Origin of the sequence: Nocardia sp. CA-120079 (assembly GCF_050955745.1) — a bacterium.
In the GTDB taxonomy this organism is placed as follows: Bacteria; Actinomycetota; Actinomycetes; order Mycobacteriales; family Mycobacteriaceae; genus Nocardia.
The window spans coordinates 8181334-8296676 of the sequence record NZ_CP192088.1; the positions used below are offsets into that span (position 1 = coordinate 8181334).

General features: G+C 65.9%; 83 protein-coding genes, 1 tRNA gene, 3 rRNA genes and 1 pseudogene (2 of these 88 only partly in view). 28 read left to right on the forward strand and 60 right to left on the reverse strand.

Features of this window, described 5'->3' with window-relative positions; genetic code table 11:
• The 4 genes from ACQPYR_RS37315 to ACQPYR_RS37330 form a co-directional block, all read right to left on the reverse strand.
• On the reverse strand, positions 1-5052 hold the 5' portion of the coding sequence (locus ACQPYR_RS37315) for a type I polyketide synthase (protein WP_433623993.1). The gene continues 468 nt to the left of window position 1, outside the view; only the first 5052 of its 5520 coding nucleotides appear in the window; the start codon lies at positions 5050-5052; its stop codon lies off the left edge, out of view.
• Positions 5049-15932, reverse strand: a complete 10884-nt coding sequence (locus ACQPYR_RS37320) for a type I polyketide synthase (protein ID WP_433635345.1) — start codon at positions 15930-15932, stop codon at positions 5049-5051. The genes ACQPYR_RS37315 and ACQPYR_RS37320 overlap by 4 nt, the downstream gene beginning before the upstream one ends.
• Positions 15933-16014: 82 nt before the next feature.
• Positions 16015-30741, reverse strand: coding sequence for an SDR family NAD(P)-dependent oxidoreductase (locus ACQPYR_RS37325; RefSeq protein WP_433623995.1), 14727 nt, complete (start codon positions 30739-30741; stop codon positions 16015-16017).
• An 891-nt stretch (positions 30742-31632) separates the two neighbouring features.
• A tRNA-Met gene (locus ACQPYR_RS37330) sits at positions 31633-31706 on the reverse strand.
• A 100-nt stretch (positions 31707-31806) separates the two neighbouring features.
• Between ACQPYR_RS37330 and ACQPYR_RS37335 the strand changes: the two genes are divergently transcribed.
• Positions 31807-32220 (forward strand): VOC family protein, encoded by a 414-nt coding sequence (locus ACQPYR_RS37335; RefSeq protein WP_433623997.1) that lies wholly within the window; start codon positions 31807-31809, stop codon positions 32218-32220.
• Position 32221: 1 nt separating this feature from the next.
• Here ACQPYR_RS37335 and ACQPYR_RS37340 read toward each other — a convergent pair whose 3' ends face one another.
• Together ACQPYR_RS37340 and ACQPYR_RS37345 are read right to left on the reverse strand one after the other, a co-directional pair.
• Entirely contained in the window at positions 32222-32932 is a 711-nt protein-coding gene (locus tag ACQPYR_RS37340) for a hypothetical protein (protein ID WP_433623999.1), read from the reverse strand.
• Between the two features lie 50 nt (positions 32933-32982).
• Positions 32983-33450 carry a MarR family winged helix-turn-helix transcriptional regulator gene (locus tag ACQPYR_RS37345; RefSeq protein WP_433624001.1) on the reverse strand — a complete coding sequence of 156 codons (468 nt, stop codon included), beginning with the start codon at positions 33448-33450 and terminating at the stop codon, positions 32983-32985.
• Positions 33451-33531: 81 nt separating this feature from the next.
• Between ACQPYR_RS37345 and ACQPYR_RS37350 the strand changes: the two genes are divergently transcribed.
• Positions 33532-34767 carry an FAD-dependent oxidoreductase gene (locus ACQPYR_RS37350; protein ID WP_433624003.1) on the forward strand — a complete coding sequence of 412 codons (1236 nt, stop codon included), beginning with the start codon at positions 33532-33534 and terminating at the stop codon, positions 34765-34767.
• Here the strand turns inward: ACQPYR_RS37350 and ACQPYR_RS37355 are convergent.
• Positions 34740-36278 (reverse strand): flavin-containing monooxygenase, encoded by a 1539-nt coding sequence (locus ACQPYR_RS37355; protein WP_433635346.1) that lies wholly within the window; start codon positions 36276-36278, stop codon positions 34740-34742. The two genes, ACQPYR_RS37350 and ACQPYR_RS37355, sit on opposite strands and share 28 nt — an antisense overlap.
• 96 nt (positions 36279-36374) lie before the next feature.
• Here ACQPYR_RS37355 and ACQPYR_RS37360 point away from each other — a divergent pair, with 96 nt between their 5' ends.
• On the forward strand, positions 36375-37394 hold the full coding sequence (locus ACQPYR_RS37360; RefSeq protein WP_433624005.1) for an AraC family transcriptional regulator: 1020 nt from the start codon (positions 36375-36377) through the stop codon (positions 37392-37394).
• Here the strand turns inward: ACQPYR_RS37360 and bla are convergent.
• Together bla and ACQPYR_RS37370 are read right to left on the reverse strand one after the other, a co-directional pair.
• Positions 37386-38285 (reverse strand): class A beta-lactamase, encoded by a 900-nt coding sequence (gene bla / locus ACQPYR_RS37365; protein ID WP_433624007.1) that lies wholly within the window; start codon positions 38283-38285, stop codon positions 37386-37388. The two genes, ACQPYR_RS37360 and bla, sit on opposite strands and share 9 nt — an antisense overlap.
• Positions 38269-38652 carry a hypothetical protein gene (locus ACQPYR_RS37370; RefSeq protein WP_433624009.1) on the reverse strand — a complete coding sequence of 128 codons (384 nt, stop codon included), beginning with the start codon at positions 38650-38652 and terminating at the stop codon, positions 38269-38271. The genes bla and ACQPYR_RS37370 overlap by 17 nt, the downstream gene beginning before the upstream one ends.
• Positions 38653-38785: 133 nt before the next feature.
• On the opposite strand from ACQPYR_RS37370, the gene ACQPYR_RS37375 reads away from it, so the two are divergent.
• From ACQPYR_RS37375 to ACQPYR_RS37395, 5 genes are all read left to right on the forward strand, one after another.
• Complete coding sequence (locus ACQPYR_RS37375) at positions 38786-41671, forward strand: BTAD domain-containing putative transcriptional regulator (RefSeq protein ID WP_433624011.1); 2886 nt, start codon at positions 38786-38788, stop codon at positions 41669-41671.
• A 360-nt stretch (positions 41672-42031) separates the two neighbouring features.
• Entirely contained in the window at positions 42032-42736 is a 705-nt protein-coding gene (locus ACQPYR_RS37380) for a flavodoxin family protein (RefSeq protein ID WP_433599414.1), read from the forward strand.
• A gap of 70 nt (positions 42737-42806) precedes the next feature.
• Positions 42807-43379, forward strand: a complete 573-nt coding sequence (locus ACQPYR_RS37385) for a YdcF family protein (RefSeq protein ID WP_433624013.1) — start codon at positions 42807-42809, stop codon at positions 43377-43379.
• 62 nt (positions 43380-43441) lie between these two features.
• Entirely contained in the window at positions 43442-45034 is a 1593-nt protein-coding gene (locus ACQPYR_RS37390; RefSeq protein WP_433624014.1) for a GMC oxidoreductase, read from the forward strand.
• Between the two features lie 10 nt (positions 45035-45044).
• Positions 45045-45767: a VIT1/CCC1 transporter family protein gene (locus ACQPYR_RS37395; protein ID WP_433624016.1), complete on the forward strand. Its 723-nt coding sequence runs from the start codon at positions 45045-45047 to the stop codon at positions 45765-45767.
• A 50-nt stretch (positions 45768-45817) separates the two neighbouring features.
• Here the strand turns inward: ACQPYR_RS37395 and ACQPYR_RS37400 are convergent, their stop codons facing one another.
• Entirely contained in the window at positions 45818-45976 is a 159-nt protein-coding gene (locus ACQPYR_RS37400) for a hypothetical protein (protein ID WP_387292277.1), read from the reverse strand.
• Between the two features lie 11 nt (positions 45977-45987).
• Complete coding sequence (locus ACQPYR_RS37405; protein WP_433624018.1) at positions 45988-46473, reverse strand: hypothetical protein; 486 nt, start codon at positions 46471-46473, stop codon at positions 45988-45990.
• Between the two features lie 143 nt (positions 46474-46616).
• On the opposite strand from ACQPYR_RS37405, the gene ACQPYR_RS37410 reads away from it, so the two are divergent.
• Entirely contained in the window at positions 46617-46808 is a 192-nt protein-coding gene (locus ACQPYR_RS37410; protein ID WP_062990687.1) for a heavy-metal-associated domain-containing protein, read from the forward strand.
• Between the two features lie 12 nt (positions 46809-46820).
• On the opposite strand, the gene ACQPYR_RS37415 is transcribed toward ACQPYR_RS37410, so the two are convergent.
• Both ACQPYR_RS37415 and ACQPYR_RS37420 read right to left on the reverse strand, forming a co-directional pair.
• Entirely contained in the window at positions 46821-48398 is a 1578-nt protein-coding gene (locus ACQPYR_RS37415; RefSeq protein ID WP_433624020.1) for a Na+/H+ antiporter, read from the reverse strand.
• Between the two features lie 35 nt (positions 48399-48433).
• Positions 48434-49459 carry a DUF418 domain-containing protein gene (locus tag ACQPYR_RS37420; protein ID WP_433624022.1) on the reverse strand — a complete coding sequence of 342 codons (1026 nt, stop codon included), beginning with the start codon at positions 49457-49459 and terminating at the stop codon, positions 48434-48436.
• A gap of 188 nt (positions 49460-49647) precedes the next feature.
• Between ACQPYR_RS37420 and ACQPYR_RS37425 the strand changes: the two genes are divergently transcribed.
• Both ACQPYR_RS37425 and ACQPYR_RS37430 read left to right on the forward strand, forming a co-directional pair.
• Positions 49648-50118 (forward strand): MarR family winged helix-turn-helix transcriptional regulator, encoded by a 471-nt coding sequence (locus tag ACQPYR_RS37425; protein WP_433624024.1) that lies wholly within the window; start codon positions 49648-49650, stop codon positions 50116-50118.
• Complete coding sequence (locus ACQPYR_RS37430) at positions 50115-50507, forward strand: DUF5313 family protein (RefSeq protein ID WP_433624026.1); 393 nt, start codon at positions 50115-50117, stop codon at positions 50505-50507. The genes ACQPYR_RS37425 and ACQPYR_RS37430 overlap by 4 nt, the downstream gene beginning before the upstream one ends.
• 227 nt (positions 50508-50734) lie before the next feature.
• Here the strand turns inward: ACQPYR_RS37430 and ACQPYR_RS37435 are convergent, their stop codons facing one another.
• From ACQPYR_RS37435 to ACQPYR_RS37455, 5 genes are all read right to left on the reverse strand, one after another.
• The gene (locus tag ACQPYR_RS37435; RefSeq protein WP_433624028.1) at positions 50735-51616 is read right to left on the reverse strand and encodes an aminoglycoside phosphotransferase family protein; all 882 of its coding nucleotides are present in this window, start codon (positions 51614-51616) and stop codon (positions 50735-50737) included.
• Positions 51617-51662: 46 nt separating this feature from the next.
• On the reverse strand, positions 51663-52370 hold the full coding sequence (locus tag ACQPYR_RS37440; RefSeq protein ID WP_433624030.1) for a hypothetical protein: 708 nt from the start codon (positions 52368-52370) through the stop codon (positions 51663-51665).
• 116 nt (positions 52371-52486) lie between these two features.
• Complete coding sequence (locus tag ACQPYR_RS37445; RefSeq protein ID WP_433624032.1) at positions 52487-52861, reverse strand: hypothetical protein; 375 nt, start codon at positions 52859-52861, stop codon at positions 52487-52489.
• Between the two features lie 39 nt (positions 52862-52900).
• Positions 52901-53983: a calcium:proton antiporter gene (locus ACQPYR_RS37450; RefSeq protein ID WP_433624034.1), complete on the reverse strand. Its 1083-nt coding sequence runs from the start codon at positions 53981-53983 to the stop codon at positions 52901-52903.
• 63 nt (positions 53984-54046) lie between these two features.
• Positions 54047-54442, reverse strand: a complete 396-nt coding sequence (locus ACQPYR_RS37455) for a nitroreductase/quinone reductase family protein (protein WP_433624036.1) — start codon at positions 54440-54442, stop codon at positions 54047-54049.
• A gap of 150 nt (positions 54443-54592) precedes the next feature.
• Between ACQPYR_RS37455 and ACQPYR_RS37460 the strand changes: the two genes are divergently transcribed.
• Positions 54593-55243: a phosphate signaling complex PhoU family protein gene (locus ACQPYR_RS37460; RefSeq protein WP_433624038.1), complete on the forward strand. Its 651-nt coding sequence runs from the start codon at positions 54593-54595 to the stop codon at positions 55241-55243.
• On the opposite strand, the gene ACQPYR_RS37465 is transcribed toward ACQPYR_RS37460, so the two are convergent.
• Positions 55240-56148, reverse strand: coding sequence for a LysR family transcriptional regulator (locus ACQPYR_RS37465; RefSeq protein WP_433624040.1), 909 nt, complete (start codon positions 56146-56148; stop codon positions 55240-55242). The two genes, ACQPYR_RS37460 and ACQPYR_RS37465, sit on opposite strands and share 4 nt — an antisense overlap.
• A gap of 70 nt (positions 56149-56218) precedes the next feature.
• Between ACQPYR_RS37465 and ACQPYR_RS37470 the strand changes: the two genes are divergently transcribed.
• Positions 56219-57373 (forward strand): TDT family transporter, encoded by a 1155-nt coding sequence (locus tag ACQPYR_RS37470; protein ID WP_433624042.1) that lies wholly within the window; start codon positions 56219-56221, stop codon positions 57371-57373.
• A 477-nt stretch (positions 57374-57850) separates the two neighbouring features.
• Here ACQPYR_RS37470 and ACQPYR_RS37475 read toward each other — a convergent pair whose 3' ends face one another.
• Both ACQPYR_RS37475 and ACQPYR_RS37480 read right to left on the reverse strand, forming a co-directional pair.
• Positions 57851-58735, reverse strand: coding sequence for an RNA polymerase sigma factor (locus ACQPYR_RS37475; protein ID WP_433624044.1), 885 nt, complete (start codon positions 58733-58735; stop codon positions 57851-57853).
• Positions 58736-58819: 84 nt separating this feature from the next.
• A complete protein-coding gene (locus ACQPYR_RS37480; protein WP_433624046.1) occupies positions 58820-59692 on the reverse strand; it encodes a haloalkane dehalogenase in 873 nt (290 codons plus the stop codon).
• 623 nt (positions 59693-60315) lie between these two features.
• Between ACQPYR_RS37480 and ACQPYR_RS37485 the strand changes: the two genes are divergently transcribed.
• Positions 60316-61092, forward strand: a complete 777-nt coding sequence (locus ACQPYR_RS37485) for an HNH endonuclease family protein (protein WP_433624048.1) — start codon at positions 60316-60318, stop codon at positions 61090-61092.
• A 35-nt stretch (positions 61093-61127) separates the two neighbouring features.
• Positions 61128-61352: a hypothetical protein gene (locus ACQPYR_RS37490; protein ID WP_433599435.1), complete on the forward strand. Its 225-nt coding sequence runs from the start codon at positions 61128-61130 to the stop codon at positions 61350-61352.
• A gap of 6 nt (positions 61353-61358) precedes the next feature.
• Here the strand turns inward: ACQPYR_RS37490 and ACQPYR_RS37495 are convergent, their stop codons facing one another.
• The 3 genes and pseudogenes from ACQPYR_RS37495 to ACQPYR_RS37505 form a co-directional block, all read right to left on the reverse strand.
• Positions 61359-62378, reverse strand: a complete 1020-nt coding sequence (locus tag ACQPYR_RS37495; RefSeq protein WP_433624050.1) for a zinc-dependent alcohol dehydrogenase family protein — start codon at positions 62376-62378, stop codon at positions 61359-61361.
• Positions 62375-62575, reverse strand: a pseudogene (locus ACQPYR_RS37500) (cupin domain-containing protein); the annotation flags it as partial. The gene ACQPYR_RS37495 and the pseudogene ACQPYR_RS37500, both read right to left, overlap by 4 nt.
• Before the next feature lie 25 nt (positions 62576-62600).
• Positions 62601-63041: a hypothetical protein gene (locus ACQPYR_RS37505; RefSeq protein WP_433624052.1), complete on the reverse strand. Its 441-nt coding sequence runs from the start codon at positions 63039-63041 to the stop codon at positions 62601-62603.
• 123 nt (positions 63042-63164) lie between these two features.
• On the opposite strand from ACQPYR_RS37505, the gene ACQPYR_RS37510 reads away from it, so the two are divergent.
• A complete protein-coding gene (locus ACQPYR_RS37510; RefSeq protein ID WP_433624054.1) occupies positions 63165-63971 on the forward strand; it encodes a helix-turn-helix domain-containing protein in 807 nt (268 codons plus the stop codon).
• Between the two features lie 252 nt (positions 63972-64223).
• Here ACQPYR_RS37510 and ACQPYR_RS37515 read toward each other — a convergent pair whose 3' ends face one another.
• The 5 genes from ACQPYR_RS37515 to ACQPYR_RS37535 form a co-directional block, all read right to left on the reverse strand.
• Complete coding sequence (locus ACQPYR_RS37515; RefSeq protein WP_433624056.1) at positions 64224-65147, reverse strand: LysR family transcriptional regulator; 924 nt, start codon at positions 65145-65147, stop codon at positions 64224-64226.
• A gap of 190 nt (positions 65148-65337) precedes the next feature.
• Complete coding sequence (locus ACQPYR_RS37520) at positions 65338-66906, reverse strand: hypothetical protein (RefSeq protein WP_433624058.1); 1569 nt, start codon at positions 66904-66906, stop codon at positions 65338-65340.
• The gene (locus tag ACQPYR_RS37525) at positions 66891-67655 is read right to left on the reverse strand and encodes an ABC transporter ATP-binding protein (RefSeq protein WP_433624060.1); all 765 of its coding nucleotides are present in this window, start codon (positions 67653-67655) and stop codon (positions 66891-66893) included. The genes ACQPYR_RS37520 and ACQPYR_RS37525 overlap by 16 nt, the downstream gene beginning before the upstream one ends.
• Before the next feature lie 105 nt (positions 67656-67760).
• On the reverse strand, positions 67761-68969 hold the full coding sequence (locus ACQPYR_RS37530; RefSeq protein WP_433624062.1) for an FAD-dependent oxidoreductase: 1209 nt from the start codon (positions 68967-68969) through the stop codon (positions 67761-67763).
• A 178-nt stretch (positions 68970-69147) separates the two neighbouring features.
• Positions 69148-69795, reverse strand: a complete 648-nt coding sequence (locus ACQPYR_RS37535) for a PadR family transcriptional regulator (protein WP_433624064.1) — start codon at positions 69793-69795, stop codon at positions 69148-69150.
• Positions 69796-69937: 142 nt separating this feature from the next.
• On the opposite strand from ACQPYR_RS37535, the gene ACQPYR_RS37540 reads away from it, so the two are divergent.
• The 3 genes from ACQPYR_RS37540 (at position 69938) to ACQPYR_RS37550 (ending at position 71690) form a co-directional block, all read left to right on the forward strand.
• Positions 69938-70813: an oxidoreductase gene (locus ACQPYR_RS37540; RefSeq protein WP_433624066.1), complete on the forward strand. Its 876-nt coding sequence runs from the start codon at positions 69938-69940 to the stop codon at positions 70811-70813.
• A 50-nt stretch (positions 70814-70863) separates the two neighbouring features.
• Positions 70864-71319, forward strand: a complete 456-nt coding sequence (locus ACQPYR_RS37545; protein ID WP_433624068.1) for a transcriptional regulator — start codon at positions 70864-70866, stop codon at positions 71317-71319.
• Positions 71320-71390: 71 nt separating this feature from the next.
• Positions 71391-71690 carry a DUF3817 domain-containing protein gene (locus tag ACQPYR_RS37550; RefSeq protein WP_245567036.1) on the forward strand — a complete coding sequence of 100 codons (300 nt, stop codon included), beginning with the start codon at positions 71391-71393 and terminating at the stop codon, positions 71688-71690.
• Between the two features lie 101 nt (positions 71691-71791).
• Here ACQPYR_RS37550 and rdgB read toward each other — a convergent pair whose 3' ends face one another.
• From rdgB to clpS, 10 genes are all read right to left on the reverse strand, one after another.
• The gene (gene rdgB, locus ACQPYR_RS37555) at positions 71792-72403 is read right to left on the reverse strand and encodes an RdgB/HAM1 family non-canonical purine NTP pyrophosphatase (RefSeq protein WP_433624070.1); all 612 of its coding nucleotides are present in this window, start codon (positions 72401-72403) and stop codon (positions 71792-71794) included.
• Positions 72403-73173, reverse strand: coding sequence for a ribonuclease PH (gene rph, locus ACQPYR_RS37560; protein WP_040687192.1), 771 nt, complete (start codon positions 73171-73173; stop codon positions 72403-72405). The genes rdgB and rph overlap by 1 nt, the downstream gene beginning before the upstream one ends.
• Before the next feature lie 42 nt (positions 73174-73215).
• Positions 73216-73980, reverse strand: coding sequence for a cyclic nucleotide-degrading phosphodiesterase (locus tag ACQPYR_RS37565; protein WP_433635347.1), 765 nt, complete (start codon positions 73978-73980; stop codon positions 73216-73218).
• Between the two features lie 158 nt (positions 73981-74138).
• Positions 74139-74843, reverse strand: coding sequence for a rhomboid family intramembrane serine protease (locus tag ACQPYR_RS37570; RefSeq protein WP_433624072.1), 705 nt, complete (start codon positions 74841-74843; stop codon positions 74139-74141).
• Positions 74844-74998: 155 nt separating this feature from the next.
• Complete coding sequence (locus ACQPYR_RS37575) at positions 74999-75961, reverse strand: PLP-dependent cysteine synthase family protein (RefSeq protein WP_433624074.1); 963 nt, start codon at positions 75959-75961, stop codon at positions 74999-75001.
• An 8-nt stretch (positions 75962-75969) separates the two neighbouring features.
• Entirely contained in the window at positions 75970-76242 is a 273-nt protein-coding gene (locus ACQPYR_RS37580) for a MoaD/ThiS family protein (RefSeq protein ID WP_433624076.1), read from the reverse strand.
• Positions 76243-76272: 30 nt separating this feature from the next.
• The gene (locus ACQPYR_RS37585; protein ID WP_433635348.1) at positions 76273-76698 is read right to left on the reverse strand and encodes a Mov34/MPN/PAD-1 family protein; all 426 of its coding nucleotides are present in this window, start codon (positions 76696-76698) and stop codon (positions 76273-76275) included.
• 174 nt (positions 76699-76872) lie between these two features.
• Positions 76873-77949 (reverse strand): P1 family peptidase, encoded by a 1077-nt coding sequence (locus tag ACQPYR_RS37590; RefSeq protein ID WP_433624078.1) that lies wholly within the window; start codon positions 77947-77949, stop codon positions 76873-76875.
• Between the two features lie 15 nt (positions 77950-77964).
• Positions 77965-78534: a DUF2017 domain-containing protein gene (locus ACQPYR_RS37595; protein ID WP_357479227.1), complete on the reverse strand. Its 570-nt coding sequence runs from the start codon at positions 78532-78534 to the stop codon at positions 77965-77967.
• Between the two features lie 23 nt (positions 78535-78557).
• Positions 78558-78878, reverse strand: a complete 321-nt coding sequence (gene clpS, locus ACQPYR_RS37600) for an ATP-dependent Clp protease adapter ClpS (RefSeq protein WP_040687186.1) — start codon at positions 78876-78878, stop codon at positions 78558-78560.
• A 120-nt stretch (positions 78879-78998) separates the two neighbouring features.
• Between clpS and ACQPYR_RS37605 the strand changes: the two genes are divergently transcribed.
• The gene (locus ACQPYR_RS37605; protein WP_433635349.1) at positions 78999-80336 is read left to right on the forward strand and encodes a nicotinate phosphoribosyltransferase; all 1338 of its coding nucleotides are present in this window, start codon (positions 78999-79001) and stop codon (positions 80334-80336) included.
• On the opposite strand, the gene ACQPYR_RS37610 is transcribed toward ACQPYR_RS37605, so the two are convergent.
• Positions 80266-80529: a hypothetical protein gene (locus ACQPYR_RS37610; protein WP_433624080.1), complete on the reverse strand. Its 264-nt coding sequence runs from the start codon at positions 80527-80529 to the stop codon at positions 80266-80268. The two genes, ACQPYR_RS37605 and ACQPYR_RS37610, sit on opposite strands and share 71 nt — an antisense overlap.
• Before the next feature lie 116 nt (positions 80530-80645).
• Between ACQPYR_RS37610 and ACQPYR_RS37615 the strand changes: the two genes are divergently transcribed.
• The 3 genes from ACQPYR_RS37615 to ACQPYR_RS37625 all read left to right on the forward strand — a co-directional run bounded on the left by ACQPYR_RS37615 (position 80646) and on the right by ACQPYR_RS37625 (position 84284).
• On the forward strand, positions 80646-81212 hold the full coding sequence (locus ACQPYR_RS37615) for a nicotinamidase (protein ID WP_433624082.1): 567 nt from the start codon (positions 80646-80648) through the stop codon (positions 81210-81212).
• Between the two features lie 124 nt (positions 81213-81336).
• Positions 81337-83379 carry an ATP-dependent DNA helicase gene (locus tag ACQPYR_RS37620; protein WP_433624084.1) on the forward strand — a complete coding sequence of 681 codons (2043 nt, stop codon included), beginning with the start codon at positions 81337-81339 and terminating at the stop codon, positions 83377-83379.
• A 194-nt stretch (positions 83380-83573) separates the two neighbouring features.
• Positions 83574-84284, forward strand: coding sequence for a methyltransferase domain-containing protein (locus ACQPYR_RS37625; RefSeq protein ID WP_433624086.1), 711 nt, complete (start codon positions 83574-83576; stop codon positions 84282-84284).
• Positions 84285-84294: 10 nt separating this feature from the next.
• On the opposite strand, the gene ACQPYR_RS37630 is transcribed toward ACQPYR_RS37625, so the two are convergent.
• From ACQPYR_RS37630 to glgP, 3 genes are all read right to left on the reverse strand, one after another.
• The gene (locus ACQPYR_RS37630) at positions 84295-84840 is read right to left on the reverse strand and encodes a DoxX family protein (protein ID WP_433624088.1); all 546 of its coding nucleotides are present in this window, start codon (positions 84838-84840) and stop codon (positions 84295-84297) included.
• A gap of 111 nt (positions 84841-84951) precedes the next feature.
• Entirely contained in the window at positions 84952-86313 is a 1362-nt protein-coding gene (locus ACQPYR_RS37635) for an NCS2 family permease (RefSeq protein ID WP_433624090.1), read from the reverse strand.
• A 204-nt stretch (positions 86314-86517) separates the two neighbouring features.
• Complete coding sequence (glgP, locus tag ACQPYR_RS37640) at positions 86518-89088, reverse strand: alpha-glucan family phosphorylase (RefSeq protein WP_433624092.1); 2571 nt, start codon at positions 89086-89088, stop codon at positions 86518-86520.
• 195 nt (positions 89089-89283) lie between these two features.
• On the opposite strand from glgP, the gene ACQPYR_RS37645 reads away from it, so the two are divergent.
• From ACQPYR_RS37645 to glgB, 3 genes are read left to right on the forward strand one after another with little or no spacing between them, the layout of a single operon-like run.
• Positions 89284-89925: a LysE family translocator gene (locus ACQPYR_RS37645; protein WP_433624094.1), complete on the forward strand. Its 642-nt coding sequence runs from the start codon at positions 89284-89286 to the stop codon at positions 89923-89925.
• Positions 89926-89963: 38 nt separating this feature from the next.
• The gene (locus ACQPYR_RS37650; protein ID WP_433624096.1) at positions 89964-91967 is read left to right on the forward strand and encodes a maltotransferase domain-containing protein; all 2004 of its coding nucleotides are present in this window, start codon (positions 89964-89966) and stop codon (positions 91965-91967) included.
• On the forward strand, positions 91964-94120 hold the full coding sequence (glgB, locus tag ACQPYR_RS37655; protein WP_433624098.1) for a 1,4-alpha-glucan branching protein GlgB: 2157 nt from the start codon (positions 91964-91966) through the stop codon (positions 94118-94120). The genes ACQPYR_RS37650 and glgB overlap by 4 nt, the downstream gene beginning before the upstream one ends.
• 299 nt (positions 94121-94419) lie before the next feature.
• On the opposite strand, the gene ACQPYR_RS37660 is transcribed toward glgB, so the two are convergent.
• The 3 genes from ACQPYR_RS37660 to ACQPYR_RS37670 form a co-directional block, all read right to left on the reverse strand.
• Positions 94420-95268, reverse strand: a complete 849-nt coding sequence (locus ACQPYR_RS37660) for a tetratricopeptide repeat protein (protein ID WP_433635350.1) — start codon at positions 95266-95268, stop codon at positions 94420-94422.
• Between the two features lie 61 nt (positions 95269-95329).
• The gene (locus ACQPYR_RS37665) at positions 95330-95707 is read right to left on the reverse strand and encodes a DUF3817 domain-containing protein (protein WP_433624100.1); all 378 of its coding nucleotides are present in this window, start codon (positions 95705-95707) and stop codon (positions 95330-95332) included.
• A gap of 88 nt (positions 95708-95795) precedes the next feature.
• Positions 95796-96974, reverse strand: coding sequence for an acetyl-CoA C-acetyltransferase (locus ACQPYR_RS37670; RefSeq protein WP_433624102.1), 1179 nt, complete (start codon positions 96972-96974; stop codon positions 95796-95798).
• A 125-nt stretch (positions 96975-97099) separates the two neighbouring features.
• Between ACQPYR_RS37670 and mce the strand changes: the two genes are divergently transcribed.
• Complete coding sequence (gene mce, locus ACQPYR_RS37675) at positions 97100-97573, forward strand: methylmalonyl-CoA epimerase (protein WP_433624104.1); 474 nt, start codon at positions 97100-97102, stop codon at positions 97571-97573.
• A gap of 86 nt (positions 97574-97659) precedes the next feature.
• Positions 97660-98664, forward strand: coding sequence for a hypothetical protein (locus tag ACQPYR_RS37680; RefSeq protein ID WP_063044699.1), 1005 nt, complete (start codon positions 97660-97662; stop codon positions 98662-98664).
• A gap of 1056 nt (positions 98665-99720) precedes the next feature.
• Here ACQPYR_RS37680 and ACQPYR_RS37685 read toward each other — a convergent pair.
• The 14 genes from ACQPYR_RS37685 to ACQPYR_RS37750 all read right to left on the reverse strand — a co-directional run.
• Positions 99721-101010 carry an IS256 family transposase gene (locus tag ACQPYR_RS37685; RefSeq protein ID WP_433624106.1) on the reverse strand — a complete coding sequence of 430 codons (1290 nt, stop codon included), beginning with the start codon at positions 101008-101010 and terminating at the stop codon, positions 99721-99723.
• Positions 101011-101141: 131 nt separating this feature from the next.
• Positions 101142-101645, reverse strand: a complete 504-nt coding sequence (locus ACQPYR_RS37690; protein WP_433624108.1) for a TetR/AcrR family transcriptional regulator — start codon at positions 101643-101645, stop codon at positions 101142-101144.
• Positions 101646-101934: 289 nt separating this feature from the next.
• Positions 101935-102243, reverse strand: coding sequence for an ATP/GTP-binding protein (locus tag ACQPYR_RS37695; RefSeq protein ID WP_433624110.1), 309 nt, complete (start codon positions 102241-102243; stop codon positions 101935-101937).
• A 943-nt stretch (positions 102244-103186) separates the two neighbouring features.
• A complete protein-coding gene (gene nucS / locus ACQPYR_RS37700; RefSeq protein WP_433624112.1) occupies positions 103187-103873 on the reverse strand; it encodes an endonuclease NucS in 687 nt (228 codons plus the stop codon).
• A gap of 58 nt (positions 103874-103931) precedes the next feature.
• The gene (locus ACQPYR_RS37705; RefSeq protein WP_433624114.1) at positions 103932-104663 is read right to left on the reverse strand and encodes a rhomboid-like protein; all 732 of its coding nucleotides are present in this window, start codon (positions 104661-104663) and stop codon (positions 103932-103934) included.
• 206 nt (positions 104664-104869) lie between these two features.
• Positions 104870-104986 (reverse strand): 5S ribosomal RNA (gene rrf, locus ACQPYR_RS37710).
• Between the two features lie 120 nt (positions 104987-105106).
• Positions 105107-108241, reverse strand: a 23S ribosomal RNA gene (locus tag ACQPYR_RS37715).
• A gap of 322 nt (positions 108242-108563) precedes the next feature.
• Positions 108564-110080, reverse strand: a 16S ribosomal RNA gene (locus ACQPYR_RS37720).
• The 16S, 23S and 5S rRNA genes sit together here, the layout of an rRNA operon.
• Positions 110081-110578: 498 nt before the next feature.
• Positions 110579-111838, reverse strand: a complete 1260-nt coding sequence (gene murA / locus ACQPYR_RS37725) for a UDP-N-acetylglucosamine 1-carboxyvinyltransferase (protein WP_387294049.1) — start codon at positions 111836-111838, stop codon at positions 110579-110581.
• 151 nt (positions 111839-111989) lie between these two features.
• The gene (locus ACQPYR_RS37730) at positions 111990-112571 is read right to left on the reverse strand and encodes a cob(I)yrinic acid a,c-diamide adenosyltransferase (protein ID WP_433624117.1); all 582 of its coding nucleotides are present in this window, start codon (positions 112569-112571) and stop codon (positions 111990-111992) included.
• Between the two features lie 129 nt (positions 112572-112700).
• Positions 112701-113123 (reverse strand): DUF2550 domain-containing protein, encoded by a 423-nt coding sequence (locus ACQPYR_RS37735; protein ID WP_062982618.1) that lies wholly within the window; start codon positions 113121-113123, stop codon positions 112701-112703.
• Positions 113124-113323: 200 nt separating this feature from the next.
• Positions 113324-113698, reverse strand: a complete 375-nt coding sequence (locus ACQPYR_RS37740; protein WP_387294047.1) for a F0F1 ATP synthase subunit epsilon — start codon at positions 113696-113698, stop codon at positions 113324-113326.
• A gap of 6 nt (positions 113699-113704) precedes the next feature.
• On the reverse strand, positions 113705-115147 hold the full coding sequence (atpD, locus tag ACQPYR_RS37745; RefSeq protein WP_063047772.1) for a F0F1 ATP synthase subunit beta: 1443 nt from the start codon (positions 115145-115147) through the stop codon (positions 113705-113707).
• Between the two features lie 18 nt (positions 115148-115165).
• Positions 115166-115343, reverse strand: the 3' end of a protein-coding gene (locus ACQPYR_RS37750) for a F0F1 ATP synthase subunit gamma (RefSeq protein WP_327095760.1). Its footprint extends 794 nt past the window's final position; only the last 178 of its 972 coding nucleotides appear in the window; the start codon falls outside the window, past its right edge; the stop codon is at positions 115166-115168.

Genomic DNA, 115343 nt, shown 5'->3' on the forward strand with positions numbered 1-115343 from the left:
CCGCGTACCCGGCACCACAGCGGAGGTCGTCGCCGGACGCCGGGTCGCCCTCGGGCGACGGTCCGCGGCCGGTACCAGTTCCCGCAGTACCGGTGGCAGTAGTCCGCTATCGGCCTTGGCACGGATCTCGGCGGTATCCACCGCGGCGATCACCGCATGTGCCGCATCTCGTTCGAGTGCCGCACGCCAGCCGGCGAACGCCTGCTCATCCGGCATCGCGGTGAAGCCGCCGCGACTCATGCGCGCCACATCGGCCGCAGCCAACCCTCCGGTCATCCCACTCGAGCGCGCCCACAGGCCCCACGCCAGCGACTGACCGGCCAGCCCTTGGGCCCTGCGGTGCGCCACCAGGGCGTCGAGGAAGGTGTTCGCGGCCGCGTAGTTGGCCTGTCCGGGTCCGCCGACCGTGCCCGACACCGACGAAAACACCACGAAGGCAGCCAGATTCAGATCCGCGGTCGCCTCGTGCAGATGCCAGGCGCCGTCGACCTTCGGCGCAAGGACCGCGTCCACCCGCTGCGCGGTGAGCGACCCGATGGTCCCGTCGTCGAGCACACCGGCGGCGTGGATCACGGCGGTCAACGGCCGCTGCGCCGGAATGTCGGCCAGTAGACCGGCCACCGCGCCGACATCGGTGACATCACACGCCACCACCCGCACCTGCGCGCCGAGTTGCTCGAGTTCGGCGATCAGCGCCGCCGCACCAACGGCGCGCGGGCCGCTGCGGCTGACCAGCAGCAGCGACGTCACGCCGTGCTCGACGACCACGTGCCGGGCCACCGCCGCGCCCAAACCGCCTGTGCCGCCGGTGATCAGCACCGTACCGGCGCCGAAAGCGGGAGTGGCATCGTCTTGTGGGGGCGGCGCTACGGGCCGGATGAGCCGAGCGGTATGCGGTATCCCGGCGCGCACGACCAGCTGGGGTTCATTCACGGCCACCACGCTGGCCACGAGGTGCTCGTCGACGCGAGTGTCCGCGTCCACCAAGATGATCCGGCCCGGATCTTCCGCCTGCGCAGCCCGCACCAAGCCCCACACCGCGGCGCCGGCCAGGTCGGTGCAGTACGCGCCGGGCAGCGTGACCGCGCCACGGGTTGCGACCACCAGGCTGCTCGCGGCGAACCGGTCCTCGGCCAGCCACGCCCGCACCACCTCGAGAATCCGCGCGACCTCGGCGTGGGTGGCAGCCACCACGTCGGTACCGGTGTGGTCGCTCCACCCGGCCCCGGCCTCGACCACCACCACCGGAGGTATCGGTGCTTCCGGAGCCAGCCGGTCCCACCACCCCACCCTCGAATCCGCTGTGGACCCCGCAGCCGCAGCCGCGGATTCGGCCGGTGACCACACCAGTTCCAGTACCGGATCGGCGGTGTCGCCCGCCGCGGCGAGTTGCCCGAGTGGCATCGGCCGGCTCGTCACCGTCCCCGACAGCACCGGTTGTCCCTTCTCATCGGTCACCCACAGCGACGCCGACGCTCCGTTGACAGTCAGATGCGCACGCAATGCCGACGCTTCGGTCGCGTACAGCGACACCGACTCCCACGAGAACGGCAACACCACGTGATCCGCCGGGATCTCGAACGCACCGGCCAGCAGTCCCGCCTGGATGACCGCGTCCAGCAATGCCGGATGAATCCCGAATCCATCGCCGGGCACCCCGGTGTCGGCATCGAGGGCGATGTCCGCGAAGACCTCCTCGCCGCGGCGCCACAGCGCCCGTACGCACTGAAAGGCCGGTCCCATGTCGTAATCAGGCGTCAGGAACGCGCGGGCGAGGTCGATTTCGGTCGCCGCGGCAGGCGGCCATAGCTCCGATTCGGGTGCGGTCGTGTCGGCCCGGTCGGTCAGCAGCCCGCGGACGTGGAGTACCCACGGTCCGTCGTGGTCGTGTTCACCACGGGAGTAGATCGCTACCGGCCGCTGCGGGGATTCGGGCCCGACCACGACCTGGATCCGCACACCGCCTGCCGCCGGAAAAACCAGCGGCGCCTGCAATGTCAGTTCCTCGATCACCGGGCACCCGGTTTCGCGACCAGCGCACAATGCCAACTCCACGAACCCGGTCCCCGGCAACACCGTGACCCCGCCGATGGCATGGTCGGCCAACCAGGGCTGCGACAGCGCCGACAGCTGCCCGGTCAGGACGAAATTGCCGTCCGCCATCGGCAATGCCGCATCCAGCATGGGGTGTTCGATCACACCCAAACCCGCGGCTTCGACACCGGCAGTGCTGCGCGAGGGGGCGAGCCAGTAGCGACGACGCTGGAAAGCGTAGGTGGGCAATGCCACTCGGGAAACCGGGCGGGCGGCGAAGAGCACCCGCCAGTCGACCTCGACACCGGCGGTATGTGCGCGCGCCAGGCAGTTCAGGAACTGCTCGACCTCGCCGCGCCCTCGACGTGCCGCGGCGACCACCAGCGACTGCGCCGCGATATCCGCAGGCAGGTTCTGCTGGGCCATCGCCGTCAGCACGGCATCCGGGCCGATTTCCAGGAATCTCCGCGCGCCCCAGTCCGCCAGAGTGTCTATGCCACGGGCGAATTGAACGGTCGCTCGGATGTGCTGAACCCAGTAGCCGGGCTCGAGCACCTCATCACCGGCGATCCGGCCGGATACATTCGACACCAGCGGAATTCGCGGGCGATGGTAGGTCACTTCCCCCGCGACAGCGGCGAACTCGGCGAGTATCGGGTCCATCCGGTGGGAATGGGAGGCGATCGATATCCGCAACCGCGAGGTCTCGCGCCCGCGGTCGATAAACCACTGCTCGACCGCCGCGACCGCGTCCTCGTCGCCGGAAACCACCACGGCGTCGGGCGCATTCAGCGCGGCGATCGACACGCGCTCGCCATGAGCGGCGAGCGCCTCGGACACCTCGCGCTCGTCCGCCGCGACGGCCAGCATCGCGCCGCCGTCGGGCGACTGCCCCATGAGGCGACCGCGCGCCGCGACCAGTTTGCACGCGTCCGGTAGCGACCACACACCGGCGAGGTACGCGGCGGCCGGCTCACCGGTCGAATGTCCCACCAGGACATCGGGTGTCACGCCGAACGAGTCCAAGAGCCGGAACAGTGCGACTTCGTAGGCGAACAGCGCAGGCTGGGTGTAGTCGATCCGATGCAGCACACTGGCATCAGCATCAGCATCAGCAGAGTTGCCGTCGAGCTGACCGGTGAACATCAATTGCTTCAGCGACCCGCCCAGCAGTGGATCGAACTGCTCGCAGACCTCGTCCAACGCGGCGGCGAACACTCCGAACGCCTCGTACAGCTCACGTCCCATACCAACCCGCTGCGCGCCGCCTCCGGTGCACAGGAACGCTGTCTTACGCGAAACCGCCCGCCCCGCGGCCACATCGGCGGAGCCCTTGGATTCGGCCAGCGCCGCGAGTCCGTTGTGCAGCGTCTCCCGGTCCGCGCCCAGCACCGCGCCCCGCCAGTCCAACTGGGCGCGGGTCGTGAGCAGTGAGTAGCCGATATCGTCGATTGTCAGGCCGGGGTTTTCGCTCGCCCAGTCCCGTAGTTTGGCCGCCTGCGTCCGCAGGCCGTCCTCGGTTTTCGCCGAAATCAGCCATGGGATGGGGCCGGATGCCGCCTGCGCACCGCCATCGGCGGCGGTATCGTCGGCCGATTCGGCCGGGGTCGCGGCCGCCGGCGCTTCCTCCAGGATCACATGAGCATTGGTGCCGCTGGCGCCGAACGAGGACACACCGGCGCGGCGCACCCGCTCTCCGACGGGCCACGGTTCCGCCGCCGTAAGCAGCCGCACCGTTCCCGCCGACCAGTCCACCTCCGGGGTCGGCGCATCGACATGCAGTGTCGGGGGCAGTATTTCGTGCCGCAGCGCCTGCACCATCTTGATCACGCCCCCGACACCGGCCGCAGCGGAGGTGTGCCCGATATTCGACTTGAGGGAACCGATGCGCAGTGGATCTCCGGCGCGATCGCGACCGTAGGCGGCGATCAACGCCTGCGCCTCGATCGGGTCGCCGAGGGTGGTGCCGGTGCCGTGCGCTTCGACCGCATCGATGTCGGCCGGGGCCAGACCGGCATTGGCGAGCGCCGCCGCAATCACCTTTTCCTGCGAGGGGCCGTTCGGTGCGGTCAGCCGATTGCTGGCCCCGTCCTGGTTGATCGCGCTGCCGCGGATGACCGCGAGGACCCGGCGGCCGTGGCGGCGGGCGTCCGACAACCGCTCGACCGCGAGCATGCCGAGGCCCTCGGAGAACCCGGTCCCGTTCGCCGCCGCCGCGAAGGCCTTGCACCGGGCGTCGGGGGCCAGCCCACGCTGCCGGGCGAAGGCGATCAGCAGGGTGGGATCGGACATGACGGTAACCCCGCCGACCAGCGCGAGGGAGGTCTCGCCCAGCCGCAAGGCTTGGCAGGCGAGGTGCAGGGCGACCAGCGACGACGAGCACGCGGTGTCCACCGAGAGCGCCGGACCCTTCAGACCGAAGGTGAACGCCACGCGCCCCGCGAGGATGCTGGCCGAAACACCCGGGTAGGCCTGACCTTCCGCCTCGGGAGTCAGTCCCGGGGCACCGATACGGGGACCATAGTCCTGATGGATGACGCCGGCGTACACACCGGCGTCACCGCCGCGCAGCGACGCCGGATCGATGCCGGCGTCCTCCAATGCCTCCCACGCGGCTTCCAGGAACAGCCGCTGCTGCGGATCCATCGTCTCGGCCACGCTGGGCGGGATTCCGAAGAATCCCGCGTCGAAATCGCCTGCGGCATACAGGAATCCGCCCTCCCGAGTGTAAACGGTTCCCGGGATATCGGGGTCGCTGTCGAACAGGCGCTCGAGGTCCCAGCCGCGGTCGGCCGGGAAGGGACCGACGGCGTCGGTGCCGGAAGAGAGCAATTCCCACAGCTGCGCAGGAGTGTCGGCACCGCCCGGGTACCGGCAGCTCATGCCGACGATCGCGAGCGGTTCTCCGGCACGTTCTTCCAGGTGCTCGATGCGCTTGTTGGCGGTGCGGAGGTCTCCGGTGACCTTCCGCAGATACCGGCTGAGACGTTCCTCATTGCTGGTACTCGGGTTGCTCATGCTGGGCCAAACTCCTCGTCGATCAGATCCAAAAGTTCATTGTCGGAATGGAATTCGAGGTCGTCGTACACACTGTCCGACCACTTGTCCCCCAGATGGGCGCGCAGACGCAGGGTGATGCCCCGCAACGCCGCGACGGTCTCGTCGGCGTTGCCGCCGTCGGCGATGATCCGCTCGACCATGGCCTCGAGCCGCGCGATATCGGCCGGCACCGCCGAGGCCGGTTGCGCGGGTGCCGCTACCACGGCCCGCTCCAGCAGGTAACCGGCGATATCTCCCGCGGTGGGGTAGTCGAACACCAGGGTCGAGGGCAGCGACAGCCCCGTTACCTTCGACAGCCGGTTCCGGAACTCCACACCACCCAGGGAATCGAAGCCGAGGTCGTCGAAACCTTGATCGGGCCGGATATCGTCGGCCGACGCGTAACCCAGCACCGCCGCCACGTGTTCGCGCACCAGGTTCAGGACGACCCCGCGGCGCTTCGGCTCCGCCACACCGTGCAGACGCTCCCCGAGCGAGGGTTCGACGGTCGATGTCGTGGCCGACCGGCCGGGTGCGCGAACGAACCCGCGCAGCACCGCCGGGACCGGACCGGTATGCGCTTCCAGGCGCAGCTTGCCGGTATCCAGATGCACCAGCGCCGATACCGGTTCCGCCGTGGTCAGCGATTCGTCGAACAATCGCAGGCCGTCGGTGCGGTCCAGCGGGGTCAGACCCATTCGGTCCAATCGGCCCATGGCGTTGCGATCCAATGCGCCGGTCATGCCGATGTCGGGCTGCCACGGACCCCAGGCGAGCGCGAGCGCCGGCAGCCCTTCGGCGCGGCGTCGCATCGCGAGGGCGTCCAGGAAGCTGTTCGCGGCGGCGTAGTTCGCCTGCCCCGGTGAACCGATCATTCCGGCAATCGAGGAGAACATCACGAATGCGGAGAGATTCATGTCGCGGGTGAGTTCGTGCAGATGCCATGCCGCATCGGCCTTGGGAGCGAGCACCCGATCGATCTGGTCACCGGTGAGCGTGTGGAACGTCCCGTCGTCGAGTACGCCCGCGGTGTGCACGACACCGGTGAGCGGGTGTTCCAGGGGAAGGCCGGTCAGCAGATTCCGAAGTGCGTCGCGGTCGGTGACGTCGCAGGCTGTGACGTGCACCTCTGCGCCGAGTCCGGACAGCTCCGCCGCGAGTTCCGTTGCACCGTCGGCACGCTCGCCACGGCGAGATACCAGCAGTAGTCGTCGCACTCCGTGCGCGGTGACCAGGTGCCTGGCGAGCAGCGCGCCCAACCCCCCGGTTCCGCCGGTTATCAGAACGGTCCCGGATCCGAACGAAACCTGCTCGGCCGCAGCGGATGTCACCGCCTCCAGTCGCGGCGCCAGGACGCGGTCACCCCGCACCGCCAGCTGCGGCTCCCCGGTCGCGATCGCGACTCGGATCGATTCGGCCGAAATATGCTGCGCACCAAGGGAATCATCCGCGTCGAGCAGCGCAATCCGCTCCGGATATTCGGTCTGAGCACTACGTATCAGACCCCACACCGCGGCCGATCCGGTATCCGGCGCCTCATCGGGCAGGGCGGCCGCACGGTCGGTCAGCACGACCAGTCGCGACCGCGCGAAGCGCTCCTCGGCCAGCCAGCCGTTCACCATGCGCAGGGCGACCTTCACCCGTTCACTCGCCGAGGGCTGCGAATCATGGTGTGATGCAGCGGATTCGGACCACACAACGATATCCGGAAGGGTTGGAGCGGCAGCGAGTGCAGCCAGATCCGGATACCTCTCGTCGATTCCGGGCACCCGTGCGGCGCCGAGCACGGCCGCGCTCAGTGTTCTGTTGGGGGTACCGCCAAACCCCCATTGCTGCGGCGCTGCGCGCCTTGGACCTCCGGTCAGGCTCGGGGCGAGTCCCTCGGACGCTTCGACTACCGTCCAGCGCAACCCGTACCGGGCCGCGCGTCCGCCCGACAGCGTGGCGCGGAACTGCTGGACGTCGTAGGAGCGCATGACTACTTCGTCGACGGAAACCACCGGATTTCCGTCCTGGTCGACGGCCATGACGCTGATCGCCTCGGCGCTGTGCAGGACGGCCATCACCCGCAAGGTCGTGACCTTGGACGTTGTGTGGAATCGCGTCGCACCCCAACGGAACAGGAGCTTGCCCTCGGCGGGATTGCCCTCGTCTTCCGACCAGATCAAACCGACAAGTCCGGCATGCAACGCCATATCGAACAGCGCCGGATGCAGCTGAAACCCGTCGGCCGGGATGTCCGGATTCAGGGTGACCTCGGAGAACATCGTGTCACCACTGCGCCAAGCGGCGTCGATGCCGAGGAACGAAGCGCCGTATTCCAGTCCGGCGACACGCGCCACCTGGGCCGGAACCCAGTCGGCGGCCACCGGTTCGGCATCGACCGGTGGCCACGGCCCCGCGCGCAGCATGTCCGCGAGTTCGATATCGATCGGCTGCTGACTGCTCAGCACGCCACTGGCGTTGCGCGTCCACTCGCCGGCGGGGCCGTCGTCGGTGCGGCGGTAGTGGAACGTGAACGGTCTACGTCCCGCGGAATCCGGTTCCCGCACCAGTACTTGCAATTCGACATCGCCATCCGCCGGGGGGAGGATCGGAGTCTCGAGGGTGAACTCACCCACGGCGTCGCATCCGATCCGCCGGCCCGCGACCAGCAGCATCTCCATGAGCGCGGCACTCGGGACGAGTACCACCCCATAGGTCGTGTGGTCGGCGATCCAGGGATGGGTGCGCAGCGAAAGCCGCCCCGTGAACAGCCACTCGTCGCGGTCGGCCACGCGGACCACATCGGTGAGCAGCGGGTGGTCCGAGGCATTCCGGCGCTCGGAGAGGCTGGGTTCGAGCCAATACCGCCGGTGTTCGAAGGCATAGGTGGGCAAGGCGACTCGTGCCATCCGGCCACCGGTGAACAGTGGCGTCCAATCGACATCCACGCCGGCGGTGTGCGCCTGGCCGAGCAGTGTCAGGAACTGCTCGACCTCGTCATGGTCCCGGCGGGCCGCCGCGGCGACCACCGATCGAGCCTCGACATCCTCGGGAAGTGCCTGCCGCGTCATCGCCGCGAGCGCCGCGTCGGGTCCGACTTCGAGGAACCGGCGCACGCCCGACGCGACCAGCGTCTCGACACCGGGCGCGAAACGCACCGCGGCGCGCACCTGCGCCACCCAGTACCCCGGATCCAGGATCTCGTCGCTGGCGATCCGGCCAGAAATGTTGGACACCAGCGGAATCCGTGGGGCGTTGCAGGCTACTCCCGCAACCACGGTCTCGAACTCGGCCAGCATCGGTTCCATCCGATGGGAATGGAACGCATGCGACACCCGCAACCGGCTCGTCTTGGGTCCCCGCTCGGCGAACTGCCGATCGATCTCGTCGACGGCGTCCTCGTCACCCGAGATCACCACGGCCGCAGGCGCATTCACCGCTGCCACCGACACCCGATCACCGAATCCGGCGATCGTCGCGCCGACTTCGGCCTCCGACGCGGCGACCGCGAGCATCGCGCCGCCCTCCGGCAGCGCCTCCATCAGCCGCCCTCGCGCCGCGACCAGCGCGCAGGCGTCTTCCAGTGACCACACACCGGCCACATACGCCGCGGCCAGTTCACCGATGGAGTGCCCGATCAACACATCCGGGACAACTCCGAACGACTCCAACAGCCGATACAGCGCCACTTCGAACGCGAACAGCGCGGGCTGGGTCAGTCGTGTCCGATCCAGCATCCCGGCATCCGCTGACCCTTTCGAGCGACCTGACGAGCAGTCGCTAGCGGTGACGCCCTGATCGTCGATCAGGTGTCCGGTGAACATCGCTTGCTTCAGGGAACATCCGAGCAGCGGATCGAACTGGGCACACACCTCGTCCAGCGCTGCGGCGAATACCGGGAAGGCCTCGGACAGACCCGCGCCCATACCGACCCGCTGCGCGCCCTGACCGGTGAACAGGAAGGCGGTCTTCCCGGCGCCCACCGTGCCGGAAACCACTCCGGCCGAGGCGGATCCGGCGGCCAGCTGCGCCAGCCGCGCCAGCAGTTCGTCGCGATCACCGCCCAGGATCGCCGCCCGCGACTCGTGCTGCGCACGTGTGGTCACGAGCGAATACGCCACCTGCACCGGATCGGCGTCGGGGTGATCGATCAGCCACTTCCGCAGTTTCGCCGCCTGTCCCCGTAGCGCGGTCCCATTCTTGGCCGACACCAGCCAGGGCACCACCGTGCGTGGACGGTCGGTGGCCGGCGCCGAGACGACCCGCGGTGCGGTGGGCGCTTCCTCGAGGATCGCGTGTGCGTTGGTGCCGCTGACACCGAACGACGACACACCGGCCCGACGGACCCGCCCGCCGGTCCGCCACGGCTGGGCCTCGGTCAACAGCTCGACATCGCCCGCAGACCAGTCCACGTGTGGGCTCGGCTCGTCCGCATGCAGTGTCTTCGGCAGGGTTTCGTGGCGCAGCGCCTGCACCATCTTGATCACGCCGCCGACGCCTGCGGCGGCCACGGTGTGGCCGATATTCGACTTGATCGATCCGATCCGCAGCGGTTGTCCCGCACGGTCCTGCCCATACGCCGCGATCAGCGCCTGGGCTTCGATCGGATCACCCAGCGCCGTGCCGGTGCCGTGCGCCTCCACGGCGTCGATATCCGACGGCTCGAGCCCGGCATTCGCCAATGCCGCCGCGATCACCCGCTCCTGCGACGGACCATTCGGCGCGGTCAAGCCATTGCTCGCGCCGTCCTGGTTCACCGCCGTTCCGCGCACGAGCGCGAGGACGTTGTGCCCGAGGCGCTTTGCGTCGGAGAGCCGCTCCAGCACCAGCACACCGACACCCTCGGAGAACGCGACGCCGTCGGCACCGGCGGAGAAGGCCTTGCAACGGCCATCGGGCGAGAGACCACGCTGCCGCGCGAAATCGACGTAGAGGTAAGGACTCGCCGCGACCGTCACGCCGCTCGCCAGCGCCAGCGAGCTCTCTCCCTGGCGCAGCGCTTGGCAGGCCAGATGCAGCGAGACCAGCGACGACGAGCAGGCGGTGTCCACGGTGACCGCCGGGCCCTCGAGACCGAGGACGTAGGCCACCCGTCCGGACATCACGCTGCTCGTGGTACCGGTGAGCCGGTAGCCCTCCAGATCCCCGGCCACCCGATCGATGTAGCCCGAGTAGCCCGCGCCGACATACACGCCGGTGTCACTGCCCCGCAACGACGTCGGATCGATGCCCGCGTCCTCCAGCGCTTCCCAGGACACCTCCAGCAGCAGACGTTGCTGCGGATCCATCGCGGACGCCTCCCGTGGACCGATCCCGAAGAATCTCGGGTCGAAATCGCCTGCGTCGTAGAGGAATCCGCCGCGCCGGGTGTATACGGTACCGGGCTTGTCCGGATCGGAATCGAAGAGCCGCTCCAAATCCCAGCCCCGATCCGACGGGAAGTCGCCGGTCGCGTCGATTCCGGCGGCCACGAGATCCCATAGCTGGTCCGGTGATTCGACGCCGCCGGGGAACTGGCAGGCCATGCCCACGATCGCGATCGGCTCGTCCGCTCGGACGCGGCGGGCGATCTTCTTGACGGGTGCGCCCACCGTCGGCTCGACGCGGGATCGCACCAGCTTCGCCACCGCCGCCGGGGTCGGATGATCGAACACCAGCGTCGACGGCAACTGCAGGCCGGTGGCCTTGCCGAGCCTGTTCCGGAATTCCACGCCGCCGAGCGAGTCGAAACCGATCTCGTCGAAACGCTGGTCGGGGCGGATATCGGCGGCCGAGTCATGCCCCAGCACCGCCGCCGCTTCGGTGAGCACGACCTCCAGCACCACCTCGCCGCGCCGCGTTTGCGGCACATCCGCCAACCGGGCGGCCAGCGAGCCCGCCGCCGCCTGTTGCGTCGGGCGCGGCGACCGCCGCACGAATCCGCGCAGCACCGCGGGAACGGCGTCGATGTCGGACTCGCGACGCAAGACGCTCGCATCGAAGCGGATCGGGATCAGACGCGCATCCGAGTGCGCGAGCGCATCGTCGAAAAGCCGCTTCCCTTCGACGTTTTCGAGCGGGCCCAGACCCAGGCGCTCCCATCGCGCGAGGGCGGCGCGGTTCAGGCCACCGGTCATACCGCTGGTCTGGTTCCACGGCCCCCACGCCAGCGACGTGGCAGCCGAGCCCGCGGCCCGCCGCCGCTGCGCCAACGCGTCCAGGAAACCGTTCGCCGCGGCGTAGTTGCCCTGCCCCGACGACCCCAGCACCGTGGCGATCGACGAGAACACCACGAACGCGGACAGATTCAGACCACGAGTCAGCTCGTCCAGATGCCATGCGCCGTCGACCTTCGGCGCCAGCACGCGGTCCACCTGGTCAGCAGTCAGCGACTCGACGGTCCCGTCGTCCAGAATTCCCGCGGTGTGCACGACAGCGGTCAGTCCGGTGATCGAATCCAGCAGGTTCCGCACCGCGTCGCGGTCGGCGACATCGCAAGCGACTACCCGAACCTCGGCCCCGGCCTGCGCCGATTCGGCGACCAATTCGGCGGCACCGGGTGCATCGGGTCCCCGGCGCGAGGTCAATACCAGACTGCGCACACCGTGCTCGGCAATGAGATGACGGGTGAACAACGCACCCAGCCCACCCGTACCTCCGGTGACCAGCACGGTCCCATCCCCGAACGATGACCGCGGCCCCGGGTCCCCGGAAGCGGACGCGCGCACCAGCCGAGGAACCAGAGTCTGTTCGCCGCGGATCGCGGTCTGCGGCTCGCCCGACCGCAATACCGCCCCGACGCGGTCCGCATCGAGCGGCCGGGCCGGATCCTCGTCGATGAGGACGAACCGTTGCGGATGCTCCGACTGCGCGCTGCGCAGCAATCCCCACACCGCCGCCGCGGCCGGATCCGGAGCCTGCTCGGGCAACCCGACGGCGCCTGTCGTCACCACGACCAGCCGGACATCGGACAGACGTTCCTCGGCGAGCAAGGACCGCACCGTCGCCAACGCGCCGTGCACACTTGCCCGCACCGATCCCGGGCCTTCCCTGAAAGGCGCCGTCGCCCGCCACACCGCAACACCGGGAATACCTTCGGCCGCAACGACATCGGCGACCGACGCAAATTCCGTGCCTATCCCCGCCACCGTCGTGTCCCCGAGTACCGCCAGGGATGGTGCGGATCGGCCGGCTCCCGCAACCGATTCCGCAGTGGGCTCCCAGCGCACCTGATACAGGCCCGCCGTGTCACCGACGAGACTGCTCCGGAATTCCTTCACGTCATAGGGACGCATCACCACCGCGTCGACCGACACGATCGGATTGCCGTCCGGATCGACAGCCGCGACCGACACGGTCTCGGGCCCGGTCGCGACCGCGATGACCCGAAGCGAGGTCACCTCATCCGTTGCCGACTCGTGGAAACGTGCACCACCCCATCGGAACAACAACCTGCCGGTGTCGGGATCGGAATCCGCATCGCGCCACAGCAACCCGGAGAATCCCGCGTGCATGACCATATCCAGCAGGGCAGGGTGCAGGTCGTGCCGTCCCGGCTCCGGCGCCGCATCGGTGTCCAGCACGATCTCGGAGAAGACCGTGTCGTCGCGTTGCCATGCGGCACGCACACCGACGAACGCCGGACCGTACTCGAGCCCGGCGAGCTTCGCGATCCGCTCCGGCAGCCCCGCACTGTCCACGGCCTCGGTATCGACCGGCGGCCATTGCTCCTCCCGCAGCCGCGACACCAACGCCGAATCACCATCCGACTGCGCCCCGAGCACACCGGTGGCGTTGTGGATCCATTCAGCATCGGAAGACTTGCGGAAATAGAACTCGAACGGACGCCGCCCGGACTCGTCCGCCGCCTGCACCAGCACCTGCAACTCGACCTCGTCGTCCGCGGTCGGCAGAATCGGCGCCTGCAAGGTGAGTTCCTCCACCACCGCGCAACCGATCCGACGGCCCGCGACGAGGAGGAACTCGATGAAGGTCGCGCTCGGCACGACCACCACGCCGTAGGTCATGTGATCGGCGACCCACGGGTGAGTACGCAACGAGAACCGGCCGGTCAGCAACCATTCGTCGGTACCCGCCACCCCGAGCACACCCGTCAGGATCGGATGATCCGTCGACGACGGCGATGCCTCGACGGCGCCCGACAACCAGAAACGGCGGTGCTGGAAGGCATAGGTGGGCAACGGAATCCGACGCGCCGCACGCCCCGCGTACAACGAACGCCAGTCCACCCGCGCACCCGTGACATGAACCTGCGCCAGGGCGGTAACGAACTGCTCCACCTCATCGACCGACCGCCGGGAAGCCGCCGCCACCGACGACACCGACTCGACCTCCGGGTGCTCGGCCAAACAACCACGCGTCATCGCCGCCAGCACCGCATCCGGTCCGATCTCCACAAACCGCCGCACACCCGCCTCGACCAGAACATCGACCCCCGGCGCGAACCGGACACACCCCCGCACCTGCCCGACCCAGTACTCAGGATCGGTCAACTCCGCGGCAACCACGACCGCAGAAACATTCGACACGATCGACAGCGACGGCTCCCGATACGTCAATCCTTCAGCAACAGAACGGAACTCGGCCAGCATCGGCTCCATCAGCGCCGAATGGAACGCATGACTGACCCGCAACCGATTCGTCTTCACCCCCTCGGCGGACAGCAGCCGCTCGATCTCACCGATGGCATCGACGTCCCCGGACAACACCGTCGACGACGGACCGTTCACCGCAGCCAACGACACACGGTCCGCGAAATCGGCGACGATATCGACAGCTCGTCCTGCACCGATCGCCACCGCGAGCATCACGCCGCCCACCGGCAAAGCACCCATCAACCGGCCCCGGGCCGCCACCAGCGTGCAGGCATCCGAAAGCGACCACACCCCCGCCGCATACGCCGCCGCGAGCTCGCCGATCGAATGCCCGATCAGCACATCCGGTGTGACACCGAACGATTCGACCAACCGGAACAACGCCACCTCGAACGCGAACAACGCCGGCTGAGTGAATTCCGTCCGATCCAACGCACCCTCGGCGTCAGCGAACATCAGCTCTTTCAGCGACCGACCCAGCAGCGGATCGAACTGCGCACAGACCTCGTCCAGCGCGGCCGCGAACACGGGGAACGCCTGATACAGGCCCGCACCCATGCCAACCCGCTGCGCACCCTGCCCCGTGAACAGGAATGCCGTCCTATCGGAACCGGCATTCCCTTCGATCGTGCCGTGCGAACCCGCGGCCAGATCGGCCAGACCCGCCAGCAGTTCGTCCCGATCCCGGCCGACGACGACGCCCCGACGGTCCAACTGTGCCCGCGCGGCCGCCAGGGAGTACGCCATATCCCGCACATCGATGTCGGGATGGTCGATCAACCACTGCCGCAGTCGATCCGCCTGGGCACGCAGGGCTTCGTCGGACTTGGCCGATATCAACAGCGGAACGACGTCGGCCACAATGGGTTTCGTGACCGGTTCCGGCTCGGATCGGTCCGCCGACGCCACCACGACCGGATGGGCGGATGCTTCCTCGAGGATGAGGTGGGCGTTGGTGCCGCTGGCTCCGAACGACGACACCCCCGCGCGCCGGATCCGGTCCCCTGCCGGCCACGGCTCATTGTCCCGCAGGAGCCGCACCGTGCCCGCGGACCAATCCACGTGCGGGGTAGGCGCATCCACATGCAACGTCTTCGGCAGCACGCCGTGCCGCATAGCCTGAACCATTTTGATCACGCCGCCCACCCCCGCCGCAGCCGAGGTGTGACCGATATTCGACTTCAACGACCCCAAACGCAACGGCGCGCTCTCGCGTCGCGTCCCATACGCGCTGATCAGTGCCCGCGCCTCGATCGGATCCCCGAGCATCGTGCCGGTGCCGTGCGCCTCTACCGCGTCGATATCCGACGGGGCCAGGCCGGAATTCGCCAACGCGGCCGCGATCACTCGTTCCTGCGACGGACCGTTCGGCGCGGTCAAGCCGTTGCTCGCACCATCCTGATTGACAGCGCTGCCACGCACCACCGCCAGCACGGTGTGACCGAGCCGCTGTGCGTCCGAAAGACGCTCCAGCACGAGCACTCCGAGCCCCTCGGAGAATCCTGTTCCATCAGCAGCCGCCGCGAATGCCTTACAACGCGCATCGGGCGACAACGCACGCTGTCGCGCGAACGCGATCAACAAAGCCGGATCCGACATGACGGTCACCCCACCCGCCAACGCCAGCGACGTATCGCCCTGCCGCAGCGCTTGGCATGCCAGATGCAACGCCACCAGCGACGACGAGCAGGCGGTATCGACCGATATGGCCGGGCCTTTGAAGCCGAACGTGTACGCGATCCGACCGGACAGCACAGCGTTCGAAACACCCAGGTAGGCATGGCCTTCGGTCTCGGCGGTGATATTCGGCGAGCCGATGCGGGGACCGTAGTTCTGATGGATGACTCCGGCGAATACGCCGGTATCACCGCCGCGCAACGACACCGGGTCGATTCCCGCATCCTCCAACGCTTCCCAGGACGCCTCCAACATCAGGCGCTGCTGCGGATCCATTGCCGCGGCCTCACGCGGGCCGATCCCGAAGAAGGCCGCGTCGAACTCGCCTATGGCGTCGAGGAACCCACCGTCACGGGTGTAAATGCCATTCGGCACATCGGGATCCGGGTTGAACAGCCGTTCCAGGTCCCACCCTCGATCTGTCGGGTAGTCCCCGATGGCATCCACACCGTCCGCCGTCATGCGCCAAAGGTCTTCGGCGGAACGCACGCCACCGGGATACCGGCAAGCCATACCGACGATCGCGATCGGTTCCCGCGACCGGTCGGTGAGCGCGCGCAGTTGCTGTTTGGTCTCGTAGAGCTCCTTCGCGGTCTTCTTCAGATACCGGCGTAGCTCGTCGTTGTCGGCCATCGGTGGAACTCCAGATCGTGTTTGCTCAGCTCAGGTGATCGCGGAACTTGCTTCAACTGATTTGGTCGATGAATTCGAATAGCTCGCGGTCGTCGGCGGATTCGAGACTGTCGGGGCCGCCGCCCAGGTCGAATTCGCCGGTGTCCTTGTCTTCGAGCTCACGCAACAGTGCGGTCAACCTGCTCGCGATATCCGATCGGTCCACAGCTGACAGCTCGGCCGTGGCACAACTGCGCGCCAGCGACTCGAGCTCGGCCGCAATACGTTCCGCGGGGTCGTCGACCGGAACGATCTCCTGCCGGAGGTAATCGGCCAGCGACTCGGGGGTGGGATAGTCGAACATCGCGGTCGCGGACAACTGCACGCCGACAGCCGATTTCAGCCGGTTGCGGAATTCCATCACGCCCAGTGAGTCGAATCCGATATCGCTGAACGGCTTGTCCGGCGGGGTCGAGTCCGCACTGGTGTGTCCCAGCACAGCCGCGGCTTGGGCCCGGATGACGTCCAGGATGACGCGTTCCTGTTCGGCGGTCGAGCGGCCGAGCAGTTGCGTCGACAAAGATGCGGAGCCATTCGATGCTGCCGACGGCACGCTCGCCGTATCGACCACCCGGCGGTGCGATGGCCGCGACAAGCCACGCATGACCGCGCGCACATCATCGCGATGTGCTTCGCCGAGAGCGGCCCGGTCGATCCGGACCGCCACGAACGCCGACCGGCCGCCCGCCCATGCGGCGTCGAACAGCTCCATGCCGTCCTCGTCGCCCAACGGAAGGAGACCTTCGCGCCGCAAACGCGCTAGGTCGGCCGCGCCGAGCGTGCTGGTCATACCGCCGCTCTGCTCCCATGGCCCCCATACCACCGACGTCGCGGGCAGACCGATCACGTGCCGGTGTTGCGCCAGCGCATCGAGGAAGACATTGGCGGCCGCATAGTTCGCCTGGCCCGGATTGCCGATCACGCCTGCGATCGAGGAGTACAGCACGAACGCCGACAGATCCAGGTCCTTGGTCGCCTCGTGCAGATTCCAGGCCGCATTCACCTTGGGCCGCAACACTTTCGCGATCTGCTCCGGCGTCATGGTGGCGAGCAGACCGTCGGCCAGCACACCCGCCGCATGCACGACAGCGGTCAACGGATGCTGCGACGGTATGGCCGCCAACACCGCGTCCAGTGCGGCTCGATCGGCCGCGTCACACGCGACCACATCCACATGCGCACCGAGCGCGGTCAGCTCGGCGGCGAGTTCGGCCGCGCCGGAGGCTTGCGGACCACGCCTACCCGCCAACACCAGCCTGCGCACACCATGGACGGTGATCAGGTGTCGGGCGGCCACCGCGCCCAATCCTCCGGTGCCGCCGGTGATGAGAACAGTGCCCTCGGGCCGCAATGGCACCGGCACGGTGAGCACGTTCTTCCCGATATGCCGGGCCTGGCTCAGGACCCGGTAGGCCTGCGGCGCCTGCCGCATATCCCACGCGATGGTCGGATACGGCGCCAGAGTCCCGGCCTCGAAAAGCTCGACCAGCGTAGTCAGAATCTCGTGCAGCCGATCGGGACCCACCTCCATCAGCATGAAGCTGTGGTAGTCCACCCCCGGATGCTCGGCGGCCACCGCGACCGGATCACGCCGGTCGAGCATGCCCATCTCGACGAACCGGCCACCGCGCGGCAGCAGCCGCAACGACGCATCCACGAATTCGCCTGCCAGCGAATCCAATACGATGTCCACACCGCGACCGTGGGTGGCGTCGAGGAACTTCTGCTCGAAATCCAACGTGCGCGAGTTGCCGATTTCAGCGTCGTCGAACCCCGAATCGCGCAACACATTCCACTTCGGCTCACTGGCGGTGACCAACAAGCGCAGGCCCAGGTGTCGCGCGAGTTGCACGGCCGCCAAGCCGACGCCACCGGTCGCCGCATGCAGCAACAGCGTCTCGCCAGATCGCGCATCGGCCAGGTCGACAAGGCCGTAGTAGGCGGTCGCGTAGACGATCGGAATCGCCGCGGCCTGGGTGAACGACCAACCACGTGGCATCGGCGCGAGAAGTCGGCGATCGACCACCGCCACCGATCCGACACCCGGGATCAACCCGAAAACCCGGTCGCCAGGCGCGAATTCGGTCACATCCGGTGCGACCTCCAAGACGACACCGGCTCCCTCGCCGCCGGGCCGACCAGCCTTGTCGGGGTAGGTGCCGAGCGCCATCAGCACATCCCGGAAGTTGAGGCCGACCGACCGCATACTCACCCGGACCTGTCCTGGTGCAAGCGGTTCCAACGCGGTTGGATGGTCGCTCAAGGTGAAGTTGTCCGCGGTCAACGTGCCCTTGTCGCGCAGAGTCAGCGCCCATGCCGGGACATTTCGCGACGCGACGTCGAGAGCGTTCGAATCACCGCGGTTCAGGCGCGGCACGTATGCCTTCCCGTGCCGCAGGGCCAGCTGGGGTTCGTCGCCCGTAGCCGAGGACAGGACCACAGCGAGCCGATAGTCCGGCCAGTCTTCGACATCGACGAGGAGAATCCGGTCCGGGTTCTCACTCTGTGCGGTACGCAGCAGGCCCCACACGGCTGCCGTGGACAGGTCCACCGGCTCGTGGGGATGTACCGCGACCGCCTGCCGGGTCACCACGACGATGAGCCGGTCCTGTGTCAGCAGCCGCTGCATCTGCGCCGCGAGGTCGGTGACCAGATCCCGTACTGCCACGGGCAGATTGCCGTCGACGGCCGAAGAGTCGGTGCGCGACGGCTCATTCCATCGCCGAGTGTCGAGCCGCAACACGGTCGCGTCCCGTCCCGCGATCGTCACGGTTTCACCGTCATCGGCGGGACTCCAGGCGGCCGCGGTGAGCGCACCCGCGGGCTCGGGTAGCGCGACCCAGTTCAGCTCGTAGCCGACGCCGTCGGTGCGACGGTGCGCCGAGCCGAGCGCATCCGCGGATAAAGTCCGCAGCGTCAGTGCCTTGACGTCGGCCACAGCCATGCCCGCCGGGTCGGCGAGGGTTACGGTGATCCGCTCACCACCAGGCCCGGAGCCGGTCGCCGCAGCACGGACCCGCACCGTGGTCGCGCCGGTCGCATACAGGGCGATGTTCTCCCACGAGAACGGGACCGCGATCGCACCGGCCCGGGTGTCGGTAACCAGCCCACCGAGTAGGACCGCATGCAGCGCGGCATCCAACAATGCCGGATGCACACCGAATACGGAGCCGTCCGATCGTGCGGATTCCGGCAATACGACCTCAGCGAACACCTCACCGTCGCGCCCCCACAGGGCGGTCAGTCCGCGGAACGCCGGTCCGTACTCATAGCCCCGCTCGGCCAGATCCGCGTAGGCGTGATCGATCGCTATCGCCGTCGCCCCCGCGGGCGGCCAGCTCACCAGACCGGAGTCGAGCGGGGGCGTGTCCGACCCGGCGACAACCGTCGCGACCGCGTGGCGAATCCATTGTCCGGCATTGTTGTCGGGCGAGTCCGAATCATCGCCGTTCGACGACGAGTACATCGACAGCGTCCGTGCGCCGGTGTCATCCGGTCCGCCCGCTACGACCCGCAGGTCGACGGCCCCGACTGCCGGTATCGGGAGAGGTGCCTCGATCACCAGCTCCGCCAGTCGCGGGCAGTCCACCACTGTTCCCACGTGCAGGGCCAGCTCCACGAGGGCGGCGCCGGGCAGCAACACCACCCCGGCGACGGCATGATCGGCCAGCCAAGGATGACCGGCTCGCGACAGCCTCCCGGTGAACACCACATCCTGGGAGTCCGGCAACCGCAGCATCGCGCCCAACAGCGGATGCCCCGCATCATCCAGGCCCGACTGCCACAGGTCCGGCGCGTCGACCGGCCGCGCCCAGTAGCGTCGATGCTGGAACGCATAGGTAGGCAACGTCATCCGATGCTTGGAGCGGCCCGCATACAGCGGCGCCCAGTCCACTCCTACGCCGACGACGGCGGCCTGTGCCAGCGCGGACACGAACTGCGTCGGCTCGTCGATCGAGCGCCGGGCGGCCGCGACGACCGTCGACTTGGCCTCGACGGCCGGAGTCTCGACCAGACATTGCCGAGTCATCGCGGACAGCACCGCATCCGGTCCGATCTCCACGAACCGCCGCGCACCTGCCTCGACCAGGGTGTCGATCCCCGGCGCGAACCGGACGCACCCCCGAACCTGCTCGACCCAGTACTCGGGATCGGTCAGCTCGGCAGCGACCACGACCGCCGAAAGGTTCGACACGATCGGCAACGATGGCTCCCGATACGTCAATCCTGCGGCGACGGAGCGGAACTCGTCGAGCATCGGCTCCATCAATACCGAGTGGAACGCGTGACTGACCCGTAGCCGGGAGGTCTGCACTGCCTCCCCGGCAAGCCGATCACCGATCTCGTCCATCGCGGACGCTTCGCCGGACAGCACCACCGACGACGGCCCGTTCACCGCAGCCAACGACACCCGTCCGCCGTACTCGGCGAGCACCGCCGACGCCTCGGCCTCCGGCACCGCGACCGCGAGCATTGCCCCGCCCTCCGGCAAAGCGCCCATCAACCGGCCGCGCGCCACGACCAGCGCACACGCATCCCCGAGCGACCACACCCCCGCCACATACGCCGCGGTCAACTCGCCGATCGAATGGCCGATCAGCAGATCCGGTGTGACACCGAATGATTCGATCAACCGGAACAAGGCCACCTCGAACGCGAACAATGCCGGTTGGGTGAATTCGGTCCGATCCAACACGCCCTCGCTGTCGGCGAACATCAGGTCCTTCAAGGACAGCGCGGAGCTCCTCGACGGGTGGCGGTCGGGCGACGGGTGGGCCCGACCCAACAGCGGATCGAACTCCGCGCACACCTCGTCCAACGCCGCCGCGAACACCGGAAACGCCTCGTACAGCCCCGAGCCCATCCCCGCCCGCTGCGTACCCTGACCCGTGAACAGGAACGCGGTCTTCCCCGAACCCGCCGTACCCTCGATCGTGCCCGGCGAACCCGCGGCCAGATCGGCCAGACCCGCCAGGAGCTCGTCTCGATCACGTCCGACGACGACGCCCCGGCGGTCCAGCAATGCTCGCGAGTCCGCCGATGACCGTGCCGCCGACCAGATATCGGCCTCCGGTCGATCGGCCAACCACGCCCGCAACCGCTTCGCCTGCGCCCGCAAGCCCTCCTCTGACTTGGCCGACACCATCAACGGCACCACGGCCACGTCGATGTCCGGCCCGGCCGCACCACGCTCGAGTACCGAAACCGCCTGGGCCGGTGCCTCTTCGATGATCACGTGGGCATTGGTGCCACTGATCCCGAACGACGACACCCCGGCCCGACGCACCCTGTTGCCGACCGGCCACGCCTGCGCCTCGGTCAGCAGTTGGACATCGCCCGCGGACCAGTCCACGTGTGGGCTCGGCTCGTCCGCATGCAGTGTCATCGGCAGAGTTCGGTGCCGCAACGCCTGCACCATCTTGATCACACCGCCGACACCGGCCGCCGCCTGCGCATGACCGATATTCGACTTGAGCGAACCAAGACGCAGCGGTTCTCCTGCACGGTCCTGCCCGTAGGTGGCGAGCAGCGCCTGCGCTTCGATCGGGTCGCCCAGCGCCGTTCCCGTCCCGTGCGCCTCGACCGCATCCACGTCCCGCGGATTCAACCCGGCATTCGCCAGCGCCGCCGCGATCACCCGCTGCTGCGACGGGCCATTCGGCGCCGTCAAACCATTGCTCGCACCGTCCTGATTGATCGCACTGCCACGCACTACGGCCAATATGTCGTGGCCCAGCCGACGCGCATCCGACAGGCGCTCCACGATCAGCACCGCTGCGCCCTCGGACCAGGCGACACCGTCGGCCGCGGCCGAGAACGACTTGCACCGGCCGTCTCGAGCCAGACCACGCTGCCGCGAAAACTCCTGGAACACCATCGGTGTCGCCATCACCGTCGCGCCACCGACCAACGCCAGCGAACACTCCCCCTGGCGCAGCGCCTGACCGGCCAGATGCAGCGCCACCAGCGACGACGAGCAGGCGGTATCCACCGTCATCGCCGGTCCTTCCAGACCCAGCGCATAGGCCACCCGTCCGGAAGCCACACTCCCCAGGCCGCCGGTGAGGACATACCCCTCGACCTCGGGCCCGGCCTTACCCGTTACCGCCTCGTAGTCCTGGTACATCACGCCCGTGTAGACACCGGTATCGCTGCCGCGCAACGACGTCGGGTCGATCCCCGCGTGCTCCAGCGCCTCCCAGGACACCTCCAGCAGCAACCGCTGCTGCGGATCCATCGCCGTCGCCTCGCGCGGGCCGATCCCGAAAAAGCCTGGATCGAAATCACCTGCGTCATAAAGGAATCCACCGCGACGGGCATAGACCGTCCCCGGCTTGTCCGGATCCGGGTCGAACAGCCGCTCCAGATCCCAGCCACGATCCGCCGGGAACTCACCCGTCGCATCCCTGCCGGAAACAACCAGATCCCACAGTGCATCCGGCGAATCGACGCCGCCGGGGAACCGGCAGGCCATACCCACGATCGCGATGGGTTCGTCCACGCGTACCCGGCGTGACACCCGTGCCGTCCTGGACCCGGAATCCGTTCCCTCGATCGTGGAGTGCAAGAGGGCGGCGACGGCCGCGGCGGTGGGGTGGTCGAAGACCAGGGTGGACGGCAGCTGGACACCGGCGGCCTTCGCCAGCCGGTTGCGGAATTCGACTCCGCCGAGCGAGTCGAATCCCAGTGCGTCGAATCGCTCGCCGGGGCCGATGTCTTCGGCGGAACCGTGCCCCAGCACTGCCGCCGCGTGCTCCCGGACCAGGTCGAGCACCACCTCGGCACGTTGGGCCTCCGGTACCCGGCTCAGTCGTGTGGCCAGTGAACTCGACGCTGCCGCGGTCCGGTCCGTGGTGCGGGGCAGGAAACCGCGCAGCACCGTCGGCACCGCACCGTTGCCCGCTTCGCGCCGCAGCTCGGCCGGGTCGAACCGAATCGCCGCCAAGTGCGCTGCGGCGCGACCGGTGGCCGCATCGAACAGGCGCAGACCTTCGTCGTTTCCGAGTGAGTGGAGACCGAGCCTTTCCCAGCGCGCAACGGCGCTGCGGTCCAAGCCACCGGTCATGCCGCCGACGGAGTTCCAGGGCCCCCAGCCCAGTGCTGTCGCGGGCAACCCGGCGGCACGGCGACGGTGCGCCAGCGCGTCGAGGAAGGCGTTGGCTGCGGCGTAGTTGCCCTGTCCCGCCGATCCGATCGTTGCCGCGATAGACGAGAACAGCACGAAGGCCGACAGGGCGCGGTCGCGAGTGAGTTCGTGCAGGTGCCATGCGGCCGCGGCCTTCGAGCTGAACACACGCCGCAGTTGCGCGGTGGTCAGGCCCGCGAGGGTGCCGTCGTCGAGGACACCGGCCGCATGGACCACGCCGGTCAGCGGATGATCGGCCGCTATCGAATCGAGCAGGGAACGGAGGGCTTCTCGATCACCCACATCGCAGGCCGCCACTGCGACAGCGACGCCGGATTCCGACAGCTCTGACACCAGTTCTCTTGCGCCGTGGGCTGTTTCGCCACGCCTGGACACCAGCAGCAGGTGGCGGACCCCGTGCACGGTGACCAGATGTCGAGCCAGCAGTGCGCCGAGACCACCGGTGCCGCCGGTGATCAGGACGGTGCCGGCGCCGAACGGCAGCGCCGCGTCGCGACTCGATAAGGGGTGATGGTCGGGCGACGGGTGGGCCTCTTCCGTTCGCGCTCGCACCAGTCTGGGCACGAGCAGTCCGCCGGCACGCACCGCCGCCTGTGGCTCGCCCGCCGCGAGCACCGCACCGACGAGTGTCGAGTCATCCATGGACGCAACGTCCGATGGGTCGGAGTCGAGGAGAATGAACCGGCCCGGATATTCGGATTGGGCGCTGCGCATCAGGCCCCAGACGGCTGCCGCGGCGAGATCCGGTGCCTCGCCCGGCAGCGCGGCACCGTTCGCGGTCACCACGACCAGCCGGGTGTCGGCCAGACGATCTTCGGCCAGCCAAGCCTGCACTGTCGCCAACACCATTTCCAGGTGGCCGCAAACGACCGCCGGATCGTCGGTCGCGGCGCCGTCCTCCGGATGCCAGATCGCGACATCTGGAATCTCTTGTACCGCAGCGAGTTCCGAGGGACTCGGATAGCAGGTGCCGATTCCAGCAACCCGCTCGGAACCGAGTACGGCCATCCGGTCCGCGGACACAATCGGTGTCGCTGTCGAGGCGGGCGTCCACTGGACCTCGTAGAGGTCGGCGGCATCCCCGGCCAGTGTGCTGCGCATCTGGTTCACGTCATAGGGCCGCATGACGACCGCGTCGACGGAAACCACGGGCCGTCCCGAATCATCAATGGCCGCAATGGAAATCGTCTCCGGGCCGCGCGCCGTGGCGATGACCCGCAGCGTCGTTGTCTTGGCCGGCGGCTGGTGCAGTCGCGCTCCGCCCCAGCGGAACAGCAACCGGCCGATGTCCGGATCGCCGTCCTGATCGCGCCAGAGGAGCCCGGCCAGCCCGGCGTGCATCACCAGGTCGAGCAACGCCGGATGCAGATCGAATCGCTCCGGGTCGGGCGCGGCCGCCGTATCCAGGATGACCTCGGAGAAGACGGTCTCACCCCGCTGCCATGCGGAGCTGACACCGCGCAACGCCGGGCCGTATTCGAGTCCGGATACTGCGGCGATCCGCTCGGGAATCCATGCCGGGTCGAGGGTTTCGGCGTCGATCGGCGGCCACGACTCGTCCCGCAACTGGTCCAGCAGCGCGTCATCGCCGTCTCGCGAGGGGGCCAGTACACCGCTGGCGTTGCGCACCCATTCGCCCGCTCGGCGGCCCCCTCGACGGAAGTAGAAGCTGAACTGCCGTCGTCCGGCCTGGTCCGGCTCCTGCACCGACACCTGGAGTTCGACCTCGTCATCTTCCGACGGCGGTATCGGAGCCTCCAGGGTCAGCTCCTCGACGACGCCGCAATCTATGCGGCTGCCCGCGGCGAGCAGGAACTCGACGAGGGCCGCGCTCGGCAGCACCACAGTGCCGTAGGTCATATGGTCGGCGACCCACGGGTGGGTCGCCAGCGAAAACCGGCCGGTGAAAACGAACTCGTCCTTACCGGCTACCGGCACCACACCGGTGAGCAACGGGTGGGCAAGGGCGTCGCCGGTGGCCTCGGGGCGCGGCGGCAACCAGAAGCGCTGGTGTTGGAAAGCGTACGTGGGCAGGGGAATTCGTCGTCTCGTCCGGCGACGCAGCAGTGGCGTCCAATCCACCCGCACCCCGGATGTGTGCGCGTGTGCCAGCATCGTCGAGAACTGTTGGGGCTCATCGTGATCCCGGCGCGCGGCCGCGGCCACCACCGAGGTCGACTCCGCGTCCTCCGGAAGCGTCTGCCGGGTCATCGCCGCAAGCACCGCGTCGGGCCCCACTTCCAGGAATCGACGCACACCCGAGGCGATCAACGTCTCGATGCCCGGCGCGAATCGCACCGCGGCCCGCACCTGACGAACCCAGTAGGCGGGTTCGGTCACTTCGTCACCAGCAAGCCGACCCGACACATTCGAAACCAACGGCAAGCGAAGCCGGTTGTACGTCAAATCCTTGACCGCAGACTCGAATTCGGCCAGCATCGGCTCCATCCGATGCGAGTGGAAGGCATGGCTGACCCGCAGCCGCGACGTCTTCACGCCACGCTCGACGAATCCTGCCTCGATTTCGCCGACCGCGTCCTCATCACCCGAGATCACCAGAGCCGCCGGCGCGTTCACCGCGGCGACCGACACTCGGTCGGGGTATCGGGCGACAACATCGTTGACTTCGGGTTCGGACGCCGCGATGGCCAGCATGGCTCCGCCCTCGGGCAACCCGCCCATGAGACGTCCGCGCGCCGCCACCAACCGGCACGCGTCCTCGAGCGACCACAGGCCCGCGAGGTACGCGGCAGCGACTTCTCCGATCGAATGGCCGATCAACACATTCGGGGTGATGCCGAACGACTCCAGCAAGCGATACAGCGCCACCTCGAAGGCGAACAGCGCGGGCTGGGTGAACTCCGTCCGATCCAGCACCGCGACATCGGTATCGCCACCAGTGACGCCGGTGAACATGACCGCTTTGAGCGAGCACTCCAATACCGGATCGAACTGGGCGCACACCGAATCCAACGCGTCCGCGAATACCGGGAACGCCTCGTACAACCCTGCACCCATGCCGATCCGCTGTGCACCCTGACCGGTGAACAGGAATGCCGTCTGCCCCGAACCGACGACGCCGCCGATCACACCGGTACCGGTACCCGATTCGGCGAGATCCGCCAACCGCTCGAGCAACTCGCCCCGATCGCGACCGAAGACCACACTGCGCGCATCCAGCTGCGCCCGCGACGTCGCCAGCGCATAGGCCGCATCCGCGATGTCGATCTCCGACCGCTCCGACAACCATGCCCGCAGCCGGGCGGCCTGGTTACGCAGACCCGCCTCGCCCTTACCCGACACCAGCAACGGGGTGACCGCCACGGTGATTTCGGTGTCCTCCTCGGCGGCCGCTACCGGTGCCGCAGGCGCTTCTTCGAGGATCACATGCGCGTTGGTGCCGCTGATCCCGAACGACGACACACCCGCCCGGCGCGTCCGAGCTCCGGCGATCCACGGTTCGGCTTCGGTCAGCAGACGCACCGCGCCCGCGGCCCAATCCACTTGCGGCGACGGCGTTTCGACGTGCAGCGTCCGCGGCAACCGCTCGTGCCGCATGGCCTGCACCATCTTGATCACACCGGCCACACCAGCGGCGGCCACGGTATGGCCGATATTCGATTTCAAGGAACCGATTCGCAACGGTTCCCGATCGCCCCGATCTTGGCCGTAGGCGGCGATCAAGGCCTGTGCTTCGATCGGATCACCCAGGGTCGTGCCGGTCCCGTGCGCCTCAACGGCGTCCACATCGACCGCCGAGATCCCCGCATTGGCGAGGGCCTGCGCGATCAACCGTTCCTGCGACGGACCGTTCGGCGCGGTCAGACCGTTGCTCGCGCCGTCCTGGTTCACCGCGCTACCGCGAACAACGGCCAGGATATTGTGTCCGAGCCGCTGCGCATCCGAAAGCCGCTCCAGCACAAGGACGCCCGAACCCTCCGACCACGCCACTCCGTCGGCGGCAGCCGAGAACGGCTTGCAGCGACCATCCGGCGACAGGCCGCGCTGGCGGGAGAAGTCCACGAACAGATACGGACTGGCCGCGACGGTCACGCCACCGGCGAGAGCCAGCGAGCTGTCGCCCTGGCGCAGCGCCTGGCACGCCAGGTGCAATGCCACCAGCGACGACGAGCACGCCGTATCCACCGTCACCGCCGGGCCCTCCAGGCCGAACACGTACGCGACGCGGCCCGAGATGACGCTGTGCGACGTGCCGGTCAGCCGGAAACCCTCCAGGTCGCCGGTCACCCGGCGCGAGTAACCCGATGAGCAGGCACCGGCGAATACACCGGTATCGCTGCCCCGCAACGACATCGGGTCGATACCCGCGTCCTCCAGGGCTTCCCACGATGTCTCGAGCAGCAGCCGCTGCTGCGGATCCATCGCCACCGCTTCGCGTGGGCTGATACCGAAGAAGCCGGGGTCGAAATCGCCTGCGCTGCTGAGGAATCCACCGTGGCGGGTGTAGACTGTGCCCGGTTTGTCGGGGTCCGGGTCGAACAGCCGATCCAGATCCCAACCCCGGTCGGTGGGGAATTCGCCGATCACGTCCCGGCCCGCGGTCATCAGGTCCCACAGGTCCTCGGCGGACCGCACACCACCGGGGAATCGGGCGCCCATGCCGACGATCGCGATCGGTTCGTCCGTGCTCGTGCGCCGCGATACCCGATGCTTACCCCGGTCGTTTCCGGTGACCCGGGCTCGCAACAGTGTCGCGACCGCACTCGCGGTCGGATGGTCGAAGATGAGCGACGCGGGCAGCGGCACACCGGTGGCCCGGATCAGCCGGTCCCGCAGCCGCACCCCACCGACCGAATCAATGCCAAACTCGGTGAACGGCAGGTCGGGGTCAATTGATCGGGCCGAATCGTGGCCTAGTACGGCGGCGGCATGCTCACGAACGATATCGAGAACTACTGTGTCACGGTGATATTCGGGGGCGGCCAGTAGTTTGCGGGCCAGCGGGCCGTCGCCCCACGCATCGATCCGCTCCCTGTCTTCGGAGATCCGGCCCTCGGAAACTTCGGGGACGCCACCGGAAGTGACCAGTGCACCGGACCAGAAGTTACGGCGCTGGAACGCGTATGGCGGCAGGTCGACCCGCGCCCCACCGGAGACCAGCGCGCGCGGATCCACCGGCACACCGGCGCAGTAGGCCTGTGCCAGCGACGCGATGAACTGTTCCGGACCGCCGGCACCGCGCCGCAACGATCCGACAACGGATACGCCCTCGGCCGCACCTGCCGCCTCGGCGGTCAGGGCGATACCCATCGTAAGCACCGGATGCGGGCCGACCTCGATGAATCCGGTGATACCGTCCCCGATCAGCGCCGTAACGGCATCGGCGAATCGAATCGGTTCCCGCTCCGACCTATACCAATATTCGGCGTCCAGTTCAGCCGTATCCAACCGGTCTGCGTATACCGCGGAGAAGAACGGCACCGATCCGGATTGCGGGCGGATCGGTGCCAGTTCCGCGAGCAGCCGATCGCGGATCCGCTCGATCGCCTTTGAATGCGACGCGTAGTCGATCGGAACCCGGCGGGCCCACACACCGTCGCGGGCGCAGTCGGCGAGGAATTCCTCCACCGCCGAAACGTCACCGGAAATCACACTTTGCGCCGGTCCGTTCACTGCCCCCAACGCCAGCCGATCTCCATACGCCGAAAGACGTTCCCGGACCGCATCCGCGTCGAGTCCGATCGAGGCCATACCGCCCTGTCCGGCCAGCTCATCAGCGAGCGCCCGGGACCGGAGAGCCACCACACGCGCCGCATCGGACAGCGACAGTCCACCCGCAACGTGCGCGGCGGCAACCTCACCGTGGGAATGGCCGATCACCACGTCCGGCTCCACACCGGCCGCTCGCCACATCCGAGCCAGTGACACCATCACCGCGAACAGCACCGGCTGCACCACATCCACGCGATCCAGCGAGGGGGCATCGACTTCGCCGCGCAGCACCGCCGTCAGCGACCAGTCCACGTACGGCGCAAGCGCCGCTGCACATTCCGCGATCGACTCCGCGAATGCCCCACCTGAATCCAGCAGTCCGAGCGCCATACCCTCCCACTGGCTGCCATTCCCCGGGAAGACGAATGCGACCCGCCTCCGCTCGGCCCGCCCGGTTGTCGGCTCGATCGCCATAGCGGGCGCGGTCGGGTCGGCCAGGGCCGCCAAACCGGCCAGCAACTCCGCCCGATCCCGCCCGACAACGCTTCCGCGCCACTCCATTTGGGCTCGCGTGGCCAGCAGCGAATGCGCCACATCGACCACATCCAGCCCCGGATGCCGCAATAGCCACTCTCGCAGCCGGGCCGCCTGTGCGCGCACGCCGCCCTCGCTGCGCGCCGACACCACCCACGGCACCGCAGCGGCCTCGCTGTCCACGGTGGACGCGGCGGACCCGACAGCGGGCGCCTCCTCCACGATCACGTGGGCGTTCGATCCCCCCATACCGAACGACGACACACCCGCCCTGCGTACATCGGCCACGGGCCAGTCCTCGGTGCCCGTAACCGCCCGTAAACCTAAGTCCGCGAGCAGAATTCGCGGATTCGGCGGCTCGAAGCCCAGGCCGGCCACCAGTTCTCGGCGGCGCAGACAGAGCACAGTCTTGATGAGGCCCGCGATACCGGAAGCACCTTCCAGATGCCCGATGTTCGTCTTGACCGATCCGACGGCCAGCGGCGCTTCCTGCGCCCGGCGCACACTGTAGGTTTCGCCGAGCGCGGCGGCCTCCATCGGATCACCGGCGAGTGTTCCGATGCCGTGCAATTCGACGTACTGCACCGACGGCGCCTCGACACCTGCCTCGGCCAGAGCGGAGCGGATCGCCGCGGCTTGCGCATCGCGACTCAGGGCGCTCAGCTCTCGGCGTTCGTTGCCGGTGTCGACCGCACTGCCGCGGATCACGGCATGAATCCGGTCGCCGTCGGCGACCGCCTGCGCCAAGGGTTTCAGCACCACGATGCCGCCGCCCTCGCCGCGTACGAACCCGTCGGCCCGCGCGTCGAAGGTGTAGCCGGCGCCTGGCGCCGACGGCGCGCCGAACTGCTCGATGCGCTCTCCGCTCGTCGGCGACAGGATCAGGTTCAGTCCACCGACCAGTGCCATGTCGCTCTCACCGCTGCGCAAGCTCTCACATGCCAGATGAACCGCGACCAGCGAGGATCCCTGGGTGCTGTCGACCAGGATGCTCGGGCCGCTGAAACCGAAGAAGTTCGAGATGCGGTTCGCTTCCGCGAAATCGGTTCCGGTACTGCCGAGGAACACACCGCACCGCCGGGCCTCGCGCGCCGTTGCGGCCAGGCCTGCGTCCTCGAGCGCCTCCCAGCTCAATTCGAGTGCCAGCAACTGCTGCGGGTCGATCGCACGCGCCTCATTGGGCGAGACCCCGAAGAAGTCCGCGTCGAACTCACCCACGGTGTCGACGAATCCGGCCCGCTCGGTGATGCTCTCGCGCCCCGCAGGAGCGGTGCCGATCGCGGCGCGCCCCTCGCTGAGCAGCTGCCAGTAGCCGTCGAGATCGGCCGCGCCCGGCAGTCTGCAGGACATGCCGACGATAGCGACCTCGAACGCCGATCCGGTCACCTCTGAACATCCTTCCCAAGGCAGGCTGGGACCCGCCGTAAAGCCTCTGACGAGTGTGTTTGTCGTCTGCGGCAAAGGAATCAGTCGATTCCCGCTTCGGACATAACGGATTTCGACGCGGTCGAGGCTCAGCGAGGAGCCCTGAATGATGCGGAGCGTCTTCCGCAAGCGACCTGGGGCCCCGAGGAGATGGAGCAGGCTAGGCCCAGGCTGGACGTGGCGTACCGCCGGACCTCAACAGAGCAAATAATCAGCGAATAATGCTGGCGGCTGGGGCGCTACGTGGGCACGCCAGCATGTCCAGGCGCACACAAGAGGGGATGGTGCCCGAAACATCTGTCGCGAGATGCATATATAGCACCTGTGCGACAGCGATATGGATCAGCACAATGATCCTTCAGATTTCCGAACAGTAGAACGCGATTCATCGTACTGAACAGTAATTTGACGATCTTGACCTTGTCAACCAGCCAGTAGCTTCCCAGTAGTTACCACGACCAGGGACGAGCAACGGGCCCGAGGTGGTGATCACCAGACTGCTCCGGTGTGGTTGTGCGATGTAAAGCATTGGTCTCCTCAGGGCGTCGCTACACCAGAAATAGCAGACCTCGTCCGCGTGACCTTTCCAAATATGGGAAGGCGGAACCGGGCCGCGTTCTGATTGTTTGCTGCGACCGGGACCGCCACCGAACACGCCATTCGCTTGGTCGAAAAACAAATCCAATGTTGAACAAGCCCAGGGTTTGCGGACGCCATCGGCCACATCGACATGTGCTGCCAGGGACACAGCGGTCAACGGCGTGGGCTATCCATCGCGACGCCGAATCGAACCCACTCCGGGCACGAACGGAAAAATGGCCCGGAACAATGTGTTCCGGGCCAATTCCCTTGTAGCGGGGACAGGATTTGAACCTGCGACCTCTGGGTTATGAGCCCAGCGAGCTACCGAGCTGCTCCACCCCGCGTCGGTAGGGACAACGCTACAGCATGGGTCGGCGCTTACCTAAACGGCAGGTGGGAGGGGTTGACCAGCGGGTAATCGGCGGTGGGTGCGAGCATGTGGGTATGCCGATTACCACTAGTGCCATTGCCCATGTGCGACTGACCGTTTGCGATATCGATCGGTCGCGAGCGTTCTACGAGAAGGTGTTCGGATGGCCGGTTGCGCTGGAGGTGCCCGCCGATGCGGATGAGGCGACACGGGAGCAACTCGGGTTCCTGTTCGGCGGGGTGATCTATCGGATGGCGCACGGGATGATCGGGTTGCGGCCGGTCGGCACCGACAGCTTCGACGAGAACCGGGTCGGGCTCGATCATCTCGCGTTCCCGCTGAACTCACTGGCCGAATTGGAGGCTGCCGCAGCGCATCTCGATGACTGCGGGGTCGCGCGCGAAGACATCAAGGACATCGGGTTCAGCTATATCCTCGAATTCCGGGATCCGGACAATATCGCGTTGGAACTGATCGTCCGCAAGTAGGCTAGGCCGCCTTCACCACCTTCTGCACCGCTGCGACGAAGAACTGATCGAAGGCCGCTTGATCGAGCGAATCATCCAGCGCGGCAAGGCGAACCGCGACCGTGATGCCCCGGACCTCGGCGTAGCCCAGGTACGCGTTCTGCGTCAGCGGAGTACCGCTGGCATCCGTCGTCGCGGTGCTGGTCGCGTGGTAGGCGATTGCGTTCGCGCCATTCAGTCCCTGGGGTACCGGCTGACTCGTGACGCGCTCCGATGCGGTGACCTGGTGGCCGTCATAGGTCGCGACCACCTCGACCGAACCGCAGCGCTTATTGCCGTCCGCGATCCGTTGCAGATCTCCGGTCCGCCCGGAGACGAATTCGACAAAAATCTGGCCCGACTTACCGGTCGCCGCGGAGATGGACGACTGCGCGAGCAACTCCTTGGTCGCTGCTCCGAGATCCTGCTGCGTGGAACCGCATTCTGCCGGTGTGAAGGTGGCGTTCTGCTGTGTTGCGGTGAGATCGCCGACCGTCGACTGCAGCTGCTCCGGTGGCAGATCGAGTTTCTTTGTGCCCGCGGGGAACTCCTCGGGGGTCAGCACCAACTGTTCGCGAGGCGTGGTCGGCGCCGAAGAGTGATCCGCCGAGTCGTCCTTGCTGCTGCAGCCCGCGACGAGTACCGCGACCGCCGCCATTGCCACTGTCCACCGCGCATTACGCAATTCGATCATGGGGTGATCATGTCAGCTGTCGTCATGAGCACCCACTTGCGGAAGGTATTTCAGAGCTCCGCGATCCGGGTGCGGTGGCGCTCCTGCAGCTCACGCGAGCGACGCAGATAATCGAGGACGAGGCGCAGTTCCGCTGCGCTGTAGCGCGAGATCTCGCCCGCACCCTCCTCGGCGATCGGCCCGTAGATCCGCATGACCTTGGCCATCGCGGCGTCGGTGATCCGGATGACGACCTTGCGGCGATCCCCCGGTTCCGGATGGCGGACGACGTAGTCGAGTTTGGCGAGACGGTCCAGCATGGTGGTCACGCTGCCACTGGTCAGGCCGAGTTCGGCGGCGAGCGCACCCGGGGTGGATTCGCCGTGCCACAGGACTTCCAGACAGCGCAGATCGGTGCGGTTGACGCCGAGATTGGTTGCGGCAGCTTGATCGACGGCGTCGACCGCGGCCTGCAGCGCCTGCGCTTCGCGGCCGAGCTCGGCCCGCAGTTCGGCCAGCTCCGATTTTTCTCTTGACATTCAAGCCTCTTGATCGTCAAACTACCAATGTCTTGATAATCAAGATACAGGAGAACCGAGAGAGATTTCAGGAGGCACACCATGAAGAAGGCGCTGATCATCGGGGGCGGGATCGCCGGACCGGTCACCGCGATGGCATTGCAGCGGGCCGGACTGCAGCCGATTGTGTGCGAGGCATACGCGGAGGCGGCGGCCGAGCAGATCGGCGCGTATCTGACGGTGGCGGTGAACGGGCTGTCGGCGCTGGCGCTGTTGGACGCGCATCATGTGGTGACCGAGATCGGGCACCCGACCGCCACATTGTCGTTCGCGACCAGCGGCGGCAAGCACATCACCGATATGCCGATCGGCGGCACACTGCCCGACGGCACCGTCACGCACAGCATCAAGCGGCGCGATATGTATCGAGCGCTGAATGCCGAAGCGGCGCGGCGCGGCGTGCGGTTCGAGTACAACAAGCGGCTGATCGATGCGACGTCGACCGAGAACGGCGTACATGCGACCTTCGCCGACGGCACCACGATGAACGCCGATGTACTGATCGGTGCCGATGGAATCCGGTCTCGCACAAGAGAAATCATCGATCCGACCGCGCCGAAGGCGCACTTCCTCGGCATCTACGGACTCGGCGGATTCGTCACCGATCGGACGCTGCACAGCGAGCTCGGACTGCGACCGGGCGTCTACAGCATGATCTTCGGGAAGAAGGCGTTCTTCGGCTACTTCGTCGCACCGGACGGCGAGATCTGGTGGTTCGCCAATATCCCCCGGACACAGGAACTTGCACCGGCCGAATCGGTGGACTGGCGAGCGCAACTCATCGAAATGCTGTCGGCGGATCGCGGCCCGGCCGCCCGGATCGTCGCCGCCACAACGGATGACACCTTCGTCCCCGCCTTCAACCAGTACGACATGCCGACGGTCACCAAGTGGCACAACGACAATATGGTCATCCTCGGCGACGCCGCGCACGCCGTGGCATCCTCCTCCGGCCAGGGCGTGTCCATGGCGGTGGAAGATGCCCTGACACTGGCGATCTGCCTGCGCGATATTCCGGATACCGCAACGGCCTTGGCCGCCTTCGAGGACCGTCGCCGCGAGCGGGTCGAGAAGGTGGTCGCCTATGGCGCGGAGACCAGTGGCGACAAGGCGTCGAACGGACTCGCCCGCCTACTGGTCCGCCTGCTCACGCCCTACTTCCTGAAGAAGGCGGCCAAAGCCGGTGTCACCGCGCTGAACTGGATGTTCGACTACCGGATCGACTGGACACCCCAGCGGGTGCCCCAGGCTCAGCGGGCAATTGAGAGGTCGGCGTGACGAACGGCCGAGCGTGGGGTCGCGGCCAGCGTCTTGTGCAAACTGGTGCGCATGGTCGTGGCCGAGTCGAGCAGATAGTTCTGCCGCACCTTCCACGGATGCCGATCACCCTGACGCGGAAAGTCGCCGATCGAGCGCTGAATATAGCCCGACGCCAGATCGAGCAGCGGGCGCTCGTCGAGCTCGCCTTCCGGCTTCGGCACCACGGCCGCATAGTCATTGCGGTCCAGGTGGTTGATGACCTTGCAGACCAACCGCGAGGTCAGGTCGGCGCGCAACGTCCATGAGGCATTCGTGTACCCGATGCAGACCGCGAAATTCGGTACACCGGTGAGCATCGCACCCTGCCAGACGAACTGTTCCGACAGGTTCACCGGCTCTCCGTCGACCTGCGGCGCAATGCCGCCGAAGGCCAGCAATTGCAGCCCGGTCGCGGTGACCACGATGTCCGCCCGCAGGATTCGACCGGACTTCAGCCGAATTCCCTCGGGCACAAACGATTCGATGTGGTCGGTGACGACCTGCGCCTTCCCCTTCTTCATCGCCTTGAAGAAATCGGCGTCGGGTACGGCACACAGCCGCTGATCCCACGGGTCGTACTTCGGCGTGAAGTGTTCGGCAACGGCCTTCTCATCCTTCAGGATTCGCGCCGTCAGACCGGTGAGCAGTTTGCGCGCGGCCGCCGGACGGCGACGGCAGTACTGATAGAAACCGATGCTGAACAGGATTTTCTTGGTGCGGATCACGCGGTGCGCCAACTGCGGCGGCAGCAGCTCGCGGATCTTGTCGGCCTGCTTGTCCCGGCCGGGAACGGCGCTGATCCAGGTCGGCGAGCGCTGCAGCATCGTCACCGATTCGGCCTGATCGGCCATCGCGGGCACCAGCGTGACCGCCGTCGCACCACTGCCGATGACCACCACGCGCTTGCCCGCGTAGTCGAGATCCTCGGGCCAGAACTGTGGATGCACGACCTGTCCGGCGAAGGAGTCGATGTCAGGGAAATCCGGGCAGTGGCCCTGGTCGTAGTTGTAGTACCCGGCGCAGGCGTAGAGGAAATTGCAGGTCAGCGTGCGCTGCGTGGTGCCGCCCGCAGCATCGCGCTGCTCGAGGGTGAGCGTCCAGCGCGCCGATGCGGTGGACCAGTCGGCCCCGACCACCTTGGTGCCGTAGCGGATGTGCCGGTCGATGCCGAATTCCGCGGCCGTGTCCTCGACGTAGCGCAGAATGGACGGACCGTCGGCGATCGACTTCGCATCCCGCCACGGCTTGAACGGATAGCCGAGGGTGAACATATCCGAATCCGAGCGAATTCCGGGATAGCGGAACAGATCCCACGTCCCACCGAGCGATTCGCGCGCCTCCAGCACGGCATAGGTTTTGCCCGGGCATTCGGTCTGCAGCCGATACGCTGCGCCGATGCCGGACAACCCGGCGCCGACGATGACGACATCGAGGTGGTCCGGAACTACGGCGGTCTCGGGCCCACCCGTCACCCGACCACCGCTCCTCATCGAATCGCTGCGCGATGCTGACATCATCGTTCCAGTCTGCGAGCCCACCGAGCCGATTTCTTGACTTTGCGCGACAAGTATTTGATTCTGAGCGACATGTCGGTGATTCGGTCCGCGGGGTTGCGCGGATTTCGCGCGACGGTGGCCGAGCTGGGCGGGAACGCCGAGGAGTTCGCCACCACCGTCGGGCTGCCGATCGCCGCTCTGGATGCCGACGATCTGCTGGTACCGGATCAGGCGGTCGCCGCGGCGCTGGAGCTGGCCGCGCAGCGGCTCGACTGCCCCGACCTCGGACTGCGCATTTCGCATCGACAGGATCTGGATATGCTCGGCCCGCTGGCCCTGGCCATCCGCAATTCGCCGACGCTCGCCGATGCGCTCGAATGCTGTTCGCGCTACCTGTTCCTGCACGCGCGGTCGCTCAGCCTGACGATCGAACCCGACCCTTATGGCGACCGCAGCGTGACCGCCTTGCGCTATGGCGTCCAGCCCGGCGGGCCGACACCGGTCCAAGGCACCGATCTCGGACTCGCCTTCGTGCACCGCACATTTCAACGACTGGTGGACGTGCGCTACGGGCTGCGCTCGGTCGAACTGCCGTACCGGCCGGCCGCGCCGATCCATATCTATGAGGAGTTCTTCGGCGCACCCGTGCGAGTCGAGCGCCCCGCGGCGGCCTTGCGAGTGCCGATCAGCCTGGCGACCCGGCCGCTGAGCGGCGGCGACGAGAATCTGCATCGCTTGGCCATGGCCTTCCTGGCCGGACAGTCCGGCGGCGCGGACGCCGCCATCGCACCGAAGGTCCGCGCCGCAGTACAACAACTACTGGGTACTGCCCCGCCGGAAATCACCGCCGTGGCAAGGCTTTTGACGATCCACCCGCGCACACTGCAACGCCGCCTCACCGCCGAGGACACCTCCTTCGCCACTATCCTCGATACGGTCCGCCGCGACGAAGCCCGTCGCTACCTGAGCACCACCGCTATGCCGATGAGTCAGGTGGCCTCGCTGATCGGACTGTCCGAACAGGCCACCTTCACCAGATGCTGCCGAAGATGGTGGGGCACAACGCCTACCGCGGTTCGACGCGAGGGCGCGCAGCACCGGCTACCGTAGTAGACCGACCGCCTCTTTGGTCGCCTCCGCGACCAATGCATTGTCCGCCTGGGCGTCTGGGCTGGAATGGGTGGTCAGCACCGCGATCACGATCGGTGCGGCGCTTCCGGCGGGCCAGGTGACGGCGACATCATTGGCCGAGCCGTAGTCGCCGGTGCCGGTCTTGTCGCCGGTCTTCCAATCGTTGGGCAGGCCGGCGCGAATGCGAGTGCCGCCGGTAGTGGTGGCGATCAGCCAGGACGTCAACTGCTCGCGCTCGGGTGCGGCGAGTACGTCGCCGACCGTCAGTGCGCGATAGTCGGCCGCGATTGCCGCGGGCGTGGTGGTGTCGCGCTCGTCGCCGGGGATGGCGGTATTCAGTGTGGGCTCCGTGCGGTCCAGTCGGGAGACCTGGTCGCCGATGGACCGCAGGAACTGCGTCAGCGCCTGCGGGCCGCCGAGCAGTTTCAGCAGCTCATTGGCCGCGGCATTATCGCTGCGGGTAATCGCCGCATCGCACAGTTCCGACACCGACATACCGCTGTCGATCCGGGTGCCCGTGACCGCCGAACCGCCCGCAGCCGCCGCATCGGCCTCGGTGAAATGAATGATCTGATCGAAATACCCTGTGGCAAGCGGATGTTCGTGCAAGAGCGCGGCACATGCGAGCGTCTTGAATGTCGACATCATCGCGAACCGCTCGTCCTGACGGAAGCCGGCGGTCCGCCCCGACCCGGTATCGACGGCGAAGATCCCGAGCCTGGCCTGATGCTGCAGTTCGATACCGGCCAACTGGCCCACCGGAGTCGGCGCTGGGTCCGGATCTTTCGACTCGTTCCCACACGCACCGAGCAGGACCGTCGTCACCAGGACGAGCCCCATTCGAGCCCGACGTCTACCGATCTTTGTCATGGCGACACGACAGCACAGCGCCGATCCACCTGTCCAAGACCGACGTGGCCGAAAGCCGATATCGGAATCGATATCGCCGCAGATCAGCGGCCCGGCAGGGGGTCTCGGAGGTACCGGAAATCAGGAACCGGTCACCGGTGGGCCCGGACCTTTGCCATTCGCAGCCGCCCGCACCACCACACCAGCGACGTCCTGACCAGGTCGCCAACCATCGCCAGCGGCGGGCGATCAGATTGGCCTCATCGTGATTGACGGCATAGGCGCGCACTGCAACGACGACTTCATCGGCCGCCGGATCCGGCTCCGGCAGATCGCCGGTCAACCGCAATCCGCCACATGCCACCGGATCTGTGATGAAACCTCGCATTTTCGGCCACCTATCGACCGGCGGTCGAGGTGCAACCGCGGTAGCAAGGATCGATGAACATCGGATAGTCAAGGAATGAACGAGCCGTTCGACGGATGCGCGCGTAAGCTCCCCGGTCCGGGAGGTCGGGTCAGTGAAGTTTTCGCTATTGAGTGAGGTCTGCGGGTGGCGTGGGGAGACGCCGCTCGAATTGGGCCCTCCGCAACGTCGCGCGGTACTGGCCGCGCTATTGCTGCGTGCCGGAAAGTCGGTCACCGCAGCGGAGTTGGTGGAGGGCATCTGGGGCGAGGATCCGGTGCCGCGCGCCATTGCCGCGCTGCGCACCCATGTCGCGCAATTGCGTCGGGTGCTGGAACCGGAGCGGGTTTCGCGCGCACCCTCGACCGTGCTGGTCTCGGTCGGTGACGGTTACGCATTGCGGATCCCGCCGGGCTCGACCGATATCGAAGAGGTCGAGGCCCTGGTGGCCACGGCCGGACGGGTGCGCGGCGAAATGCCGGACGCGGCACGCGAAGCATTGATCGCCGCACTCGACCGCTGGCGTGGTCCCGCGCTGAGCGGACTGGCCGGACCTTTCGCCGAACGCCACCGCACCCGGCTCGAGCAGTGGCACTTGACGATTCTCGAAGACCGGCTCGCCCTGGATATCGAGGTCGGCCGCGCCGCCGACGCGGTCGCCGAATTGGGTCCGCTGATCGATGAGCATCCGTTGCGCGAACGGTTCCGCGCACTGCTCATGGCCGCGCTGTATCACTGCGGCCGCCAAGCCGAGGCGCTCGAGGTGTTCGCACGGGCGCGCCGCGATCTGGTGGACGCGATCGGCGTCGAACCAGGTCCGGAACTGACCGCGATGCACGAACGCATCCTGCGTGCCGAAATGCCGACACCGCGATCGAACGGCTACGGTCCAGAGCCGCTCGTGCCCGCGCAATTACCGCCGGATATCGCCGATTTCACCGGCCGCGAGCAATTGGTCGAGCACATTGCCGAGCAGTTGACCGGCGGCGGCAGCGCTGTCGCCATTTCCGCGGTCGGTGGTATGGGCGGCGTCGGCAAGACCACATTGGCCCTGCATGTGGCCCATCACGTGCGCGATCACTTCCCGGACGGACAGCTGTATGTGAACCTGCGCGGCGTCGATCCGGTGCCGACCTCACCCGGTGACGCACTCGGCGGATTCCTGCGTGCGCTCGGCATCGCGGAGGGCGAGATTCCGGGCGCCGTCGACGATCGCGCGGCCGAACTGCGCACCCGCCTCTCCGGTAAGCGCATGCTGATCGTCCTCGACAATGCCCGTGGCAGTGCGCAATTGACGCCGCTGCTCGCCGGAACACCCGGCACCGCCGTGCTGATCACCAGTCGTTCGGCGCTCACCGAGATGCCCGCCGTGCGCCGGACTCGCCTCGATGTATTGGAGCGCGACGAAGCCATGGCATTGCTGATCCGCATCCTCGGACCGGAACGCGTTGCGGCCGAGGAAGGCGCGGCACGCCAGGTCGTGGCGCTGTGCGGCTGCCTGCCGCTGGCAGTGCGCATTGTCGGCGCGCGACTGGCCGTGCGGCCGCAATGGACGATCGGATCGTTCGCGGCGCGACTGGCCGACGAGAAGGGCCGGCTCGCGGTGCTGGAGACCGGTGAACTCGGCGTCGAAGCCGCGTTCCGGCTCGGCTACGGGCAACTGAACGAGGAGCAGGCCAGGGCTTTTCGCACACTCGCGCTCGTCGACTTCCCGGATCTGCCGGTCGACGGCGTGGCCGCGGTGCTCGGCATCGCGGAGTCCGAGGCCGAGCGAATATGCGAATCGCTGGTCGACCTGAGCCTGCTAGAGACGACGGTGCCCGGCCGCTACCGATTCCACGATCTGCTGCGCCTTTTCGCCCAGAGCGTCGCCGACGAGGACGAGTCGGCGGTGCTGGTCCGGCTGCTGGACTACTACCTCGCGGGTGCGAAGAACCTGTTGAGCGCCATCGACTACAGCAACACCACGCGCCTGTTGATCCCGACCACGGTGCCCGGGCGACAGTTCGCAGGCGGCGCCGAGGGACAGGTCTGGAACGACGTCGAGCGACCGGTGGTGATCGCGCTGCACCGGCAGGCCGCCAGAATCGGTGGGCGCGCACTGCAGGTGGCGGCGGATCTGGCCTGGGTAATGGCCGAATTGATGGACGCGGGCACCCGCGCAAGGGAACTGTCCGAAGCACTGACGGCCTTGCTGGACACCGCAATTCGCGAGTCGCACGCGAGCGAACGCCGCATCCGGGTCGCGCTCGGCGCGCTGTTGCAGGTCGGGCTCGGCGAGGTCGGGGCGAGTCTGAAGTATCTCGACGCGGCGGTCGGGCCACCCACCGACGACGCCGATCGCCGGATCGCGGTGCTTTCGGAGGTACTGCTCGGCATTGCCGATCGGCGACTCGGCGATGTGGAAACGTCGCGTCGACACTTCGAGAATGCGATGCGTTTCGCCCGTGAACTCGGTGACCGGTCGATGCAGGCCTGGTGTCTGGCCTTGGTCACTCGAACCTATTGCGAGGCAGGGCGATACGACGAGGCGATCGATATCGCGGATCGGGCCATCGCGCTGGCGCGGGCGTCCTCGAATCCGGTCGCGCTCGGTTGGGCCACCCACGAATTGGCCGCCACCCTATCGATGCGCGACGAGCACGAGCGCGCCCTCGCACTCGGCCTCGATGCCGTGCGGATCGCGCAGCGCAATGGTGTTCGACTCTGGGAGGGTTGGGCGCGAACCAGGTTGGCGCAGATCCAACTGCGCGCCGGCAAGGTGGCGGATGCGGAAAGCCAAGCCGCAGAGGCGGTTCGGCTGCTCACCAAGGCCGCCGATCCGATCGATCGGGCGCGTGCCCTGGCTCTGCACGCGAGCGCGTTGGCGGCACAGGGACGCACCGGCCCGGCCGCGGCGGAGTTCGGCGAGGCCACCGAGATCTTCCGGCGCGCGGGGCTGGCACCGCCCACCATCGACCGGCTCTTCAGTGCCGCGCCGACCGCTGACGTCGCGGATTAGGCGGCGTTTATTCAACATTTATCGGATGCTGATGGTTGCCTGAAATTCTCTGGGTCGATGCGATCGCCGTCGTGCTAGTTCGACTTGTGTGCGAGGGGTACGCAAGGCGTATCGGCATGTCCACCCGTGGTTTCCGATCGATAGGTTCACTCGATCGCGGGCGTCGCATCGACAGCGGCTGCGGGCCCGCCGGGTCCGGTCCACGCAGTCCGCTCACGCCGTGGCCGCCCCGGCAGTACCGGTTGCCGGTGCGCCCGGTCCGGCACCTTTCTGAAAGAACCTCGAGTCGCAATCTGACGAGTCCGTGACATGCCGGGCGAACTCCTTGTCGCGCCCCCCGGACCAGCACACACTTCGCAGATGACAACCTTCGACGACCTCCGGGCGCTGTTCATCAACTGCACGCTCAAGCGCTCCCCCGAGCCGAGCAATACACAGGGTCTGATCGATGTCAGCGCCCACATCATGGCGAAGAACGGCGTCCAGGTTTCGCATATCCGCGCCGTCGATCACGACATCGCGACCGGCGTGTGGCCGGATATGACCGAGCACGGCTGGGCCACCGACGAATGGCCTGCGCTACAGCGGCAGGTGATGGACGCCGACATCCTGGTGCTGGCCGGGCCGATCTGGCTCGGCGACAACAGCTCGGTCACCAAACGGGTAATCGAACGACTGTACGGGAATTCGTCGATCCTCAACGAGCGTGGTCAGTACGCCTATTACGGCCGGGTCGGCGGCTGTCTGATCACCGGTAACGAGGACGGCGTCAAACACTGCGCCATGAATATCCTCTACAGCCTCCAGCACCTCGGCTACACGATTCCGCCGCAGGCCGACGCCGGTTGGATCGGCGAGGCCGGGCCCGGACCGTCGTATCTGGATCCGGGCTCCGGCGGACCGGAAAACGACTTCACCAACCGCAATACGACCTTCATGACGTGGAACCTGCTGCACCTGGCCCGGATGCTGAAGGACAACAGCGGCATCCCCGCCCACGGAAATCAGCGCTCCGAATGGGATGCGGGCTGCCGATTCGATTTCGAGAACCCCGACTATCGTTAGGGCGCAGCAGATTCGGGCAGCGTCACCGGACATTCTGTGCCACACCGGGATTCGGGTGTGAACTGCGCCGATGTCAGACACGGGTATCGTCGGAACGGTGTCCGGGCCCCGACGAGCTGGTTTGTTTTTCGGTGCGCTGCTCGCCCTGGTCGCAGTCCTCGGTGTGGCGGGTCTGCCGGTGTATGTGCATCCGCAGACCGATCAGTTGCGCCGTGCCGATGCGATCGTGGTGTTGGGCGGCACCGCCTATGAACGTTTCGATGTCGGCCTCGATCTCGCCGAACGCGGATACGCACCGCAACTGCTGATTTCCCGATCGACCGGCGAGAACGATTCGGTGATGGATCGGTATTGCGCGCCCCGATTCGAGTTCACCGTCAGCTGTTTCGTACCCGATCCGTGGACCACTGACGGTGAGGCGCGCGAAATCGCTCGGCGCGCAAGCCTTTACGGCTGGCAGCACATCATCGTGGTGACCTATACCCCACATGTGTCGCGGGCCAGGTACATCGTCGGCAAATGCTTCCACGGCGAGTTGACCATGGTGGCCAGTCCAAGCGACAGTGGGCTGAAGTTCTGGACCTGGATGTACATCCGGCAGTCCGCGGGCTATGTGCGGGCATTCTTCAACCGAGGTTGTTGAACCGCGAACGCAGCGATGTCGGGTCTCATAGGCTGGATACGGTTGTTGGGAGAGGACCGCCGTTGCGAATCGATGAGCTGCGCACGGTCGGTGACGACGAGCTGAGCGCCGATATCGTCATTATCGGATCCGGGCCCGCCGGACTGACCATCGCGACCGAACTTGCCGGAACCCCGCTACGCGTCCTGGTACTGGAAAGCGGCGGGCTGACCGCGACCGAAGAGGTCGATGCATTGGCCGATATCGAGAATGTGGGCGCGCACCGGGCACAGTCGGATCGGGTCGCGGGCGACCGGATCCTGGGCGGTGCATCCCATACCTGGAGCGGCCGCTGCGGCCTGCTGGACGATCTCGATTTCAGTTGCCGTCCTTGGGTTTCCGGTTCCGGATGGCCGATCGGCGCGGCCGACCTCGAACCGTATCTGGCGCGCGCGGCCGAACATATCGGCATCGGCTGCGGCAGTGGCTTCACCGATGACGCGTTCTGGCAGCTGGCCGGTCGGCCCCAACCCGCGGATGCCCTGCATCCGGCGCGCCTGCGTCCGTACTTCTGGCAGATCAGCCGGGATCCGGTGGATCCATTCGACTGCAAGCGCTTCGGTGCGCACGTGAAAGATCTTGTCGCGCCGAATGTCCGGGTGCTCATCGATGCGACGGTCACCCATATCGACACCGATCCCGAAGGCACCCTGGTGGTTTCAGTCCAGGTCGCCGGTGCGGATCCGCGGCCGCGGTCGGTGCGCGCACCCATCTTCGTCCTGGCCACCGGCGGTATCGGAAATCCGCGGCTGCTGTTGGCATCTCGGCGAAGCGTGCCCGGTGGCATCGGCAACCGGCACGACATGGTCGGGCGCTATCTGATGGATCACCGCTGCGGTGCGGTCGGCGCATTGGATCCGGCCGTGGCGAACAGCGCGCTGGAACGCTTCGGCAAGTACGTGGTGAAGACGCCGCACGGTAAGCACACCTTCCTGCACGGCGTCGCACTCTCGCCGAAGATCCAGGCGGCCGAAGGCCTGCTCAATTGCGCACTGTGGCTGCAGGAGGTGCCCGCCGAGGACGATCCATGGGAGTCGGTGAAGCAATTGCTGCGCGGACGCGGCGATCGGCACGACGCGCGAGTCGCGGTGAGCCACGCGGGGTTACTGCTCGCGGGCGCGCGGGCCAGGCTCATCAAACACGCCGGACTGCCGCACAAACTCGATCGAATCGAATTGCGCTGCATGGTCGAACAGCTGCCGAACCCGGACAGCCGCGTCACCCTGACCGACCGAACCGATCGGCTCGGCGTACCGCTGTCCCGGATCGATTGGCGGGTGAATCCGCAGGAAGACACAACTGTGCGCCGGGCGGCAGCCGTGGCGGTCGAGGAGTTCACCCGACTGGGATTCCCGGCCCCAACGCTGTACGACTGGGCGCGGGCGGATAGCGAACTGCCGCTGATGCTCACCGATTGGGCACATCCGACCGGGACCACCCGGATGTCAACGGATCCGCGTGACGGCGTGGTCGACACCGACTGCCGGGTGCACGGAATGGCCAATCTATTCGTCGCGGGCAGTTCGGTTTTCCCGACCACCGGCCATGCGAATCCGACCCTGACGATCGTTGCGCTGGCGGTTCGGCTAGCTGATACTTTGCGGACTTTCGCATAGTCTGCGGCTTATGGACAAGACGCCCGGTTCGCCGCACCCACATGAACCACATCGTGAGGGTCTGGCCTCGCGGCTGAACTGGTTGCGGGCGGGCGTACTCGGGGCGAATGACGGCATTGTTTCGACCGCGGGTCTGGTTGTCGGTGTCGCCGCGGCGACGACCAGCGCCTCGGCCATTTTCACCGCGGGTATTGCCGGACTCACCGCCGGTGCGATCTCCATGGCCGTCGGCGAATACGTTTCGGTTAGCGCACAGCGGGATTCCGAGCGGGCGCTACTGGCCAAGGAACGCACGGAACTCAAGGAAGAACCGGACTTCGAGCTGGCCGAACTGGCCGATATCTATCAGTCGAAGGGGCTGACGCCGGAGACGGCGCGCAAGGTGGCCGAAGAGCTGACCGCGCACGACGCCTTCCTGGCCCACGCCGAGGCCGAACTCGGCCTGGATCCGCACGAGTTGACCAATCCGTGGGCCGCGGCCGTCTCCTCGGCGGTCGCGTTCACCGTGGGCGCGCTGCTGCCGCTGTTGGCGATCATCCTGCCGCCGACCACCGCACGCATTCCGGTCACATTCGCGGCCGTGCTGATCGCGCTGGCGATCACCGGGTCGGTCAGCGCGCGGCTCGGCGGTAGTAACCGCGGGCGCGCGGTGGTACGAGTGGTGGTCGGTGGTGCGCTGGCGATGGCGGTCACCTATGGCATCGGTCAATTGGCGGGTGTCGCCGGGATATGAGAACGGGCCGAAGGAACCCCTCGGCCCGTCCTGTGTTCAACGCGTCGGCGTCAGTAGTAGTGCCGCCGACCGCCGACCGGGTGCCGCCCCACCGACCCGACGAGGGCCAGTACTGCACCGATGATCAGCAATATGATTCCGGCCGTGGTGAGCAGACCGATTCCGAGTAGATACCCGACAATGAGGAGTATCAAGCCGAGGACGATCATTGTTCTTTCCTTTACTTGGTCGTCTTGACCGTTGTCCGGCCGGATGTTTCGACCGGTGCCGACCCGCTGGGCTGGCGCATGAACCGATTCCAGCTCCACACCGGCTTACCGCCCTGCGACGGGGTGACCGGCGCGGCGGGTTTGGTCGCGGCAGGCGGTGGCGCCGCCGCCGGTGGCGTGCTTCGACGCTGCTCGGCGGCCGTGGCCTTCTCCTGGGCCGCCAACTCCCGACGCGACTGGCGCAGATCGCGCCTGGTGGCGCTGTTGCGGCGGGAACTACGCCAGACGCCCGCGAGCAGCAGGCTCAGGCCGAGCATCCCGATCGCTCCGATCGCGATCCCGTAGAGGAAAAGTTCCCCCGCGGAAGCGGTGAAGTGATAGTCGAATACCCCGAAATCGCTGGATGACGTACGAACTTCGCCCGTATTGGCCGCCACTCCGGCAACGCCGATAATTACCGCGCCGATGAGAACGACGAGCCCGATGATAATGATCATGACAATCCCGTTGCGCTGGTTGATATTACCTTCTGGCTATGCCCGGTGATTTCGAAATCAAACACCGTACCGGCGCGGCGTTTGGAAATTGCTGATTCGGTTATCCGCCGAACCGAAGGACAGCCACCTACCAGGAGGTCGTGATGACCTATACCTTCGATATGACCGATTACTCCGACGAACGCGCCGTAGTCGCCGAACGCGCGCTCTACAACCTCGGCGGCGTGCAGTCGGTCGACGTCGACCGCACCTCGGAAACCATCACCGTAAACTCCACCCTTTCCTACGGTGAAGTGCTCGACGCGATCCGCTCCGCGGGCGTCGGCGCGAAGTAGGCGGGACCTGGTCTAGCGCCGACCGAGGTCGAGGCGTCGAGTCACCCGGTCGACCAGGTCCGGGGGCATGCCGGGTTCACGGCGGGCGGCCAGAGCTTCGCGGCGGCCCGCTTCCAGGACATCGCCCTGGATATCGCGAATCTCCATCATCAGCTTCAGATCTCGGGCCGCATTGGCCTTGGCGTCCTCGTCGGCGGCCTCCGGATCGGCGCGAGCCAGGCGTTGGCGGAGTTGGTCGCGCAGGCGTTCGTAGACCTCGTCGGGGAGGCCTTCGGTTTCGGCTATCTGCTTGAGGCAGTCGAGTTCCGCGCGGACGACACGTTCCCAAAGGCTCCGTTCGAGCAGCCGTTCCTTCTGGGAGTCGGCCCGAACGCCGGTGAGCCGCACGACAAGTGGCAGTGTCGGGCCCTGTAGCAGCAGGGTGAACAGGACGACGGCGAAGGCCGTGAAAAGGATCTGGGTGCGGCCCGGAAACGGTTCGCGGGCATCGGTGAGCAGCGGAATGGCCAGTGCCAGTGCGATGGTCGCGACGCCGCGCATGCCCGCCCACCAGGTGACGACCGTCTCTTTCCAGGTGTAGGGCTCGTCGGCGTCCTCGTCGCGCCACCACCACCTGCGCAGGGATAGGGTGGTCAACAGCCACGCCAGCCGCAGTCCGACCACCACGGCGACGACGACGCCGGCGACGCCGAGCAGTCGCGGCCAGCCATCGCCCGTATCGTCGAGTACGACACCGAGTTCCAGCCCGATCAATCCGAAAGCGAAACCGCTGATCAGCATTTCGGTGATCTCCCAGAAGGCATCGCCGACCAGGCGGTAATCGCGATCGCCGAAATCGGTGCCCGCATCGGTCAGATACAGTGCGCACACCAGTACCGCCAGCACGGCCGATCCCGAAAATGCCTCGGCCACACCGTAAGCGGCGAACGGCAGCAGCAGGCTCAGCGCCACCTGCCAGGACGCCTCCGCCAGCTTGCTGGTCAACTTGCTGCCCGCATAGCCGAGCGCCATCCCGACAATGATCGCGACCACCGCCGAGATCACGAACTCACCGACCGCATGCCATGCCGAAAACTTGCCCGTGAGCACGGCCTGCACCGCGACGCTGTAGATGACGATCGCGGTCACATCGTTGAACAGCCCCTCCCCGCCGAGCGTCACCACCAGGCGGCGCGGCAGGCCCAGCCTGCCCGCCATGGCCGTCGCGGCCACCGGATCGGGCGGGGCCACAACAGCACCGAGCGCCAGGCAAGCCGCCAATGGCAGCGCCGGATACCAGGCGTGGAAGACCGCCGTCACCGCAGCGGCCGTCGCGAAAACCAACCCGACCGCGCGCAATGCGATCGGACCCCAGTTCTCCGCGAACTGCCGCCATGACGTCCGCCGTGCTGCCGCGTACAACAGCGGCGGCAGCACCAGCGGCAGGATCAGGTCGGGCGGCACATCGACCCGAGGAACCGCGGGTATCAGCGCGAGCACACATCCGAACACCGTCATCAGGACCGCCGATGCGACACCGAGCCGCCGAGCGAGCGGTTCGGCCAGGATCGTGGCGAATAGCAAGACGAACATCAGCACCAACTGGTCCATGACGCCCCAGTCTGCGGTGAGTTGCTGAGATTTCCCTAGCGACCGCGCCCATACGGCACTGTGAGTTTCCGGCGTTCCTGCCGCGTCAGACGGTTGGGCACCAGCTGCCACCAGGTCACACACCGCCACACCCATTCCAGCGGGCCGTAGCGGAACCAGCGCAACCAGTAATAGCTCCACAGCGCCTGCACCGCGATGATCGCGGCGGCCGAGCCGAGTAGTGCGCCGTAGCGATTGGAATCGGATAGGCCGAGCCACGGATCAGCGGCCAGGACAAGTCCGGTTGCCGAGACATAATTGGTCAGCGCCATCCGCCCCATCGGCTCGAGCATCTCCGCAAAAACCTCACCGGTCTCGGTGCGCAGGAATAGCAGGAATCCGGTGAGATAGGCGAGCGCGCCGAGGAGTCCGGCGACCGGAGCCACACTGCCCGTCCACAGAGCGCTATACGGCGTGCGGTACTCCCACACCCCTGCGGCCGCCGCCGCAGGCACTGCCAGCGCGCAGACCACGGCGATCCGCCAACTGCGATCGCGCAGGTCATCCGCGAGGCCGAAGCGGTCGGCGGCCAGACCCAGCAGGAACAGACCCGGCACCAGGCCGAGCCCACCGCCGATCGTGACCGGAACCGCGACAGTGGCAACCAGCCCGACGAGCAATATCACCCAGCGCCCCAGCCCGGCCGCGGGCAGCAGCACCACCAACCCGACGATCGCATACGGCAGTAATGCCTCACCGGGCTGGAACACATGGTGGATCAGACCGAACACACCGAGCACGACGAGCCGCCGCGCAAGTACCAGCCGCGGTCGGTCGCCGCACTGGGCCGCGCGATCCAGGAACAGCGAAAAGCTGAGCCCGAACAGGAACGAGAAGATCGGAAAGAACCTTCCCTCGAAAAGCACAGACAGCACGTGCCGTATCGGATCCACAGTTGCGGGCTCGACCATCGCGCGCATATCGGTGATCTGCCAGATATTCACCACCAGAATCCCGCACAGCGCGAAACCACGCGCGGCGTCGAGCTCGTGGATGCGCGGGCGCGCACCGGTGGGATCCATGCATCCACGCTATCGAGGGCTCGCTCCAGATCCGGTGAAGACAACGCCGCTCAGCCCAGGTTGGCGTCGACCAGCGCGCACAGCGAAAGCATCCTTCGCCTGCCGCATCCATGCGGTGAGCTCGAGCACTAATACTTAGTGCATTAACTATTCATGCGCTAAGTTTGATGGCGACCCTAGGAGGTGCCATGGAGATCGATGATCCGTTGCGGCTGGATCGGCAGGTGTGTTTCGCGCTGGCCGTGGCCAATCGGTCGGTACTCGGCGTGTACCGGCCGCTGTTGGAACCGCTCGGGCTCACGCATCCGCAGTATCTGGTGATGTTGGCGCTGTGGGGTGAGGCGCCGATGTCGGTGAAGGCAATCGCCGAGGCGATTCAGTTGGATTCGCCGACGCTGTCGCCGCTGCTCAAGCGGCTGGAGTCGGCCGGGTTGATTACGCGAGGTCGCGATAGTCGTGACGAGCGCAACCTCGTGGTGGATCTGACCCCGGCCGGGCGGGCGATGCGCAAGCAGGCCGAGCAGATCCCGCCCGCCGTGGTGGAGCGGCTCGGCGTGACATTGGCGGATCTGGAGGAACTGCGCGAAGTACTGACCCGGGTCAACGAGGCCGCGCGTCGCGCGGGTAACCCTGCCACCGCACGAGGAGTGCACGCATGACCCGACCCAATCCCATCCAGTGGATCGGCTACGCCTTCGGGCGGCGCCTGCCGGATTCGTTGCGCGAGTGGGTGCGCAACGACCTCACCGGCAAGTACGCGACGCCACGTCACATCGTGCGCGGGCTGGTGCCGTTCACACCACTGTTCGCCGTATTCCTTTTGTTCCCAGGCGAATTGTGGTTGCGCGGGTCGATGGTGTTGTTGGCATTACTGCTCGCGCTGTTCTACACAACGGCCTTCATGCCGATGAATCGGGCGCATCGCCTGGCGAAACACGGACTGCCTGCGGATTTGCTGAATCCGGAGCGCGCGCGGCGGCGGGCGCTGGAGCGGGCGACCTACGCGGCACAGCATCCGCATCGAGCAGACAATCCTGTCAGTGGATGATGCGGTCCAGACGACGGTGTCGGCGCACGAAAATACTCGGAACCCATTGGGCTGCATCTAGATTCGAAGATAGTCCTTCGCGATTCACCGGTAGCGACGACGCGCGGAGCGGCGAGCGGTGAAGTTCGGCGGCCTGGTCTCGGTCGGCCTGGCACGCCGACGGTTTCGCCAAGGGGCGTCTGCGGGGCGGGTGGCGTGGAGTCGTTTCTTTCGCATAGCCGGCAGCGTCAGCGCAGGGCCCACGGGGCGATGGCCTGGACGGCGGGCCAGCCGAAATCTTCGGTGTCCTCGTCTTCGAGGAACCACAGCCAGTTCTGCACCGCACGGACCAGCGTCCAGGCGCGGGCGCGATCCGGATCGAGTCCGGCGATATCGACGACGGCGGCAAAGCGATCGTCGAGGGCGGATTCATTGCGCCGGTTCCACAGCAGCGACAGCGTGGTGAATTCGAGATCGCCCGCCAAGGGCTGCGGATCGATGACCAGCCATGGCTCGCGGGTGCCGCCGAGGACGTTCTCGTAGTGCAGATCCTCATTGACCAGCAGCCGGTCCGCGCTCGGACCGAGCTGAACGCAGACATCGATGGCCGCGTCGAGCATCTTGCGCGGGCAGGGCCCGCCGAGGCGCTGCCAGTTCTTCGGCAGTTCCTCGACCAGGCGCTCGGCCTCGGTACGCAGGTCGCGAGAGATTCCCGGCGGAGCGGGGATGGCGAGCCGACGCAGCAGGACGGAGATGATCCGGACCGCATCGTCGATGGGCTCGAAGTCCAATGACCGGGTGGGATCGAGTCGTTCCAGCAGGAGCGCGCCGTGCTCGGCGTCGCTGTCGAGCAACCGCACCGCGCCATTGCCCGCCCAGGCGGTCAGTGCGACCGGTTCGTCGCGAGTCTCGGGAGTGAGATGGCCGAGTTTGAGCACAACCCGACTGTCATCCGCGCGCACGGCGGGCAGCACCAAGCCGCCGTAGCCATACATGGGTGCGCCCTCGAACCGAAGCTCCCAACGCTCGGCGAACCGAGCCGCGAGTTCGGGCAGATCATCCAGCCAAGCCCGAGCCGCGGGCTCCATCCGGGCGAGACGATCGGCGAAGAATTCGGGGACAACGATCACCAATCGAGCATCTCAGCTGTGTCGAACGAATTTCGTCGTCGTTCGGCTACGGGAATCCGGGCAGCGGGGGCAGTGGCGGCAGGAATGGGAACGGATTCTCAGGCATGGGGTTGGGAACCGGGTTGGGATTCGGATTCTGCGGGACCGGATTCTCCGGCACCGGGTTCTGCGGGACCTGGTTCTGGGGAACCGGGTTCTGCGGGACCTGGTTCTGGGGAACCGGGTTCTGCGGGACCGGATTCTGCGGGACCTGGTTCTGCGGCACCGGATTCTGCGGCACCTGGTTCTGCGGGACCGGCGGCGGTTCCGCGACGCCCTGACCTTGCGGTATGCAGGTCCAGTGGCCATCCGGCGACTGTCCCCATTGCGCGACGATCCCGTCGTGGGAGCAGTCGTCGCCGATCCGGTGCGCCTCGCGCGCCTGTTCCTGCGGTGCGCAGACCCACAGGCCGTTGCGCTGATCCCATTGCGCGACGACGCCCTCGTGCGAGCAATCGTCGCCACGCTTGCGCGCCGGTTGCCCCGCGGATGTCGTCGCGCGGTTCGACTGCGGCACGAGCGGGGGCGCGGGACGGGCGGTGCTGGCTTTGGCGCTCGACGTGCCCGATGTCGGTGCGTCGTCGTTCGAATCCTGATTCGACCGCAGCAGCGCGATCGCGACCACCAGCGCGAGCGCGGCGGCGATGACGGCCGCGATGGTCAGGACGCGCCCGCTATCGTTTCCCGATGTCGTACCGCCGCCGCGTTCCACCATCACACCGCCTTCGTGCCGAGTAGGGACTACCTTCACGAAAAGCTCTGCTGGCAGGCTACCGAAGATCGCAGTGCGAAATATCAACTTTTGCGACCTGTGTTTGCGCAGGTAGTGCCTTATTTGATGCCGACGCGCACCTTGACGGCGTCATCGCCGGTTTCGTGCAGCGCCTGACTGATCAGACTGCTGAGATCGATACGCGGCGCACTCGCGGTGACCGCGTCGGCCAGCGGCAGCAACCCTGGAATGAGCGATTTCAGCTCCGGCCCGACCTTGTCCATCCATTCGGTCACCCGCTGCAGGAACGGCACCAGGCCGTCGCCCTCCAGATACATCTGCGGACTGTTCCCGGCCGTGACCAGCCGACCGACCGCCTCGACGAGATCGTTCAGCGACTGACCGAACCGCACCAGATCGGGCGCACCGATCGAGGTGGCCGGTCCGGCCCATGCGATATCGCTCGCGGCCAGCTGAAAGCTATTGATGTTCACCCCGCTCAGCGCGGCTATTCACGGATCCGGTCATACCGGCTACGGACTGGCGGCGAGGAACACAAAAGCCAAGAACAGAGCCACATGGACACCGCCCTGCAGCAACGTCGCGCGCCCTGGCACCACCGTGAACACGCCGACGACGACCGTCAAAGCGAGCAGCACCATCTGCGTCGCACCGAGCCCAAGGACCAGCGGACCGTCTAGCCAGATAGTTGCTACGGCGATCGCCGGAATAGTCAGGCCGATGCTCGCCATGGCGGAGCCGAGCGCGAGATTGAGGCTGATCTGCACCTGATCGCGGCGAGCGGCACGCACGGCCGCGAGCGTTTCCGGCAGTAGCACGAGCAGTGCGATGACCACGCCGACCGCGGACTGCGGCAGACCAGCCGAAGCAACAGCCGATTCGATCGACGGCGACACGACCTTGGCCAGACCGACGACCGCGACCAAGGCAACCGTCAACATGGCCAGGCTGAGCAGCGTCGCGCGCACCGTTGGCCGGTCGCCGCGCTCATCAGCGCCCTCGGATTCCTCGACGGGCAGGAAGTCATCACGATGACGGACGGTCTGCACCATTACGAACAGGGCATACAGCAGTAGGGAGGCCGCCGCGGCGAAGGCCAACTGCGGTGGGGAGAATTCCGGCCCGGGCTTACTGGTGGTGAAGGTCGGCAGGACCAGACTGAGGGTGGACACGGTCGCAACCGTGCCGAGCGCCGCGCCGGTGCCCTCGGCATTGAATACCGCCACCCGCCTGCGAACCGCACCGACCAGCAAGCCCAGACCGAAAATGCCGTTGCAGGTGATCATGACCGCCGCGAAAACGGTGTCGCGGGCCAGCGCCGCGGACTTCTCCCCACTGCTCACCATCATGGTGACGATCAGCCCGACCTCGATCACCGTCACCGCAACCGCGAGCACAAGGGACCCGAACGGCTCACCGACCCGATGCGCGATGACCTCGGCGTGCTGCACCGCCGCCAGCACCGCACCGGCCAGCGCGGCGACCACCACGACCACGCCGATTCCGGGCAGTGATCGCCCCCAGGTGGCGGCCAGGGTGATCGCGGCTAGTAGCGGGATGAATACGGTCCAGCGGGAAGTCGACGCACGGAGCATGACTTCCATCGTGTCAGCAAATTATTCGCACCCGATCGCGCGTGATCGGGCGCACGCGGTGGGTCAGTCGTCGAGATCGATCCGGACGGTCAGCAGGTCCGTGCCGACCAACCGAACGGCGGCGCTATTGGCCTTGGGCAACGATTGCAGCCGGGCGCGCGGATCATCATCGGGAAGCAGATGCGCGGCACCGGTGTGCCAGTGCCCGTGCACCCGCACTCGAACCCGGTTGTCGGCCTTGATATTTCGAATGTACTGCGACTTGTCACCGAATTCGGAGACGAGCCAGAACTCCTTGCCGACGCGTCGCCCCCCGATCGGCGTAATACGCGGCTGCCCACTCTTGCGCCCGACGGTCTCCAGCAACTGCTGCGTCGGCAATCGACGCAGAATCGGATTCCCCAACCGCCGCTGAAATGTTGTCACGACTCGGTGTTGAATATCACGCAAGTTCGCCATGCGCCGACGCTAGCACCGGCCGATCGCATCTGGCACCGTGCCGGTCACGATGGCGTGGGGTCAGCAGTGCCACCACGTATTCCGCCCCATGCGACGATCGACGCCAGATTTGTGTACTGCATAGCGCGGCGATAAGCGACAATGTGCGGAGTGCGGACCCAGTTCACTCGCGAGCTCATCGCGTTGACCAATGATTTGACGCTCATGTGTCGGCTCGCCCACGATGCCGCCGAGCGTGCCACGGCCGCGCTCGGCGATGCCGATCTCGCCGCCACCTATGAGGCCTTCGCGATCGACGAGCAGCTACAGAAGATGCACTCCGCCTGCGAGGCCAGAACCGTGGTGCTGCTCGCACTGCAGGCGCCGGTCGCACGCGACCTGCGGCATGTGGTCACCGCCATCCAGATCGCCGGTGAACTGTCCCGGATCGGCTCGCTGATCAACCGCGTCGCCGATCAGGTCTACAAGTACCATCCGGAACCCGTTGCGCCCCAACCCCTGATGGATATCCTCACCGCCATGGGTCGGCTGGCCGCACACCACACCGCCCTCGCGGGCGAATCGGTCGCCACCGGCCGCCAACCCGTTACTCCCGAATCCGGGACCCCCGCGATGGATCAACTCCAACGACAACTCCACTCGGCCCTTACCGAACGAACCGCCACCGAAGCCGCCATCGATATCGCCCTGGTAGGCAATAACCTCGAACGCTGTATCGACCACACCATCCGCATCGATCGCCTGATCCGCTTCCTGGACACCGGAATTCCGCCGACGGCCCAAACTTCCGAAGCAGGTTAGGAGTTGCGGCGGGCGATGGTGTAGAGCTCGCGGGCGGGGCCGGTGAGGCGGTGTCCCGCGGGCCAGACCGCACGCAGGGTTCGGGTCAGATCCAGGCCGGTGACGGTCGGGGAAACAAGAGTGCCCGCGGCGATTTCGGCGGCCACGGCCAGCGAGCTGAGGACGGCGGGACCGCCGCCGGAGGCGACCGCGGTTTTGATCGCGGTGGTGGAGGACAATTCCAGCGCGACCGTGGGTTCCCAGCCCGGAATGGCCCGCGCGACAGCATTTTCGAACCAGGTCCTGGTCCCCGATCCGGGTTCGCGTTGGATCAGCGCGGTTCGAGCGAGTTCGGCCAGGTCGACCGCGCCCTGCCCGGCCCAGCGGTGCTGTGGGGCAACCACGACGACCAGCTGATCGCGAGCGACGATATGACTCTCCAGCCCACGGAAATTCCGCGGGCTCTCGATGAAGCCGATCGCGTCCTTGCCGTCGAGCACCGCCTGCGCGACCTCGACGGAATTGCCGGACTGCAGCGCGATCGCGGTATCGGGTGCCGTGGCGCGCAGGGTCATGAGCCAGCCGGGGAACAGGTATTCGGCAATGGTTTGACTTGCCGCCACCCGCAGGTGCGAATCACGCTCGGAGCGCAAGCTGTCGATGCCCGCGTCCAATTGCTCCGCCGCATCGACGACCCCGCGCGCCCATTCGGCGATCAATGCCCCGGCGGGCGTGGGCCGGGAACCGAGGGTGGTGCGCTCGAGCACCGGCACGCCGACCAACTTCTCCAGATAGCGGATGCGGGAGGACGCCGAGGGCTGGCTGATGCCGTGCGCCTGTGCCGCGCGTCCGAGACTGCCCAGTTCGATGACCGAAAGCAGCAGGTCGAGCGCGGCCAGGTCGGGGACACGCGGCGACAGGGGCATAGAACGAGTCTATGCATCCATAGGAATGCGGTGACTACTCGACACCGCCGTAGCCGACGAACCTGGACTCATGACCGCCATAGCGACCTTGCGCCCCGCACCCCCGCGGCAACTGCTCGGCGAGAGCGCGACCCAACGCATCGAATCCCCCTCGCTGCGATATTTCGCACCCAATTGGTTCGCCGCCGTCATGGGCACCAGCATTGTCGCCAATGCCGCCGCCGCGCTGCCGCTGCAGTTCCCCGGACTGCGCGGCGCGGCGACTGTCGTATGGGCACTGGCCGCACTGCTGCTGGTGGTATTGAGCGCCGCCTGGGTCGTGCACTGGGTGCGCTACCCGGGGCAGGCCGGCAGCCACAAGGATCACCCGGTCATGGCACATTTCTACGGCGCACCACCCATGGCACTGGTGACCGTCGGCGGCGGCACCCTGGTGCTCGGCCGCGAGGTGATCGGCCTCGACGCCGCGCTCACGGTCGATTGGGTGCTGTGGTCGCTCGGCACCGCGCTGGGCCTGCTGACCGCCGTCGCCGTTCCCTACCGAATGTTCACCCACTTCCACATCGAGCCCGATGCCGCCTTCGGTGGCTGGCTGATGCCCGTGGTGCCGCCGATGGTGTCAGCGGCAATGGGGGCACTGCTGGTCCCCTATCTGCCCGAAGGCCAGTTGCGGCTCACCATGATCCTGCTGTGCCTGGCCATGTTCGGCCTGAGCCTGATCGCCGCACTGGTCACCACCACCATGATCTGGTCGCGCCTGGTGCACCACGGCGTCCCGCAGTCGGGCATGGTGCCCACCCTCTGGCTCGTGCTCGGCCCGCTCGGCCAATCGGTCACCGCCGCGGGCCTGCTCGCCGATGCCGGTCCCTCGGCCCTGCCCGACCTCTATGCCAAGGGGCTGACCGTCTTCTCGGTCATCTTCGGCGTCGTCACCTGGGGATTCGCGATGCTGTGGCTGGCGCTGGCCACCGCCGTCACCGTAAAGACCACTCGCGCAGGCGAATTGCGGTTCAACCTGACCTGGTGGGGCTTCACCTTCCCGCTGGGCACCTGCATTACCGGCAGCACCGTGCTCTACGGCCACACCGGGGCGGATCTCTTCGCCGTCGCCGCGGTCGTGCTGTATATCGGACTGGTCAGCGGCTGGGCGGTCGTCGCCACCAAGACCATTCGCGGTGTACTCACCGGTCCGCTGCTCCGACCGGCCTGGGACATTGCGAGGTAGGCACGGGTCAATCGCGGGGGCGCAGACCGTAGGTCAGCTGGGTAATCGTCTCGGTCAGTGCCGCTTCCACAACTCCGCCTCTGCCTACGGGCAATCCAAACTCGCCAACCTGCTGTTCACCCTCGAACTACAGCGGCGCTTCACCGAATCCGGATCCCGGCTCGCGCTGAGCGCCCATCCCGGTTGGGCCGCAACGAATCTGCAGGGCCACTCCGGCAACCGGATCCTGCACGAGCTCATGCAGATGGGCAATAGACTGCTCGCCAGGATGCGAGTTTCGGCGCGCTGCCCACGCTGTTCGCCACCAGCCAGGAGTTACCGCCGGGAAGCTACGTCGGCCCGGACAGCTGGTTCGAATTCCGCGGTCACCCGAAGATCGTCGGCCGCAGCACAGCCGCCGCGAATGCCGACCTCGCCACCGCATTGTGGACAAAATCCGAAGAACTGACCGATGTGCGCTTTCCAGCCAACGCGTAATCAGTCGAGCATCGGGAACCTGCCCGAATTCAGTAGCCCCGCGATCGCGTCCATTTTCGCCTGCGGCGCAGCGTAATCCGGATGCAGCCGGATGACCGCCGCGGCGTCGTGCAGTCGGATCATCTGCTGTTCGGCCTCGGTGACGCTACGGCCGCCCGCACGGACGGCATGTCGGGCGAATACCGGCCGCTTCGGATCGACGCGCCCCAGCGCCAATGCCTTGTCCACCCGACGGGAGCAGCGACAGAAGGCCTCGGGATTTGCCACCCCGCAGGTCGCATTCAAGAATGTGCCGATGCGTTTCTTGGCTCGTTCCAACCGCTTTCGGAAGGCGGGCGCGGTGATACCCAGAATCCAAGCCGCATCGGCGGAACCGAGTTCGAAAACGTCACCGAGTACGAAGGCGACCCGCTCGTCGCGGGCCAGACACTGCAGCATGGCCTGACTGCAGTTCAACCGCACCTCATGGGAGAGCAGCTCGGCCTCGGGGCCGCGATAGTCGTCGGTGGCGAGCCCGTCCGCCAAACCGTCGCGGTAGGCATCGAGGCTGAGCTGCGTCGCCTCTTGGGGCGTCTGGCGCGCGAGGTTCAGCAGATAATTGACGCCGATCCGATACGCCCAGGTGAGCAGCTTGGCCTCAGCCCGCCAGGTCGCGAGATTGCCGACCACGCGCAGCAGGATTTCCTGCGTCGCGTCCTCGGCCTCGGCGGGCCGCCACACCATGCGCAGCGCCAGCCGGTACAGCGGATCCTGTAGCCGCCGCACCACATCCGAGATGGCGGCTGCGTCACCGGCAATCGCGCGATCGACCAGTTCTCGCTCCCGAGCGATGTCCTCGGCGTTTTCTGCCGTGGTCGGGTCGGGGTGCGATAGCTCGGGTTCCACCGCACAATCCTTCGGCGGTATCCGCCGTTACGCAAGTCCTATATGCGCCGCGCGGGTGACTCGAACCCGCGCGGCGCACCCGGCTCATGCACTCGCGGTCGCCGCCGTCAACGAGTGGGCGCGCAACCACGTCGCGACGGCGGTCCCGATGGCATCGGGCTGATCCTCCGGAGCGTGATGTCCCGCTTCCCCGACCGATACGACCTCGGCACTGGCGAACGTCTCGGCAGCCCAGCCGATCACCTCCGGCGAACCGAGTCCGACGCCATTGTCGAGCGCCATGATGAGCTTCGGCACCTCCGGCGAGTCCGCCGCCCACCGGTCGTAGTTCTGCACCAGCGCGACCACATCGGCGGGTTCGCCCTCCAGCGGAAACTCCCGCGTCCAGGCCAGCATCGGCTTGCGCGATTCCGGCGTCGGGAAGGGTGCGCGGTACACATCGTGATCTTCCTGCTTCAGATCGACAACGCCCTTCGGCAGGTTGAACTCGATGAACGTATTCTCCACCAGCACCATTCGCTCCCCTTCGGCCGTCCGGAACTTCCGGAACAGTTCGGCGCCGAGCGGCGGGAGCTCCTCCCAGCGCATCGGCCGCAGGAACGTCTCGATCAGTGCGATGCCGCGGATGCGGTCGGGATGCCGTGCCGCCCAGTGCATACCGAGCGCGCCACCCCAGTCGTGGCCGACGATGACGACCTGATCCAAGCCCAGCGCATCGAACCAGGCATCCAGATAGCGGGCGTGATCGGCGAGGCGGTAGGCACTCTCCGGCTTCCCGGACGCACCCATTCCGATCAGATCCGGTGCGAGCACTCGGGTTTGATCGGCGACGTGCGGGATCACATTGCGCCACAGGTGCGATGAGGTCGGGTTGCCGTGCAGGAAGACCACCGGTACCGAACCGGTACCGAGGTCGGTGTAGTTGATGAAGGAGTCGAGTACGTTGACGGTGGCCATGATGTGGGTCCTTCCTGGATCCGGCTTTTATGCCTGCACCCGGTTTCGACACACGTTTCGGCCCCGCTGTGACCGTCACTGAATGTGACGCTCGTCACCAGCCAGGAAGGCATCCGCGCGGCCGATCTCAGCGCAACCGCAGGTAAACCTAACTTCCGTATGTGAGCCGTACATGTTTCAACCGGCCGATGCGCCATTCAGGAGATTCTCAGACTTAAGTAAAGCGATTGCAAAGGAATCTGAATTGATCTACTGTCTGTCTACGTAAGAACAACGAAGTTCACACAGACCGTCACGAGGAGTTATCCGCAGTACGACACGGCACGACGAGACTTCCCTCATCAGCCTCGTGGCGCCGCGAGAACGGATCACCCGGCCTGGACAACCGGCCCGTTCATTCGGCCGCGCACGAGCTCATTCGTGACACGACCACCCCTGGAACGGCGCCGGCACGCCGAGTCAGGGGTGGTTCCACGTGTACCGTCGAGTCCCCTTGCCACACCGCGCGTTCCTCGACTAGCTGTGCCGAACGTCATACGCGACAATCACATACGGGACGGGCGGCCGCAGGTAGCTTGACGCCCGACAAATTCATCGGTGCGAGGCTAGGAAGTTCGATCTTTGTGAAGTGGTTGTCCCGCACCGCGCGTCGCGTACTCGCTGTTTGTGCACCCATCGTATTGGCCGCCGTTGTCACCGTCGGCTGTTCCTCTATCGACGACCGGACCGGTAATACCGGCAAGGGCTCCGGACCGGCGAATGCCGCAACGGTATCCGGCACGGACATCAACGACCTGCTCGGCCAGCTCGTCGATGCGCCCGAAGAGTCGATGGAAGGCTACAGCCGGGAGAAGTTCCCGCACTGGGACACCAACAAGACCGAGCACGGCTTCGGCCCCGATTTCGCGCAGTACAGCAAATGCACCAGCCGTGACGTGATGATGCTCAGGGACGCGACGGGCTCGGTCAAACTCGATCCGAAGACCTGTGAGCTCACGGTGGGCAAAGGCGGCGGCTGGCAAGACCAGTACGGCGTCATGGATTCGAAGACCGGAAAACTCAAGCCGTACAAGTTCATAACCGACCCGGCCGGCGTCGACGCCGAACACATCGTGCCGCTGGCCGAGGCCTGGCGTTCGGGTGCGAATAAGCGCGATGAAGATACCCGCCGCCGGATCGCCAACGACGCCGTCAATCTGATCGCCTCCGATCCTTCGGCCAACAGGTCCAAGGGTGATCAGGACGCCGCGAACTATCTGCCGCCGGGAAAATTCCGGTGTGGCTATCTCGAGCACTACGTCAAGATCAAAGTAAAATATGCGCTGAACGTTGATCCCGCCGAACACACCGCACTGCGCAACGCAGTCGCCGACTGCGTCAGTCGAGGAGAATTCAAATAAGCGACATCATCGAGATTTCCGCCAAGGCGGCCGTCATGACCGAAGAGGAAGGGACGGTCTCCGGCGAGCTCGATGTGACCGTCGATGCGACGGGTAAAGGTCTGGTCCGCTATCGCAAGACCGAGACCTGGTACACCATAGGCAATCTCGAGGCCGAGCCGCCGCGCACCTGGAGCACCGTCGCCGAGCTGGCGGCCGCCATCGAAGCCACCGCCGGAACCCGCGATGCGGCAGGCAATACCGTGCCCTTCGAGGCCTGATCCGAGCTACGGCATAGTGATGACGACCTTGCCGAACGGATTGTCCGCACGGAAGTAGCGGTACGCCTGCACCGCCTGGTCGAGCGGAAATGTTCGATCGATGACCGGACGCATGCGGTGTGCGGTGATGGAGCGGTTCATCGCCTCGAAATCGTCCCGGCTGCCGACCGCGATCCGGCGGATCGCCAGATACGGTCCGACGAACGGATTCTCGAATGCCTCGCCTTCCGCCAGCTGCGTGGCGCCGATCATGGTGATCATCGCGTTGTAGCCCGCGGAGCGCACCGATTTGGACAGGGTGGGCAGTCCGACGGCCTCCACCACATGTTCGACGCCGTGGCCGTCGGTGAGTGCGAGCACCTTCTCGTCCCAGTCGGGCGTCGCGTTGCGGTCGATGGTCTCGTCCGCGCCGAGCTTGTGCAGCCGCTCGGCCTTATCCGGGCCGGAGGTGATCGAAATGACCCGTGCGCCGAGCATTTTCGCGTGCTGCACGGCGAACAACGCGACGGTACCGCTGCCGACAGTCAGTACCGTCTGGTCCGCGGACACCGGTACCGGTGTGGTCAGCGCGGCCCAGGCGACGACTCCCGCGCAGGTCAGCGTGGCCGCCTCGACATCGGTGAGATGGTCGGGGACATGCACCACGGAATCCTCTTCGATCACCGCGTAGGTGGCGAGCATCCCGTCGAAGTTGGCGCCGTACTGTTCGGCGACCTGCGCCAGCCGCTGCGGGCCGTTGATGAAGCGCACGAAGTACGACGCGGTCACGCGGTCGCCGAGGGCGGCGCGAGTCACGTTGTCGCCCACCGCGATGACCTCACCGACGCCATCGGACAGCGGGATGATGCCCGGGGTGGCGGGCAGCGGGTAGATGCCGTCCATCAGCATGAGGTCCCGCCGGTTCAGCGAGGCCGCGCGCACCCTGATAACCACCTGATTCGATCCCGGCTGCGGCAGTTCCTGGTCTCGGACGGTCAAACCGGCGAGCCCCTGTAGTGGATCGAGGTGGTAGGCAATGGCTTTCATGATCTGCTTCCTGTGGTGGGCACGAACAGCGCCTCGAAGGGCGCTTCTCCGATACCGGTGGTGATATGGCCGTGGCCGTCGGTGTCCTCGACATGGACCAGGTCGCCGGGCCCGAATCTGCGCTGAGCGCCGTCACTCGTCGTCACTTCGATCACGCCGCGCAGCATCACGACCCACTGCTGCGCCGGAGCGGGGTGCGGTTCGCTGTCGTCGCGCCGTCGGTCACCGCACGCCTTCGATGAATTGGTGGTCGAAGGTGATACGACCGTCGGAGTCGAGACCGATCACCTCGTAACCGCCGCCCGCGACGGAGCCGTCGGCGCGCGAAATCATCGACCAGGGCAGGCCGATCAGACCGGCGGGCAGCCGAGTGGCCACGCCCACCTCGAAGGTGTACTCGCCGGATGCCACGAACATCTCGTAAGCGCGGGACACCCGGGCTTGCATCGCGTGGTGGCCGCGCACCTCCAGGGCGGGGACCGCGAAATTCAGGTTCGCCGCCGCCTCGCGGATCTCCACCGGCGGGTCGACCAGGGTCTGCGCACCGGTGGGCGCCCAGATCTCCTCGATCATCTTGCGGCGGATGGCCGGATCGGATTCGTTCCACTGGGCCATGTAGCGCTCTGCGAAGTGGGCCAGGTTGTTGTCGTCTCGGTTGCTCATGGCACCGAGTTTTGCGAGCGCGGCGCCGCGGCGCGATTCCCTCCAGGGAATGAAGCCGATGCGGGTTCGGTGATTCCCGCCAGGGAATGGCGCGGATACCGCGGGTCGGATATCACTGAATTCATGACGACAGTGATGGAGCCGAATCCATTCGCTCAGCAGTTGCGGCACTGGCGCACGCAGCGACATGTGAGCCAGCTCGATCTGGCCATTCGCGCGGACACCAGCCAGCGCTATCTGAGCTTCCTGGAGCAGGGCCGCTCACGTCCGGGACGCACCATGGTGGTGCGGCTGGCCGAATCGCTGGAGTTGTCGCTGCGCGAGCGCAATGCACTGCTGCTCGCCGCTGGTTATGCCCCGATCTTTCCCGAATCCGACCTGGACACACCGGAATTGGGCCCGGTGCGGGTCGCATTGGAACGCATTCTCGAGGGGCACATGCCCTATCCCGCGGTCGTCACCCGCCCATACGGCGAACTGGTCGCCGCCAATGCCGCCTTCGATATCCTCACCGAGGGGTCCGCGGCCGAACTGATCACCCCGCCGATCAATGTCCTGCGCCTCGCCCTGCACCCCGACGGCCTGGCACGACGCGTGCTGAATCTGCCCGAATGGGGCCGACACGTCACCGAAAGCCTGCGCGGCAAGGCCCTGCGCAGCCCCGACCCTCACCTCGACGACTTCATCGCCGAACTCGAAAGCTACCTCCCTGCCGCCACACCCGGCCCCGACCATCTCGGCTTCGCCGTCCCTCTACGCCTGACCAGCCCCGACGGCGAACTCCGCCTCATCACCACTATCACCAGCTTCGCCACCGCCGTAGACATAACCCTCTCCGAACTCCACCTCGAAGCCTTCCTCCCCGCCGACGACCGAACCGCCGAATTCCTCCGCCGCCGCTGCGAACAGCGCCCAGTACATGCCAACTAGCGTTTGTCACGCGATGTGAACTCGGAGGCGACGACTCAGCAGCAGACCTCGGCTCTACAGCCGTCGGCACCGGCACCCGCAGCTCTGCAACCTGGGGCAACGCCCGACAGCAGACCTCGGCCCACTGCTGGCGTCAGCGTCAGTCGCCTCAGCGGCAAATCCCCTGGTCGCCCGGCCTCTCCGCATCGACCGCGACCGACTCACACGGGGTCTTTGGCGGCGACGGGTGCCGACTTCCACGTCGGCGCGGGTTCACCAGGCTCGGGCGGCGGAACGAAGGTGGTTGTGGACCAGGTCTATGTGGGGGCGGGAGGTGGTGCCGGGGCGACGGACCAGGAAGCCGGTGTTGATGGGCGGGTCGTCGGGTTCGAGTAAGGGGACCAGGGTGCCCGCGGCGAGTTCGTGTGCGCAGAGGTAGCGCGGGAGGACGCTGATGCCCGCGCCTGCGGCGATGGTTGCGGTGATGGCGCGCAGGTCGGCGACGACTACTGCGGCTTCGGCGGCGAGGCGGACGCCGAAAACATGTCGCCAGTAGCGGCGGAGGATGGGCAGGTCAGCCGAGTAGCTGACCAGGGGTAGACCGGTGAGGGCGGCGGGTCCGTCGGTGCGCAGCCGCGCGGTATCGATGCGGGTGGCCAGTTGAGGGGCGGCGACCAGGACGAATTCCTCGTCGGCGAGGGGTTCGGCGACCAAGGCGCGGCCGCGGGGGCGCACCGTCGACACGATGAGGTCATAGTGCCCGGCGCGGAGTCCGGCCAGCAGTTCCTCGGAAAGCCCCGCGGTGACGATCAGTCGCACACCGCGCTCGATCAACGGCGCGAGGGCCGGAAGTGCCTGCACCGCAAGCAATTCGGCGGGCCCGGCCAAGCGCACCGGCGGTTGCGGCACCGGTGCGGCCGGCGCGGCGCGCGCCGTAACCCCGTCGAGCGCATCCAATGGCCCGGCGACCCGCGCCGCCAACTCCACGGCAGCGGTGGTCGAGGCCACCCCGCGCGCCAAGCGCTCGAACAGCCGATACCCCAGCCGCTTCTCCAGCGCCTGCAACTGCGTCGTCACCGTCGGCTGCGACAGCCCCACCAACCGCGCCCCCGCCGTAATGGATCCGGCACGATGCACCGCCAGGAACGTCCTGAGCTGATTCAGATCGAGACTGCCATCGGAATCCCTATCGCCCACCCAACAAGTGTATTTCTCTCCCGATACTCGACCAGTGGATCACCGATCCCCTGCCCCTCCGGCCGTCGCCCGAATCCCCGCCACGCCCTCTGGGCAGTACACAGTCCCCGAACTTCCGGCCTCCAGACGATCCGCTGCTCGCTTGCACCAACGACCGCACTCGCGATACCGATCGCGTTCCTGACCGGTATCAACGCGGCTGCACAGCCGCAAGAACCTCCGGCCCACGAGCGGACAACCGCTCTTCGGCGAGGCGTGCACCGACCACTGCTCCGATGACCCCGATCGCGATCCCGACCGGCAGGGCCAGCCACAGCACGACGGTCAGGTCGAGGGCAAGGCCGATGATCAGCACGAGCAGAACCGGGATCACCGCGATCAGTTGGCCGAGGCTGCTGGCGAATTGCACCAAAGCCTTCGCGCAGCCTGGATTTCCGGAGGACGCGAAGGGGTTTCCGGTACGCGGCGGCAGCGGGTAGGGCGCGGTTACCGACAGGAATACGGCCGAACCCGCGCCGACGCCGAGCACAGCGAACAGTAGCGACAGCGTCCACGGGTACATCGACCAGCGGCCGAGCGCACCCGGCAGAACCACGGCCAGCAGCACGGACGGCAGACCGATCACCAGTAGCAGGGCCAGCAGCCGCCCCCGCACATCAGCGCGCGCCGCGCCGGGCGTCACCAATGTCTGCCACAGCGCGGTTCCGTCGTAGCCGTAGAGATTGTTGGCGGCCAGGCCCGCGAACCACGCGGCACTCACACCCGCGAACACCACACCGCCCGCGCCGTTGCCCTGGATTGCCGGAAAGACCGGCAGCAGCGCCCCCACCAGCAGCACGGGCAATAGCGCCGCCCGGCGTCGGCTGTCGCGAGACCACGTCCGCAACTCCTTGATCATCACCGCACCCACCGGCCCGGACGTCCGCACCCGGCCGAGCAGCATCCCACGCCCGCCCGTGCCGGAAACCGAATCCAGCGGCGCGGTCAGCCGCCGCCGCAACAGCACCGACCATGCCTGCCACAGCACCGCCGTCAAGGCAAGCAATCCGACCAACGCACCGAGCGCGACCAGCCAATCACCGCGCGCAGCTGCCCCCACCGCACCAGGTGCCCACCCGGATGGCAAGGCGCGCAACACATTCGCCAACCACGGTGCCGATCCCCGCACCGAATTCACATGATTCAGCAGGAAACTCATCGGGTAGTAGGCCAGCCCGGCAAGACCGGCGAGCAGCACCCCGAGATCGCGCCCCCGCCGCGAACGCATCGCGGCACCGATCCACGCCAGCACCACCCGCGAGAGCAGCACCACGAATATCAACTGCAAAACCACACCGACCAGCGCCACCGCGGCCGCACCCCAACTCAGTTGCGCTGCAAGCACAATCAGCCCCGAGAAGGCGAGCAGGTTGATCACCGGCGCGGGCCCGACGAATGCCGCCGCCAATAGCCCGGTGGCCAACTGCCGATTACTCAGCGGCAGAAGTCGCAGATGTTCGGGCTGCACGGTCTCATCGCTGCTGCCCATCACTACCGGACCGCACAGCCAGCCGAGCGTCCATATCCCGAACCACGCGGCGGCCACCGTGATGCCGCCGGCCACATCACCGTCCCGGACCCCGAATCCGACGAGACCCGCTGTGCCGAGCGCGAATACGAGACCGATGATCACACCGCTGACGAACGTGACACCTTGCCAGCCATTGCCCAGCGCACGCTTGGTCAGCAACAACCGCATCCGAATCAGGACGCCAACCACGACAGCCCGTCCTCCCCGCCGACCCGGCCGCCGACCAGATGTACGAATGCCGCCTCCAAGGTGCTGTCTCCGCGCACCTCGTCGAGCGTGCCCGCGGCCACCACCCGCCCGGCGGTGATCACCGCGACCCGATCGCACAGATTCTCCACCAGCGCCATCACATGACTCGACAGCACCACCGCGCCGCCCGCCGCGACGAACCGCTGCAGAATGGTGCGAATCGTGCTCGCCGATACCGGATCCACGGCCTCGAACGGTTCGTCGAGCACCAGCAGTTTCGGCGCGTGCAGCAGCGCCGTCGCCAAGCCGATCTTCTTGCGCATGCCCGCCGAGTAGTCGACGACGAGAGTCCGTTCGGCACCGGTCAATTCGAAGACTCCGAGCAATTCCTCGGCACGTTCGGCCACCGTATTCGCGGGCAGACCGCGCAGTAAACCGGTGTAGGTCAACAGTTCTCGGCCCGTCAGGCGCTCCGGTAGCGCAAGTCCATCCGGCAATACGCCCGCCAAAGTCTTCGCCGCGATCGGATCGGCCCATACATCGACGCCGAAGATCCGCGCCTGTCCGGCGTCCGGCCGTAACAGTCCGCAGGCCATCGACAGGGTGGTCGTCTTGCCCGCCCCATTCGGGCCGACCAGTCCGAAGAACGATCCCGGTGGCACCGTCAGGCCGACATCGTCGACCACCCACGGACCGCCGAATCGCTTATAAAGCCCGCTCAGCTGCAGCGCAGGATCGGTATGCACCATCCATCCCCCTGGTGTTCGGTTCCCATCTCCTACGTTACGGACGAACCGGCCATCGGGTTCGAAAATAATGCTGCCCGCCCCTCGAAGAGGCAGGCAGCACCAGCCCTACGCCCGCACAGCCGCCAACTCCTGCTGCACCGGCGCATCCCAATCGATCCGATACCGCTGCTCGACCCCCATGGTCTTCTCCGGGTTCATCCCTTTGATCAGCAGTGGCATCAGCATGGACATCATCCGGCGCGCCACCGGCCCAGGCGTCTTGCTGTGGTTGATCTTGCGCGCCCGCGCCGCGACACCCTCCACCCGAGGCCGCCGCACCCCTTCATAGGCCGCGAAGGCCGAGGTGTGATCCGGCAGGTCCCGCAGACAGCGCGCCAACTGCACCGCACTCTCGATGGCCAGCGACGCCCCTTGACCCGAGCTATTGGACGGCGCATGCACCGAATCCCCGACCAGCACCATGCGCCCCCGAGACCAGGTCGGCACCGGCGGCATAATGTGCAGTGCCCCAGTCGTTTCCAGGTTTTCCGCCGTGGTCCTGCGGGCGAACTCGCCGCCCGGGGTGTCCTCGGCGTAGGTGTCCCGAAGAATGGCCAACCAGTGCTCGGCCGGAATCGCGCGCGCCTCGGTCAGCGACAGATACTCCTTGTGCGGCAGATTCGCACCCCACATGACCTTGTTGCCGTCGACGGCTCCGTAGAGGTAGTACGCCTTCTTCCCGAATGCGAAAACCATTGTCTCCGGCGGAATTCCGAAATCACCGTCGAGCATCGCGCCGAATCCGATCATTCCGGTGTACTCCGGTCCCGGATTGTCCGGGTCGATGAGACCGCGCACCGTGGATCGAATACCGTCCGCGCCGATCAGCACATCGGCGGTTGCGCGGCTGCCATCGGCGAAATACGCGGTGACACCGTCGGCGTCCTCCTCGACGCGCACGAGTCGCCTGTTGTACTCGAAAGGAACGCCGGCGGCGACCGCATGATCGTGCAGCGTCCGGTGCAATTCATTGCGGTCGACCATCTTCAACGACGGAACGTCCGGCATTTCCGGCATCCGCAGCACTTTGCCGCCGACCGACAGCTGCGTATGCGATATCGGACTGGCTATCTCACGAACGAGGTCGCCGGCACCGACGATGTCGAGGGCGGCAACACCGTTCGGCGCCAATGCCAGCCCGCTGCCGATGCCGTAGGTAGGCCCCGGATAGGCCTCGTAGACGCGAGCGGCAATGCCCGCCTTGTGCAATGCGGTGGCCGTGACGGGTCCGGCGATACCACCGCCGATAACGATGGCCGTTTCTGTTTTGGACATGGGTGTACTCCAGTTATGTGCGATACGGGTTCTTCGAAAGCCCGAACCGACCGCCCACCGCACACCCAGTTATCCTGTGGTTGCCAGCCTTGTAGCCGGGTACGCGCATGCGGACGCGGTTCGAGACGGTTACATCGGGCTCGGCGGCGGTGTTGCCGCACCCCGCCGGGCCCGGTCTCTATTCCGTCATCCCCCTTTCCACCATCTCCGTGACCTCGGCGGGAGTCATGCCGACGGCATGCATATGCCGCCACAGATCGACGCCGGGGAAAGCGCCGGCGGCGATCTCGTCACGCAGCGACGCGGCCCACGCCACCTCGGCCTCCAGCATCGCCACACCGTATTCGGCTTCGACGACGAACAGCCTGGGCAGATTGGCAGCCGCGAGTTGATCGAGTTCTCGGCGCGCAGCCTCGATGATGCGACCCAGCGCGTCGATGCGCCGGCCGAGCAACTCGACGACTTCATCGGGCGGCAATGCCGCCACGACGGAGAGTCCGGCCGTGAACCGGTGATGTTCCGGTGCTGGCTCGGCAATCAATTCCCTTGTCCAGTCCGCCATTTCGGCGCGACCGGCATCGGTTATCGCATAGATCGTGCGTTCCGGCCGAGCACCGTCGCGCTCATTGCCGACGACCTCGAGAAAGCCCGCCTTCTCCATGTTCTGCACGACGGTATAGAGCGAGCCCCATTTGATGTCCATATCGCGGTCCTTGCCGCGCTCACGCATCTGCGAGGCGATTTCGTAGCGGTGCATCGGCCGTTCGATGACGGTCGCGAGCACCGCCAGCGCCAGCAGATTGTTCACCTTGCGCTTCGTGGCCATGGACACCTCCTTACTCGCATACGAATATACGTCTACGAGTATTCGGGCACAAGCACTAGGCGCGAACGAGCTTCGCGCGCTCCGTCGGTCCAGATCGCGTGTCGCTCTTCCGCCGTAACTTACTCCGAAGTAAGGTCGGCTCATGGCATGGAACCCGAAAGATATGCCCGACCAGACTGGGCGCACCTTTGTCGTCACCGGAGCCAACGGCGGCCTCGGCGTCGAGACCACCACAGTGCTGGCAGGCAAGGGCGGCACCGTGATCATGGCCTGCCGCAATGTCGCGAAAGCGCAGCCGATCGCCGACCGGATCGACGGCGACGTCCGGGTCGAGCAATTGGATCTGGCGGATCTGGCATCGGTGCGCGAATTCGCCGACAAGACCGGCGAATTCGATGTGCTCATCAATAATGCCGGTCTGATGAACATTCCGTTCTCCCGCACCAAGGACGGGTTCGAGACCCAGTTCGGCGTCAACCACCTCGGACATTTCGCGCTGACCGGACTGCTGCTCGATCGCCTCCGGGACCGGGTGGTGAGCCTGGCGAGCATCGCGCACAAGCAGACCCCGAAGCTGTGGATCGACGATCTCAACTACGAGAACCGCCGCTACCAGCGCAATCTCGCCTACGCCCAGTCCAAGCTGGCCAACCTGATGTTCGCCCGCGAACTGCAGCGGCGGCTGACCGAAGCGGGCTCCGACAAGCGCTCCTACGCGGTGCACCCGGGCGTCTCGGCGACCGATCTGTTCGCCAGGACCGAAACCCCACTGGACCGGATCAGCAAACCCTTCATCCGCATCATCGGCCATCCCCCGGCCAAGGCCGCCCACTCCACGCTGTTCGCGGCCACCATGCCCGATGCCGACCCAACCACCTACTGGGGTCCGAACCGGTTGTTCCAGAGCCAGGGCCCGGTCGAGCCCTCGCCGTCGAGCAAGCTGTCGAACAATCCGGAACTGCTGCGCCGCCTGTGGGAGGAATCCGAGCGCATGACCGGGATCACCTACAAGTTCTGAGGCCCCACCTGCTCCTACGTACCGTGTAGTAGACGGGTACCGTGGTATGCGTGTCCGCTCCACCTCGCCGCTCGGCACACAATCGCCCGGCTCTCATCGTGCTGGTGATCGTGGCCGCCCTCGCCTGCCTGGCATTGGGATGGTGGCAGTGGCAGCGGTTCGAATCCGCGAGCGGCACCGGTCAGAATCTCGGCTACGCATTGCAATGGCCGCTGTTCGCCGGGTTCGCGGTCTTCGCGTACTTCCGGTTCGTGCGGCTGGAATCCGAAGCGGATAAGCAGCCGGAAGCCGAACCGGCTCCCGCGAAGGCGCGCCGACCCGCGAAAGTCGATGCGCCGCGAGAGATTCCGGCCGGACTGCTGCCCGAGCGGCCCAAGGCTGCCCGCGACGATGATCCGGTGCTCGCCGAATACAACAAGTATCTGGTCGAGCTGCACGCGCGAGATATCGACCAACACGTCCGGGATGCGGGCCTGGCCCACGACACACACAGGAGCGCCGGTTGACCACCAGCGAGAACTCGACCGAATCCGCCGCGACGCTCACCCCCGAGCCGACGGCCACGAACGTTGCGAAGATCAAGCCCGCGCTGCTGCGCTACCGCGTGCTCGCCTGGACGACGGGTCTGTGGCTGCTGCTGCTCACCGGCGAAATGATCGCCAAGTACGGCTTCGACGTGCACACCCCGAACTGGATCGCGGTCGTGCACGGCTGGGTCTATTTCGTCTACCTGCTGGTCACCGCCGACCTCGCGGTCAAGGTGCGCTGGCCGATCCCGCGCACCGTCGGCACCCTGATCGCAGGCACCATCCCGCTGCTGTCCTTCTTCGTCGAACACGTCAACGCGAACAAGGTCAAACAAGACTTCAACCTCTGACCGGAGTTGGGCCCACACCCGTCATCCGAATCCGCACCCGCTGTGGGCCAGCTCCGTCGCCGAGGTCCGCATCCGTTGCGGTCCCCGAGCGCGCGGCTGATTCAGGACTCGGTGAGGGCCGCGAGCGCAGGGAGAAGTTGGGTGAGCGCGCGTCCGCGATGCGATACGGCGTCCTTCTCGGCGGGGGTCAGCTGGGCAGCGGTGATATCGCCGCCCGCCGGTATGAACAGCGGGTCGTAGCCGAAACCGCCGTCGCCTACCGGTTTCCGGCCGATCGCACCGGGCCATTCACCGCGCACCACGATCTCGGTGCCGCCGGGCACCACCAGCGCGCAGGAGGACACGAACTGTGCACCGCGCCGCTCGTCCGGTACGTCACCGAGTTGCGCGAGCAGCAGCGCGTTATTGGCCGCATCATCACCGTGCCCCCCGGACCAGCGCGCGGACAGCACACCGGGCATCCCGTTCAACGCGTCCACCGCGATCCCGGAATCGTCTGCGACACAGGGTAATCCGGTCGCGGCGGCACCATCGCGCGCCTTCGCCAGCGCATTCTCCTCGAAGGTCGCGCCGGTCTCGGGCGCCTCGTCGTAGGCGGGCACATCGGCGAGCCCGACGATCTCGATGCCCGCGATACCCGCATCGGCGAGGATCCGACGCAGTTCGTTCAACTTCTTGGCATTGCGACTGGCGACCAGGACGCGTCGCGACATCACTTCTTCTTCGACTCGGCAGGCTGGGGCAGCACACCCGGATACGGCAGTGCGAGCGCCTCCTTCTGGATGGCGAACAGCCGGTCGCATCCCGCGAGGGCCGAGTCGAGCAGCTTGTCCAGGGTGGAGCGCGGGAAGGTCGCGCCCTCACCGGTGCCCTGGATCTCCACCAGGGTGCCGGTATCGGTGGCGACCACATTCATATCGACCTCGGCGCGCGAATCCTCTTCGTACGGCAGGTCCAACCGCACCCGGCCGTCGACGACGCCGACGCTCACCGCGGCGATCGCACACGAGATCGGCTGCGGGTCGGCCAATCCGCCCGCCGCGCCGAGGTAGGTCACCGCATCCGAGAGTGCGACATACGCACCGGTGATGGCCGCGGTCCGCGTGCCACCGTCGGCCTGCAGCACATCGCAATCGATGGCAATGGTGTTCTCGCCGATGGCCGCCAGGTCGATGCATGCGCGCAGCGACCGGCCGACCAACCGGCTGATCTCCTGGGTGCGCCCGCCGACCTTGCCCTTCACCGACTCCCGCCCGCTGCGGGTATGCGTGGCCGCGGGCAGCATCGCGTATTCGGCGGTGAGCCAGCCGAGCCCGGAATCGCGACGCCACGGGGGCACGCCCTCGGTGACGCTCGCGGTGCACATCACCCGGGTCTGCCCGAACTCCACCAGCACCGAACCGGCTGGATGCGTGGTGAAGCCACGGGTGATCCGTACCTCGCGGAGCTCATCGTCCGCCCTGCCATCGGCTCGTCTCGACACGCGCCAAGCCTAGTCACATGGCCCACCGCGCGCGGCAACCGGTCAGATGTCGAAGGTTTCGCCCGGTGTGACGGCGTGCACCGGTCCGGAGAACTGCGCCTTCGCCTCCGCGATCACGTCCTCGCGAGAGGTCCACGGCGGAATGTGGGTGAGCAGCAGCTCTTTCACGCCCGCACGGGCGGCGATAATGCCCGCCTCGGTGCCGGAGAGATGAATGCCGGGGGGCCGGTTGGCCGGATCGTGTGTCCACGACGCCTCCGACATGAGCAGGTCGGCGCCCTGCGCGAGTTCGAGTACCGCATCGCACATCGCGGTATCGCCGGTGTAGACGAAGGTCCGCCCGGACGCGGTCGCGATGCGCAGCCCGTACGACTCCGGCGGGTGATACATCCGACGTGCGAGCACCGTATGGCCAGGACCGAATTCGACCGCCTCGCCCTCGACCCACATCTGATGGTCGATGACGTCGGACCAGTCGTCGCATTCACCGCCGATTTCGGCGGAGGCATTGCCGATGCGCACCGCGCTATCGGACGGACCACGCACGATCGCCTGCCCTACCGGAGGGGTCGGGTGGTAGCGCCGCCAGACCAGCAGTCCGGGCAGATCCAGGCAGTGATCGGCATGCAGATGCGTGAGGAAGATATCGACCTCGCCGGGATCGGCATAGCGCTGCAATGCGCCGAGCACGCCGGGTCCGAAATCGATGACCACCGGCGACATATCCGGCCCGGTCAGTAGGTACCCCGACGCTGGGGAGTCCGGGCCGGACACACTGCCCGAGCACCCGAGGACGGTAAGGCGCATTCCCCCATGCTCCCACGACGAATTCTCACTCACGACATCGCCTCGCTAGCGCTCGGCGATGTCGTGAGTGAGAGCTCAGCTGTGTTCATTGTTCGCTCGCTGCGCTCGCTCAAGAACCGATCCCCCACATTCCGCTGCGCGCCGCGCGAGTACCTCGGCTACGCATTGACTCCGGCTCGATCCCCGCGACGGTGTCGACGTTCATCACCAGAGAGTACCCAGCCGGCAAGCACTCCACCCATTGCCCCGAAAAGATGCCCCTGCCAAGAGATTCCGGGTTGTCCGGGCAGCACACCCCACAGCACCGACCCGTAAATCGCCAGTACAACCAGGCCGATGCCGATCTGCACCAGGTTGCGGGCAAACCAGCCGCGAGAGATAAGGAAGGTCAGCCAGCCGAAGATCAGCGACGACGCGCCGAGATGCACCGATCCGGTGGCGCCGGTGAGCCAGACGCCGACTCCGGCCACGATCCAGATGATCGCGGTGGCGGCGAGTCCGCGCCCGATGCCCGCGAGCAGGGTGATGAAGCCGAGGACGATAACCGGAAGCGTATTGGCGAACAGGTGATCCCAGCCGTGGTGCAGGACCGGGGCCCAGAGAATGCCCCACAGCCCGTCCGCCTCGCGCGGTTCGATGCCGTTGTAATCGAGTTGGTTGTGGTCGAGCTCGTCGACGCCTTCGACGCCGTAGAGCAGGGCAACGAATGCGGTGATGATGACGCCCGCGCGCAGCCAGAGCTGTTTGAGACTGTTCGGTTGGGCAGGTGTACCGGAGGGCACGCGCGGCCGCCCGAGTCGGGCGCGTAGTGCGGCGATCCGTTCCGGATCGAACGATGAACCGATTCCCGAACCGCCGGTCATCGCAACCTCCTCGTCGAGCGAGGCCCGGACGCCGGGGATATGCGACAAGGGACTCGCTCTTTCGAGAGTACCGGGGCGTATCGCGACCAATCGGCCAAAGATACCGCGTGCGCCTTCCGCGCGAAAAGCGCACGCTCAGGCCGGATCGCTCGAATTCAGGCCCAGAGCTGGCCGTCGAGGCGTTCCTCGGCCTCTTCGAGAGTCCCGTCGTACGCGCCGGTGGACAGGTACTTCCACCCGCCGTCGGCAACCACGAAGGCGATATCCGCCCGCGTGCCCGCACGCACGCATTTGCGCGCGACACCGAGCGCCGCATGCAGAATCGCGCCGGTCGAAATGCCGGCGAAAATGCCCTCTTCCAACACCAGCTCGCGCGTGCGCTTCACCGCATCGAAGGGACCGACCGAAAAACGAGTGGTCAGCACCGACTCGTCGTAGAGCTCAGGAATGAAGCCCTCATCGATATTGCGCAGTCCGTACACGAGTTCGCCGTAGCGCGGTTCGGCCGCGACGATTTCGATGCCGGGCACCTTCTCGCGCAGGAAGCGACCGGTCCCCATGAGCGTGCCGGTTGTCCCGAGACCCGCGACGAAATGCGTGATCTCGGGCAGATCGGCGAGGATCTCCGGGCCGGTGGTCTCGTAGTGCGCCAAGGCATTGGCCGGATTGCCGTACTGGTACAGCATCACCCAGTCCGGATTCTCCGCCGCGATCTGCTTGGCCAGCGCGACCGCTTGATTCGAACCGCCCGCGGCCGGGGAATCGATGATCTGCGCACCGAACATGGTCAACAGCTGACGGCGTTCGACCGAGGTGTTCTCCGGCATCACGCAGACCAGCCGGTAGCCCTTGAGCTTGGCCGCCATGGCCAGCGAGATGCCGGTATTTCCGCTGGTCGGCTCCAGGATCGTGCAGCCGGGGGTCAGCTGGCCGTCGGCCTCGGCCTGTTCGATCATCCGCAGGGCAGGCCGGTCCTTGATGGAACCGGTCGGGTTGCGGTCCTCGAGCTTGGCCCACAGCCGCACCGGGTGGTCACCGTCCCACTGCGGGGACAGGTTGCGCAGCCCGACGAGCGGGGTGTTGCCGAGGGTCGCGATCAGCGATTCGTAGCGCGCCACGGGGTCGATCAGCCTCCGGCGACGGCGGGCAGGATGGTGACGCTGGCGCCCTCGGGCACCTGCGCCTCGAGGCCGCCGGCGAAGCGCACATCCTCGTCGTCGACGTAGATGTTGACGTAGCGGTTCAGCTTGCCGTCCTTGAGCAGCCGCTCCGCGAGGCCCGGATGGTTGGCGTCGAGGTTGTCGATCAGCGCGGACAGGGTCGAGCCCTGCGCGTCGACGCGCTTCTCGCCTCCGGTAAGGCCACGCATGATGGTCGGGATGGACACGGTTACCGGCATTGGAACTCCTCGAATTCGACGAACATAGGGTTACTGAACGGTCTCGTATGCATCGACGATCCGGACCGGCTCCTCGGTGACCTCACCGTCCACGATCCGGTAGCTGCGCAGCTCGTGCTGCTCGGGATCGCGGGTGGAGATCAACACGTAATGCGCGAACGGCTCGGACGCATAGGAGATATCGGTGCGGCTCGGATAGGCCTCGGTGGCGGTATGCGAGTGGTAGATCACCACGGGGGTCTCGTCGGCATTGTCCATCGCCCGCCACACCTTCAACTGTTCACCGGAATCGAACCGGTAGAAGGTCGGCGAGCGCTCGGCATTGACCATGGCGATGAATCGCTCCGGCCGATCCGAACCCTCCGGACCGGCGATGACGCCGCAGGCCTCGTCCGGGTGATCGGCGCGCGCGTGCGCCACCATCGCCTCCACCAGGTCGGTCCTGATCACCAGCACGAGTTCAAACCCTTCCGCATTCGGCATATCCGCTGCCGACATTTCGCACCCGACAACGACCCAGAATATTCGGCTATTCCCGCCCACCTGTCGGCCGGTACCCTCCCCGGCGCTGTTGCCAACGCTCCCGCGCGCTTTCGCGGATTCCGCCCGGCATGTCGGTATGGGAACCCGCTAGGAGCGCGAGAAGAGGTCCGCGTAGGCGGGGATGCCGGCCACGGAGTGGGCGGAAAGGATCGCGTCGACGATGGCGCGCTCGACGCAGACGGCCGCCGCGGTACAGACCTCATCCAGCACCAGCAGGTCGGACGGGAAGGCGGGCGGCATCGGGGCGGCGGTGATTTCGGCGGTGCCGGTGGACAGTGCGAAGAGGGCGTCACCGTCGAGGGGTGAGTGGGCGGGACGGATGGCGCGGGCGAGCCCGTCATGGGCGGTGGTGGCCATGCGCCGGCAACCGGCGGGGTCCAGGGGTGCATCGGTGGCGACCACGCCGATCGTCGTGTTGAGAACGGTGCCCTTGACCGGTAGGGCGTTTGCCACGGCCAGTTGCTCGGGCGTGGCGGGATACAGGCCGAATACTTCGTGGCCTTCGGTCCCGACGCCCCATGGCAGGCCGGTCCGCGGGTCGAAGACCGAGCCGACCGGATTGGCGACGACCAGCGCCGCCACCGTGACGCCCGCGGCGGCACCCGCACCGAGCACGACGCTCGCGGTCCCCACGCCGCCCTTGATCGAACCGGCGCGCGCACCGACGCCCGCACCGACGCAGCCCCGTTCGAACTCCTCCGCCGCCGCCTCGGCCGCCAGGAAACCGAAGTCGGCGGTCGGTCGAATTCGCCAGTCCCCCACCGGAAGATCGAAGATCACCGCGGCGGGGACGATGGGCACCACCCGACTCGGATCAACCGGATCCATCGGTATGCCCTCGCGATGTTCCTCCAGCCAACGCATTACGCCGTCCGCGGCCGCGAGTCCGTAGGCGCTACCACCGGTGAGCAGGATCGAATTCACTTGGCGCACAGTGTTGCCCGGGTCGAGCAGATCGGTTTCCCTGGTCCCAGGTCCGCCGCCGCGCACGTCTACCGCGGCGGTCGCACCGCCGGGTATGCGCACGACGGTGCAGCCGGTCGCCGCGCCGGAGCCCAGCGTCGCATCCGGATCGAGCACATGATGGTGCCCGACCAGCAGGCTGGGCACATCGGTGAGCGAATTCCGCTGTCCCGCTCGCGCATTCTCCTGGCTACTCGTCACGATCAATCCGGACCGTCAGGGTGCCAGGGCCTGCAGCAGGGAATCCTGCATCCAAGTCAGCCAGTGATAAACATCCAGATGCGGCCCACGCGGATCATCGGGTTCGAGGTGATCCGGTGTCTCGGCATCGATTCCGAGCACCGTGCCCAATGCCAGCCGCACATCGGTCAGCGCGGTCAACCAGGCGTCGGCCTGCTCCGGCGTCAGCACAATCTTCCCGCCGTCGGTCGGCACCGTTTTCAGCACCACCGATCCGGCCGCCAATTTGGCGTCGATGATCTCCGGCTCGTGCAAGCCGCGCAGCGCACTGTTGAGATCGGCGCGATCGGCATCGGGAGAGCCCGGTTCACTGCGGTGGAAATCCGGCAGCAGCCGGTGCAGCCGGGGATCATCGGGCGGGGTCGTATTGCCGCTACGCAGCCCGGTGAGCTCGGCGAGCTCATCATCGGGTGCGGATTCGGCCCGCTCGGTCAGCAGGCCGGAAACGGCGCCGACCAGGGACCGCAGTACGCTTGCCTCACGCGCGTCCATTTCGGATCGCAATTTGAGGCCGCTCAGCGAGTTCTTCCGGCTCCACTTACGCACTGACGTCAGGGTAGTCGTACCGGTCAGTCGTCCCGCTGCATGGTCGCCCAGAGCCCTGCGGCGTGCAGCCGTCGCACGTCCTGTTCCATCTTGTCCCGCGAACCCGACGACACCACTGCCTTGCCCTCGTTGTGCACCTTGAGCATCAATTCGGTCGCCTTCGCTTTGCTGTAGCCGAACAGCTTCTGAAAGATGTAGGCGACGTAGTGCATGAGGTTGACCGGATCATCCCAAACAACCGTCACCCACGGACGGTCCTCGGCCTCCAGGATCTCGGTGTATTCGACCGCCTCCGGAGTCGCCTGTGCCGCCGACAGTGTCGCGTTCACTTCGCACAAGGCCATAACACTCAGGGTACGACTCGACTCCGGATACACAACACCCGCGCACCAGGAATCGACAGACGCCCCGGCCACACCGGCCTATCATGTCCGCCAGGGCTGTCTACAGTGGCTTGCGTGGACATGCGCAGCACCGCACTGCTGACCGATCAGTACGAACTGACCATGCTCGCAGCCGCCCTCGGCGACGGCTCGGCGCACCGCCGCTGCACCTTCGAGGTGTTTGCAAGGCGCTTGCCGAACGGTCGCCGCTACGGCGTTGTCGCGGGCACCGGCCGACTGGTCGACGCGCTGGCGCATTTTCGTTTCGAGGAATCCGAGCTCGCGATCGCGGCCGGTTTCCTGGACTCGAAGACCATCGATTGGCTGCGCGACTACCGCTTCACCGGCGATATCGACGGCTATCCGGAGGGCGAGCTGTATTTCCCGGGCTCCCCGATTCTTTCGGTGCGCGGCAGCTTCGCCGAATGCGTGCTGTTGGAGACCCTCGCCCTGTCGATCCTCAATCACGACAGCGCGATCGCCTCGGCCGCCGCCCGCATGGTGAGCGCGGCCGACGGTCGCCGGATGATCGAAATGGGCTCACGCCGCGCTCACGAACTCGCCGCGCCGTCCTGCTCGCGCGCCGCATATCTGGCCGGCTTCGACGCCACCTCCAATCTGGAGGCCGTGCGCCGCTTCGGCGTGCCCGGCGCGGGCACCAGCGCGCATGCATTCACCCTGCTGCACATGGGGATGGCAGTCGGCGGAGCCGACGGGGCGGGTAAATACAGCGCCGCGGACGGTGCGCACGAGGCGGCCGCGTTCCGCGGCCAGATCGAGGCGCTCGGCATCGGCACCACACTGCTGGTCGATACCTTCGACATCACCCGGGGGGTGGCGACCGCAATCGAGGTCGCCGGACCCGAATTGGGTGGCGTGCGTATCGATTCCGGTGATCTCGGCGTACTGGCGAGGCAGGTGCGCGAGCAACTCGACGGGCTCGGCGCGACCAAGACCCGCATCGTGGTCTCCGGTGATCTGGACGAGTACGCGATCGCCGCACTGCGCGCCGAACCGGTGGACACCTATGGGGTCGGGACGTCGCTGGTCACCGGGTCCGGGGCGGCTACCGCCGGAATGGTCTACAAACTGGTCGAGGTGGACGGGCTGCCGGTTGCGAAACGCAGCAGCCACAAGGAGTCGCGCGGCGGCACCAAGAAGGCGATTCGACTGTCCCGCCGGACCGGCACCCTGGTCGAGGAGATCGTCTACCAGGCCGCCGGAAACCAGCCCGCCGCAAACGGATTCGAGGTTCGCGAGCTGCTGGCACCGCTGGTGCGCGGCGGCGAACCGGTCGATGGGCTGCCCACCCTCGCCGACAGTCGCAAGTTGGTGGCACGCGGGTTGGTCAGCCTGCCGTGGGAGGGCCTGAAACTGTCGGCTGGGGAACCTGCGATTCCGACGACGTTTGTGAATTGACCCGGGCTGCGGCGTTGCGTCGGTTCACCCATTCCACGATGGAGACGGCTACCACCACGATCAGGACGCCCCTGAGCACCAGCCGTACCCAGTCGACGGCCTCGTCGGGTCGGTTGCCGAGCAGAAAGTCGACGGCGAGATAGGCCGTATAACCGATGAAGAAAGCGATCGAAATTCTGACGGTGCTGCTCACCTGGACCTCCGAGTGTTCGTAGCACGCCCGATCGATCAGGCGGCACAATGTAATCCACAGACAGGTGCCGAGTGTTTACATCCTCGGTTCTCAGATCGTGGGAAAGTGAGGTCGACATGAACCGAGCGTTGATCATCGTCGACGTGCAGAACGATTTCTGCGAGGGCGGATCGCTGGCCGTCACCGGCGGGGCCACGGTCGCCCGGCGCATCACCGGCTACCTAAACTCCGCGCATTACAGTGCGGTCGTCGCCACCCGCGACTACCACATCGATCCCGGCGGCCATTTCTCCGAACATCCCGATTATGTGGATACCTGGCCGCCGCACTGCCGAGTCGGCACCTCCGGCGCGGATTTCCACCCCGCCCTGAATACCGAGCAGATCCAGGAGATCTTCTCCAAGGGCCAATACTCCGCCGCCTATTCGGGTTTCGAAGGCGCCACCGAGGACGGCACCGGCCTCGCGGACTGGTTGCGCGAGCGCGCCATCGATGAACTCGACATCGTCGGCATCGCCACCGACCACTGCGTCCGCGCGACCGCACTGGACGCCCGCATCGAAGGTTTCGACACCAGGGTGCTGCTGGACTTCACCGCCGGCGTCGCACCCGACACGACCACCGCCGCACTCGACCGCATGCGCACGGCCGGAGTCGACATCGAGGGTTCGGTCGTTCGCTGACGCAGACCGCCTGCCCCGACTTGCCGCAGGACACGCCGGGTTCACGTGTGGAAGGTGAGCGAAGCAGGCCGAGGATCCGATCGGGCGGTGATCGGTTGTCGGTCCCGAGCAGTAGGCTCGTCGCGTGCCCGAACTGCCGCCCGTCCCCGAGCTTTTGGCCACCGCTGTGCGCGCGCTCGGCGGGAAGGAGCGCGGCGGGCAGGTGACGATGGCGGCGGCGGTGGATCACGCCATCGATACCAAGGAACACCTCGCGGTGCAGGCGGGCACCGGTACCGGAAAGTCGCTTGCGTATCTGGTGCCGAGCCTGCGTCACGCGGTGCGCACCGGCCGGACCGTGGTGGTGTCGACCGCGACGATCGCGCTGCAGCGTCAGCTCGTCGACCGGGATCTGCCGCGACTGGCCGAGGCGCTGAGCAAACCGCTGGGCCGGGCGGCGAAATTCGCGATCCTCAAGGGGCGCAATAACTATCTGTGCCTGAACAAGATCAATAGCGTGATCCCCGACGAGCCCGCGGAAGCGGAGCTCTTCGACGCTTTCGCCATCTCGCGGTTGGGCCGCGAGGTGCAGCGACTCAACGAATGGGCCTCGAATACCGAAACCGGCGACCGGGACGAGCTTGCCCCCGGTGTCACCGATCGGGCCTGGCGTCAGGTCAGCGTGTCGTCGCGAGAATGCCTCGGCAAGTCGCGCTGCCCGTTCGGCCAGGACTGCTTCGCCGAACTGGCCAGGGCGGAATCGGCGCAGGCCGATGTCGTGGTGACCAATCACGCCCTGCTCGCCATCGATGCGATCAGCGGCATCCAGGTGCTGCCCGAACACGATGTGGTCGTGATCGATGAGGCGCACGAATTGGTCGATCGGGTCACCGGCGTCGCCACCGCCGAACTGGCCGCATCGGCGATCAGCGCCGCGGCTCGGCGCTGCGCCAAACTCATCGACCAGCAGGAGGTCGACCGGCTCGAAGAGGCCGCCGAGGCCTGGCACACGGTGCTCGACGAACTGCCCGCCGCCCGCTGGGACGCCCTGCCCGACGGCATCGCGCCGGTGCTCGCACTGGTCCGTGATGCCGCCTGGAATGCCCGCACCGCGCTCGCGCCACAGGGCGGCACCACCGCACAGGGCGATCCGGAAAGCGCCGCCGCCCGCACCCAGGCGCTGGCCGCCATCGATGAAGTGCACGACAGCGCGGTACGCGCCTTGACCGCCTTCGACGAATCCGACCCGGCCAAGCGTCACGATGTCATCTGGCTCGCCGCCGACGAGATCCGCGGCGTCACCCGGCGCACGCTGCGGATGGCGCCGCTGTCGGTGGGCGGACTACTGCGCAGCAGACTTTTCGGTACCGCCACCGTCGTGCTGACCTCGGCCACTCTGCAGATCGGCGGCTCCTTCGACGGACTCGCCATCACCTGGGGTCTGCCCGCACAATCGGCCAACCGCGGCGATACCGCAACCGCCAACGGCGCGCAGGCGCCCTCGGACACGGAGACTGTGCGCTGGAGTTCGCTCGACGTCGGCTCGCCGTTCGACCATGCCAAGTCCGGCATCCTGTACGTCGCGAAGCATCTGCCCGCGCCCGGCCGAGACGGTCTGGCACCGGCCTACCTCGACGAAATCGAGCGGCTCATCGGCGCTGCGGGCGGGCGCACGCTCGGGCTGTTCTCCTCGATGCGCGCCGCACGCGCGGCCACCGACGCGCTGCGCGAGCGGCTGAATACGCCCGTTTTGTGTCAAGGGGACGACGCAACCGGCGCGCTGGTGCGCAAGTTCGCCGACGACCCCGAGACGTCCCTGTTCGGCACGCTGTCGCTGTGGCAGGGCGTCGATGTGCCTGGTCCGTCGCTGAGTCTGGTGATCCTGGATCGGATCCCGTTCCCGCGCCCCGACGATCCGCTGCTGACCGCGCGACAGCGGGCCGTCGAGTCGCGCGGCGGCAACGGCTTCATGACCGTTGCGGCCAATCACGCCGCGCTGCTGCTGGCCCAGGGCACCGGCAGGCTCTTGCGCAGCGTCGATGACCGGGGTGTCGTGGCGATCCTGGATTCCCGTTTGGCGACCGCACGCTATGGCGGCTATCTGCGGGCCTCACTGCCGCCGTATTGGGAGACCTCGGATCCCGATGTCGTCGCCAAAGCGCTGCGTCGACTCACCGCCGCAAGCTGAGCTGGTGAATCTGTGAGACCACTCACAAAGCATTCCAGCATTTCCAGACAGAAGTAAATTGAGAACCGATACTTCGGTGGAACCCCAATTCCCACACCGGATGTATCGGCGAGTCCCCGCGCCAAGCCCTGCACGCGGCGCGGGGACACCACAAATCCCTGTCACTGCCGGTCGACCCGTGAGACCGTTTCCCAATGACGCACCAGCCAGATATCGACACTCTCGGCGAATTCTTGATCAGCGCAAGATCTTTGGCCGAATACCGTGCGATCTTCGCACTCACCGAAGCCGACCTCAGCGGACACATACTCGACTGTCCAGGCGGCGCAGCAAGTTTCACCGCGGAGGCGAGTGAACTCGGTGCCACGGTCATCGCGGCGGATCCGATCTATGTCCAACCCGCGGAGCAACTGCGGACCCTCGCCGTCTCCGAAACCGATCGCGGAAACATTTGGGCAACAGCACATCTGGATCGATATCGGTGGGACTTCTACGGCGATCCGCAACAGCACCGAGCGATACGCCTGGCCGCGGCGGCCCGCTTCGGCGCCGACATCACCGCTCATCGCGACCGGTACATCGCGGCGCTGCTGCCGTCGCTTCCCTTTCCTGACAACAGTTTCGATCTGGTCCTGAGCTCACATCTGCTCTTCACCTACGCCGACCGCCTCGATCCGGATTTCCATCTGGCTTCCCTGCTCGAACTCTCCCGAGCATCCGCAGGCGAGACACGCCTGTATCCACTGGTCGATCACACCGGCGCACGCCAAGACGACCTTGTCGCACATCTGCGAAAAGAACTGCACGACAAGGGAATCCGCTCGTCGCTCCGGGAAACCGCCTACGAGTTCCACCGCGGGGCGACCACGGTTCTGGTCCTGCACTCGAATCGCGACGAAGCGTGAAAACGACAGATCACAGCGTCCACTTGAGGATCAACGTGACGACGGCCGCGATCACGGCCAGCACGATCGCCGCCACGCCCCAGACCAACCCCTGACGCTGCCACGGGCGCCCGTGGTCGAGAGAGAACTTGCCGGGACCGGTGAATGCGACGACCGCGCCGGCGGTGGCGAACAGCAAGGGCATTTCGTAGCCCTTACCGGTCATCAGGCCGCCACCCCAGGTGGCATTGATCGCATTGATCATGGTGCCGAGCACGATGGCCGAGGCCAGCGGCGTGAGCAGGCCGAGCAGCAGGAGGATGCCGCCGGTGAATTCGCTGAGTCCGGCAAGGGTGCCGAACAGCTTTCCGGGGTTGTAGCCCATGGAATCGAAGGTGGCGGCGTTGCCGCGCCAACCCGGGCCACTGAACCAGCCGAACAGTTTCTGTGAGCCGTGCGCCGCGAGCAGGCCGCCGAAGACGACGCGCAGCACCAAGAGGCCGATATGGGCGGCGGAGTTGTCGAGAGTCGCGCCACTCGGATGGGTGGGGCGTTCGAGTGTGCCGTTGGAAGTCATGCTGGTCCTCATCCGCGCATCGGTATGAACAATGGCTCTTTAGCCTCGGCAATGAATCGGACTGCGGTCCGATTATCCCACAGTTCAGCCCAACCGCGCGATAGGCGAGACCTACTCCGCGAGGAAGAAGAAGTATCCGAGGAACATCACCATCAGCGCCCACATCGCCGGATGCACCTCTTTGACGCGTCCCTTCGCGACCATGACGATCGGATAGAACAGCATGCCCATCGCCAGTCCATTGGCGATCGAGTAGGTCAGCGGCATCATGACGACGGTGATGAAGGCCGGAATCGAGTACTCCAGCCGATTCCAATCGATCTCGCCGAGCGCGCGGGCCATCAGCACGCCGACCACGATCAGCGCAGGTGCGGTGATGGCCGCCGAACCGGCGACCACCGCGAAGATCGGATAGCAGAACATGGCGATCAGGAACCAGCCCGCCGTGGTCACGGCGGTCATACCGGTCCGGCCGCCCGCTGAGACACCCGCCGTCGATTCGACATAGGCGGTGGTGGTCGAGGTGCCGATGACCGCGCCGGCCATGGTGCCCACCGAGTCCGCGGCCAGTGCGCTGGCCGCGCGCGGCAGCTTGCCGTCCTTGTCGAGCAGTCCGGCCTGGTTGGCGACGCCGATAAGGGTGCCGGAGCAGTCGAAGAAGTCGACGAAGAGCATGGTGAGAACGACGACGGCCATCTGCCCGGTGAACGCGTCGGGAAGATGGATGATGGCCTGACCGAAGGTGTGCTCGAGGCCCTTCGGCATCGCGACGACACCGTTGGGCAGATCGACCAGACCACTGATGACGCCCACAACGGCCGTGAGCACGATGCCGTAGAGCACCGCGCCGTGCCAGCCGATGACCAGGAACACCACGGTCATCACAAGACCGAAGAGCGCGAGCAGCGTGGTGCCCTTGGTGAAGTCGCCGAGAGTAACGAGGGTGGCCTCGCTATTGACCACGATGCCCGCGTTCTTGAGACCGAGAAATGCCACGAACATGCCGATGCCCGCGCCGACGGCCAGCTTCATCTGCATCGGAATCGCATTGAGAATGCGTTCGCGCACCCTGGTGATCGCGAGTACGAAGAAGATCACCCCGGACAGCAGAGTCCCCGACAGCGCGACCTGCCACGGGATCCCCATCCCGAGCACCACCGAATAGGCGAAGAAGGCATTCAGGCCCATGCCTGGCGCGAGCGCGATCGGATATCTGGCCCACACCCCCATGACCAGCGTGCCGAAGACCGCGGCGACGGCCGTCGCGGTGAAGACCGCCTGCATGGGAATACCCTTGGCACCGAGCGGACCCTCGTCGCCGAGCACCGACGGATTCACGGCGAGCACATAGGACATGGCGAGGAAGGTGATGGTTCCGGCCATCAGCTCACGCTTCATGGTCGAACCGTTCGAACTGATGCCGAAGTACGCGTCGAGGCGTCCTCGGGTTCGCGTCAGAACGTCGGTGACCATGAGCTCTCCAGTCGAAAAACGAGTACAGGGGTGCCAGGGCACGGTAGCCGACAATTCACTGCACTCGAGAACCCGCCCCAGCAGCAGGTATAGGTTTTCGTGAGTAGCGCGTCACGGTGTCTTCCCTGGTCCCGACCGGGCCGTTGCCCCGGGACCCCGAATGGCCTGGTCCAACTGAGCTCCGAGTAGGTCCCGGATTCGACCTCAGCTGTTCGGGGCGATTACCAAGCCCAGTTCGGCGTCGCTGGCGAGTAGTTCGTTGTGGGGCAGGACCCGGACCGTGTAACCGACGGCGCCGGACAGGGGGACCGGGGTTTCGACGGTGAAAAGGTCTACACCGGATTCGGATCCGGTATGGGTCATCGGGAAGGTGGTGGTGTCGGAGAGGTCGTCGGTCGGTGAGACGCGGCCGAGTACCGCCTGCACCGTGACGTCGGCGGGGGTGAGGCCGCCGAGGTCGATGCGGGCCGAGAGCGAGAGTTCGGCGCCGATGATCGGAGTGTCGGGCAGGCCCGCGCTGTCGACCTGGATGATCTTGACCGAGGGCCAGGCGGCGTCGACTCGGCGACGGTATTCCGAAACCGCTCGGGCACCGGCGAATTCGTCGGCGCTGGCGCGTTTTCCGGCGAATGCGGCGGGGGCGTAGTACTCGACGGCGTAGTCGCGAACCATACGGGAGGCCAGCACCTTCGGGCCAAGCGTTTGCAGGGTGTGGCGCACCATCTCGACCCAGCGCACCGGCATATCGGAGCCGTCGCGGTCGTAGAACCGCGGTGCGACGGTGCGTTCGAACAGGTCGTAGAGGGCGGCGGCCTCGAGGTCGTCGCGGCGGTGCTCATCGGAGACGCCGTCGGCGGTCGGTATGGCCCAACCGTTTTCGCCGTCGTACATCTCATCCCACCAGCCGTCGCGGATGGAGAGGTTCAGCCCGCCGTTGAGCGCGGACTTCATACCGGAGGTGCCGCAAGCCTCCAGCGGACGCAGCGGATTGTTCAGCCAGACATCGCAACCCCAGTAGAGGTAGCGGGCCATCGACATGTCGTAATCGGGCAGGAAGACGATCCGATGACGCACTTCCGGATCGTCGGCGAACCGAACGACCTGCTGGATCAGCGCCTTGCCGCCATCGTCGGCGGGATGACTCTTACCCGCGACGACCAGTTGCATCGGCCGATCAGGATTCAGCAGTAGCGCACGCAAGCGCTGCGGATCGCGCAAAATCAGGGTCAGCCGCTTGTAGGTCGGCACCCGGCGCGCGAAACCGACGGTCAACACATTCGGATCGAAAACGTTGTCGACCCATCCCAATTCAGCCGAAGCGGCACCACGTTCCAACCAGGAAGCGCGAACCCGTCGGCGCACCTCGGCAACGAGGATGGCGCGCAAAGCATTTCGAGTCGACCACAATTCACCCAGGTCGAAATCGCGCAGCTTCTCCCAGCCACGCGCCTCCTCGACCAGTTCGGGACCGATGTGCTCGCGTGCCTTGTCGAACCATTCGCGCGCCGCCCAGGTCGGGGCGTGCACACCATTGGTTACCGAACCGATCGGCACCTCGGTCGCGTCGAAACCGGACCACAGGGGCGCGAACATGGCGCGGCTCACCTCGCCGTGCAGTTTGGAAACACCATTGGCGCGCTGGGCGAGTCGCAAGCCCATATGCGCCATATTGAATACGGACGGATCGGCTTCGCGACCGAGCGTGACGATCCGGTCGACGGAAAGTCCAGGCAGCATGGCGGATTCGGATTCCCCGTGGCCACCGCCGAAGTACCTGCGCACCAACGGCATCGGGAAGCGGTCGATACCGGCGGGTACCGGCGTGTGCGTGGTGAACACGGTAGCGGCCCGCACCGCGGTCAGCGCGGTGTCGAAATCCAGCCCGGCCGAGACGAATTCACGGATCCGCTCGACGCCGAGGAATCCGGCGTGCCCCTCGTTCATATGGAACACATCGGGATGCGGCACACCAGCCGCGCGCGTATAGGCGCGCACCGCCCGCACGCCACCGATACCGGCCAGGATCTCCTGCTTGATCCGATGGTCCTGATCACCGCCGTAGAGCCGGTCGGTGACCGCGCGCAGTTCCGGATCGTTCTCGGCGATATCGGAATCCAGCAGCAGCAATGGCACCCGCCCGACCTGCGCGATCCACACCCGCGCCCGGAGCACCCGCTGATCGGGCATGGCCACGTGGATCAACACCGGCGAACCTTCGGTGGTAAGCAGCCGCAACGGCAGCCCCTGCGGATCCAGCGCCGGATAGTGCTCGGACTGCCAGCCGTCCGCGGTCAGCGACTGCCGGAAATAACCGGAGCGGTAGAGCAATCCGACGCCGATCAGCGGCAGTCCCAGATCCGATGCGGACTTCAGATGATCACCGGCCAGAATCCCGAGGCCGCCCGAATAGTTCGGCAGGACCTCGGTGACGCCGAACTCCATCGAGAAATAGGCGATGCCGCGCACCGGCTCATCGGTCTGCCGCTGGAACCAGCCCGGCCGCGTCAGATAGTCGCGCAGATCCGCGGCGGCGGCATCCACTCGCCCGACATAGTCCGCATCGGCGGCGAGCTCGTCCAGCCGCGCCGCGGGCACCTCGCCCAGCATGCGCACCGGATCGTGGCCGAGCTCGCGCCACAGCACCGGATCGAGCTCCGCGAACAGATCCTGGGTAGCCCAATGCCACGACCAGCGCAGATTCGTGGAAAGTTCGCCCAGGGCCGCCAAACGCTCGGGCAGATGGGCACGGACGGTGAAACGACGGAGTGCCTTCACCAACCGAACCCTACCCAATGCCGCAGCACCTGGTGGCTCCAGCCGGGCCACGCCACTGGACCGTATGCACCAAAAGACACATCACGTCTCCGAGCCGGCCAGCGGGCCTGGGCCGGACACGACGAACTACCCGCCGCCGCTCACCGCACCGGAATATCACTCGCGGCGAACTTGCGTGAATGAGAGCATCGGCTGATGCCGCACTGGATCGATGTGCTCCCCCAGTTCCTACTTGCCTGCCTCATTCTGGCCGCACTACCCGGACCGGCGACGGCGCTGTTTCTCCAGCGCGCAATGCGCGACGGTCGCGCGGCCGGACTGGCGGCGGTGGCCGGGAACGAGATCGGGGTGTTCGGCTGGACGCTCGCCGGTGGCGCAGGTCTGTCGGTGCTGCTGGTCGCCAACCGGTTCATGAATACGGCGGTGCACGTCATCGGGGCGACGGTGTTGATCTGGCTCGGTGTGCAGGCCTGGCGCGGCGCCCGCGGTGACGACGAATTCGGCAGCACGATGACCAAACTGCTGCCCACCGGCCGCACCCCCGGTTCGGCGTTCCGCGCCTCGCTGATCTCGATCGCGGCGAATCCGAAGGCGGCCGTCTTCGGCTTGACGATCCTGCCGCAGTTCCTGCCGTCGAGCGGTCCGGTGCTGCCGACCGTGCTGATCCTGGCCGGTATCCAGTTGGTCATCGATACCGCCTGGTGCATCGGCATCGTGCTGGCGGCGGACCGCGCGGGGACCTGGCTGCGGCGAACCGGAATCCGGCAGCGGGTGGAGCGCGCGCTCGGCGCGATCTTGGTCGCGCTCGGTCTCGGTCTGGCGGCCGACGCACGCTGATCCAGTCCAACCGACCCGCACCCGGTAGGTTGGTCGACGTGACCGGCCGCATCGCCATCGATGACACCGCCCCTTCGATACCCGGCGGTCGGTCGGCCAAGGCCGTGGTCGGCGAGGTGTTTCCGGTGCGCACCGTGGTCTGGCGCGAGGGGCACGACGCCGTCTCCGCCACGCTCGCGGTGCGCGGCCCCGGCTCGACGCGGATCACCCGCATCCGCATGACGCCGGACTACGAGCCGGATGTCTTCAATGCCACCTTCGTACCGAACCTGCCCGGCACGTGGACCTACCGCATCGAGGGCTGGAGCGATCCGATCGCCACCTGGCGGGCGGCGGTAGAGGCCAAGCTCGCCGTCGGACAGAGCGCCGCCGACCTCGCCAATGACCTGGAACTCGGCGCCCGGCTGTTCGAGCGGGCCGCGCAGGCGGTGCCCAAGAAGCAGTTCGAGCGCTTGCGTGCCGCCGCGACGGCATTGCGCGCCGACGAACAGCTGCCCGCCCGGGTCGCCCCCGCCTTCAGCGCGGAGGTCGCGGAGATCCTGCGCGATACGCCATTGCGGGACATGGTCACTCGCGGCCCGCAGCACTCGGTGCTGGTGGAACGTCAACGCGCGCTGTACGGCTCGTGGTACGAATTCTTCCCACGATCGACCGGTGGCGTCGATACCGCGGGCAACCCGGTCCACGGCAATTTCGCCACCGCCGCAAAGGAATTGCCGCGCATCGCGGGCATGGGCTTCGATGTGGTCTACCTGCCGCCCATCCACCCGGTCGGCGAGATCAACCGCAAGGGCCGCAATAACGCGCTCGCCGCCGAACCCGGTGACGTCGGCTCCCCGTGGGCGATCGGTTCGAAGGATGGCGGGCACGATGCGATCCATCCCGCACTCGGCAGCACCGCCGACTTCGCCGAATTCGTCACCACCGCAACCGAACTCGGCCTCGAAGTCGCGCTCGACCTGGCGCTGCAGTGCGCACCGGATCATCCGTGGGTCGCCGCGCACCCGGAGTGGTTCACCACGCTCCCGGACGGCACCATCGCCTACGCCGAGAATCCACCGAAGAAGTATCAGGACATCTACCCGGTCAACTTCGACAACGATCCGGACGGACTGTACGCGGAGGTACTGCGTGTAGTCCGGCACTGGATCGGCTTGGGCGTCAAGATCTTCCGCGTCGACAACCCGCACACCAAGCCCGCCGATTTCTGGGAATGGCTGATCGCGACCGTGCGGCGCACCGATCCGGACGTGATCTTCCTCTCCGAGGCCTTCACCCGACCGGCCCGGCTCTACGGTCTGGCCCGCCGCGGATTCAGCCAGTCCTATACCTATTTCACTTGGCGTGTCGCGAAATGGGAGCTGACCGAATTCGGCAACGAACTGGCCGCCAAGGCCGACGAGGCCAGACCGAACCTGTTCGTCAACACCCCCGACATCCTGCACGAAAGCCTGCAGCAGGGTGGGCCCGGCATGTTCGCCATCCGCGCGCTGCTGGCCGCGACCATGGCCCCCACCTGGGGTGTCTACTCCGGATTCGAACTCTTCGAGCATCAGGCGGTGCGCCCGGGCAGCGAGGAATATCTGGATTCGGAGAAGTACGAGCTGCGCCCGCGCCCGTTCGCCGAGGCGCTCGCGCGTGGAGAATCATTGGAGCCGTGGATCACTCGACTCAACGAGATCCGTCGCGCGCATCCGGCCTTGCAGCAGTTGCGCTGCATCCACTTCCATCACGTCGACAACGACGCACTGCTGGCCTATTCGAAGGTCGATCCGGTCAGCGGCGACGCGGTGCTGGTCGTGGTGAATCTGAATCCCTATGCGGCCGAATGGGGCATGATCTCACTCGACCTGCCCGCCATCGGCCGCGAATGGCACGACCATCCGGTGGTGTTCGACGAGGTCAGCGGCGAGGAATACCATTGGGCGCAGACCAATTACGTGCGGCTGGATCCGGCCCGCGCGGTCGCCCACATTCTCACGCTGCCCGCCGTATCGCAGCAGGCACGCGCGGAACTGGCGTTCCGGAGGACATTTCGATGAAGCGTCGCGATCTGATGTTGCTCGCGGCGGGCACCCATACCGATCCCCATACCGTTCTCGGCGCGCACCCGCATCCAGACGGCACGATCGTGCGAGTGCTGCGCCCGCATGCCGATACCGTGTTCGCCCGGGTCGGCGGCGTCGACCATTCGCTGAAGTCGTTGGGGCACGGCATTTTCGCCGGTGTCGTACCGCATCCGGACCTGATGGATTACCGGATCGTCACCAATTACCAAGGCGGACAGACGATCATCAGCGCAGACGGCTACCGCTTCCTGCCCACCGTCGGCGAGCTGGACCTGCATCTCATCGGCGAGGGCCGCCACGAACACCTTTGGGATGTGCTCGGCGCGCACCCGCGTCGCTACACCACTCTCGACGGCGAGGTGGACGGGACCTCGTTCGCCGTCTGGGCACCGAATGCCCGGGGTGTCACCGTGATCGGCGATTTCGACGGGTGGAGCGGAAGTACCGCACCGATGCGTTCGCTCGGATCCTCCGGGGTATGGGAGGTCTTCGTACCGGGGGTCGGTGTCGGCGCCAAATACAAGTTCCGGGTGCACGGCGCGGACGGACGCACCGTGGATCACGCTGATCCGCTGGCGTTCGCGACAGAGCTGCCACCCGCTACGGCATCCGTGGTCACCGAAAGCACATACGTGTGGTCCGACGATGACTGGGTTTCCACCCGCGAACGCACCGACCCCACTCGCGCGCCGATGAGCGTCTACGAAGTGCACCTGGGCTCCTGGCGTCCCGGCCTGGGCTACCGCGAATTGGCAGATCAGCTCGCTGATTACGTGCGCGCGGTCGGATTCACCCATATCGAACTGCTGCCGATCGCCGAGCACCCGTTCGGCGGCTCATGGGGCTACCAGGTCACGTCGTATTACGCACCCACCGCCCGCTTCGGCTCCCCCGACGATTTCCGCGCCTTCGTCGACCGCATGCACGCCGCGGGCATCGGCGTACTGCTCGACTGGGTGCCCGCGCACTTCCCCCGCGACGAATGGGCGCTCGCGCGCTTCGACGGGACTGCGCTCTATGAGCACGCCGACCCGCGCCGCGGCGAGCAACTCGACTGGGGCACCTACATTTTCGACTTCGGCCGCAACGAGGTGCGCAACTTCCTGGTCGCCAATGCGCGGTACTGGATCGAGGAATTCCATATCGACGGACTGCGCGTCGACGCGGTCGCCTCCATGCTGTACCTGGATTACTCACGCGCCGAAGGTGAATGGGAACCCAATGTGCACGGCGGCCGAGAGAACCTGGAGGCCGTCGACTTCCTGCAGGACCTCAACGAAACCGTGCACCGCCACCATCCCGGCGTCGTCACCATCGCCGAGGAATCCACCACCTGGCCCGGTGTCACCCGTGGCGCCGATGTCGGCGGCCTCGGCTTCACCATGAAGTGGAATATGGGCTGGATGCACGACACCCTGGGCTATTTGGGGCGCGATCCGATCCACCGCTCCTGGCACCACAACGAGATCACCTTCTCGCTGGTGTACGCGTGGAGCGAGAACTATGTGCTGCCCATCAGCCACGACGAGGTCGTGCACGGCAAGGGCACCCTCTGGACCAGGATGCCCGGCGACGATTTCGCCAGGGCGGCGGGCGTGCGCGCACTGCTGGCCTACATGTGGTCGCATCCCGGTAAACAATTGCTGTTCATGGGCCAGGATTTCGGCCAGTTCCGGGAATGGTCACACGACCGCGGCCTGGACTGGCACGAACTGGAAAACCCACTGCACCAGGGCATTACGGCCGCCGTCCGGGATCTGAACGCGGTCTACCGCGCCCATCCCGCGCTGTGGAGTCAGGACACCACCCCCGGCGGCTACTCCTGGGTCCAGGCCGACGATCGCGAAAACAATGTGATCGCCTTCCTGCGCTACGGCTCCGACGGTTCGGTGATCGCCTGCGTTTTCAATTTCTCCGGCTCGGTGCACGGCGAATACCGCGTCGGCCTGCCGAGCGCAGGCACCTGGCGCGAAATCCTCAATACCGACGCCGCCGAATACGGCGGCTCCGGCATCGGAAACCTGGGCGGTGTCAAGGCAACCGATGAGCCATGGCACGGTCGACCGGCTTCGGCCACCGTGGCGCTGGCCCCGAACACCGCGATCTGGCTCGCGCCGGAGACATAAGCCACAACACGCTAGGTTGAGCAGGCCACCCGGGTTAGTTCCGCAGGCAAAGCAGCGGCGCTGAGGCCCGGCCCTCTGCCACCATGGCGCTAGCTCCGAACACCCGCGATCCAGCCCCGCACCAGAGTCATCGGCACCACAATAGGTAGGGAGCCGCAAGCCACCCGCAGCGAGCTGCGCCGGTGCGTTGCAGATGACCGCCCCGCAACCGACCGCACCGCCGCGATCGGCGAATAGTGCCTGGCGATTCCGTCAGCGCAGGCTATCCGCCGATGCCATGCGCGCCGCAGCAGCCGGGGTCAGTACAGCGCAGCAGCCAGCTTGCGGCGGGCAGCAACCACGAAAGGCTCTGCCGGGTCGAACAATTCGAAGAGTTCGAGCAGTCGCGTGCGTGCCTTGGTGCGATCATCGCCGGCCGTCTTCTTGATCACGGCGATCAACCGGTCGAACGAGGCCTCCGGCTGCTGGCTCAGCATTTCCACATCGGCGGCGTCCAGGGCCGCGTCGACATTGGCCGGATCGGCATCGGCGGTGGCGATCGCGGAATCCGAAACAGCCTGCGCACGGGACAGGAAGCGCACCTGACGCAGTGCGTTCTTTGCTTCCTCATTACCCGGCTCCGCGGCGATGATGGCCTCATAGGCCGCTTCAGCGCCGGCCATGTCGCCGCGCTCGAGCGCGGCCTCCGCGGCGGTGAAACGCGGGTCCTCTACGGCCTGGGGCTGCTCACCGCCCTCGAGCTGCCCGCCGACCGCCTCGACGACCGCGCTCAACCACTGCCGGACCTGCGGCTCCGGCTGAGCGCCCTCGAAATCCGCGAGCGGGCGGCCACCGGCCACCGCGATCACGGTCGGAATGCCCTTCACACCGAAGGCCTGCGCGATCCGCATATTGGCCTCGGCCTCGACCGTCGCCAGATCCCACGCGCCCGCGTCCTCCTGGACGAGCCGCTCCAGCGTTCGGACCAGCTCGACGCTGCCCGGGCTGCGCTGCGAATACAGCGCGACGACCACCGGCACCTGGGTGGACCGGCGCAGCACCTTCGTTTCGAAATCCGCCTCCGAGACGGCGTAGTCGCCGCCGCCTCCCGCACCCGACGCACCGGCCGGGGGCTGCTTCAGGCTGGACAGATCCACCGCACCTGACATGGCGGCGGCGACGGCTGGCGAAGGGCGGCGGGCAGCGGGTCGAGTCACGGTTTCCAGTTTGTCACGGCGTGACCGAGGCCGGGGCTCCGGAGTCGACGGAAGTCACCTGGCTCAGCTCACCGAGCTTGCCCGCGCGCACCGCCCACACCTCGAAGAGGACAGTGAAGAACGGCGGAATGCTCGACAGCAACGCGAGCACCGTGGTCTTTGTGTTCCAGGCAAGCTCGCGGGCCGCGAGGATCGCGGTGATGACGAAAAGGACGAAGATGATGCCGTGCGTCATCCCGAACACCTTGACCGGCCACAGCACCGGTTCGGGGAGGCGCTTGAACACCATGCCGACGATCAGGAAAACCCAGGAGATCGCCTCCAGCACAGCGATGAAGCGGAACCGCTTGGCTACGGTGCTCAAGTCGAAGAAATTGCCCATGGCCACCATTGTGCCGGACTGCTACGACGGGTCGTAGTTGAACCGGTCACACCTGAACTCCGCCGACCCGGTATCTCCGGGGCGGCGGAGCCGAGAATTACACCTTGATGATCAGCGCATCGCCCTGGCCGCCGCCACCGCACAGCGCCGCCGCGCCGATACCGCCACCGCGCCGCTTCAGCTCCAGCGCCAGATGCAGCAGGATGCGTGCACCCGACATGCCGAGCGGGTGACCGATGGCGATCGCGCCACCGTTGACGTTCACCTTCTCCGGATCGATTCCCAGCTTGCGGGTGGACGCGATGCCGACCGCCGCGAACGCCTCGTTGATCTCGACCAGATCCAGCTCGGCGGGCGAAATGCCTTCGCGCGCACAGGCCTTGGCGATCGCATTGGCGGGCTGATCCTGCAGCGTCGAATCCGGACCGGCCACCACACCCGCGGCGCCGATCTCGGCGATCCAGCTCAGGCCGAGCGACTGTGCCTTCTCCTTGCTCATCACGACCACCGCGGCCGCACCGTCGGAGATCTGCGAGGCGGTGCCCGCGGTGATGCTGCCGTCCTTGCGGAAGGCCGGGCGCAGCTTGGCCAGCGATTCGACGGTGGTGTCCGCGCGAATGCCCTCGTCGGTGCCCACCACGATCGGGTCGCCCTTGCGCTGCGGCACCGACACCGGGACCACCTCGTCATCGAAGACGCCGTTCTTCCACGCCGCCGCCGCCCGCTGATGCGAGGCCGCCGCGAACGCGTCCTGATCCTCGCGGCTGACCGGCTCGGCGTCGTTGCGCTGTTCGGTCAGCGCGCCCATCGGCTGGTCGGTGAAGATGTCGTGCAGACCGTCGTAAGCCATGCTGTCGCGCAATGTCACATCGCCGTATTTGTAGCCCTCCCTGCTCTTTTCGAGCAGATGCGGGGCCTGGCTCATGGATTCCTGACCGCCCGCGACGACGATCTCGTACTCGCCGGCACGAATCAGCTGATCCGCGAGCGCGATCGCGTTGATGCCGGACAGGCACACCTTGTTCACCGTCAGCGCGGGCACGTCCATCGGGATGCCCGCGGCGACCGCCGCCTGCCGGGCCGGGATCTGCCCCGCACCCGCGGTGAGCACCTGGCCCATGATCACGTAGTCGACCTGCTCCGGCGCGACGCCGCTCTTCTCCAGCGCCGCCTTGATGGCGAAACCGCCCAGATCGGAACCGGTGAAGTCCTTCAGACCCCCGAGCAGCCGACCGACCGGGGTACGCGCACCGGAAACGATCACGGTTGTGGTCACGACGAGCCTCGCATTCATTGATCGAACAGCGTCGCGCACCGAGCACCCGCGACGTCAACCTCTGTACCCCACGGTAGCTTGTCCTGCTCGAACCCCCCTTACCAGGTTCGCGCTACGTTCGAAGGGTGAGCAACGTTATCGACCCGTCGAACTTCATCCCCGGCGACTACGTCATCGCCGTCGACCACGTGGGCATCGCGGTACCCGACCTGGATGCCGCAATTGCCTGGTATGCCGACAATCTCGGCATGATCGAGACCCATCGGGAGGTGAACGAGGCTCAAGGTGTGCACGAGGCGATGCTGTCATTGCCCGGTGCACCGGACGGCGCGACTGCCCTGCAGTTGCTGGCGCCACTCAACGCGGACTCCACTATCGCCAAGTTCATCGACCGCAGCGGACCAGGCCTGCAGCAACTCGCCTATCGAGTTACCGATATCGAGGCCGTCTCCATGTATCTTCGTGATCGAGGTCTGCGTTTGCTGTACGACGCCCCGCGTCACGGAACCGCCGATTCCCGCATCAATTTCATTCACCCGAAGGATGCTGGCGGTGTGCTGATCGAGTTGGTCGAACCGAACGCGAATGTTACGCACTAGTATCAAGATCGGGCCTGAAAAACTCGTCCGCATCACATTCGCGGTCGAGTCACCATGATGTGCAAGTAGGCTGTAGTTTGTGTGCCATGTCGTCACCTGAGTCCGATCGCAATCGCTTCGTTGCACTGCCCTTCACCGTTGTGCGCAAGGGTTATGCGCAAGACGAGGTACGCAACTACTTCGACCGTTTCGATGCCGAGTTAAGGGTCACCGCCACAGATCGGGATGCCGCTGCGGCGCAAGCCCGTAACCTCGCCAGCCAGCTGGAGGACGCGCGGGACGAGATCGACGAGCTCCGTAAGGAAGTCGATCGCCTTTCGGTTCCGCCGACCACTGCGGAAGGCATGTCCGACCGCATCTCTCGGATGCTGCGCCTGGCTTCCGACGAGGCGTCCGAAGTCCGCGCGCTCGCGCAGGCCGAGGCGGCGGAAATGGTGTCGATCGCCGAGCAGCAGGCCACCGAAATGCGTGGCAAGTACGAATCGCTGCTCGCCGAGACCAAGGAGAAGCGCGAGGCGCTCGAAATCGAATTCGAGCAGACCCTGGCGAATGCGCGTACCGAGTCTGCCAAGATCATCGAGGCCGCTCAGGCCGAGGCCGACCGCCTCGGCAAGGAAGCCGATGCCAAGCGCAAGGCGACCCAGCAGGACTTCGAGGCCACCATGGCGGAGCGTCGCACCAAGCTCACCCGCGCGATGGAGGAGCTCGAGGCCACCAGCCGCGCCGAGGCCGCTCAGCGGATCAAGGACGCGACCGACGAGTCCAACCGCCTCATCACCTCCGCCACGCAGACCTCCGAGCGCAAGATCGCGCACGCCAAGGAACTCGCCGAGGAGATGCGCGTGCTGCGCGGCCGGGTGCTCGCCCAGCTGCTCGGTATCCGCGGCCAGCTCGACTCGGTGCCCGCCATGCTCGCGGCCGTCAACCGGGAAAGCGAACTGCTGGACGGGGTTCCGGATCAGCGCAAGTCCATCGGCGGTGGCACCAAGTCGGTCACCGGCGGTTCGCGCGCCAAAGCGATCCCCGAGGTCTCGGCCGAGGAAGACGACATCGACGCCGACGAGCGCGAGAACGCCGAAATCACCAACTGACGACGGCGGGCTGAGCGGCGACAAACGCAACACCCCAACCGAATTCACACCAAGGCCGCCCCACACCGGGGCGGCCTTCCTAATGTCGCGAGTAGCCGGACACCGCCCCGCTACGGGACATACACCGCCACAACGACTTCCGGCCCAGCTAGACACTCAGCACCCCTGGAACATTCGGGTTTGCAGCCCTAGGCCAACCCAGAGATTCCCTAGACCACCCCAGAGATCCTCAGCCCCAAGGAGATCCACAGGACCCACCGGAATCTCTGCGGCCGTCTGACAACCGGTTCCGGGTCCAGGCTTCCGATGTCGACCCATGTGGCCACCAGCAATACCGTGCACGGCGCGACGACATCCGCTCTTCCAGAGATGCTCAGCCCCAAAAGAATCCACAGAATCGCAATTCCTCACGCACGCACGCTTCCACCCGCAGACTCGCCTTCTCGGCCCACAGACCCACCCCGAGCGGCCGCAATCGGAGCCCTTACCGGCAGGCCCCGTGCCGCCACGCAATGCTCTGCACCGCACGCCGAAACACTCCCCCACAGGAATCCGCAGAATCGCGCCCTCCACCGCAAGCGCCACCCTCCACCGGCCAGCACCACCCTCCACCGCAAGCGCTGCCCTCCACCGCAAGCGCTGCCCTCCACAGGCAAGCGCAGCCCTCCACAGGCAAGCGCAGCCCTCCACCGCAAGCGCCGCCTTCCACAGGAAAGCAGCCACCCCCCACACCAAGCAGCCACCCCCCACACCAGGCAGCCAGCCTCCCCAGCAAGCGCCCGCCGTCCACAGCAGCGCCGCCCCCACCGGCAGGCAGCCACCCTCCCCCGGCAAGCGTCCGCCGTCCACAGCAAACGTCGCCCCCACCGGGCAGGCAGCCACCCCCCACCCGCAGGTGGTAGCCATCCTCTGTCGTTTGCCATGGTGGTCGTGGGACCACCGCGTTGCCAGTCGTGGGACCACCGACGGCAGGTGATCCACCGAGAGAACGTGTTACAGATCCGAATTGCTGATCTGTCGGGACTATCTCGCTAACGGTGTTTCCGGCGGTTTCTCTCAGTAGGTTTGGGCGTCGGGCCAGCGGTCGGCGAAGGTGATCGCGAACGCGTTGACCGCGGGCTTCCAGCGCATGGTCCATCGTGCCCGACCGGCGCCGGTCGGGTCCAGGGACCGGGTGACCAGATACAGGCATTTCAGGGCGGCTTGCTCGGTGGGGAAATGCCCGCGGGCTTTGATCGCGCGCCGGTAGCGGGCGTTCAACGACTCGATCGCGTTCGTCGAGCAGATCACCCGTCGTATCTCGACGTCATAGTCGAGGAACGGAATGAATTCCTCCCACGCATTCTCCCAAAGCCGCACTATCGCAGCGTATTTCGTGCCCCACTTCTCGGTGAGTTCATCGAGCGCTGCCCGTGCCGCGGCGGCGTTGACGGCGGTGTAGATCGGTTTCACATCACGACGCAACGCGTCCCAATGCTGACGGCCGGCCAGCCGGAAAGTGTTGCGGATCAAATGGATGACACAGGTCTGGACCGTAGCCAGCGGCCACACGTTGCCCACCGCGTCCGGCAAACCTTTCAACCCGTCACAGACCAGGAAGAACACATCTTTGCAGCCGCGGTTACGGATATCGGTCAACACACTCAGCCAGAACTTCGCGCCCTCACCACCGGTGCCGGCCCACAAACCCAGGATGTCCTTCTCACCGTTGACCGTGACACCGATCGCGGCATAGATCGGACGGTTGGCGACCTGACCATCCCGGACCTTCACCACGATCGCGTCGATGAAGATAGCGGCATACACCGCGTCCAAGGGCCGGTTGGCCCAATCGGCCATCTCGGCGATCACCTTGTCGGTGATCCGAGACACCGTCTCCTTCGACACCGACGCCCCATAGATCTCAGCGAAATGCGCCGAAATCTCCCCAGTGGTAAGCCCTTTCGCATACAGCGACAGCACGATCTCATCCACCCCGGTCAACCGGCGCTGGCGTTTCTTGACGATCTGCGGCTCGAAACTACCCTCCCGATCGCGGGGCACCTCGATCTGCACCTGACCCGTCGCCTCGGTCAACACCGTCTTGGCGCGAGTCCCGTTGCGCACGTTGGCCGATTCGCGCTCGGTCGGGGCTTGGCCCTTGTCGAAACCGAGATGCTCGGTCATCTCCTCGTTCAACGCCGTTTCCAGGACGGTCTTAGTGAACTGTTTGAGCAACCCGTTCGGCCCGGTCAGCGATAACCCTTGCTCCTTGGCCATCCGGACCAGCTCCTGGGCGGCGAGCTCCTCGGCCGAAGCCTCCACCGGCTTCTTCTTCCTCGTCACGGCATCAAGTGTCGTCATCACGGCACCTTCCCGCTGAACATCGCTCAGCGAATCAGGCCGGAAACACCCTTAAATCCACAGTCCCGATCTGTCATGGCGACGGCAGCCGAAGGTCCGGAAATGCCGATGACATGGCGTTGAGGTGCCCCTGGTCACCCTGCGTCTGGTCTGTTGTTTATGCGTCGGGGTACCGAGACCGCGGGCATCAATCGTGGTACCGGCGGCAGTGGTGAGGATGCGAGGGAAGCCTGGAACGCTTGGATCATGAGGCCGGCGAAGCGTCGGGAGGCCGCGATGCGTGCTGACGGCGTGCTCGCCTGGATGCCGTTGTTGGCCATGATCATGAGGATGAGGTCGTCCAGCACTATGTCGGGGCGCAGGCGCCCGGTGTCCTTGGCGCGGCGGATCAATTCGGCGGCACCGGTCAGCGAGGACGTGCGGATCGCAGCGAAATCCAGCGCGTGCGGGTAGGCGGACATGAAGGCCGCGGTGAAGCCGTGGTCGCGTGCTTGCAGCTCGCAGAGCTTCTCGATCGCAAGGCAGAAGCCGTGCCAGGGATCCGGGTCGGCGAGCCCCTCGTCCACGATGGACCGGCAGGCCAGCATCTGATCGGTGAACGCCTTGCCTTCAGGCCGGAAGTCCACACTCTGCCGCAAGCGCTACCCCTGTCCACGGATGCGCGCCCGCTTTCCGGTAACGCGGCACAGGGTGAAGGTGCGCCTTCAGAGCCTTTTGTCCGCAAGCGCCACCTTTGTGTCCACAGATGCGCACTGCCTGCAGCACTGCAGGCGCCCGTCAGTCCGCAGACTCACCTCCGTGCGGGCACCCTCAAAGGTGCGCTTTCCGACTTGGACACGCACAGTTTGTAGCGGCCGCATACCGTCTCCACGCGGGGTGCATTGGCGACGCGGGGTGCGCAGTGGGTTGCTCTGGGGCGCAGGGGATTCAGGACCAGCGGCGGGTGATTCGGCGGGTATGGCGGCCGTTCCAGCAGCCGCGGTGCCAGTGTCTGCGGTCGTCTTCGCCGTCGTCGACCGCCCAGGCGACGATATGGGCTACACCGGGCGGGATTTCGTGATCACAGCCGGGGCAACGATAAGTTTTGACAGCCCGGCTACCTGGGATGGTTCGCACGATGTACATGTCGTCGCTGTCCGGTCCGGCCTCCCGCCTACCGAAGACATCGCCGATCGGCGGGTTGCCCTCCTGCGAGCGGCCCACCTGGCGTTCCGTCCGCGGTTTCCGTCGGGGCATCCCATAAGCCTAGGTCGTGGCCTACTTCACGCTGCGCGCGCAGTCCTTCCTTCCCACGCACCACCCCATGCCACGCACGTTAATCCCCGACGAACCACAACCCGCCGAACAGCCCGCAAATCCATGCCCAGCCCGCGAACCAACCCTGTGCACGAACGATGCCCAGCGGGAAACTCATACGCGGCGGCCAAACCAGTGCGCAGCAGGCGAACTCATCTGCGGCGCGCATTCATCCGCCGCGGCATGCGCAATGCACGAACCCGTACGCCGCGAACAAACTCATGTGCGGCCGCCGAACATACGCCCTGCAGACAGGGTCACACGCCGACGACGACCTCACGTACCGGAGGCACAGTCTCTCCCGCTCAACATCTCCCGCGCCGTCCACGTTTGCCCGGCGAATCCACGCGCAACGCACGAACTCCTGCGCAGCGGGCAAACCCCACAGGCGGCGAACAAAGCCGTGCCCGGCAAACAAACAAATGCGCGGCAAGCACAGCCATCCGCGGCCGCCAACACATAAGCCACTGCAGGCGATGTCACGCACCGCCGACGAACTCACCTACCGGGAGCGCAGTCGGTCCCTTCCCTCGCAACATCTGCCGCACCGTCCACGTTTACCCGGCGAATCCATACACAACGCGCGAACCCATCCACGGCGAGCAAAGCCATGCGCGGCCGCCGAACATACCCACCCCCTACGAACTCACCTACCGCGAGCGCAGTCGGTCCCTTCCCTCGCAACATCTCCCGCACCATTCACGTTTACCCGGCGAATCCATACACAACGCGCGAGCTCTCGCACGGCGCACGATCTCACGCACAGACAGGCAACCCTATCCGGCGCGCAAACTCATACGCAGCGGCGGCAAACCAGTGCATGGCAAGTGAACTCATGTGCCGCAGGCGAACTCATGTGCCACGGCTTAGCGGGCGGCGCTTGCTAGAAGAGGCGGAATTCGTTGCTCTCGGTGCCGCGTAGGGCGTCGTAATCGAGGGTCAGACAGCGTATGCCGCGGTCCTCGGCGAGGGTGCGGGCTTGGGGCTTGATCTGTTGGGCGGCGAAGACGCCGGCGACCGGTGCGAGGAGTGGGTCCCGGTTCAGGAGTTCGAGGTAGCGGGTGAGTTGTTCGACACCGTCGATTTCACCACGGCGCTTGATCTCGACGGCCACGGTTGCGCCGTCGGCATCACGGCACAGCAGGTCGACCGGGCCGATGGCGGTCATGTACTCGCGGCGGATCAGTGTGTAGCCGGGGCCGAGGGTCTGCACGTGTTCGGCGAGCAACTCCTGAAGATGGGCCTCCACACCATCTTTCACCAGACCAGGGTCCACACCCAGCTCGTGCGCGGAGTCGTGCTCGACGTCCTCGATGGTGATGCGCAGTTCCTCACCCGCCTTATTGGTAACCACCCAGAAGGCCTTCGCGCCCTCGGGCACCGCATCACCGTCGCGCTCCTCCAACCAGCACGGCGGACTCATCCAGTTCAGCGGCTTATACGAGCCGCCGTCGGAATGCACGAGGACCGATCCGTCCGCTTTGATCAGCAACAATCGGCGGGCCATCGCGAGATGGGCGGTGAGTCGCCCTACGTAGTCGACCTGACAGCGAGCAATCACTAGGCGCACCCAAGCACTGTAGGTGAGCGCCCGGCCCGCCCCAGCGTCACCCCCGCTGCGTCGGCTGTCAGCCCATGAGCAGAATTGCCGCGAGGAATGCGCTCACGGCGAGCAGACCGGATTCGATCCGGGTGAGTCGGCGGGTAGATGCCGCTTTCGCGCGCAGCATGCCGAAGCCGACCCCGGTTCCGATGCAGAAGGCCAGCAGGTGACCGACATTGGTGAAGGTCTGTTCGATCAGCACGCCCTCGGCCGCGACGATGAACCACACCGTCGACCAAGCGATTCGCCAGCGATGTGGAATGGCGACCACAATCGCCCCGACCAACGCCATAGCGCCGTAACTCACGCCGACGTCCTGTGCCCAGCGGATGCTCGCGGGCAACCAATCGGCCTCGATCGCGATCCACAGACCGCCCGCGACAAGGAGTGTGGCACCGATATGCCCAGCCAGGAATACCCGCACCATGTGGACCGCGCCGAAGCGCAGTTCGGCAAGCGCGAGCAGACAACCGAGCAACGGAATCAGCACCCAGGCGGCACTGACATCGCCGATCACCAGTGCGCTCGAGAGCACGGTGCCCACTCGGCCATTCAGCAGATTGTGCAGATTCGTGCTCGCGTGCAGCACCACCCGTGCCTGCGAGGTCTCACTCATCGCGGAGAAGACAGCGGTGACAGCGACAAGGGCCGCCAGATATCCGAACGTCGCCGGGAGCCTCAGCTGCCACCAGCGCAAGCGAAGTGGTCTGAGGGGTTCGACCGGCGCGCGGTCGGCGGTTGTCGTCGCTGCGACCATCAACACCTCCATGCGCATCGACCGCTGCTATCGAGCATGCCGACGCTGATTACTACTTACTGTCACTCTCCATGATGAACGCCGGAGCGCCGCATAGGGTGACTGTTCCCTGTGAGATTGCTCCGAAACCTCGTGGCGTACAGCACACAAAGAAGATATAAAGCAAAAAGGCCCCCAACTGGTGTTGGGGGCCTTTCGCAATGATGTTCCGGCGGTGTCCTACTCTCCCACACCCTGTCGAGTGCAGTACCATCGGCGCTGGTGGCCTTAGCTTCCGGGTTCGGAATGGGACCGGGCGTTTCCCCACCGCTATAGCCGCCGTAACTCTATGAAACTATCCACACACAACCCGACAACCAGCACAGGGAACGAACCCCTTCTGTTGTCTGCTGCAGTGTCTGTGTGTTGTTTCAGATACCGCACAGTGGACGCGTAGCTTCTTCGTTGGTAAGTCCTCGGCCTATTAGTACCAGTCACCTACACCCGTTACCGGGCTTCCAGTTCTGGCCTATCAACCCCATGGTCTGTAGGGGGCCTTAACCACTCGAAGGTGGTGAGAAACCTCATCTTGGAACAGGCTTCCCGCTTAGATGCTTTCAGCGGTTATCCCTTCCGAACGTAGCTAACCAGCAGTGCCCTTGGCAGGACAACTGGCACACCAGAGGTTCGTCCGTCCCGGTCCTCTCGTACTAGGGACAGCCTTCCTCAAGTTTCTGACGCGCGCGGCGGATAGAGACCGAACTGTCTCACGACGTTCTAAACCCAGCTCGCGTGCCGCTTTAATGGGCGAACAGCCCAACCCTTGGGACCTACTCCAGCCCCAGGATGCGACGAGCCGACATCGAGGTGCCAAACCATCCCGTCGATATGGACTCTTGGGGAAGATCAGCCTGTTATCCCCGGGGTACCTTTTATCCGTTGAGCGACACCGCTTCCACTTGCCGGTGCCGGATCACTAGTCCCGACTTTCGTCCCTGCTCGAGCTGTCACTCTCACAGTCAAGCTCCCTTGTGCACTTGCACTCGACACCTGATTGCCAACCAGGCTGAGGGAACCTTTGGGCGCCTCCGTTACATTTTAGGAGGCAACCGCCCCAGTTAAACTACCCACCAGGCACTGTCCCTGAACCAGATCATGGCCCGAGGTTAGAGGTCCAATACGATCAGAGTGGTATTTCAACGACGACTCCACAAACACTGGCGTGCCCGCTTCACAGTCTCCCACCTATCCTACACAAACCGTACCGAACACCAATACCAAGCTATAGTGAAGGTCCCGGGGTCTTTTCGTCCTGCCGCGCGTAACGAGCATCTTTACTCGTAATGCAATTTCGCCGAGTCTGTGGTTGAGACAGCAGAGAAGTCGTTACGCCATTCGTGCAGGTCGGAACTTACCCGACAAGGAATTTCGCTACCTTAGGATGGTTATAGTTACCACCGCCGTTTACCGGGGCTTAAATTCTCAGCTTCGCCACCGAAGTAGCTAACCGGTCCTCTTAACCTTCCGGCACCGGGCAGGCGTCAGTCCGTATACATCGTCTTACGACTTCGCACGGACCTGTGTTTTTAGTAAACAGTCGCTTCTCTCTGGTCTCTGCGACCACACCCAGCTCAGGCTGCAAGAACCGTCACCAGACGTGGTCCCCCTTCTCCCGAAGTTACGGGGGCATTTTGCCGAGTTCCTTAACCACAGTTCTCTCGATCGCCTCAGTATTCTCTACCTGACCACCTGTGTCGGTTTGGGGTACGGGCCGTGTACCAACTCACTAGAGGCTTTTCTCGGCAGCATAGGATCACTGAATTCACCTCAATCGGCTACGCATCACCTCTCAGGCCATATGCAACACGGATTTACCTATGTCGCGCCCTACAGGCTTACACCAGTACAACCACTGACTGGCCCAGCTACCTTCCTGCGTCACCCCATCGCTTGACTACTACAGCCAGGATCGTATGCAGCCCCCTCCAGCTTCCCGAAGGAAGTCTCTTGGGTTTTGGATACTTAGCACAACTGATTCGCCATTGGGCGCGGATACACGGGTACGGGAATATCAACCCGTTGTCCATCGACTACGCCTGTCGGCCTCGCCTTAGGTCCCGACTCACCCTGGGCGGATTAACCTGGCCCAGGAACCCTTGGTCATTCGGCGGACGAGTTTCTCACTCGTCTTTCGCTACTCATGCCTGCATTCTCACTCCCACAGCCTCCACAACTAGCTCACACTGCTGCTTCCATGGCTGTAGGACGCTCCCCTACCCATCCACACCACTGCACCAAATCCCGTAGAACTCAGCGGATGTATTGTGTGAATGCCGCGGCTTCGGCGGTGTACTTGAGCCCCGCTACATTGTCGGCGCAGAATCACTTGACCAGTGAGCTATTACGCACTCTTTCAAGGATGGCTGCTTCTAAGCCAACCTCCTGGTTGTCTTCGCGACTCCACATCCTTTTCCACTTAGTACACGCTTAGGGGCCTTAGCCGGCGATCTGGGCTGTTTCCCTCTCGACTACGAAGCTTATCCCCCGCAGTCTCACTGCCACGCTCTCACACACCGGCATTCGGAGTTTGGCTGATTTCGGTAAGCTTGTAGGCCCCCTAGACCATCCAGTAGCTCTACCTCCGGCGTGAAACACGTGACGCTGCACCTAAATGCATTTCGGGGAGAACCAGCTATCACGGAGTTTGATTGGCCTTTCACCCCTACCCACAGCTCATCCCCTCAGTTTTCAACCTAAGTGGGTTCGGGCCTCCACGACGTCTTACCGTCGCTTCACCCTGGCCATGGGTAGATCACTCCGCTTCGGGTCTAGAACACGCGACTCAAAACGCCCTATTCGGACTCGCTTTCGCTACGGCTACCCCACACGGGTTAACCTCGCCACATGCCACTAACTCGCAGGCTCATTCTTCAAAAGGCACGCCATCACCCACAGTGACAAGTCACTCGCAGGCCCTGACGGATTGTAAGCGCACGGTTTCAGGTACTATTTCACTCCCCTCCCGGGGTACTTTTCACCTTTCCCTCACGGTACTAGTCCGCTATCGGTCACCAGGGAGTATTCAGGCTTACCGGGTGGTCCCGGCAGATTCACAGCAGATTTCACGGGCCCGCTGCTACTCGGGAAACATCCACAACAGCCGTTGAGTTTTCATTTACCGGACTATCACCGTCTATGGCAGGCCGTTCCAGACCACTTCAACTAACACAACGGTTTCTCACTGTCGCCCTGACCGGCAGATCAGGGAAGAATGCTCCCACTACCCCGTCCAGACAACCCCTGCCGGGTATCACATCTGAACGGTTTAGCCTCATCCGCTTTCGCTCGCCACTACTCACGGAATCACTATTGTTTTCTCTTCCTGTGGGTACTGAGATGTTTCACTTCCCCACGTTCCCTCCACACACCCTATATATTCAGATGCGGGTAACACGACATCACTCGTGCTGGGTTTCCCCATTCGGAAATCCTCGGATCTCAGCTCGGTTGACAGCTCCCCGAGGCTTATCGCAGCCTCCTACGTCCTTCATCGGCTCCTGGTGCCAAGGCATCCACCGTACGCTCTTAAACACTTACAAACAAAGATGCTCGCGTCCACTGTGCAGTTCTCAAACAACACACAAGACTGAAACCCGATACAGCACCAGCACTTCCGAAGAAGCCGGTATGACTGCGGCCCAATCTCGTCGTTATCTTGCCTGGAAAGAACGTCTGTTCTCTCAGGACCCAACAGTGTGTCGATATATTCACCGCGACCAACCACTCAGGATTGATCCAATGCAATGAAACTTGCCAGCGTTCCACCCATGAGCATCCGCAGTTCTACATGTGAGAACTACACGGTCTCTGACGCGGTCGAGGACGACTATTCGAACCGACCAGCGTAGAAGTGCTCCTTAGAAAGGAGGTGATCCAGCCGCACCTTCCGGTACGGCTACCTTGTTACGACTTCGTCCCAATCGCCAATCCCACCTTCGACGGCTCCCTCCACAAGGGTTAGGCCACCGGCTTCGGGTGTTACCGACTTTCATGACGTGACGGGCGGTGTGTACAAGGCCCGGGAACGTATTCACCGCAGCGTTGCTGATCTGCGATTACTAGCGACTCCAACTTCACGGGGTCGAGTTGCAGACCCCGATCCGAACTGAGACCGGCTTTAAGGGATTCGCTCCACCTCACGGTATCGCAGCCCTCTGTACCGGCCATTGTAGCATGTGTGAAGCCCTGGACATAAGGGGCATGATGACTTGACGTCGTCCCCACCTTCCTCCGAGTTGACCCCGGCAGTCTCTCACGAGTCCCCGCCATAACGCGCTGGCAACATAAGATAAGGGTTGCGCTCGTTGCGGGACTTAACCCAACATCTCACGACACGAGCTGACGACAGCCATGCACCACCTGTACACCAACCACAAGGGGGCACCTATCTCTAGGCGTTTCTGGTGTATGTCAAACCCAGGTAAGGTTCTTCGCGTTGCATCGAATTAATCCACATGCTCCGCCGCTTGTGCGGGCCCCCGTCAATTCCTTTGAGTTTTAGCCTTGCGGCCGTACTCCCCAGGCGGGGTACTTAATGCGTTAGCTACGGCACGGATCCCGTGGAAGGAAACCCACACCTAGTACCCACCGTTTACGGCGTGGACTACCAGGGTATCTAATCCTGTTCGCTACCCACGCTTTCGCTTCTCAGCGTCAGTTACTTCCCAGAGACCCGCCTTCGCCACCGGTGTTCCTCCTGATATCTGCGCATTTCACCGCTACACCAGGAATTCCAGTCTCCCCTGAAGTACTCTAGTCCGCCCGTATCGACCGCAAGCCCACCGTTGAGCGGTAGGTTTTCACGATCGACGCGACGAACCGCCTACAAGCTCTTTACGCCCAGTAATTCCGGACAACGCTCGCACCCTACGTATTACCGCGGCTGCTGGCACGTAGTTGGCCGGTGCTTCTTCTACAGGTACCGTCACTCACGCTTCGTCCCTGTCGAAAGAGGTTTACAACCCGAAGGCCGTCATCCCTCACGCGGCGTCGCTGCATCAGGCTTCCGCCCATTGTGCAATATTCCCCACTGCTGCCTCCCGTAGGAGTCTGGGCCGTGTCTCAGTCCCAGTGTGGCCGGTCACCCTCTCAGGTCGGCTACCCGTCGTCGCCTTGGTAGGCCATTACCCCACCAACAAGCTGATAGGCCGCGGGCCCATCTCGCACCGATAAATCTTTCCACCACAAGACATGCATCCTGAGGTCATATCCGGTATTAGACCCAGTTTCCCAGGCTTATCCCGAAGTACGAGGCAGATCACCCACGTGTTACTCACCCGTTCGCCGCTCGTGTACCCCGAAGGGCCTTACCGCTCGACTTGCATGTGTTAAGCACGCCGCCAGCGTTCGTCCTGAGCCAGGATCAAACTCTCCGTTGAAGACTCACGAAACACCCCGAAGAGTGAATCAGAAATATCTAACTAGAGTCCGAAAACCTAGCAAAATCAAACGCCAGCAAAAGTATTTGCTGACTAAAATGTCCAACCTCACCACACGGGGGTATGAGAGGCCGGAACCAAAAAATATTTGGCACTGACATTCATCGACACACTATTGAGTTCTCAAAGAACACACGCACACACCATCTAGCGGGTTTGATCCCGGTCGATCGGTGAGGCAACTTATCCAGCTTAGCTCAGCCGTGAATCCGATTCAAAATCGGGGTCCCGTTCGAGCTAGTGTGATCGTCAGGCGCTCAACGTCCTACCTCGTTTCCCTGGTCCTTCGCCCAGCCTTTCGGCTCAGCGCGTCGGCCCCGGGTCGGTGTCCGTGTCGCTCTGACTCGAATAAAGTTACGTGTCGGTGTGCACGATGTCAAATCGCCTGGTCATTAACGGTTTTCGGCAAGAGGTGATCGTCGCCTTCCGTTCACATGATCAATCCGCGGCACCGACGCGCTCGACCTGACCACCCAACGCCTGCAGCTGCTCGACGAAATTCGGGTAGCCGCGGTCGATATGGAAGACGTCGTGCACCTCGGTGGTGCCATCGGCAACCAGACCGGCAAGTACCAAACCGGCGCCGGCCCGAATATCCGACGACCACACCGGCGCGCTCGACAGCCGCGGAATTCCGCGCACCACCGCGTGATGTCCATCGGTCCGCGCGTCGGCGCCCAGCCGGATCATCTCCTCCACGAAACGGAACCGCGCCTCGAAGATGTTCTCGGTGATCATCGAGGTGCCGTCCGCAATCGCCGCCAGACCGATGGCCATCGGCTGCAGATCGGTCGGGAATCCGGGGAAAGGCAGCGTCGAGAAATTCACCGCGCGCGGCCGATCGGCCTGGATCACCCGGAAACCATCCGGTTCGAACGAAATCCGCGCACCGGCCGAGCGCAGCTTGTCCAGCACGAGGGACAGATGCTTGGGGTTCACACCGGTGACCCGGACATCCCCCATGGTCATCACGGCGGCGATCCCCCAAGTCGCGGCCACGATCCGGTCGCCGATCACCTGGTGCGTCGTCGGCGCGAGCCGCTCGACCCCCTGAATGGTGAGCACCGAGGTACCCGCACCGCTGATCCGCGCGCCCATCCGAACGAGCATGTTGCACAGATCGACGATGTCGGGTTCACGGGCCGCGTTGTCGATGACCGTCTCCCCCTCGGCCAGCACGGCCGCCATGAGGATGTTCTCGGTAGCGCCCACCGAGGGAAAGTCCAGCCTGATCCGCGCACCCTGTAGTTCTTCGGCGCGCGCGACCACACAACCGTGCTCGATTTCGCTGGTCGCGCCGAGCAGCCGCAGACCCGCCTGGTGCATATCCAATGGTCGCGAACCGATCGCGTCACCGCCGGGCAGGGCGACAACAGCTCGCTTACAACGCGCCATCAGTGGACCGAGCACACAGACCGAAGCACGGAACTGCGTAACCGCCGGAAAATCGGCGTGGTACTTGGGCTCCGCAGGCGTGTTGATCGTGACGACCGACCCGTCGATCGTGACGTCGCAGCCGAGGCCGCGCAGCACATCACCCATCAACGGCACATCGAGGATGTCCGGGCAGTTCGTAATGGTGGTCGTGCCTTCGGCCAGCAATGCAGCCGCCATCAGCTTGAGGACGCTGTTCTTCGCACCCCCGACCGCGACCTCACCGACGAGTCGATTCCCGCCAGTAACCAAAAACCGTTCCATGCCGCCTCTCCGCGTATTCGGCGCACTGTTGGTGCAAAGGATAGTTGCGTTGCGGGCCGGTGGTAGCAGTGCCGGGGTTATATCCAGGTAGCTGGGACGACTTTCGGGGTGTCCAGCAAACTTTTGCGCGTGTCGGTGCGGATCGGACAGTTCACGAACCACCTTGTTCGCCACCAGGCTTCCACAACACGTCACCGCCCGGGTTGGCGACACGGCTGAGGATGAACAGCAGGTCGGAGAGGCGGTTCAGGTACTTGGCCGGAAGGATATTCGTATCGTCCGGATGCGCCTGCACCGCGGCCCATGCCGAACGCTCCGCCCGCCGCGCCACTGTACGAGCAGTGTGCAGCAGGGCGGCCAGCGGCGTACCGCCGGGCAGAATGAACGAATTCAGTGCGGGCAGATCGGCATTGAATTCATCGCACCAGGCTTCGAGACGGTCGATATAGGGCTGGGTGATGCGCAGCGGCGGATACTTCGGCTCCTCGACCACCGGCGTCGAAAGATCCGCGCCCGCATCGAACAGATCGTTCTGCACCTGGCGCAATACCTTCAGCAATTCCGGGGCAGGGTCACCGAGCGCGACGGCGACACCGATGGCAGCGTTCGTTTCGTCACAGTCGGCATAGGCGACCAGCCGCGGATCGTTTTTGGCCACCCGCGAGAAATCGCTGAGACCGGTCGTCCCGTCGTCGCCGGTTCGCGTGTAAATCCGCGTCAGGTGCACACTCACATGCCCACCCTATCGCTACACACGCCGCAACTGATTTGGTAAGTACATGGGTGACTCGTCGGGGACGGGCTACCTTGCCCCACAGCCCCACTGAATCTGGCGCCTAAAGATTCGGGGAGGCGGAGGAGCCTAGAGTCCGGGCAGCCGACGGGTGCGATCCGAGGGCCGGGATTCGACCCAGGAGAGGAAGGCGGCCAGTGAGCCGCGATCCAGGGCCAATTCGTAATTGCCGTCACTATCGGAAACCGCGGTCACCGCGATCTCGTCGGTCATGATGTCGTATTCGTCGCCGCGCGGGCCGCGCCGATCACCGATCTCGATGCCCTGGCGTCGAATGGTGGAGTCGGGGCCCAGTTTCAGACTGGAGAGCTTGTAGAAGACGAGGCGATCCTCGTCATATCGAATCAGGCCGTGCCGCCACCCCTGACCGCCACGCGCGGGCAGCACCCGCAGAATCGCGGCGGTGCCGCCGCGGCGCAACATGATCAGCCGGTAGGTGGAGGCCAACGCCAACAGAACGAGCGTGAGCACCAGAATGATCAGGAGAACCATCCCGGTCTGCAATGCCGTTCGTCCCTTCGTTCCGCCGCCGTGTCGACGACACCTCGCGGCCATTCAACCACGGCCCCGAGTTTACAAATGGCCGGGCCTTGTCTTTGAACGTTCGAAGCCGGAAACGGCGCTGTCGGCGGCGAATACCTTCGCCGCCGACAGCGCCGTACTAGCGGGTCGTACCCAATCCTGGTGCGGTACTACGCCTTCGCCTCTTCGACCGCGCGCACCTGGCCCTGGGCCGCGATCTTCGCTTCCTCGGAGGCATCGGCGTCGTCCAGCACCCGACGGGCCGCCTCGACGTCGATCTCATCGGCGAACTCCGCGGATTCGGCAAGCACCCGGACCGAGGTCGCGGTCACCGAGAAGAACCCACCGTGCACCGCCGCGGTGATCCGCTCGCCCTCGGTGGGCACGATGCTCACGATGCCGCCCTCGACCAGCTGGCCGAGCAGCGGCTCATGACCCGCCATGATGCCGATCTGACCTTCGGTGGTCTGCGCGCTGACGAACGTCGCCTGGCCAGACCAGAGCAAACGTTCGACGGCGACCAGATCAACTGACATCTCCGCCATGTGTGACTACTTTCCGGCGATCTTCTTCGCGGCCGCCTCGACATCGTCGAGACCACCGCAGGAGTTGAACGCCTGCTCCGGGAAGTGGTCGAACTCGCCCTTGCAGACGCGGTCGAACGCCTCGATGGTGTCGGTCAGCGGCACCACCGAACCCGGCTGGCCGGTGAACTTCTCGGCCACGATGAAGTTCTGGCCGAGGAACTTCTCCAGACGACGGGCCCGGCCGACGAGGACCTTGTCCTCTTCGGAGAGTTCGTCCATGCCGAGAATGGCGATGATGTCCTGCAGTTCCTTGTACTTCTGCAGGATCCGCTTCACCTCGTTGGCGACCCGGAAGTGCTCCGCACCGACGATCGAGGCCTCCAGGATGCGGGAGGTCGAGGTCAGCGGGTCGACGGCCGGGTAGATGCCCTTCTGCGAGATCGGGCGGGAGAGCTCGGTCGTCGCATCGAGGTGGGCGAAGGTGGTCGCCGGGGCCGGGTCGGTGTAGTCGTCGGCAGGCACGTAGATGGCCTGCAGCGAAGTGATGGACCGACCACGGGTCGAGGTGATGCGCTCCTGCAGCTCACCCATCTCGTCGGCCAGCGTGGGCTGGTAACCGACGGCCGAAGGCATGCGGCCGAGCAGGGTCGACACCTCGGAACCGGCCTGGGTGAACCGGAAGATGTTGTCGATGAACAGCAGCACGTCCTGGTGCTGCACGTCGCGGAAGTACTCGGCCATGGTCAGAGCCGAGAGCGCGACGCGCATACGGGTGCCCGGCGGCTCGTCCATCTGACCGAAGACCAGGGCGGTGTCCTGGAGGACGCCCATCTCTTCCATTTCCAGGTGCAGGTCGGTGCCCTCACGAGTGCGCTCACCGACGCCGGCGAACACCGAGGTGCCGGAGAACTCCCGCGCGATACGGGTGATCATCTCCTGGATCAGCACGGTCTTGCCGACACCGGCACCACCGAACAGACCGATCTTGCCGCCCTTCACGTACGGGGTCAGCAGGTCGATGACCTTGATGCCCGTCTCCAGGATCTCGGTCTTACCCTCGAGCTGGTCGAATGACGGAGGCTTGCGGTGGATGCCCCACTGCTCGCCGTCGCGGCCGAGCCCCGGGGTGTCGAGGCAGTCGCCGAGGGCGTTGAACACGTGGCCCTTGGTGATGTCGCCGACGGGCACCGAGATCGGCTTGCCGGTGTCGGTGACGGTGGCGCCACGGACCAGACCATCGGTGGGCTGCATCGAGATGGTGCGCACGATGTTGTCACCGAGGTGCTGGGCGACCTCGAGGGTCAGGGTCTTGGCCACCGAGGTCAGGGTGATCTCGGCGTGCAGAGCGTTGAACAGCTCAGGGATGGAACCCCGCGGGAACTCGACGTCCACGACGGGGCCGATGACGCGGACGACGCGACCTGTTTTCGCGCCGGTCCGGCTCTCTTGTGTGACTGCTGCGGTCATTTTTCTCTTCCTGCGCCTTTAGTCGCGGTCCGAGCTCGAAGCCAGCGCGTTCACGCCGCCGACGATTTCGCTGATTTCCTGCGTGATCTGGGCCTGCCGCACCGAATTCGCCTGCCGGGTAAGCACATTGGCCAGTTCGTTGGCGTTGTCGGTGGCTGCCTTCATTGCGGTGCGCCGAGCCGCGGACTCGGATGCC

Bases quoted from the DNA above. Each gene is read 5' to 3' on its own strand.
- ACQPYR_RS37400 (WP_387292277.1), bottom strand. From the start codon at position 45,976: ATGATCGTCCTCGGCTTGATACTCCTCATTGTCGGGTATCTACTCGGA.
- ACQPYR_RS37495 (WP_433624050.1), bottom strand. From the start codon at position 62,378: ATGAAAGCCATTGCCTACCACCTCGATCCACTACAGGGGCTCGCCGGT.
- ACQPYR_RS37410 (WP_062990687.1), top strand. From the start codon at position 46,617: ATGACCTATACCTTCGATATGACCGATTACTCCGACGAACGCGCCGTA.
- rdgB (WP_433624070.1), bottom strand. From the start codon at position 72,403: ATGTCGCGACGCGTCCTGGTCGCCAGTCGCAATGCCAAGAAGTTGAAC.
- ACQPYR_RS37570 (WP_433624072.1), bottom strand. From the start codon at position 74,843: ATGACCGGCGGTTCGGGAATCGGTTCATCGTTCGATCCGGAACGGATC.
- ACQPYR_RS37335 (WP_433623997.1), top strand. From the start codon at position 31,807: ATGCCGATTACCACTAGTGCCATTGCCCATGTGCGACTGACCGTTTGC.
- ACQPYR_RS37480 (WP_433624046.1), bottom strand. From the start codon at position 59,692: ATGGCCACCGTCAACGTACTCGACTCCTTCATCAACTACACCGACCTC.
- ACQPYR_RS37615 (WP_433624082.1), top strand. From the start codon at position 80,646: ATGAACCGAGCGTTGATCATCGTCGACGTGCAGAACGATTTCTGCGAG.
- ACQPYR_RS37395 (WP_433624016.1), top strand. From the start codon at position 45,045: ATGGACAAGACGCCCGGTTCGCCGCACCCACATGAACCACATCGTGAG.
- ACQPYR_RS37380 (WP_433599414.1), top strand. From the start codon at position 42,032: ATGACAACCTTCGACGACCTCCGGGCGCTGTTCATCAACTGCACGCTC.
- ACQPYR_RS37490 (WP_433599435.1), top strand. From the start codon at position 61,128: ATGACCGAAGAGGAAGGGACGGTCTCCGGCGAGCTCGATGTGACCGTC.
- ACQPYR_RS37530 (WP_433624062.1), bottom strand. From the start codon at position 68,969: ATGTCCAAAACAGAAACGGCCATCGTTATCGGCGGTGGTATCGCCGGA.
- ACQPYR_RS37505 (WP_433624052.1), bottom strand. From the start codon at position 63,041: ATGAGCAACCGAGACGACAACAACCTGGCCCACTTCGCAGAGCGCTAC.
- ACQPYR_RS37580 (WP_433624076.1), bottom strand. From the start codon at position 76,242: ATGCCGGTAACCGTGTCCATCCCGACCATCATGCGTGGCCTTACCGGA.
- ACQPYR_RS37605 (WP_433635349.1), top strand. From the start codon at position 78,999: ATGCGCAGCACCGCACTGCTGACCGATCAGTACGAACTGACCATGCTC.
- ACQPYR_RS37660 (WP_433635350.1), bottom strand. From the start codon at position 95,268: ATGTCAGGTGCGGTGGATCTGTCCAGCCTGAAGCAGCCCCCGGCCGGT.
- atpD (WP_063047772.1), bottom strand. From the start codon at position 115,147: ATGACCGCAGCAGTCACACAAGAGAGCCGGACCGGCGCGAAAACAGGT.
- ACQPYR_RS37680 (WP_063044699.1), top strand. From the start codon at position 97,660: ATGTCGTCACCTGAGTCCGATCGCAATCGCTTCGTTGCACTGCCCTTC.
- ACQPYR_RS37425 (WP_433624024.1), top strand. From the start codon at position 49,648: ATGGAGATCGATGATCCGTTGCGGCTGGATCGGCAGGTGTGTTTCGCG.
- ACQPYR_RS37450 (WP_433624034.1), bottom strand. From the start codon at position 53,983: ATGCTCCGTGCGTCGACTTCCCGCTGGACCGTATTCATCCCGCTACTA.
- murA (WP_387294049.1), bottom strand. From the start codon at position 111,838: ATGGAACGGTTTTTGGTTACTGGCGGGAATCGACTCGTCGGTGAGGTC.
- ACQPYR_RS37565 (WP_433635347.1), bottom strand. From the start codon at position 73,980: ATGCGCCTTACCGTCCTCGGGTGCTCGGGCAGTGTGTCCGGCCCGGAC.
- ACQPYR_RS37525 (WP_433624060.1), bottom strand. From the start codon at position 67,655: ATGGTGCATACCGATCCTGCGCTGCAGCTGAGCGGGCTTTATAAGCGA.
- ACQPYR_RS37355 (WP_433635346.1), bottom strand. From the start codon at position 36,278: ATGAGGAGCGGTGGTCGGGTGACGGGTGGGCCCGAGACCGCCGTAGTT.
- ACQPYR_RS37625 (WP_433624086.1), top strand. From the start codon at position 83,574: ATGACGCACCAGCCAGATATCGACACTCTCGGCGAATTCTTGATCAGC.
- ACQPYR_RS37705 (WP_433624114.1), bottom strand. From the start codon at position 104,663: ATGGTCGCAGCGACGACAACCGCCGACCGCGCGCCGGTCGAACCCCTC.
- ACQPYR_RS37630 (WP_433624088.1), bottom strand. From the start codon at position 84,840: ATGACTTCCAACGGCACACTCGAACGCCCCACCCATCCGAGTGGCGCG.
- ACQPYR_RS37405 (WP_433624018.1), bottom strand. From the start codon at position 46,473: ATGATCATTATCATCGGGCTCGTCGTTCTCATCGGCGCGGTAATTATC.
- ACQPYR_RS37360 (WP_433624005.1), top strand. From the start codon at position 36,375: ATGTCGGTGATTCGGTCCGCGGGGTTGCGCGGATTTCGCGCGACGGTG.
- ACQPYR_RS37540 (WP_433624066.1), top strand. From the start codon at position 69,938: ATGGCATGGAACCCGAAAGATATGCCCGACCAGACTGGGCGCACCTTT.
- ACQPYR_RS37440 (WP_433624030.1), bottom strand. From the start codon at position 52,370: ATGGTGGAACGCGGCGGCGGTACGACATCGGGAAACGATAGCGGGCGC.
- ACQPYR_RS37665 (WP_433624100.1), bottom strand. From the start codon at position 95,707: ATGGTGGCCATGGGCAATTTCTTCGACTTGAGCACCGTAGCCAAGCGG.
- ACQPYR_RS37385 (WP_433624013.1), top strand. From the start codon at position 42,807: ATGTCAGACACGGGTATCGTCGGAACGGTGTCCGGGCCCCGACGAGCT.
- ACQPYR_RS37455 (WP_433624036.1), bottom strand. From the start codon at position 54,442: ATGGCGAACTTGCGTGATATTCAACACCGAGTCGTGACAACATTTCAG.
- ACQPYR_RS37695 (WP_433624110.1), bottom strand. From the start codon at position 102,243: ATGCCCCGACGGAAACCGCGGACGGAACGCCAGGTGGGCCGCTCGCAG.
- ACQPYR_RS37535 (WP_433624064.1), bottom strand. From the start codon at position 69,795: ATGGCCACGAAGCGCAAGGTGAACAATCTGCTGGCGCTGGCGGTGCTC.
- glgB (WP_433624098.1), top strand. From the start codon at position 91,964: ATGAAGCGTCGCGATCTGATGTTGCTCGCGGCGGGCACCCATACCGAT.
- ACQPYR_RS37430 (WP_433624026.1), top strand. From the start codon at position 50,115: ATGACCCGACCCAATCCCATCCAGTGGATCGGCTACGCCTTCGGGCGG.
- ACQPYR_RS37645 (WP_433624094.1), top strand. From the start codon at position 89,284: ATGCCGCACTGGATCGATGTGCTCCCCCAGTTCCTACTTGCCTGCCTC.
- ACQPYR_RS37340 (WP_433623999.1), bottom strand. From the start codon at position 32,932: ATGATCGAATTGCGTAATGCGCGGTGGACAGTGGCAATGGCGGCGGTC.
- ACQPYR_RS37510 (WP_433624054.1), top strand. From the start codon at position 63,165: ATGACGACAGTGATGGAGCCGAATCCATTCGCTCAGCAGTTGCGGCAC.
- ACQPYR_RS37635 (WP_433624090.1), bottom strand. From the start codon at position 86,313: ATGGTCACCGACGTTCTGACGCGAACCCGAGGACGCCTCGACGCGTAC.
- ACQPYR_RS37370 (WP_433624009.1), bottom strand. From the start codon at position 38,652: ATGCGAGGTTTCATCACAGATCCGGTGGCATGTGGCGGATTGCGGTTG.
- ACQPYR_RS37740 (WP_387294047.1), bottom strand. From the start codon at position 113,698: ATGGCGGAGATGTCAGTTGATCTGGTCGCCGTCGAACGTTTGCTCTGG.
- ACQPYR_RS37345 (WP_433624001.1), bottom strand. From the start codon at position 33,450: ATGTCAAGAGAAAAATCGGAGCTGGCCGAACTGCGGGCCGAGCTCGGC.
- bla (WP_433624007.1), bottom strand. From the start codon at position 38,285: ATGACAAAGATCGGTAGACGTCGGGCTCGAATGGGGCTCGTCCTGGTG.
- ACQPYR_RS37735 (WP_062982618.1), bottom strand. From the start codon at position 113,123: ATGGTTCTCCTGATCATTCTGGTGCTCACGCTCGTTCTGTTGGCGTTG.
- ACQPYR_RS37420 (WP_433624022.1), bottom strand. From the start codon at position 49,459: ATGGATCCCACCGGTGCGCGCCCGCGCATCCACGAGCTCGACGCCGCG.
- ACQPYR_RS37350 (WP_433624003.1), top strand. From the start codon at position 33,532: ATGAAGAAGGCGCTGATCATCGGGGGCGGGATCGCCGGACCGGTCACC.
- ACQPYR_RS37465 (WP_433624040.1), bottom strand. From the start codon at position 56,148: ATGCCCCTGTCGCCGCGTGTCCCCGACCTGGCCGCGCTCGACCTGCTG.
- clpS (WP_040687186.1), bottom strand. From the start codon at position 78,878: ATGGCCTTGTGCGAAGTGAACGCGACACTGTCGGCGGCACAGGCGACT.
- ACQPYR_RS37470 (WP_433624042.1), top strand. From the start codon at position 56,219: ATGACCGCCATAGCGACCTTGCGCCCCGCACCCCCGCGGCAACTGCTC.
- ACQPYR_RS37415 (WP_433624020.1), bottom strand. From the start codon at position 48,398: ATGGACCAGTTGGTGCTGATGTTCGTCTTGCTATTCGCCACGATCCTG.